101 protein-coding genes, 2 tRNA genes and 3 pseudogenes (1 of these 106 cut by a window edge) are annotated in these 113,926 nt (G+C 64.0%); 52 read left to right on the forward strand and 54 right to left on the reverse strand.

The annotated features are described in order from the left end of the window. The 6 genes from HG262_RS08680 to HG262_RS08705 all read left to right on the forward strand — a co-directional run. Positions 1-905, forward strand: a 905-nt coding sequence (locus HG262_RS08680) for an FAD-dependent oxidoreductase (protein WP_169270619.1), incomplete at its 5' end; no start/stop codon positions are given. Between the two features lie 269 nt (positions 906-1,174). Further along, complete coding sequence (locus HG262_RS08685; protein WP_169270620.1) at positions 1,175-3,400, forward strand: glycoside hydrolase family 31 protein; 2,226 nt, start codon at positions 1,175-1,177, stop codon at positions 3,398-3,400. A gap of 227 nt (positions 3,401-3,627) precedes the next feature. Further along, entirely contained in the window at positions 3,628-4,716 is a 1,089-nt protein-coding gene (locus HG262_RS08690; RefSeq protein ID WP_169270621.1) for an ATP-binding cassette domain-containing protein, read from the forward strand. Next, on the forward strand, positions 4,673-5,326 hold the full coding sequence (locus tag HG262_RS08695) for a methionine ABC transporter permease (RefSeq protein WP_105555497.1): 654 nt from the start codon (positions 4,673-4,675) through the stop codon (positions 5,324-5,326). Before HG262_RS08690 ends, HG262_RS08695 begins: the two co-directional genes overlap by 44 nt. 56 nt (positions 5,327-5,382) lie before the next feature. Beyond that, positions 5,383-6,180, forward strand: a complete 798-nt coding sequence (locus HG262_RS08700) for a MetQ/NlpA family ABC transporter substrate-binding protein (protein ID WP_105555496.1) — start codon at positions 5,383-5,385, stop codon at positions 6,178-6,180. 160 nt (positions 6,181-6,340) lie between these two features. Further along, positions 6,341-6,416, forward strand: a tRNA-Lys gene (locus HG262_RS08705). 480 nt (positions 6,417-6,896) lie between these two features. On the opposite strand, the gene hppD is transcribed toward HG262_RS08705, so the two are convergent. The 5 genes from hppD to HG262_RS08730 all read right to left on the reverse strand — a co-directional run bounded on the left by hppD (position 6,897) and on the right by HG262_RS08730 (position 12,778). Then, entirely contained in the window at positions 6,897-7,991 is a 1,095-nt protein-coding gene (hppD, locus tag HG262_RS08710; protein ID WP_169270622.1) for a 4-hydroxyphenylpyruvate dioxygenase, read from the reverse strand. A gap of 48 nt (positions 7,992-8,039) precedes the next feature. Continuing rightward, positions 8,040-8,975 (reverse strand): MBL fold metallo-hydrolase, encoded by a 936-nt coding sequence (locus HG262_RS08715; RefSeq protein WP_169270623.1) that lies wholly within the window; start codon positions 8,973-8,975, stop codon positions 8,040-8,042. Positions 8,976-8,997: 22 nt separating this feature from the next. Beyond that, complete coding sequence (locus HG262_RS08720) at positions 8,998-9,972, reverse strand: tripartite tricarboxylate transporter substrate-binding protein (protein WP_169270624.1); 975 nt, start codon at positions 9,970-9,972, stop codon at positions 8,998-9,000. Between the two features lie 68 nt (positions 9,973-10,040). Next, complete coding sequence (locus tag HG262_RS08725) at positions 10,041-11,222, reverse strand: alpha-hydroxy acid oxidase (protein WP_169270625.1); 1,182 nt, start codon at positions 11,220-11,222, stop codon at positions 10,041-10,043. Between the two features lie 11 nt (positions 11,223-11,233). Beyond that, positions 11,234-12,778: a sulfatase-like hydrolase/transferase gene (locus HG262_RS08730; protein ID WP_169270626.1), complete on the reverse strand. Its 1,545-nt coding sequence runs from the start codon at positions 12,776-12,778 to the stop codon at positions 11,234-11,236. Positions 12,779-13,173: 395 nt separating this feature from the next. Between HG262_RS08730 and HG262_RS08735 the strand changes: the two genes are divergently transcribed. Together HG262_RS08735 and HG262_RS08740 are read left to right on the forward strand one after the other, a co-directional pair. After that, complete coding sequence (locus tag HG262_RS08735) at positions 13,174-13,686, forward strand: MarR family winged helix-turn-helix transcriptional regulator (RefSeq protein WP_169270627.1); 513 nt, start codon at positions 13,174-13,176, stop codon at positions 13,684-13,686. Between the two features lie 277 nt (positions 13,687-13,963). Then, positions 13,964-14,146 (forward strand): annotated as a pseudogene (locus tag HG262_RS08740) (integrase core domain-containing protein); the annotation flags it as partial. Positions 14,147-14,302: 156 nt separating this feature from the next. On the opposite strand, the gene HG262_RS08745 reads toward HG262_RS08740, so the two are convergent. From HG262_RS08745 to HG262_RS08770, 6 genes are all read right to left on the reverse strand, one after another. After that, on the reverse strand, positions 14,303-17,197 hold the full coding sequence (locus tag HG262_RS08745; RefSeq protein WP_169270628.1) for an autotransporter outer membrane beta-barrel domain-containing protein: 2,895 nt from the start codon (positions 17,195-17,197) through the stop codon (positions 14,303-14,305). Positions 17,198-17,913: 716 nt separating this feature from the next. Further along, positions 17,914-18,201 carry a ClpX C4-type zinc finger protein gene (locus tag HG262_RS08750; protein ID WP_169270629.1) on the reverse strand — a complete coding sequence of 96 codons (288 nt, stop codon included), beginning with the start codon at positions 18,199-18,201 and terminating at the stop codon, positions 17,914-17,916. Positions 18,202-18,350: 149 nt separating this feature from the next. After that, on the reverse strand, positions 18,351-19,967 hold the full coding sequence (locus tag HG262_RS08755; protein ID WP_169270630.1) for a methyl-accepting chemotaxis protein: 1,617 nt from the start codon (positions 19,965-19,967) through the stop codon (positions 18,351-18,353). A gap of 187 nt (positions 19,968-20,154) precedes the next feature. Continuing rightward, complete coding sequence (locus HG262_RS08760; protein ID WP_169270631.1) at positions 20,155-21,081, reverse strand: LysR family transcriptional regulator; 927 nt, start codon at positions 21,079-21,081, stop codon at positions 20,155-20,157. 422 nt (positions 21,082-21,503) lie between these two features. Then, positions 21,504-21,923: a hypothetical protein gene (locus tag HG262_RS08765; RefSeq protein ID WP_169270632.1), complete on the reverse strand. Its 420-nt coding sequence runs from the start codon at positions 21,921-21,923 to the stop codon at positions 21,504-21,506. Then, entirely contained in the window at positions 21,920-22,360 is a 441-nt protein-coding gene (locus tag HG262_RS08770) for a transcriptional repressor (RefSeq protein WP_169270633.1), read from the reverse strand. Before HG262_RS08770 ends, HG262_RS08765 begins: the two co-directional genes overlap by 4 nt. A 108-nt stretch (positions 22,361-22,468) precedes the next feature. Between HG262_RS08770 and HG262_RS08775 the strand changes: the two genes are divergently transcribed. After that, positions 22,469-23,245 carry an AraC family transcriptional regulator gene (locus HG262_RS08775; RefSeq protein ID WP_169270634.1) on the forward strand — a complete coding sequence of 259 codons (777 nt, stop codon included), beginning with the start codon at positions 22,469-22,471 and terminating at the stop codon, positions 23,243-23,245. 199 nt (positions 23,246-23,444) lie between these two features. Then, positions 23,445-24,173: pseudogene (locus tag HG262_RS08780) on the forward strand (alpha/beta fold hydrolase); the annotation flags it as partial. A gap of 95 nt (positions 24,174-24,268) precedes the next feature. Here HG262_RS08780 and HG262_RS08785 read toward each other — a convergent pair. Next, the gene (locus tag HG262_RS08785; RefSeq protein WP_248293294.1) at positions 24,269-24,730 is read right to left on the reverse strand and encodes a YkgJ family cysteine cluster protein; all 462 of its coding nucleotides are present in this window, start codon (positions 24,728-24,730) and stop codon (positions 24,269-24,271) included. Between the two features lie 149 nt (positions 24,731-24,879). Here HG262_RS08785 and HG262_RS08790 point away from each other — a divergent pair, with 149 nt between their 5' ends. Next, complete coding sequence (locus HG262_RS08790) at positions 24,880-25,515, forward strand: DNA-3-methyladenine glycosylase I (RefSeq protein ID WP_169270635.1); 636 nt, start codon at positions 24,880-24,882, stop codon at positions 25,513-25,515. Here the strand turns inward: HG262_RS08790 and HG262_RS08795 are convergent. Continuing rightward, positions 25,469-27,424 (reverse strand): LTA synthase family protein, encoded by a 1,956-nt coding sequence (locus HG262_RS08795; RefSeq protein ID WP_169270636.1) that lies wholly within the window; start codon positions 27,422-27,424, stop codon positions 25,469-25,471. The two genes, HG262_RS08790 and HG262_RS08795, sit on opposite strands and share 47 nt — an antisense overlap. Before the next feature lie 357 nt (positions 27,425-27,781). Here HG262_RS08795 and HG262_RS08800 point away from each other — a divergent pair, with 357 nt between their 5' ends. Continuing rightward, positions 27,782-29,866: an AsmA family protein gene (locus HG262_RS08800; protein WP_169270637.1), complete on the forward strand. Its 2,085-nt coding sequence runs from the start codon at positions 27,782-27,784 to the stop codon at positions 29,864-29,866. Between the two features lie 60 nt (positions 29,867-29,926). Here the strand turns inward: HG262_RS08800 and HG262_RS08805 are convergent, their stop codons facing one another. After that, positions 29,927-31,522, reverse strand: a complete 1,596-nt coding sequence (locus HG262_RS08805) for a sensor domain-containing diguanylate cyclase (RefSeq protein ID WP_169270638.1) — start codon at positions 31,520-31,522, stop codon at positions 29,927-29,929. A 10-nt stretch (positions 31,523-31,532) separates the two neighbouring features. Continuing rightward, positions 31,533-32,177, reverse strand: coding sequence for a TetR/AcrR family transcriptional regulator (locus tag HG262_RS08810; protein WP_169270639.1), 645 nt, complete (start codon positions 32,175-32,177; stop codon positions 31,533-31,535). Between the two features lie 115 nt (positions 32,178-32,292). Between HG262_RS08810 and HG262_RS08815 the strand changes: the two genes are divergently transcribed. Next, positions 32,293-33,039, forward strand: coding sequence for an SDR family oxidoreductase (locus tag HG262_RS08815; RefSeq protein WP_169270738.1), 747 nt, complete (start codon positions 32,293-32,295; stop codon positions 33,037-33,039). Between the two features lie 164 nt (positions 33,040-33,203). Then, a tRNA-Lys gene (locus tag HG262_RS08820) sits at positions 33,204-33,279 on the forward strand. A 193-nt stretch (positions 33,280-33,472) separates the two neighbouring features. Here the strand turns inward: HG262_RS08820 and HG262_RS08825 are convergent. After that, positions 33,473-34,357 carry an NmrA family NAD(P)-binding protein gene (locus HG262_RS08825; RefSeq protein ID WP_169270640.1) on the reverse strand — a complete coding sequence of 295 codons (885 nt, stop codon included), beginning with the start codon at positions 34,355-34,357 and terminating at the stop codon, positions 33,473-33,475. A 63-nt stretch (positions 34,358-34,420) separates the two neighbouring features. Then, positions 34,421-35,731, reverse strand: coding sequence for a serine hydrolase domain-containing protein (locus tag HG262_RS08830; protein ID WP_169270641.1), 1,311 nt, complete (start codon positions 35,729-35,731; stop codon positions 34,421-34,423). 217 nt (positions 35,732-35,948) lie between these two features. On the opposite strand from HG262_RS08830, the gene HG262_RS08835 reads away from it, so the two are divergent. Then, positions 35,949-36,905, forward strand: a complete 957-nt coding sequence (locus HG262_RS08835) for a LysR family transcriptional regulator (protein WP_169270642.1) — start codon at positions 35,949-35,951, stop codon at positions 36,903-36,905. Between the two features lie 16 nt (positions 36,906-36,921). On the opposite strand, the gene HG262_RS08840 is transcribed toward HG262_RS08835, so the two are convergent. The 3 genes from HG262_RS08840 to HG262_RS08850 all read right to left on the reverse strand — a co-directional run bounded on the left by HG262_RS08840 (position 36,922) and on the right by HG262_RS08850 (position 39,793). Continuing rightward, a complete protein-coding gene (locus HG262_RS08840) occupies positions 36,922-37,287 on the reverse strand; it encodes a hypothetical protein (protein WP_169270643.1) in 366 nt (121 codons plus the stop codon). A gap of 243 nt (positions 37,288-37,530) precedes the next feature. Continuing rightward, a complete protein-coding gene (locus HG262_RS08845; RefSeq protein ID WP_169270644.1) occupies positions 37,531-38,223 on the reverse strand; it encodes a hypothetical protein in 693 nt (230 codons plus the stop codon). A 346-nt stretch (positions 38,224-38,569) separates the two neighbouring features. Continuing rightward, positions 38,570-39,793 (reverse strand): hypothetical protein, encoded by a 1,224-nt coding sequence (locus HG262_RS08850; protein ID WP_169270739.1) that lies wholly within the window; start codon positions 39,791-39,793, stop codon positions 38,570-38,572. A 53-nt stretch (positions 39,794-39,846) separates the two neighbouring features. Here HG262_RS08850 and HG262_RS08855 point away from each other — a divergent pair, with 53 nt between their 5' ends. Next, complete coding sequence (locus tag HG262_RS08855) at positions 39,847-40,086, forward strand: hypothetical protein (protein ID WP_169270645.1); 240 nt, start codon at positions 39,847-39,849, stop codon at positions 40,084-40,086. Between the two features lie 162 nt (positions 40,087-40,248). Here the strand turns inward: HG262_RS08855 and HG262_RS08860 are convergent, their stop codons facing one another. After that, positions 40,249-40,878, reverse strand: coding sequence for a TetR/AcrR family transcriptional regulator (locus HG262_RS08860; RefSeq protein WP_169270646.1), 630 nt, complete (start codon positions 40,876-40,878; stop codon positions 40,249-40,251). Between the two features lie 145 nt (positions 40,879-41,023). Here HG262_RS08860 and HG262_RS08865 point away from each other — a divergent pair, with 145 nt between their 5' ends. The 3 genes from HG262_RS08865 to HG262_RS08875 all read left to right on the forward strand — a co-directional run bounded on the left by HG262_RS08865 (position 41,024) and on the right by HG262_RS08875 (position 43,537). Then, a complete protein-coding gene (locus tag HG262_RS08865) occupies positions 41,024-41,917 on the forward strand; it encodes an NAD(P)/FAD-dependent oxidoreductase (protein ID WP_169270647.1) in 894 nt (297 codons plus the stop codon). A 51-nt stretch (positions 41,918-41,968) separates the two neighbouring features. Beyond that, positions 41,969-42,349, forward strand: a complete 381-nt coding sequence (locus HG262_RS08870; protein ID WP_169270648.1) for an antibiotic biosynthesis monooxygenase family protein — start codon at positions 41,969-41,971, stop codon at positions 42,347-42,349. Positions 42,350-42,670: 321 nt separating this feature from the next. Beyond that, complete coding sequence (locus HG262_RS08875; RefSeq protein ID WP_169270649.1) at positions 42,671-43,537, forward strand: methyltransferase domain-containing protein; 867 nt, start codon at positions 42,671-42,673, stop codon at positions 43,535-43,537. Positions 43,538-43,937: 400 nt separating this feature from the next. On the opposite strand, the gene HG262_RS08880 is transcribed toward HG262_RS08875, so the two are convergent. The 7 genes from HG262_RS08880 to HG262_RS08910 form a co-directional block, all read right to left on the reverse strand. Next, positions 43,938-44,765: an enoyl-CoA hydratase/isomerase family protein gene (locus HG262_RS08880; RefSeq protein WP_169270650.1), complete on the reverse strand. Its 828-nt coding sequence runs from the start codon at positions 44,763-44,765 to the stop codon at positions 43,938-43,940. A gap of 62 nt (positions 44,766-44,827) precedes the next feature. Then, positions 44,828-45,958 (reverse strand): CaiB/BaiF CoA-transferase family protein, encoded by a 1,131-nt coding sequence (locus HG262_RS08885; RefSeq protein WP_169270651.1) that lies wholly within the window; start codon positions 45,956-45,958, stop codon positions 44,828-44,830. A gap of 32 nt (positions 45,959-45,990) precedes the next feature. After that, positions 45,991-46,728, reverse strand: coding sequence for an IclR family transcriptional regulator C-terminal domain-containing protein (locus tag HG262_RS08890; RefSeq protein ID WP_169270652.1), 738 nt, complete (start codon positions 46,726-46,728; stop codon positions 45,991-45,993). Between the two features lie 49 nt (positions 46,729-46,777). After that, positions 46,778-47,932, reverse strand: coding sequence for an acyl-CoA dehydrogenase family protein (locus HG262_RS08895; RefSeq protein ID WP_169270653.1), 1,155 nt, complete (start codon positions 47,930-47,932; stop codon positions 46,778-46,780). 45 nt (positions 47,933-47,977) lie between these two features. Next, positions 47,978-50,107, reverse strand: a complete 2,130-nt coding sequence (locus HG262_RS08900; protein ID WP_169270654.1) for an acetate--CoA ligase family protein — start codon at positions 50,105-50,107, stop codon at positions 47,978-47,980. Next, positions 50,104-50,601 (reverse strand): MaoC/PaaZ C-terminal domain-containing protein, encoded by a 498-nt coding sequence (locus tag HG262_RS08905; RefSeq protein WP_169270655.1) that lies wholly within the window; start codon positions 50,599-50,601, stop codon positions 50,104-50,106. The genes HG262_RS08900 and HG262_RS08905 overlap by 4 nt, the downstream gene beginning before the upstream one ends. A 40-nt stretch (positions 50,602-50,641) precedes the next feature. Further along, complete coding sequence (locus HG262_RS08910; RefSeq protein WP_061306426.1) at positions 50,642-51,394, reverse strand: beta-ketoacyl-ACP reductase; 753 nt, start codon at positions 51,392-51,394, stop codon at positions 50,642-50,644. Between the two features lie 224 nt (positions 51,395-51,618). On the opposite strand from HG262_RS08910, the gene HG262_RS08915 reads away from it, so the two are divergent. The 7 genes from HG262_RS08915 to HG262_RS08945 all read left to right on the forward strand — a co-directional run bounded on the left by HG262_RS08915 (position 51,619) and on the right by HG262_RS08945 (position 58,891). Further along, the gene (locus HG262_RS08915; RefSeq protein WP_169270656.1) at positions 51,619-52,584 is read left to right on the forward strand and encodes a tripartite tricarboxylate transporter substrate binding protein; all 966 of its coding nucleotides are present in this window, start codon (positions 51,619-51,621) and stop codon (positions 52,582-52,584) included. 83 nt (positions 52,585-52,667) lie between these two features. Beyond that, the gene (locus HG262_RS08920; RefSeq protein WP_169270657.1) at positions 52,668-53,651 is read left to right on the forward strand and encodes a tripartite tricarboxylate transporter substrate binding protein; all 984 of its coding nucleotides are present in this window, start codon (positions 52,668-52,670) and stop codon (positions 53,649-53,651) included. Between the two features lie 51 nt (positions 53,652-53,702). Further along, the gene (locus HG262_RS08925; protein ID WP_169270658.1) at positions 53,703-54,578 is read left to right on the forward strand and encodes a MaoC family dehydratase; all 876 of its coding nucleotides are present in this window, start codon (positions 53,703-53,705) and stop codon (positions 54,576-54,578) included. Positions 54,579-54,583: 5 nt separating this feature from the next. Beyond that, positions 54,584-56,113 carry an AMP-binding protein gene (locus HG262_RS08930; protein WP_169270659.1) on the forward strand — a complete coding sequence of 510 codons (1,530 nt, stop codon included), beginning with the start codon at positions 54,584-54,586 and terminating at the stop codon, positions 56,111-56,113. A gap of 30 nt (positions 56,114-56,143) precedes the next feature. After that, the gene (locus HG262_RS08935) at positions 56,144-57,283 is read left to right on the forward strand and encodes an acyl-CoA dehydrogenase family protein (RefSeq protein ID WP_169270660.1); all 1,140 of its coding nucleotides are present in this window, start codon (positions 56,144-56,146) and stop codon (positions 57,281-57,283) included. A gap of 37 nt (positions 57,284-57,320) precedes the next feature. Then, complete coding sequence (locus tag HG262_RS08940) at positions 57,321-58,478, forward strand: acetyl-CoA acetyltransferase (RefSeq protein ID WP_169270661.1); 1,158 nt, start codon at positions 57,321-57,323, stop codon at positions 58,476-58,478. 2 nt (positions 58,479-58,480) lie between these two features. Then, positions 58,481-58,891, forward strand: a complete 411-nt coding sequence (locus HG262_RS08945; protein WP_169270662.1) for an OB-fold domain-containing protein — start codon at positions 58,481-58,483, stop codon at positions 58,889-58,891. Positions 58,892-58,937: 46 nt separating this feature from the next. Here the strand turns inward: HG262_RS08945 and HG262_RS08950 are convergent, their stop codons facing one another. The 3 genes from HG262_RS08950 to HG262_RS08960 form a co-directional block, all read right to left on the reverse strand. Beyond that, positions 58,938-59,681, reverse strand: coding sequence for a GntR family transcriptional regulator (locus HG262_RS08950; RefSeq protein ID WP_169270663.1), 744 nt, complete (start codon positions 59,679-59,681; stop codon positions 58,938-58,940). 34 nt (positions 59,682-59,715) lie between these two features. Next, on the reverse strand, positions 59,716-60,693 hold the full coding sequence (locus tag HG262_RS08955; protein WP_169270664.1) for a tripartite tricarboxylate transporter substrate binding protein: 978 nt from the start codon (positions 60,691-60,693) through the stop codon (positions 59,716-59,718). Positions 60,694-60,765: 72 nt separating this feature from the next. Next, a complete protein-coding gene (locus HG262_RS08960; RefSeq protein ID WP_169270665.1) occupies positions 60,766-61,212 on the reverse strand; it encodes a cupin domain-containing protein in 447 nt (148 codons plus the stop codon). A 173-nt stretch (positions 61,213-61,385) separates the two neighbouring features. Between HG262_RS08960 and HG262_RS08965 the strand changes: the two genes are divergently transcribed. Continuing rightward, positions 61,386-62,267, forward strand: a complete 882-nt coding sequence (locus HG262_RS08965; protein ID WP_169270666.1) for a dihydrodipicolinate synthase family protein — start codon at positions 61,386-61,388, stop codon at positions 62,265-62,267. After that, positions 62,264-63,229 (forward strand): tripartite tricarboxylate transporter substrate binding protein, encoded by a 966-nt coding sequence (locus tag HG262_RS08970; RefSeq protein WP_169270667.1) that lies wholly within the window; start codon positions 62,264-62,266, stop codon positions 63,227-63,229. The genes HG262_RS08965 and HG262_RS08970 overlap by 4 nt, the downstream gene beginning before the upstream one ends. Positions 63,230-63,239: 10 nt before the next feature. On the opposite strand, the gene HG262_RS08975 is transcribed toward HG262_RS08970, so the two are convergent. From HG262_RS08975 to blaOXA, 3 genes are all read right to left on the reverse strand, one after another. Beyond that, on the reverse strand, positions 63,240-64,145 hold the full coding sequence (locus HG262_RS08975; protein WP_169270668.1) for a LysR family transcriptional regulator: 906 nt from the start codon (positions 64,143-64,145) through the stop codon (positions 63,240-63,242). Positions 64,146-64,199: 54 nt separating this feature from the next. Continuing rightward, complete coding sequence (serC, locus tag HG262_RS08980; protein ID WP_169270669.1) at positions 64,200-65,282, reverse strand: 3-phosphoserine/phosphohydroxythreonine transaminase; 1,083 nt, start codon at positions 65,280-65,282, stop codon at positions 64,200-64,202. Positions 65,283-65,637: 355 nt separating this feature from the next. Next, a complete protein-coding gene (gene blaOXA, locus HG262_RS08985; protein WP_169270670.1) occupies positions 65,638-66,528 on the reverse strand; it encodes a class D beta-lactamase in 891 nt (296 codons plus the stop codon). Positions 66,529-66,803: 275 nt separating this feature from the next. Here blaOXA and HG262_RS08990 point away from each other — a divergent pair, with 275 nt between their 5' ends. Continuing rightward, positions 66,804-68,210, forward strand: a complete 1,407-nt coding sequence (locus tag HG262_RS08990; RefSeq protein ID WP_248293295.1) for a hypothetical protein — start codon at positions 66,804-66,806, stop codon at positions 68,208-68,210. Between the two features lie 138 nt (positions 68,211-68,348). On the opposite strand, the gene HG262_RS08995 is transcribed toward HG262_RS08990, so the two are convergent. From HG262_RS08995 to HG262_RS09005, 3 genes are all read right to left on the reverse strand, one after another. Then, complete coding sequence (locus HG262_RS08995; protein WP_169270672.1) at positions 68,349-69,422, reverse strand: FAD-binding oxidoreductase; 1,074 nt, start codon at positions 69,420-69,422, stop codon at positions 68,349-68,351. A gap of 117 nt (positions 69,423-69,539) precedes the next feature. Beyond that, positions 69,540-69,713, reverse strand: coding sequence for a hypothetical protein (locus HG262_RS09000; RefSeq protein ID WP_169270673.1), 174 nt, complete (start codon positions 69,711-69,713; stop codon positions 69,540-69,542). 170 nt (positions 69,714-69,883) lie between these two features. Next, complete coding sequence (locus HG262_RS09005) at positions 69,884-70,309, reverse strand: rhodanese-like domain-containing protein (protein ID WP_169270674.1); 426 nt, start codon at positions 70,307-70,309, stop codon at positions 69,884-69,886. Between the two features lie 125 nt (positions 70,310-70,434). On the opposite strand from HG262_RS09005, the gene ftrA reads away from it, so the two are divergent. After that, positions 70,435-71,403 carry a transcriptional regulator FtrA gene (gene ftrA / locus HG262_RS09010; RefSeq protein WP_169270675.1) on the forward strand — a complete coding sequence of 323 codons (969 nt, stop codon included), beginning with the start codon at positions 70,435-70,437 and terminating at the stop codon, positions 71,401-71,403. 86 nt (positions 71,404-71,489) lie between these two features. On the opposite strand, the gene HG262_RS09015 is transcribed toward ftrA, so the two are convergent. Beyond that, positions 71,490-72,233 carry an SDR family oxidoreductase gene (locus HG262_RS09015; protein ID WP_169270676.1) on the reverse strand — a complete coding sequence of 248 codons (744 nt, stop codon included), beginning with the start codon at positions 72,231-72,233 and terminating at the stop codon, positions 71,490-71,492. Between the two features lie 60 nt (positions 72,234-72,293). Beyond that, a complete protein-coding gene (locus tag HG262_RS09020) occupies positions 72,294-73,163 on the reverse strand; it encodes a LysR family transcriptional regulator (RefSeq protein WP_169270677.1) in 870 nt (289 codons plus the stop codon). A gap of 153 nt (positions 73,164-73,316) precedes the next feature. On the opposite strand from HG262_RS09020, the gene HG262_RS09025 reads away from it, so the two are divergent. Both HG262_RS09025 and HG262_RS09030 read left to right on the forward strand, forming a co-directional pair. Then, positions 73,317-74,804 (forward strand): MFS transporter, encoded by a 1,488-nt coding sequence (locus HG262_RS09025; protein ID WP_169270678.1) that lies wholly within the window; start codon positions 73,317-73,319, stop codon positions 74,802-74,804. After that, positions 74,801-75,565 carry an SDR family oxidoreductase gene (locus HG262_RS09030; RefSeq protein ID WP_169270679.1) on the forward strand — a complete coding sequence of 255 codons (765 nt, stop codon included), beginning with the start codon at positions 74,801-74,803 and terminating at the stop codon, positions 75,563-75,565. Before HG262_RS09025 ends, HG262_RS09030 begins: the two co-directional genes overlap by 4 nt. A 112-nt stretch (positions 75,566-75,677) precedes the next feature. On the opposite strand, the gene HG262_RS09035 is transcribed toward HG262_RS09030, so the two are convergent. Both HG262_RS09035 and HG262_RS09040 read right to left on the reverse strand, forming a co-directional pair. Next, positions 75,678-76,682, reverse strand: a complete 1,005-nt coding sequence (locus HG262_RS09035; protein ID WP_169270680.1) for a tripartite tricarboxylate transporter substrate binding protein — start codon at positions 76,680-76,682, stop codon at positions 75,678-75,680. Positions 76,683-76,739: 57 nt separating this feature from the next. Next, positions 76,740-78,194, reverse strand: a complete 1,455-nt coding sequence (locus tag HG262_RS09040) for a sulfatase-like hydrolase/transferase (protein WP_169270681.1) — start codon at positions 78,192-78,194, stop codon at positions 76,740-76,742. 98 nt (positions 78,195-78,292) lie between these two features. Here HG262_RS09040 and HG262_RS09045 point away from each other — a divergent pair, with 98 nt between their 5' ends. From HG262_RS09045 to HG262_RS09075, 7 genes and pseudogenes are all read left to right on the forward strand, one after another. Further along, complete coding sequence (locus HG262_RS09045; RefSeq protein ID WP_169270682.1) at positions 78,293-79,267, forward strand: LysR substrate-binding domain-containing protein; 975 nt, start codon at positions 78,293-78,295, stop codon at positions 79,265-79,267. An 18-nt stretch (positions 79,268-79,285) separates the two neighbouring features. Then, positions 79,286-80,239 (forward strand): LysR substrate-binding domain-containing protein, encoded by a 954-nt coding sequence (locus HG262_RS09050; protein WP_169270683.1) that lies wholly within the window; start codon positions 79,286-79,288, stop codon positions 80,237-80,239. Positions 80,240-80,319: 80 nt separating this feature from the next. Beyond that, complete coding sequence (locus HG262_RS09055; protein ID WP_169270684.1) at positions 80,320-81,291, forward strand: tripartite tricarboxylate transporter substrate-binding protein; 972 nt, start codon at positions 80,320-80,322, stop codon at positions 81,289-81,291. A 38-nt stretch (positions 81,292-81,329) separates the two neighbouring features. After that, the gene (locus HG262_RS09060) at positions 81,330-82,778 is read left to right on the forward strand and encodes a sulfatase-like hydrolase/transferase (protein WP_169270685.1); all 1,449 of its coding nucleotides are present in this window, start codon (positions 81,330-81,332) and stop codon (positions 82,776-82,778) included. Beyond that, complete coding sequence (locus HG262_RS09065) at positions 82,775-84,091, forward strand: FAD-binding oxidoreductase (RefSeq protein WP_169270686.1); 1,317 nt, start codon at positions 82,775-82,777, stop codon at positions 84,089-84,091. Before HG262_RS09060 ends, HG262_RS09065 begins: the two co-directional genes overlap by 4 nt. Then, positions 84,088-84,192: pseudogene (locus HG262_RS30980) on the forward strand (SAM-dependent methyltransferase); the annotation flags it as partial. The gene HG262_RS09065 and the pseudogene HG262_RS30980, both read left to right, overlap by 4 nt. Before the next feature lie 245 nt (positions 84,193-84,437). Continuing rightward, positions 84,438-85,415, forward strand: coding sequence for a LysR family transcriptional regulator (locus tag HG262_RS09075; protein WP_169270687.1), 978 nt, complete (start codon positions 84,438-84,440; stop codon positions 85,413-85,415). Positions 85,416-85,440: 25 nt separating this feature from the next. On the opposite strand, the gene HG262_RS09080 is transcribed toward HG262_RS09075, so the two are convergent. Next, positions 85,441-86,427 (reverse strand): tripartite tricarboxylate transporter substrate binding protein, encoded by a 987-nt coding sequence (locus HG262_RS09080; RefSeq protein ID WP_248293296.1) that lies wholly within the window; start codon positions 86,425-86,427, stop codon positions 85,441-85,443. 29 nt (positions 86,428-86,456) lie between these two features. Next, on the reverse strand, positions 86,457-87,350 hold the full coding sequence (locus tag HG262_RS09085) for an MBL fold metallo-hydrolase (protein ID WP_169270688.1): 894 nt from the start codon (positions 87,348-87,350) through the stop codon (positions 86,457-86,459). Positions 87,351-87,613: 263 nt separating this feature from the next. Here HG262_RS09085 and HG262_RS09090 point away from each other — a divergent pair, with 263 nt between their 5' ends. The 8 genes from HG262_RS09090 (at position 87,614) to HG262_RS09125 (ending at position 96,048) form a co-directional block, all read left to right on the forward strand. Further along, a complete protein-coding gene (locus tag HG262_RS09090; RefSeq protein ID WP_169270689.1) occupies positions 87,614-88,618 on the forward strand; it encodes a ligase-associated DNA damage response exonuclease in 1,005 nt (334 codons plus the stop codon). A 21-nt stretch (positions 88,619-88,639) separates the two neighbouring features. Beyond that, positions 88,640-90,244 (forward strand): ATP-dependent DNA ligase, encoded by a 1,605-nt coding sequence (locus HG262_RS09095; protein WP_169270690.1) that lies wholly within the window; start codon positions 88,640-88,642, stop codon positions 90,242-90,244. Further along, complete coding sequence (locus tag HG262_RS09100; protein WP_169270691.1) at positions 90,241-92,706, forward strand: ligase-associated DNA damage response DEXH box helicase; 2,466 nt, start codon at positions 90,241-90,243, stop codon at positions 92,704-92,706. The genes HG262_RS09095 and HG262_RS09100 overlap by 4 nt, the downstream gene beginning before the upstream one ends. Beyond that, entirely contained in the window at positions 92,687-93,349 is a 663-nt protein-coding gene (gene pdeM / locus HG262_RS09105) for a ligase-associated DNA damage response endonuclease PdeM (RefSeq protein WP_169270692.1), read from the forward strand. The genes HG262_RS09100 and pdeM overlap by 20 nt, the downstream gene beginning before the upstream one ends. A gap of 115 nt (positions 93,350-93,464) precedes the next feature. Further along, positions 93,465-94,103, forward strand: coding sequence for a hypothetical protein (locus tag HG262_RS09110; RefSeq protein ID WP_348984375.1), 639 nt, complete (start codon positions 93,465-93,467; stop codon positions 94,101-94,103). Between the two features lie 143 nt (positions 94,104-94,246). Beyond that, positions 94,247-94,930 carry an HAD-IA family hydrolase gene (locus HG262_RS09115; protein ID WP_169270693.1) on the forward strand — a complete coding sequence of 228 codons (684 nt, stop codon included), beginning with the start codon at positions 94,247-94,249 and terminating at the stop codon, positions 94,928-94,930. A 135-nt stretch (positions 94,931-95,065) separates the two neighbouring features. Continuing rightward, positions 95,066-95,713, forward strand: a complete 648-nt coding sequence (locus HG262_RS09120) for an OmpA family protein (protein WP_169270694.1) — start codon at positions 95,066-95,068, stop codon at positions 95,711-95,713. 8 nt (positions 95,714-95,721) lie between these two features. After that, positions 95,722-96,048 (forward strand): 4a-hydroxytetrahydrobiopterin dehydratase, encoded by a 327-nt coding sequence (locus tag HG262_RS09125; protein WP_169270695.1) that lies wholly within the window; start codon positions 95,722-95,724, stop codon positions 96,046-96,048. Here the strand turns inward: HG262_RS09125 and HG262_RS09130 are convergent. The 6 genes from HG262_RS09130 to HG262_RS09155 form a co-directional block, all read right to left on the reverse strand. After that, positions 96,045-96,509 (reverse strand): MarR family winged helix-turn-helix transcriptional regulator, encoded by a 465-nt coding sequence (locus HG262_RS09130; protein WP_169270696.1) that lies wholly within the window; start codon positions 96,507-96,509, stop codon positions 96,045-96,047. The two genes, HG262_RS09125 and HG262_RS09130, sit on opposite strands and share 4 nt — an antisense overlap. Next, complete coding sequence (locus HG262_RS09135) at positions 96,506-96,733, reverse strand: hypothetical protein (RefSeq protein WP_169270697.1); 228 nt, start codon at positions 96,731-96,733, stop codon at positions 96,506-96,508. Before HG262_RS09135 ends, HG262_RS09130 begins: the two co-directional genes overlap by 4 nt. Beyond that, positions 96,730-98,355, reverse strand: coding sequence for an FAD-dependent oxidoreductase (locus HG262_RS09140; RefSeq protein ID WP_169270698.1), 1,626 nt, complete (start codon positions 98,353-98,355; stop codon positions 96,730-96,732). The genes HG262_RS09135 and HG262_RS09140 overlap by 4 nt, the downstream gene beginning before the upstream one ends. Positions 98,356-98,478: 123 nt before the next feature. Continuing rightward, positions 98,479-99,177, reverse strand: coding sequence for a DUF6776 family protein (locus tag HG262_RS09145; RefSeq protein ID WP_169270699.1), 699 nt, complete (start codon positions 99,175-99,177; stop codon positions 98,479-98,481). Between the two features lie 146 nt (positions 99,178-99,323). Then, positions 99,324-100,010, reverse strand: coding sequence for an N-acetylmuramate alpha-1-phosphate uridylyltransferase MurU (gene murU / locus HG262_RS09150; RefSeq protein WP_169270700.1), 687 nt, complete (start codon positions 100,008-100,010; stop codon positions 99,324-99,326). Next, the gene (locus HG262_RS09155) at positions 100,010-101,050 is read right to left on the reverse strand and encodes a phosphotransferase (RefSeq protein ID WP_169270701.1); all 1,041 of its coding nucleotides are present in this window, start codon (positions 101,048-101,050) and stop codon (positions 100,010-100,012) included. The genes murU and HG262_RS09155 overlap by 1 nt, the downstream gene beginning before the upstream one ends. A 169-nt stretch (positions 101,051-101,219) precedes the next feature. Here HG262_RS09155 and HG262_RS09160 point away from each other — a divergent pair, with 169 nt between their 5' ends. From HG262_RS09160 to rsmA, 3 genes are read left to right on the forward strand one after another with little or no spacing between them, the layout of a single operon-like run. Beyond that, on the forward strand, positions 101,220-103,610 hold the full coding sequence (locus HG262_RS09160) for an LPS-assembly protein LptD (RefSeq protein WP_169270702.1): 2,391 nt from the start codon (positions 101,220-101,222) through the stop codon (positions 103,608-103,610). Beyond that, positions 103,607-105,184: a peptidylprolyl isomerase gene (locus HG262_RS09165; RefSeq protein ID WP_169270703.1), complete on the forward strand. Its 1,578-nt coding sequence runs from the start codon at positions 103,607-103,609 to the stop codon at positions 105,182-105,184. The genes HG262_RS09160 and HG262_RS09165 overlap by 4 nt, the downstream gene beginning before the upstream one ends. Before the next feature lie 18 nt (positions 105,185-105,202). Next, complete coding sequence (gene rsmA / locus HG262_RS09170) at positions 105,203-105,994, forward strand: 16S rRNA (adenine(1518)-N(6)/adenine(1519)-N(6))-dimethyltransferase RsmA (RefSeq protein WP_169270704.1); 792 nt, start codon at positions 105,203-105,205, stop codon at positions 105,992-105,994. Between the two features lie 59 nt (positions 105,995-106,053). Here rsmA and HG262_RS09175 read toward each other — a convergent pair whose 3' ends face one another. After that, entirely contained in the window at positions 106,054-107,196 is a 1,143-nt protein-coding gene (locus HG262_RS09175; RefSeq protein WP_169270705.1) for a glycerate kinase, read from the reverse strand. Positions 107,197-107,301: 105 nt separating this feature from the next. Between HG262_RS09175 and pyk the strand changes: the two genes are divergently transcribed. Next, positions 107,302-108,744 carry a pyruvate kinase gene (pyk, locus tag HG262_RS09180; protein ID WP_169270706.1) on the forward strand — a complete coding sequence of 481 codons (1,443 nt, stop codon included), beginning with the start codon at positions 107,302-107,304 and terminating at the stop codon, positions 108,742-108,744. Between the two features lie 36 nt (positions 108,745-108,780). Here the strand turns inward: pyk and HG262_RS09185 are convergent, their stop codons facing one another. Then, positions 108,781-110,010, reverse strand: coding sequence for a spore maturation protein (locus HG262_RS09185; RefSeq protein WP_169270742.1), 1,230 nt, complete (start codon positions 110,008-110,010; stop codon positions 108,781-108,783). 147 nt (positions 110,011-110,157) lie between these two features. Here HG262_RS09185 and HG262_RS09190 point away from each other — a divergent pair, with 147 nt between their 5' ends. Then, positions 110,158-112,488, forward strand: coding sequence for an acyl-CoA dehydrogenase (locus HG262_RS09190; protein ID WP_248293297.1), 2,331 nt, complete (start codon positions 110,158-110,160; stop codon positions 112,486-112,488). Here HG262_RS09190 and def read toward each other — a convergent pair. From def to HG262_RS09205, 3 genes are all read right to left on the reverse strand, one after another. Continuing rightward, positions 112,485-113,018 carry a peptide deformylase gene (gene def / locus HG262_RS09195; RefSeq protein ID WP_169270707.1) on the reverse strand — a complete coding sequence of 178 codons (534 nt, stop codon included), beginning with the start codon at positions 113,016-113,018 and terminating at the stop codon, positions 112,485-112,487. The two genes, HG262_RS09190 and def, sit on opposite strands and share 4 nt — an antisense overlap. Before the next feature lie 80 nt (positions 113,019-113,098). Continuing rightward, positions 113,099-113,494, reverse strand: a complete 396-nt coding sequence (gene gloA, locus HG262_RS09200) for a lactoylglutathione lyase (protein WP_169270708.1) — start codon at positions 113,492-113,494, stop codon at positions 113,099-113,101. Positions 113,495-113,506: 12 nt separating this feature from the next. Then, a protein-coding gene (locus HG262_RS09205) for a 2-aminoethylphosphonate--pyruvate transaminase (RefSeq protein WP_169270709.1) crosses the window boundary here: on the reverse strand, positions 113,507-113,926 show its 3' end. 723 nt of this gene lie beyond the right edge of the window; 420 of the gene's 1,143 nt are visible here — the last part of the coding sequence; its start codon lies beyond the right edge, outside the window — the gene reads right to left on this strand; it ends in the stop codon at positions 113,507-113,509.

Here is a 113,926-nt window from a genome sequence, read left to right on the forward strand (position 1 = left end):
ACGCTCTTCCGATCTGCCTGGCGGGCGACGCTGCGCCGCGGGTATGCGGCACGGTCCAGGTCGAGCGCGATGCGGGCAAGTCCGCCGCGCTGGCGGGCACTCTGGAAACCCTGGCGTTCCCGCCTGATTGGGTGCGCCAGGTGGATCGCGACGAGGCCAGCGCCCTGGCCGGCCTGCCGTTGGCGCGGGGCGGCGTGTTCTTCTCCCAGGGCATGCTGGTGCAGCCCAACCGCCTGATTGATGCGCTACTGGAGACCGCCGGTGTGACGCTGCTGCCGGGTAAGGCCGCGCGCGTCGAGCCTGCCGGGCAAGGTTGGCGCGTGCTGGACGAGCAGGGCGCCGAGTGGGTGCAGGCGCAGGTGGTCATTCTGGCCAACGCCGCCGGCGCGCGCGACGTGCTGGCCGGCAGCGGCCTGCTGGATCCCCTGCCGCGGGTGGCGCAGATGCACGCGCTGACCGGCGAGGTAACGCTGGTGCCGGCGGCGGCGCTGTCGGGCGGCCCTCGTTGCATTGTCGGCGGCGAAGGCTATCTGCTGCCCGACGTGGGAGAGGGCTGCGTGGTGGGCAGTACCTATGTCCACGATGCGACCGAGGCGCGCGTCAGCGCCGACGGGCAGCGCGTCACCCTGGCCAAGGCGGCGGGGCTACTAAGCGGTCACTTTCCTGACTTCGAGGCGCTGGTGCCGGGCAGCCTGCCGGGCTGGGCCGGTTGGCGCGCCGTGTTGCCAGGGCGCTTGCCGGCAGTGGGGGAACTGCAGCATGCTCGCGGCGTCTGGTTGGCCGTGGGCTATGCCTCGCGGGGGCTGTCCTGGTCGGCGTTGATGGGCGATTTGATCGCCGCCCGCCTGGCTGGCGAGCCGTCGCCACTGGAAACCGATCTGGCCCAACTTATTTCGCCAAGGTGAAAAAAAGTCAGGCCGGTGACGGGCCTCGCGGTCAGGTGGCGTAGAATTGCAGTAATTGCCAGGATTTGGCGCCAAATAGGCCGCTTTGGGCTCGAAATTGGCGTTTCGGCGGCTCGTGGGCATCAGGACCGATGGGCGCTGGCCGAGGGCTTTATGCCCCTTTTTTGGATGAGATCGTCTTCCAAATGAGGGACCGAGTTTATTTCAAAGCTCAAATCCGTCAAAATAGCGTCTTTTGATGGTTTTTGGCTTAAGCCGGGGGATGCTCTGTGCCGCCCAAGTTCGACTTTGCCCATACTACCCAGCTCGATAACATCGAGCTGCTGACGTCCCGCCCCAGTCGCTTCGATTTCGACGCGGGCGATGGGTTGCACCTGGTAGTCGAGGCGCATGCGCCTGGTGTTTTTCGCCTGCGCTGCGGCGAGGCGAACCACCTGAATGAAGATAAGCCCAGCGCGCGTGCGCGCGCCGTGGCGGAGATGCTGCTCGCGCGCCAAGAGGCCGTGGGCGAAGCCGCCATTGCCCCTCGCGAAGGCGGGGATGGCTGGCGCATTACCCAGGGCGACGTTGCCCTGGAGCTCCAATCCAACCCCGTGCGCGTGGCGATCTATCGCAACGATGAACGGGTGTTCGAGTCCGAGGTTTCCGCGCACACGCCCGCATTCGGGCACAACGCGCTGGACCAGGACGATGACGCGGTCTGGTCGGCGGGGTTCACCCTGCAGGCCGACGATCGTGTCTTCGGCCTGGGTGAAACACCGGGCGACCTGAACCGCCGCGAAGAATCGGTCGTTTCCGATGACCCCGAGCACCGCGCCTTGCCGTTGGCCTGGAGTCCGCGCGGCTGGGGCGTCTACGTGAACACGATGCGCCGTGTCGAGCACGCGGTAGGCGTCGCGCCTGCGGATTCTGCCTACGTGCTGACCGTGGACGACGCCGTGCTGGACTTGTTCCTGTTCGCCGGCGAACCTGCGGAAATCCTGAACCAGTACACCGCGCTGACCGGCCGTGCCGGCCAGCCCGTGCTGTGGGCGATGGGCGCGTGGTTGCAGCAAGCCACGGGCGAAATGCCGACGCAGACGGTGGCCCTGGTCGCCCGCATGCGCGAAAACCAGATCCCGGTCGACGCCGTGACCCTGGCGCAGCCGGCGGCCTGGGGCTTCCAGTCCGACAAGGCCGTTTTCGAATGGGACGCCCAGCGCTTCCCGGACGCCAAGCAGATGCTGGCGCTCTTCCATAAGCACAACGTGCACGTTTCGGCCTCCGGTTTTCCCGGCGTGCTGAAGTCCAGCCCGCTGTTCGAAGAACTGGAAGACCGTGGCTGGCTGCTGACCAAGGACGACGGCGCGGCCCAGGTGTTCGACGGCAACGCCGCCACGTCGGGGCAGCCGTACGGCTTGCTGGACCTGACCTATCGCGACATCTACAACCAGTGGGTCGAGCGTCATCGCCTGTTGATCGAAGACGGCCTGGACGCGCCCGCGTGCGACGCCCAGATCGCCATTCCCGACGGCGTGACCGCCCGCAACGGTGAAACCGGCCCGGCGCTGCGCAGTATGTATCCGCTGCTGGTGCGCCGCGCGCTGTTCGACGCCGTCGCCGGCCTGAAGGTGCCGCCGGAAGGCGTGGTGCCCAGTTCGGACCTGTTCCCCGCCGCGCAGCGCCTGCCCTGGCAGGTGGGGCCGCAGGTGGAGAACACGTGGGATGGCCTGCGCCATACCCTGCGCACCGCCTTGTCGATCGGCGCCAGCGGCGTGCCCGTTCAGGTGCACGGCATCGGTTCGGCCGCGCGCGACCGCTCGGGCATGACCTCCGAGCTGTATCTGCGCTGGCTCACTATCGGCGTGTTCTCGGCGAACTTCTCGTTCCAGGGCGTTGAAGGCCTGATGCCTTGGGATTTCGGCGAAGAAACGCTGGCTCAGGCCAAGACGTGGATGCAATGGCGCTACCGTCTGGTGCCTTATGTGCTGGGCGCCATCGAGGATTCGGCCCGCACCGGTCTGCCGGTGCAGCGGTCCATGGCCCTGTCGTTCCCGAACGACCCGCACGCCCATGAATGGGACCTGCAATACCTGCTGGGCCCGGCCCTGCTGGTGGCGCCCGTGACCGAACCCGGCAAGCAGGTGCGCGTGTACCTGCCCAAGGGCGAGGCGTGGTGGGACCTGAACACGGGGCACCGTTACGAAGGCGGCACGACCTGGACAATCGACTGCGAACTGGGCCAGTTCCCGGTTTTCGGACGCGAAGGGCACATGCTCTGTCTGGGACCCGCCGCGCAGCATACGGGCGAGTTCAACTCGGCCCGCATCCTGGACGAAGTCTGGATGTTCGGCATGCCGGTGCATAACCCGGTCGTCATGCGCAACAAGATCCGCGTGATGCAGATGCAGGGCTCCAGCTACATCAAGGGGCTGGAAGGGCTGCGCATTTCGCCGTCCGAAGGCCTTGAGGTCAAGCGCCGGGGCGCCGAAGTCCGCATTTCCCGCGCTCGTTGACGGCAGGGTGGCCGGCTGACCGGCCACCGCGACAAAAAGGGCAGTCAGGAAGGCTTTCCTTCCTGACTGCCCTTTACGCCTTTTGCCCGGCACCCGATTGCAGGATTCGAGATAGGCCCCGTCGGCCTGCCCTCAGGCAGCTACGACGTCCTATATTTCTTATAGTTATAAAAAATGGAAAAAACGGTCGTTCTCTTTAGAAGAGAAAAGATACAAAATCGCTTGCCATGATTCACATCGAGAACCTATCCAAGACCTATGCCACGCCGCATGGAGAATTCCAGGCGCTGCGAGGCATCAACCTGCATATCGAGCAGGGCGAGGTCTTCGGCATCATCGGCCCCAGCGGGGCCGGTAAAAGCACGCTGGTCCAGTGCATCAATCTGCTGGAACGCCCCAACGAAGGCACGATCACCATCGGCGGGCAGCCGCTCACCGGTTTGAACGAAGCGCAGTTGCGCGGCCAGCGCCGTCGCATCGGCATGGTGTTCCAGGGCTTCAACCTGCTGTCGCGCCGCACCGTCTACGGCAACGTGGCGTTGCCGCTGGAGATCGCCGGCGTGGCCAAGGGCGAAATCCCGGCCCGCGTCGAGCGCCTGCTGGCGTTGGTGGGGCTGGAGCATCTGCGCGACCGCTACCCCAGCCAAATCAGCGGTGGCCAGAAGCAGCGCGTGGGCATTGCGCGCGCGCTGGCCAACAACCCCGACGTGCTGCTCAGCGATGAAGCCACGTCTGCGCTGGACCCGGAAACCACGCACAACATCCTGGCGTTGCTGCGGGACATCAACCGCAAGACCGGCGTAACCGTCGTGATGATCACGCACCAGATGGAAGTCGTGCGCGAAGTTTGTGACCGCGTCGCCGTGCTCTCGCAAGGCGAAGTGGTGGAAGTGGGCAGCACGCGTGAAGTGTTCGCGCAGCCGCGCCACGACGTCACGCGCGGCATGGTGTCGGCGGCCACCGCGTCCGACTTGACCGACGCCACGCTGGCCGCCGTCAAGGAACGCATTGCCGCGCTGGCCGCGGCCAAACCCGGCCAGGCCGTGCGTCTGCTGCGCCTGTCGTTGACCGGCACGGACGCGTCGGGATCGTTCCTGTCTGACCTGTCCAAGCAGTACTCGCTGGACGTCGGCCTGATCCAGGCCCGCGTCGAAGACATCCAGGGCGTGGCCGTGGGCACGATGTTCGTGCTGGCCCAAGGCGCGCCCGCCGCGGTCAAGGACGCGATCGCCGCGTTGACCGCCCGTGCCATCACCGTTGAAGAAATAGCTCATGAGTCCGCAACTGATCGATCTGCTTATTACGTCGCTGCTTGACACCCTGTTGATGGTGGGCGTGGCCAGCGCCATCGCGGTGGTGATCGGCATCCCGCTGGGCGTGACGCTGACGGTGACCGCGCGCGGCAACATGCTGGAGAACCAACCGGTCAACCACGTGCTGGGCGCCGTCATCAATGCCACCCGCTCGGTGCCGTTCGTGATTCTGATGGTCGCCATCATTCCGTTCACGCGCCTGGTCGCGCAGACCTCCATCGGCACCACGGCCGCCATCGTGCCGCTGTCTGTGGCCGCGATCCCGTTCATGGCCCGCATCGCGGAAAACGCCATGCGCGAAGTCGACCCGGGGCTGATCACCGCAGCGCGCGCCATGGGCGCGTCACCGATGCAGATCATCCGGAAGGTGCTGTTGCCCGAGGCCTTGCCGGGCCTGATTGCCGCCACCATCGTCACGGTCGTCAGCCTGATCGGCTATTCGGCAATGGCCGGCGCCATCGGCGGCGGCGGCCTGGGCGACCTGGCCATCCGCTACGGGTATCAACGTTTCCAGTCGGACGTCATGGCCGCGGTCGTGATCGTGCTGATCGTGCTGGTCCAGGCCATCCAAAGCCTTGGCGACCGTTTCGTGCGCCGCTTGTCGCATCGCTGAACGCCACGGCGCCGATTCATTCTTCTCTCTACATCCGTTATTCGGGATATCGCAACATGAGCATCAAGGTATTGAAGTCGCTGGCCGCGTTCGCCCTGGGCGCCGCCGTTTTCGCCCAGCCCGCGCTGGCTCAGGACAAGCCGCTGAAGGTTGGCGTCACCGCCGGCCCGCATGCCCAGATCTTTGATGTGGTGAAGGCCGAAGCCGCCAAGCAGGGCCTGAACATCCAGATCATCGAATTCACTGACTACGTGCAACCGAACGTGGCGCTGGCATCGGGCGATCTGGACGTCAACAGCTACCAGCACCAGCCGTACCTGGACAACGCCAACGCCGACCGCGGCTACAAGCTGGTCAGCATCGCCAAGACCGTGATTTTCCCGATCGGCATCTACAGCAAGAAGATCAAGTCGCTGGCCGAACTTAAGGACGGCGCCCGCATCGCGCTGCCGAACGACCCGACCAACGGCGGCCGCGCCCTGCTGCTGCTGCAAGCCAATGGCCTGATCAAGCTGCGTCCGGAAGCCGGCCTGAAGGCGACGCCGATCGACGTGGTCGAGAACAAGAAGAAGCTGCGCTTCATCGAACTCGACGCCGCCCAACTGCCGCGTTCGCTGGATGACACCGACGCGTCGGCCATCAACACCAATTTCGCGCTGGAAGCCGGCCTGAACCCGACCAAGGACGCCATCGCCCAGGAATCGCCGGATTCGCCGTACGCCAACGTGCTGGTCGTGCGTGAAAAGGACAAGGACCGGGCCGACTTTGCCAAGCTGGTCAGCATCTATCACAGCCCGGCCGTGAAGCAGTTCATCGAGACCAAGTACAAGGGCGCCGTGGTGGCTGCCTGGTAATTCCAGGTTCATCCGCACCCAGGAACGGCCGCCGCGTGCGGCCGTTTTTCATGGGCGGCTCGAAGGGATGCTGGACGGGCGTCAAGGGGCCGGTCAACGCGGTCCAAGCCAAACTTTTTGACAAGTTCAAGAAAATCCGCCATAATTTCTGGCTTCGGTCGGGCTGATAGCTCAGTCGGTAGAGCAGCGGACTTTTAATCCGTTGGTCGCGAGTTCGAGTCTCGCTCAGCCCACCACCCCCGCTTTTTGACGAAGGCGGTAAGAGAATCAAGCACCTGCGAGTGATCGCGGTGCTTTTTTTTCGTCTGTAGGGCGCGTATTGGCGCGCCGAAATCCGTCGGCGAGGTTCAAGCCCGCCTATCGAACGTTTGATACGCGCCAACTCGCCCCGCAGTGGGCCCGTCGAACCAAATCCGACATGGATGCTGGCGTCTATGTCGATCCAAGTCAGGCGGAGCGAAGCACCCTCAAGGAAGCGCTGGAGCGCTATCGACTTGAGGTGCTGCCTGGCAAGAAATCTCCTAAGTAAGCGTCTGGCCGCGTCGATCGGTGGTTGCGCACAGATTTGGGTCATCGCACCCTTGCGAATCTTCGGGGTGCCGACTTCGCGCGCTACCGTGATGTGCGGCGAGCATCGACCTGGCATAGGCCGTCGTGGGCTTACGGCGCTTATGGGTAGTATGGTGAGCCGAAGTCCTCTTTAGAAACTGCAGTACTCAGCTTTTCCGATAGTCTGCTTCCAGCACGCCGCGGCGGATCTGGTCGCGTTCGAGCGACTCAAAAAGCGCCCTGAAGTTGCCCTCGCCAAAACCTTCCCGGTAGTCGCCCTGGCGCTGGATGAATTCGAAAAACACAGGGCCAAGCATCGGTCGTGAAAAGATCTGCAACAAGAGCCGCGGCTGACCGCTTTCTGTTGTGCCATCCAGCAAAATACCGCGTGTCTGCAGCCCCGAAATGTTGTGCCCGTGGCCCGGCAATCGGCTGTCAAGCATTTCGTAGTAAGCGTTGTTTGGCGCGGTAGCGAGCGGCAAGCCGGCCAGCACCAATTTGTCAACGGTATCGCATAGGTCATCGCAGATCAGCGCGATATGTTGGATGCCCTCACCGTTGAACTGCAGCAGGAACTCTTCAATCTGACCGCCGCCCTGTCGCGCTTCTTCGTTGAGTGGGATGCGGATCATGCCGTCCGGTGCGGTCATCGCCTTCGATGTCAGGCCGGTGTACTCACCCTTGATGTCGAAGTAGCGGATCTCACGAAAGTTAAACAGCCGCTCGTAGAAATCGGCCCAGAACGCCATGCGCCCGCGATAAACGTTGTGTGTGAGATGATCGATCAGCTTTAGCCCATGGCCTGCCGGACTGCGGTCCACACCTTCGATGAACTGAAAGTCGACATCATAGATCGACGTTCCCTCTTCGAAACGGTCGATCAAGTACAGCGGCGCTCCGCCGATTCCCTTGATTGCGGGCAAGCGCAGCTCCATTGGGCCGGTCGCACTCTCGATTGGCTGGGCTCCTCGCTCTAGCGCCAGCCTGTACGCCCTGTGCGAATCCTTCACCCGAAAGGCAAGAGCGCAGGCTGATGGGCCGTGTTCAGCTGCGAAGTAGGCGGCTGGGCTGTTTGGCTCACGATTGACGATGAAGTTGATGTCATTCTGTCGATAGAGCACCACGTCCTTTGATCGGTGCTTGGCCACGAGCGTGAAACCCAACATTTCGAAGATCGGCTCCAGCACCCCAGGGGTCGGCGAGGCGAATTCGACAAACTCGAAACCCATCAGGCCCATTGGGTTCCCATTAGATTCAGTCATAAAAATCTCACGATTCTATAAAATGGCAGGTGCTATCTCGCGCGAAACTCAGTTCAGTGGAATTTCGAGAAGATCGCGACCAATGATGATGTTGCCGTTGTAGTGCTTGCGCACCGCGCTCATCCAGTGCTCATCAGTAATTTCTGGATCATCAAAAGGCACGAAATGGGTCAGGACCAAATTCTTGACTTTGGCTTTTGCGGCAATGCGTCCGACATCCTCCGCAAGCGTGTGACTCGCCTTCAAGTGCTTAAGGAGGGTGGACGCGTTAGCGCCGTGGCGGGCAACAAGCCGATTGACGCCATCTTCGTCCATCACTTCATGGATCAGGTAGTCGGCTCCTGCAGCAAAATCAGCGAGAGCGGGCGCATAGGTGGTGTCGCCCGAAAAAACTATAGTCTTTCCTGCGGTTTCGAATTTCAGCGCGTAACTATCGTCGATCGGAGGATGAATGTTTCGACAAGCTGAAACCCTCATCGTCTTGGTTTCCATAATCACGCCCGGCCCATACTCGTTTGCGTGGAAGATCTTGCGTGGATCAGGGCGTCCCTCATCAGCGATGCGTGTGTCGATGTCGGACCGGTTTGCCATCCAACTCCCGCGATCAAGCTCCATTATTCCCTTAGGCCCATACGTTTCGACGGGGCCCTTAATACCTGCTACCCAAGCGTTATACAGAAGAGTGCCGTATTCCAAATTGTGGTCAGAATGATGATGAGTGATGAACACATGCCGCAGGGTCCGGAGCGGCACTTTCGCTTGAATCAATCGCTGTGTCACTCCATAGCCGGTGTCAACGACAATCGCTTGACCGTTGATCACCAGCACGTTTGAGGTCGGAAAGTGAGAGGCGTCGCGAATGGACGGGCCACCTTTGGTGCCGAGTAGTACGATTCGGTCCGGACCGGGGGTCTGGGCGACCGCAGCGACCGACGGAAATGCCACGATAGTGGCAAAAATCGCGCGTCGGAGAATGGTAAGCATAGCGATGTCCTCTAAAGGATTATTACTGGGTTAGCTTGAAGCGAGACAGCTTTACCCGTTCCGTCCAGACATCGCGTTCAGCGGTCATCAACGCGCCAAAATCGGCAGGCTGCCGTTCGGGGACTTCGTAGCCAAGTTTCTTCATCGCGTCTATGTAGCTGGAAGAGGCGACGATCTGGCGCACTTGGGCTTTCCATGCGTTGACCTTTCCGGTGGGAGTGCCAGGTTTTACGAATGCGCCGAACCAATCCACGGACTCTAGTTGGTCAAGACCGACTTCTTTGGCGGTGGGTACTCCAGGCATGAGTGGATTGCGATTTTTGGAGGTGATGAACAGGGTGTTGAGTCTGCCTTGACCTTCGTATGCGACGACCACTTGCTCGGTCGTGATGAGCAACGGGATCTGGCCGCCCAATACATCGGTTATCGAATTTGCTCCCCCTTTGTAAGGGACATGGATCAGCTCAATCTGGAGTTCTTTTTGTAACTGCGTACCCAAGAAGTGCTGAGGCGTACCCAGCCCTGGCGTTGCAAAGCTGCTGGCCGAAGGATTGGCTTTAGCCCAGGCTTTATAGGAATCAATATCCTTAGCTTCTGAGGCGGGTCCTGTCGCGACGGCGAAACCATATTCGGCCAGACTGCCGACGGGGACGAAATCCCTGATCGCGTCAAACTTCATCGCTGGCAAGACCATTGGGCCAAGTTCGATGACGCTCGTTGGTGCAATCAGGACGGTCATACCATCCGCTGGCGCGTTTTGCAGTGCATCGAACGCAATCTTTCCGCTCGCTCCAGGGCGGTTTTCGACAATCATCGAGAGCCCAAGTTGGGCGCGAGCCTGTTCCGCGAAGGCGCGTGCAATGGTGTCGACTGAGCCCCCCGGGGGAAAGCCCACGATGAGCTTGACGGGCGGGGTGGATTGGGAGACCGCGTTAGATGAGGTAATTGCTGAAAGCGCTGTAAGCAACATCGCGCAGATATATTTTGAATGTCTCAAGATTGTCTCCAATATAGTTAGGCTGCGCCGCTGAATGCAGGCGAGATTCTGGAATTCCGTTCTTGCTCCTAATCGCCGGCACTGCGGGTTGTCGATGGTGAATTCAACTTTTCGAGTCGGCCACGCAATTCGATAATGGACCGTGCTCCACACAGAGCCATGGTTCTGTCCAGTTCGCTCTTAAGTATGTCAAGCGCGTGCAGTACGCCCTTTTCGCCGGCGGCCGCGAGCCCATAGAGCGTTGCTCGTCCAAGTTGGACACCGTCTGCGCCCAGGGCGATAGCCTTTCCGATGTCAATACCCGAGCGAAATCCGCTGTCGACGAGCACGGTCGTCCTGCCATCAACCGCCGCTACGATTTCCGGTAGCCACTCTATGGTCGAGCGCGTCCCGTCCAGTTGGCGGCCTCCATGGTTGGACACCACCAAACCATCAGCGCCAGCGTCAATCGCCTGACACGCTTGTGTTGGCGAGCTGATGCCCTTGATCATCAACTTGCCCTTCCAGCGTGAGCGAAGCCACCCGAGATCAATCCAGGTAAAGGAGCTGCTTAACTGCTGCTGCATGACGTCACTAATGGTCGCCCCTTGGGGCGGTGCGCCTGCAATGTCCTCGAACAGTCGCAGCATGGGCACCCCCGAGCGAAGCATCGAGAACGACCATCTGGGGTGAACCGCACTATCCATGAGATTCTTCATCGTCCATCGAAATGGAAGCGTGAAGCCATTGCGAATGTCCCGGTTCCGGCGACCAGAGACACTGGTGTCGACCGTCAATTGCAGAACGTCATAGCCATGTTCAAACACGCGCTGCAGAAATGCTTCGACAAGCCCACGGTCCTTCATCATGTACAGCTGAAACCATCGCAGGGGGCCGGCGGATTGCGACACGGTGTCAAGATTGGCGGTTGCCGCCGTGCTGAGTACGAACGGAATCTCGGCCAGTGCAGCGGCCCGCGCGAGGGCAAGATCGCCATCGGGCCAGAAGGCACCATTTAGACCGGTAGGCCCGATGACCACGGGAAATGCAACCTTGCTCCCAAATAGCTGGCTACCAACGCTGCGAGTCGAGACGTCGACCAGCCCATTTGGAGTCAAATGGACGTCATTAAACGCTTCTCGGTTTCGCTTGGCGGTGATCTCCTCGCCCGCAGCGCCGTCGATATAGTCGAAGACCATCTTCGGAAGCTGCTGGCGCGCCATCTCTCGCAGGTCGCTGATGCTAGCGGCTTGTTGCAAGTTCATGGACATGCGCGGATTCGTTAAGCGGCGCCAATCGGCGACGGTAGAGGATCGCGGATGTCCTTGGGCCGCGCTCGGATCATTGCGGCAAGGTCGTCCTGCAACGCCTTGCACGCCGGGTCGTTGAAACGGTTGACCATCTCGCCCGGATCTTCATCTAGAAGATAGAGCTCGCCTTCGCCGGATTCGATCTCGAGGGTGAGCTTGGCCTTTTGGGTCCGCACGGCGCGGAGATCCAAGGCGACGCCGCAACGGGCCGGCCCAAGCTTCCACTCGCTGTAGGCAAAGTCGCGCCGCCCATCGCCCTCAAGCAGCGGCCGAAGTGTCGAGCTATGGCGAGCTGACTCGTTGGAGACACCGGCATAGTCGGCGAAGGTCGCTGCAAGGTCTACCGTGGAGACCGGATCGGCAATGACTTTGCCCGCCGGTACGCCAGGGCCCTTCACGATCATGCCGATTCGAAGAAGGCCTTCGTAGAACATGGGGCCTTTGAGAATAAGGCCATGATCGCCGAGCCACTCACCGTGATCCGAGGTGAAGACAACAATCGTATCCTCGCTCAGGCCTAGTTCGTCGAGCGTGGTCAGGATGCGCCCTACGTTGTGGTCGATCAACGAGATCATTCCGTAGTAGTTCGCAATCATGTGGCGCAGTTGCTGGTCTGTTTGAGGTTCGATGCGCGAGTACTCACGACGCACGCGGCCCATCTCCCCTTTTTGACCTGGCGGCGTTTCGACAGCCGCTCGGTGCCACCAGGGACGACGCTCGAAATCACGAATGCGGTGTTCAGGGAGACGAACATTCTCTGGCGCGTGCAGCAGACTCCAAGGCAACGGTGCGTCAAAAGGATGGTGAGGGTCTGGAAAGGACGCCCAAGCGCAAAAAGGCTTCTCGCCCCTACGCTTGTGATCGCGCAGCATTTCCACCGTGCGGTCCCCTACCCAGCTGGAACTGTGCCAAACCGGTGGAAGCGCCGAGTGATGTGTTTGTGCAGCCCCACCGTCATCTCCGGCGTGAGTCTTGTATAGCTGGTCCTTGAAATCGGCGAGGCCGTCGTTGCGATACCACTGCTCGTACTGGCGTCCACGTGGCGCGCGATCGGGCAACCAGTAGTTGTGACCGATGAGCATCATTTCGGCCTTGGCGAAGCCCATGTATGGACCGTTCCAGTCGTCGCCGTAGAGCGCTGATCCGGCGACGTTCTCGGGGCGCTTGGTGGGCGTGTTGGTGTGATAAGTCGAGAAGTGCGCTTTGCCGATAAAGGTCGTCGCGTACCCTGCGCGGCTTAAGGAGCCAGCGAAGCCACGATTGGCGAATTCCTCGTCGAGTTCGATGCCGTTGTCATGAACGCCATGCGTCAGGGGCAGCAGGCCCGTGAGTATCGATGCGCGGGAAGGCTGGCAAACAACATTCGGTGTGATGCATGCCGAGAAGCGCGTGCCTTGGCTCGCCATCAAATCAAGGTGAGGCGTGTGAACTCCCGTGCCTTCAAAACCGTAGGCGTCGCCACGGTGTTGATCGCTCGTGATGAGGAGGATGTTGGGGCGCTTTCTGTCCTGGGGCATTTGAGCGTGTCTCGTGTGACTTTCAAGGTCGACTTGTCTTCAGATTCGCGAAGTATGATCACTAGTTGTTTACTAGTCAACAAAAAGTGTGCTGTTTCTGTAGTGATCAAGCGCAGCTACACCGCCCAGGGCGAACGGTCGGGCATGGAGCTTCGAAACATAGGCCGCGGCTCCCGTGACGCAGCATGGTTCGCGCACTCGAGCGTCTCAGGGTTTTGCTGGAATGGGGGGCAGTGCAGCGGATAGAGGGATGCCAGGTCTTGAGGGCGAACGGCGTGCCGGGAGCCATGAGAGGAACAGTGCCCTAGTCTCATGCCTGAGTCCGGCCTTCGCTCCACTGGGATAGACTCATATTGTTTACAAATAGACTAACGAATTCGGAGCACTGGATCTCGATGCGCCCTTCAGTTATAGAAACTTCTCAGTGGCAAGATCCCCTTGACCTGCTTGAACAGTCTGGATCGCTGCCTGTTGACCTTTTTTTGACCTTTCGGGTCAACCAGTTGTCAAGTGCGTTCGAGCGCCAGTGGTCCCGTTACATGAGGGACAAGGCTGGGGTTAGCCTCAGCGAGTGGCGCATCATGGCGATGCTCCAATCGGGGGCACAAACTTTTGCGCGAATTGTTGAGCTAACGGAAGTGAACAAAGCACTAGTTCATCGGTCGGCAAAATCTCTCTCGGAGTCGGGTCTGGTTGAGATTACCGACACGCCTGGCGATGCCCGTAGCACGACCATGGCTTTAACAAGAAAAGGTCAAACGTTGATCGGAAAAATTCGGCCACTAGCGCTGGCGCGGCAGAATCATTTCCTCAGTGTGCTAACTGCGCAAGAGCGTCGACTTTTCTACGTTGCAATGGAAAAGCTGCGAACCGCCGCGCATGAATGGGACCTATCGCTAAAAGAATAGCGCGCGGGTGTTTCAGGTTGGGCATTGATCTGTTGTCGACATCCTGGACAGAATTAGATGTTGGTGTTTTAGGGCGAGGTTCCCCGCGAGAACGGGAGCTTGGCCAAGAACGTAAGCAGTATCCGGTCGAGCAGATCGTCGCGGCGCTTAAGCAGGGGAGCTTGGCATGCCGGCGGCTGATCCGGTATGCCCGCTCGGCGTGTCCGAGCAGACGTACTCCCTATCGCAGAGTCAAGGGTCCGCAAACGGCGATGCACCAGCGCATGCGTGAGATTTTGGAACATTCAGGGACGAATGCATGAATCTGCATTGGTTCGAGTCCTTGGCTGAGGCTAAACGAGAGATCGAGGTTTGGCCCCAGGACTGCAATGAGGCTCGGCCTCGCATGGCCCTGAATGACTTATCGTCGGGAGAACTGGCTCGGAAATACGGCCTCCGACAGTACGTCGGAGGCCACTGACAGCCCGATCACTAATATCGACGCAGTCCAAGCAACCCGAGCGGATCAAAGCCAAACCTTACCTCTAGTTTTGACCTGTACGGATATTGCCGGGAGCACGTCACTGCTGGGAGCTTTTTCTCGTCGTGGCGCTTGAGGGGCCTAGGCCCGCCTGACCTAGAAGCGCACCGCCAACTTGAGCAGGCCGGCCTGCTGGCGGTTACCGCCACCGAACTGCGCGTCGTAGGCGATACCTGCCGTCGTGTTGCGGGTGATGGCCATTTCGGCGCCCAGGCCCAGTACGGCGGCGTCGCGCGCGATCGGCACGCCCGTCACCGAGAATGTGCCGCCGCCGCTGAACGCCAGTTCCTGCCTGGGCTTCACATCGCCCATTGCGTGGCGCCAGCCCAGCGTCGCGGTCAAGCGGCCCGGTGCCAGGTCGGTACCGAACTGCCATGCGCCGCGCAATCCCAGCGTGGTGCTGGTGACATCGTCGGAATTCCCCGATCCGTGCAGGGCCGCCGAGCCGCCCGATTCCTGGAAGTCGCGCGTGCGCACCTGGTTCCACGCCAAGCCCGCGTAGGGTTCGATGGTGTAGGCATCGCCCACCGGCAGGTTGTAGCCGAGCTCGGTGAACACTTGCGTGGACGAGGCGTGATAGGACGACTCGAGCCGCTGGTTCAGGCTTCCGGCGACCACGTCGCGTTTCGTGTCGATGTCGTGCCAGGTGTAGGCCGCGCCGGCCATGAACCGGAAATGGCCGCGACCCGCGGGGAAGTTGCGACCCCCGAACAACGTGGCCGTATAGCTGTCGATATCGGTACGCGAGGACGCATCGGCGATCGAATTGTGGCTGCCGGTATAGCCGAGCGCACCGCCCAGCCGCCAGCCGCCGCCCACCGCGCCGTCGCCGCCAACGAAGAGCCCGCCTGCGGATTGGCTGACGCTGGATGCGTTGCCGTCGCCGCCGAATGTGCTCCAGTTGCCGAACGCCTGCGCCCAGACCGGAGAGGCGCCGCTTTGCGGCAGGGCGTCGGACGACGGCGAACCCAGTTGGGCAGTCGGGCGTCCGGCGAGCAGCGGCGCGTCGAGGTTGCCGCGCAGGTGCGCCAGGGGCATCGTGCGCACGACGTCGCCCTGGCTCTGCAGCACACTGGCAGTGCTTGCGTACGCTTCGCCAGAAAGCAGCTTCAAGGCCGAGCGCGCTTCGCCCGGCGTCATGGTGAGGACGGCCGCCGCCACCTGCCCGGCGCCCGAGTTCTTGCCCGCCGCGATGCCGCTTCCGACCACCGGCGATTGAGTGCCGGTGGACGACGATTCGTCGCTGGTCGAGGTCGATCCGTTGGCGTTCGTCGATGCGCCGTTGCCTGTCGTCAAGGATCCGTTACCCGTCGAAGACGATCCATTGCCGGTCGAGGACGATCCGTTGCCCGTCGAGGATGATCCATTGCCCGTCGCGGGCGGCTCTTCCTGATCCAGGGCGCCGCCCACGCTGCTCTCGTTGTCCGTGCCGCCGATGATGCCGATCGGCACGTCGTTGCGCGTCAGCGTCATGAAGGCGTTCTTCGTGTCGTAGCTGAGCGTGGGGGTCAGGAACGCGTACGCGCTTGAGGCGCCGGTGAACCTGCCCTGTATGCCGCCGTCGGCGGTCAGGATGTTGTAGGTCGTGCGCGGCGCATAGTTGCCGTCAGGACCCACGTGCGCCACGGAGCCATCCAGGTAGGCCACGCCTGTGACGTGAATGCGGTCGCTTGCGCTGCTGGCGGGATCGGCGTGCACGCGATAGATCGTGTTTTCACCGAAGGTGAGGTTGCCGTTGATGGTCAGCGTGCCAATGGGCGAGCCGTCATTGCCGGGAGATACGACGGCGGTGGGGTAGAGGGTGGTGCTGCCCAACTGGCCGACCCCCGCCAGCACGACTTCGCGGCCGATATCGACGGGGCCGTTCAACTTGCCGTCGATTTCCAGGGCGCCGTCAGCGATCAGGATGGGGCCGGTCAGGCCGCTGCTATCGGCGGTCAGGATCACCGAGCCGGGCCCGGTCTTGACGAAGCCCTGCGTGCCCTGCAAGGGGTTGTCGATGATGTCGACGAATTGGCCGGACGCATAGGTGCCGTCGCCGACGACAATGGCGGGCGGGTTACCGCCGCTGCCGACGAGCGTGATGGGAGCGCCTTGCAGGCGATAGCGGTCGGTGGCGAATTGGATGCCCGACACGCGCACCGGGCCGGCGCTGCCGTCCACGGTCACGGTGCCGGCCGCGCCGGTAAAAATGGCGTAGCCGCCATCGGGCAGGGCGCCGGTGGCATTGCCTGGGCTGTTCCAGTTCGTGCTGGCGGCGCTCCAGGTGCCATTGCCGCCGCCCGAATGGGTCGCGGACGCTGCGCCGTTGCCGTTCCAGAGGTTGGTCGTGCTTGGGCCCAGGATCAGGTTGATCTGCTTGTCGCCGGTCAGCGTCTGGATGGTCGCCGCAGGCGTGGAGTCGCCGGTGACGGTGCCCAACGACAGGCCGTTGCCGCTCAACGTGCCGCCGTACGACAGGATCCGGTAGTAGCCAACGTTGGTGCCCAAGGTATTGACCGAGACGTTCAGCGTCGTGTTGTTGAGAGCGACGTTGCCCCCCACGGTGATGTTGTCGCCCGTGCCGGGTTGCGTAATGGGCAGCCCCGCATAGCCGGTCTCGAAGGCGAACACGGCGTTGTTCATCGACAGGTTGCCGTTCACGACGAGGTTGCCGTTGGAGACGCCGGTTGGCGTTCCGACGGAATATCCCGGTGCGACACGGGAGTTGCCCGTCACGTTGAGATCGCCGTTGACCGAGCCGAAGCCTGCAATGGTGCCGCCTGACGCCGCATTGACGTTCCCATCGATGGAAACGCCTGCCCCGCCGCCGTTACCGCCGATCACAAGCGTGCCGCCGTTGACATCGATCCCGCCGGGGTAACGGGCCGACCCGTCGAACACCTGCGTGTCGCCCGGCGAAACCGTGAGGTCGGCAGCGGTGACACCGCCGCAGTAGGTCGTGCCGAGTGCCAGCGTCGCTGTTAGCCACTTACTCGTGCCGTATCTCAAAACATGGTCCTTTATCGTCCGATTAATAATTCGATGGCTAAATATTGCTGATTTGATGCAAAAGTATCTCCGCGCAACAGGAAAAAACGCGCCGGAATAATCAGCCGTCGAAAAAAAAGGACGCAATGTAAACCAGTTTTTTTGCAATACCAAGAATTAATGCAGAGATACCATCCTTGTTATATGGACGTCCGAAATGGATACCATCCAAATTATTATTGGCACGCTAATGGATACCATCCATATTATAAAAATGGCGCGAATTGATACATTCAATAATATTCTCGGCGTCGTGGAATCGGGCGCGCAGAAATAAAGACACGACGCAGCCAATGGCGAGGTGCCGGGGGGCATCTGGCCCATGCTGTAGCGGGTCAAGGAGGGGAAATGGTCAGCGCGGTGGATCCCGAAAACTCGCCTGACTTGACGACTCTCTTGGCGGCACGCGTCGAGTCCAAGGAGATACTCGTAGGTAAATTATCGGCAACGTTGATTGATACGCGGTTTGCAGTGCGTTTCCCGCCAATCTCATTTTCGAATACAAACCTTCGTCCGTTCCAAGCTTGACGAGCTCCAACTATCATCAGCGAGCACCTTAATGCGGACGAGCCACGGCTCGGCATATATATAAACGCTTTAATATCCATGGCTCCGCCCCAAAACGCGACAGGGCAGGCGGATCCTGGGTCACAGGCTGTCGGGCGTTACGACAGGACCTAAGACAACGTGCGCGCCGTCGTGCCCGACAGTTCATGCAGGCTCAACCCGCAACTGCGGGCGCGTTCGGACAGCGATTCGCTTTGCGCCAGCGCGCGCCGGCTTTCTTCCAGCAGCACGTCCAGCTGTTCCTGCAGTGTCGCGGCCATGAGCCAGGCCCGTTCCGCGAACAGCTCGGAAAACCGGTCCACGCAGGGCTTGCAGATGGCGGCGCCGTTCTTTTCAAGCAGCGGCGCGCCTTGGGTCAGCGTCGATTGGCAAAAGATACAGGCGAGTGCGCGGTTCATGCGGAGGGCGGCTCATCGGCGGGTTGGAGGAGGGCGCCCCGGGAAGGCGCCTTGCCATAGACAACGGCCATGCGGGCCAACTCTTAAGCCGGCGTATCGCCCTAATCCTTCAGGCGTCCGCCGAACGCATGAGGACTGGCCGACGCCCGCTATGCCGCGTAGGCGGGGCGCAGGGCGACCGGCGCGGTCTCGGCCGTCATGTCGATGACGGTTTCGGACGGCACCTTGAAGAAGGCCGCGGTGGCGGCCAGGCGCTTGGCCTGGTCCTCCAGCGAGGATGCGGCGGCGGCGGCTTGTTCCACCAGCGCGGCGTTCTGCTGGGTCACGTCGTCCATCTGCGTGACGGCGCGGTTGATCTGGTCGATGCCGATGGATTGTTCGGTGGACGCCTCGGTGATCTCGGCCATGATCTGCGTGACGCGCTGCACCGACGCCACGATCTCCTGCATGGTTTCGCCTGCCTGGCGCACCTGGGCCGCGCCGCTGTCCACGTTGCTGGTGGATTGTTCGATCAGGCCTTTGACCTCGCGGGCGGCCTGCGCGCTACGCTGCGCCAACGAACGGACCTCGCCCGCCACGACGGCAAAACCCTTGCCTTGTTCGCCCGCACGGGCGGCTTCCACTGCCGCGTTCAGCGCCAGGATGTTGGTCTGGAACGCGATGCCGTCGATGACCGACACGATCTCGGCGATGCGGCGCGAGCTGTCCGAGATGCGTGTCATCGTCTCTACGACCTGATCCACCGCTTGTCCGCCGCGCAGCGCCACGCCGCGGCTTTCGGCCGCCAGCGCGTTCGCCTGGTGGGCGTGTTCGGTGTTCTGCTTCACGGCCGTGGCCAGTTCTTCCATGCTGGCCGCGGTTTCTTCCAGCGAGGCGGCCTGCTCTTCCGTGCGCGATGACAGATTGGTGTTGCCGGACGAGATCTCGGCCGCGCCCGTGTTGATTTCGTTCACGCTGCGCCGCACCTCGGCGACCGTGCGGGTCAGGCTGTCCTGCATGCGCTTGAGCGCGGCGAACAATACGCCGATCTCGTTGTGGGCGCCGACGGCCACGCGTTGGGTCAGGTCGCCCGAGGCGATGCGGTCGAAGTGCTGCGCGGCATCCTTTAAAGGCGACAGCACCTGGCGGCGGATGAAGCGCCAGCACCCGGCGGCCAGGACGACCGCCAGGGCCAGCATGATGATCGTGGCCAGTTCGGCCAGGTTGTAGCGCTGGTCCGAAGCGTCGTTGATCTGGGCGGCGCGCCGTTCGGTGTGAGCCAGGAAGGCGACAACCCGTTCTTCGAATCGGGCGTCGGCGGCGCGGGCGTCGGCGACGGCGGTGACATAGCGTTCCGCGGATTGCTTTTGCAGGGCCTCGCCCAGCGCATCGATGCTGCGCACATAGGCGTTGAAAATGCCATCCAGGTCGGCCGTCAGTTTCCGGGCGGCATCCGTGACTTTCGGCACGCGTTGGAACGTGTCGTAGCGTTGGCGGGCGTCGGCCAGGAATTTGGCGGCCTGGTCCACGCTGGCTTGGGCCTGCGCGCTGCGGCCAGCCTGCACATCCAGGTAGGCGGCGACCAGCGTGATGCGGGTGCGCAGCAACAGCACCTGGGTTTCGTAGAGCGGGCGGGTCTGTTCGGTGGCGACGCGGTTCAGGCTGTCGACGGCGTCGTCGGCCGCTCGGGCGAACGCCCAGCCCATGCCGGTGGCGCAAGCCAACGCCAGCACGAAAAGGCCCAGGACCGCGAGCAGTCCGGTTCGGATTTTCAGGTTCTTAAGCATGCGCAAGGCTCCTGCATAAGGCGGCCAGCGAGGCCGGCAGCCGTGATCTAGTGGTAAACCCGAGCCAAATGTAAGTTTGAATTACAATTTTAACAATTGATCATTTTTCACAGGGGCATTCTGGTTTCGGCAACGCGTCGCCGGCAGGCTTCAGGGCGAAGCCTTATGCCCCGGTATACCGGGGCGATCAGAACAGGGCGGGGGTGTCGCTGCGCAGAAAGCGCAGGAAGCGCTGGGCGGCGTCCGGCAGCGGCCGGGAAACGTGTGTCTGAACCTGGATCTGCCCGCCATTGAGCAGCGCGTCGTCCACGGGGCGGCAGGCCAACCGGCCCGAGGCCAGATGTTCGGCGGCCGTCAGGCGCGCACACAAGGTCACGGCATCGCCCGTCAGCAGATAGTGGTAGACGGCTTCTGGGTGATTGGAGGTAAAGGCCGGCGACAGCGTGGTGTTGTACAAGCTGGACGCCATGTCCAGCACCCGGCGCAAGGCGCTGCCGCTTTCGGGCAAGGCCAAGGGGTAAGCGGACAATTGCGTCAACAACAGAGGCGTCACGCGCTGCGCACCGCTGCCCGCCAGCGGATGGCCGGGCCGCATCACCGCGATGATCTCGGCGGGGCGCGCGAAGATCACGGCAATGTCCTTCTCGGCCGCGTGGCTGTATGTAATACCGATATCCGCCTGCGCCGAACGCACGCGTTCCGTGACCAGCCCGGCATCCAGGATGGTCAGGTTGAATCGCACGGAAGGGTGCTCGGCCTGGAAGGCGGCGAATTTAGGCGGCAGCGCCTGGGCCGCGAAGCCATGGGCGCCGGCAATTTTCACCGTCTGCGTAAAGCGGCCGTGCTGCCCGCCGATCTCGGCATAGGTGCGGGCGGCGTCGGCTTCGACCCGGCGCGCATGGTCCGCCAGGATACGGCCAACTTCCGTGACGCGCATGCCCTTGGGGTGGCGCTCGAACAGTTGGTTCTGCAGCCGCTGCTCAAGGCCGGCGATCTGGCGGCTGACGGCGGAACTGACCACGTTCAGGCGCGCGGCCGCCCCATTGACGGACCCGGTGTCGACGACGGTCAGGAAATAACGAAGCGCGGTGCTATCGAATTGGAATCGCTTCATTGATGTGAATGCCGTAAATCTCAATGTCGAGTCCAGGCGGTTGGCAGCCGCAAAAATAGCGCGCGAAAGGCGGATGGCAGTGGGATAGCCGTCCGCCACGGCGTCTTGTGAACGCGCAGGCCAACAGGTACGGACCAGGGAAGCGATGGCGGGTTGCGCCATGGATAGGCCGACAAGCGTCATCCGGAGAGTCCGGCGCGCCAGGACGCCAGCCCCGACGTGGCGGGACGGGCGGATGGGCCAGGGGTGGAATTTATTCCAGCTCCACCTTTTGCCACAATCGCAAATTTATCAATATTGCATTCTAATTTCGGCAATCGCGGCGCGCCTCCGTTCAGCGGCGACGCAGACCGGGCCCGGAAATGCAAAACGCGCCCGGAGGCGCGTGGGATGACATGGCAGCAATGGGCCCGGTGGTCAGCTCAGTCCACGACGAAGCCGCCGGGGCCGCTATGGCCCAGTAGTTCGCGCGCGCATTGCATCGCTTCGCCGGGGGTGGCCACCGCCAGGAACGGCATGCCGAACGCGCGCGCCATTTTTTCGCCCTGCTTGCGGATCTTGTCCAGCGCACCGGTATCGCGTTCGACGGCGATGAAGGCCCGGCAGCGCGCCTTCAACCGCGACATGTTGGTGGTCTGCCATTCGATCATGGCTTTGCGGTCGTCATGGGCAGCTTCCTGGCGCATATCGGGCACGACCATGACGAAGGTCTGCGGGTTGTCCACCAGCAATTCCATTTCGCGGATCCAGCTGGCCGAGTAGCCCTTGGGCGCGCTGCCGTGCTTGGCGGTGACGATGGGGAAGTGGGACAGGTCGTGGAAGAAAAATTGTTCGCGGTTCATTCGAAATCTCCGTGGGGATGAACGGGCGCGCCCGGCTTGCAGCCGCAGCCGCCGTAGAGCACCAGGCTGTAGGAGTCCAGCGCGAAGCCGCTGCGCTTGGCGATCTTCCTGACCAATTGCGCCATGGCGGGATCGCTGGATTCCAGGATCTGCCCGCAATGCGTGCAGACCAGGTGGTCGTGGTGCCCTTTGTCGTTGAGCTCGAACACCGTGATGTGCGCGTCGAGCTGAGTACGTTTGAGTAGACCGGCGTCCTCAAGTTGCGTGATGACGCGATAAACCGTCGCCAGGCCGATACTGCTGTGGTCCGAGATGAGGTTGCGGTAGACGTCCGCTGCGCTCATGTGCTGATTGGCGTGCTGGTAGAAAATGTCCAGGATTTTCAGACGGGGGAAAGTGGCTTTGATGCCGGCGTCGCGCAGCCGCGTGGTGTCCATGTGGTTTCTCCGTTCGGGGGGCTGATGCCCGACTGATGAGAATGATGTACATTTTCAACTGAACCCGCTAACGGGAACCCGTCAACCTGTAGCTCAAACCTGCCAACCATGCTTCATGTGGCTATCGCCGACCCGCTTCCCGACGTACTGCTGACGCCGTTCAGCGTGCAAGGGCGCCGCGAAACCAAAGGCATCGCGGTGCCTTTGCACGTGCATGACGAGGGCATGCTGGTGTTGGTGCACGAGGGGCTGGTGGTGGTGCAGGCCGGGGCCGAGGTCTGGACGGTGATGCCGGGCAGCCTGGGCTGGATCCCGCCGGGCACGCCGCATGGGGCGCGCTGGTTCGGCGATGCGCGCGGTTCATTCCTGTATGTGCGGCGCGACGTCTGCGACCAGTTGCCGGCGCACTGCCGTTCCTGGCCGTCGTCCAAGCTGATCGAAGCGCTGATCGACCGGTTCACGAGCAACCACGACGGCGCGGTTTCCGGCGCCTACCAGGAGCAGTTGTTCGAGGTGCTGCTGCAAGAACTCAAGCACCGCGAGCATGCCCCGCAGCTGCTGCCGATGCCTGCCGACCCGCGCTTGCAGGACCTGGCAAATACGCTGCTGGACACCCCTGACGATACCGCCGGCATCGACGAATGGGCGCAGCGCCTGAACATGTCGTCGCGGACGCTGATGCGCCGCTTCCGCCAGGAGACCGGGGTGACGCTGGGGCAATGGCGGCAGCAGGCGCGATTGCTGCGTGCCCTGGAGATGCTGAGCCGCGGCGGGTCGGTTACCGAGGCCGCGCTGTCGGTGGGGTATGAAAGTACCAGCGCGTTCATCGGCAGCTTCCGCAGTGCTTTCGGCATGACGCCGACCCGCTACCTGGCGGACCGCTAGCCGCGCGCGGCGGCCTTTGCCGCCGCTGTTGCCGTGGTCAATGCCAATGCCGCCGTTGTGGCCGCGGCCGTTCCGCCTTTACGCATCTTCACGTTTCTCCGACATTTTTGCGGATCTTCATTTGCGCCCTGTCCCTAGTATGGCGTCACGGGGTGGGCAAAGGTTTGATCGCCCGCCCGAGATGTTCTTGAGGTGAGAGATGAATGACCTTTTGAGGCCGCGGCGCACCGGCGCGCTGCTTATCCATGGGTTGGGCGGCACGGAATTCGATATGGGCTCGCTGCATAAGGTGCTGGCGCGCGCAGGCGTGGAGACGCACGGCGTGACGTTGCCCGGCCACGCCGGGCAACCGGAAGACCTGCTGGACGTGCGGGTGGAAGACTGGATGGGCGTGGTGACGCGGCGTTATCGCGAGCTGTGCGGACAGTACGAGGTGGTGCATGTGATCGGCATGTGCCTGGGGGCGTTGCTGGCCGTGGAACTGTGCAAGCGCGAATCGCACACGCGCGGCGCGCTGGTAGCGCTGTCGGCGCCCGTGTTCCTGGATGGCTGGAGCACGCCGTGGTATCGCGGGTTGCGGTATCTGCTGTATCACGTGCCGGGCATGCCGCGGCGCATCCGGGTTCAGGAAGAGGACCCCTACGGCGTGAAAAGCGAGCTGGTGCGCGCCTTTATCAAGGCGGGATTCGCGCGCGGCGACGGGTTTCACTACCAGTGGGTGCCGTTGGCTTGCGTGCGGCAGGTAGACCGCCTGCGCGGCATGGTCCAGCAAGGGCTTGAGCAACTGAATTGCCCGACGTTGATCATGCATGCCGAAGAAGACGAACTGACCAGCCCGCGGTCAGCGCGCTTCTTGGGGGCGCGCATTCCCGGCGCGACGGTGGTGATGCTGCAAGACAGCTATCACATGATCTGCGTCGACCACGAGCGCGACCGCGTCATGCGTGACGTGTTGGCCTTTCTGGGCAAGGATCCCGGGCTGGTGCGGATGCGCAAGCGGCCAGCGGTGGCCGATGTGCCGGCTCAGGCCGCGGCGGGCTGGTCCGGAAGCAGCGGGCCTTGCGGATCGTTTTCCGCATCGGGGCGCGGTGGCACCGGCGGCAAGCCGAGTCCTATCCGCAGGCGTTGGCAATCGGGGTTGGGCGAGCCATCCGGCATCCAGATGTCGAATTCCCGGCAAGGCGTGGGGCGGTTTTCGTAGATGGCGCAGTGGATGCCGGGCTGGCCGAGTTCACCGCGCAGGGATATGCAGCGGCCGCCGCCCATCTCGGTGCCCTTCATGCAGGCCCGCAGCGGACTCATCTGAGTGACCAGTTCCACGGGGACATGGCCGCCGTTTTCGCCTGCCAGTTCACCGCAATAGAACGATACCCTGAAGTGCGAGCAACAGGCTCCGCAATCAAGGCAGGGGTTTGCGTCCGGGTTGTCACCGGCCAGCACGGCGGGTGAAACGAACGTCAGGACAGCGGTCTCGAGCAGGGACATGGGGATGGATTAGAAAGCCTGTCCAGGCCGCGGCCGGCGCGGGATCAGGGCGCAAATAGTAGCGGGATTCGGACGGCGGCCGCTACGACTTTTTTCGGGGACGTTGCTGGGGTAGCATCGGTGGCCTGACTGCCGCCTGGAGCAATGCCTTGAACGCTAAAACCGACTTCCCCGACGGCCTGGCCCGTTGCGGCTGGGTGGATACGTCCACCGAATACATGGCCTATCACGACACGGAATGGGGCCGCCCGCAAGGCGAGGACCGCGCCTTGTTCGAACAGCTTTGCCTGGAAGGTTTCCAGTCAGGCCTCAGCTGGCGCACCATCCTGAACAAGCGCCAAGCCTTCCGGCGCGGTTTCGCTGATTTCGACCCCGCCAAGGTGGCGCGGTTCGGTGAAAAGCAGGTGCTGGCCTTGCTGGCCGACGCCGGCATCGTCCGGCATCGCGGCAAGATCGAAGCCGTGATCAACAACGCGGCCCGCGCCTTGGAAATGATTGAAAAAGAAGGCTCGCTGGCGGCGTTCTTCTGGCGCTTCGAAGCCCCGGCGGGTGCGCCCTCCATCTTGGGCGCGTCGACGTCTGAACAATCCCTCGCCTTGTCCAAGGCATTGAAGAAGCTGGGCTGGAAGTTCGTGGGGCCCACCACCGTCTACGCGTTCATGCAGTCGGTGGGCATGGTGAACGATCACAACCCGGGGTGCCATTGCCACGCGCTGAGCGAAAAAGCGCGTAAGGACTTCAAGCGGCCGGCGGTCCGGCGGCCGGCGGACCGGCGGCCGGCGTAGCGGTGGGCGCGGCGGCCGATTCGGGCACAACGCCCGGCAGGCTGTAGCGGCCTTCGCGGTAGGCCCAGCTGGGCCACAGCGCATGCGCCAGCGCTTCGGTCGCAAGCTCCGGGTTCAACGCCACGGGGGCGTAGTCTTCGGGCGCGGTGTAGCGGTACTGCACGGGCGTCTTGTTGGGCGCCAGCACCAGCAGATCGTTTTCCTTCAGATAGCCGTAGGTGCTGTCGTACTGCATGATGGCGCGGCCCGGCGTGCTGCGCGTCAGATCGTGGCCGATCATCGGGTGCTCGGTATCCACGCCGATCAGCGACAGCAAGGTCGGCGGCAGGTCGATCTGGCTGATCAGGCGGTCGTCGCGGCGCGCTTCAATGCCCGCGCCCAGGATCACGGCGGGGATGTGGAAGTGGCGCACCGGCACCAGGCTGGCGCCGAACACGCGGGAATCGTGGTCGGCGGCCACCAGGAAGACGGTGTTCTCCCAATAGGGCGACGCCTTGGCGCGTTCGAAGAATCGGCCCAGGGCCCAGTCCGCATAGCGCACGGTGTTTTCCACGGTGGCCGGGTTGCCTTCCGTCTGGATGCGGCCGGCGGGGTACTCCCATGGCGAATGGTTCGACACGCTGAACGCCAGCGTGAAGGTGGGCTGGTCGGCGTCTTCGCGCAGCAGCCGGTCCAGCTGGGTGAACATGTCTTCGTCCGACGCGCCCCAGGTGCCCACGAAGGCGGGGTCCACGAAGTCGGCGCGGTCAACGATCTGCTTGAAGCCGTTGCCCAGGAAAAAGCCCTTCATGTTGTCGAAGTGCGATTCGCCGCCATAGATGAAACGCGAGTGATAGCCGTGGCGGCCCAGCAGGTCGGCCAGCGAGAAAAAGCCGCGTTGCGAACGAGGCAGCTTCAGCACGGCCTGCGCCGGGGTGGGCAGGAAGCCGGTGACCACCGCTTCCAGCCCGCGCACCGAGCGGGTGCCCGTGGCATAGGCGCGCGTGAAGGTCCAGGACTCGCGCGCCAGCGCGTCCAGCTCTGGCGTCAGGTTGGCGCCGCCCAGGTCGGCGCTGTACTGCGCGCCCAGGCTTTCTTCCAGGATGATCACCAGGTTGAGCGGGCGCGGCGTCTTGCGCGTGGCGGTCTGGCGGTGCAGGCTGGGGTAGTCGGGGTTGGCCGGGGGATTGGGCAGTCCGGACTGCGCCAGCACCAGATCGTGCATCTTGGCATCGTCCATGCCCCCATACACGTCCGATGCCGACTTCTCGTTCTTCATGCTGTAGATCGCGTAGAACACGTTGTAGAGCGAGTTCAAGGCCAGCGTGTTGAGCATGCCGTCGGAGCTGTAAGCGACCGAGGACGGGTTGATGGGGCGATGGCCCAGCGTGCCTCGGATCGCCAGGATGACGATGGCCAGGATGGCCACGCTGGCAAGCGGCATCTGCCACCAGGTCAGTGGCGCGTCGGGCTGGGCGTAGCCGAACAGGCCATACGCGAGCCAGCCGATCACGGCCACGCCGCCCAGGCCGCCCAGCAGCGCCAGCTTGTATCCGCGCCAGAGCATGCCGGAGACTTCTCGCGGGTGCTTCAGGTATTCCACGAACAGCCGGTTGGGCCGCGTGTCATATTCCAGGATGAAGGGGGGCGAGGCGACCTCCAGGAAAGCCAGCAGGATGAAGGCCGCCAGATACCAATACCCCGCGATCGTCGCGGCGATAGGGAAGTGCCCAAGCAGCGGCGACAGCACGGCAGGCAGCGCGGCCAACACGGCGATCTGATGGGCGTCGATGCGCAAGCCGCCCAGCAGCAGCGGGAACAGCCCGCCGGCATTGCGCACGCGCTGCCATTGCCAGGCGGCCAGCGCCAGGCGGCTGAGCGTCAGCAGCGCAAACGCCGCGACCACGAAAATCAAGGTTGAATGCCGCATCGGGCCTCCAGGTTGTTCTGCTATCCCACCCGGTGGGGCGGAATCGCTCGTCCGCGCATTGGAGCAGGGGGCGCGTTGAAAATTCAATGAGTTACCGAAATCCGGTCACTTTCCGGTGGACCTAGCCATTTCTTTTTGTAACTTCCGAGCGCCGGTGCCGGGAACACGGCGTGCTGCGCAAACCCGCGGGCGGCGATGGGCCGCCACACGGCGCGGGCCGCCCGGGCGCTTCGCGGGCGGAAAGATCCGCACACATTATGGGGCCGGTTGGCTTAACCCTTGCAGTAGGCCGCGATACCCTTGCAGCTAACAGAGGGCCGGCGGCGGTAGGCCGGCCACAACGCCAAGGATAAAACCATGACGCGCACAAGAAAAATAGCGATCGGGATTGTAGGGGGTCTGGCCCTCGTCGTGCTGGTGCTGGGAGTGGTGATCGCCACTTTCGACTGGAACCGGGCCAAACCCATGATCAACGAGCGCGCCAGCGCCGCCATCGGGCGTCCCTTCGCCATCAATGGCGACCTGAGCGTCAAATGGGAACGAGAGCCTGATGCGGGCGGGTGGCGGGCCTGGCTGCCATGGCCGCACGTTATCGCCAATGACATCTCGGTCGGCAACGCGCCCTGGGCGAAGGCCCCCCATTTCGCCACGCTCAAGCGCGGCGAGTTCAGCCTGGCGCTTCTGCCGCTCTTGAACCAGCGGGTCGTCATCCGCCGCATCCAGTTGACCGAACCCGCCGCCGACCTGGAAAGGGTGGCCGACGGCCGTGCCAATTGGGTCTTCACCCTGCCCGATACCGGTGAGCCCTCGCCCTGGGTGCTGGACATCAATGAAATCGGATTCGACAAGGGGCGGGTCGGGTTGGTCGACGAGATCCTCAAGGCCGACCTGACCGTGCTGGTGGATCCGCTGGGCAAACCGGTGCCGTTCGCGGATGTGGCCGGCGCCGCGTTCGTGCCGGAAGACGGGGCCGCGCCCGCGCCCCGCGATTACGTGTTTGGCTGGAAGGTGGACGGCAAGTTCAAGGGGCTGGCCACCAAGGGAGAAGGCAAAGTGGGCGGGATGCTGGCCTTGCAAGACGCGAGGCAGCCGTTCCCCGTGCAGGCGGAGGTTGCGGTCGGGGGCACCAAGGCCGCGGTGACGGGGACGTTGACGGATCCGGCCAACCTGGGCGCCCTTGATCTGCGGCTGAAATTGTCGGGCGCCTCGATGGCGCAGCTTTATCCGCTGACGGGGGTGACCCTGCCGGACACGCCGCCTTATTCCACCGACGGGCATCTGGTCGCCAAGTTGAAGAACCCCGGCGGCGCGGTGTTCGACTACAAGGATTTCAACGGCAAAGTGGGCAACAGCGACCTGCATGGCGGCATTTCCTTCGCGTTGGGCGCGCCGCGGCCGAAGCTGACCGGAAAATTGTCGTCGACGCAGCTGCGCATGGTCGACCTGGGGCCGCTGATCGGCGTGCCCGCGGGCGGCACGCCGGCGGTGCCGGCCGATCGCGCCAAGGATGCGCCGGCCAAGCCCAAGGGCGGCAAGGTGCTGCCCACGCAGGCCTTCCGCACCGATCGCTGGCGCGATATGGACGCCGACGTCAGCCTGGATGCCGGGCGCATCGTGCACGACAGCAAGCTGCCGTTATCCGACTTGTCCGTGCATGTGGTGCTGCAAGACGGCAAGCTGACGCTGGACCCGTTCCGGTTCGGCATCGCCGGCGGCAATATCAACGGCACCATCAAGCTGGACGGCGCCAGCGAAGCGCTGACGGGGCGCGTCGACCTGCGTGCGCGCCGCCTGCGGCTCAAGCAACTGTTCCCGGCGACGGAGGCCATGCAGAAGACGCTGGGCGAACTGAACGGCGACATGGCGATCAGCGGCGCTGGCAATTCGGTGGCCGCATTGCTGGGCTCGGCGACGGGCGACGTGAAGATGCTGGTCAACGATGGCGTCATCAGCCGCAGTCTGATGGAGATCGCGGGGCTGAACGTGGGCAACTACGTGATGTCCAAACTGTTCGGCGACGATGAGGTGAAAATCAATTGCGGGGCCGCCGACCTCGCCATGAAGAACGGCGTGATGACGCCGCGCGTGTTCGTGTTCGATACCGAGAACGCGCTGATCAGCATCACCGGCACCGCCGATTTCAAGAATGAAACGATGGATATGGACATTACGCCGGACAGCAAGGGATTCCGCATCTTCTCGTTGCGTTCTCCGCTGTATGTGCGCGGCACCTTCGGTTCGCCGGACGTGGGCGTGCATGTGCTGCCGCTGGCGGCGCGCGGCGCGGGCATGGTGGCGTTGGGCGTGCTGTTGACGCCCGCTGCCGGCTTGCTGGCGCTGATCGCGCCCAGTACGACCGATGAGAACGCCTGCGCTCCGCTGCTGGAGCAGATGCGCAAGCCGCCCAAGGCGCCGGCGCCCGCCGCGCCCAAGGGGAAGTAAAGGGAGGCCGGGCGAGGGCCCGGGGGACGCCGGCGCGGACACCCGCGAGGATTTGCCCGGTCAGCCCGGCGACACCCGGCGCGAACCGTCGCGCACGTCGTCGTCCGCGGCGCACACGGCATTGCGGCCGTGGTTCTTCGCGTAGTAGAGCGCCTGGTCGGCACGCTGGAAGACGGCGTCCAGCGTGGCGCCATGGTCGGGGTAGCGTGCCACGCCCACCGATACGGTGATGGGCGAGCCGATGGCGCCGGGGGCGGGCTGCGAGGCCAGCCGCAGGCGCAGGCGCTCGGCGGCGGAGACGGCCGCGGCGAGCGATGCGCCGGGCATCAGGATGACGAATTCTTCTCCGCCGGAGCGCGCAAGCGTGTCGCCGCTGCGCGAGCCTTCACTCATCAACGTGGCCAGGGCTTGCAAGGCGCGGTCGCCGGCGGTGTGGCCGTATCGGTCGTTGATGTGCTTGAAGTGGTCGATATCGATGATCATCAGCGCAACCGGGGACTCGTCGGCCTGCAACATCGCCAGCGCCTCGTCCAGGCCCCGCCGGTTGAGCAGGCCCGTCAGGGTGTCGGTCGTGGTTTCGCGGCGCAGGTCGCGGATCTTGTGATGGATCGATGCCAACCCCATCAGCAGTGCGCGTTTGAGCTGCGCGGCTTCGAAATACCAGGAACGGACATCGCGGATGCGAGAGGCCGAGTCCGGGTCCTGCATATGGCGGGCGATGCCGGCCAACTCTCCTAGCGGCCGCGCGATCCAGCGAGACAACAGCCAGATCAACACCACCGACAGCAACAGCAGCGGCAGGGCGTTTTCCGCGGTGGCCATGACCAGATCGCTCAATGGATGCAGCGTGCTGGCCACCGGACGCTGCGCGATGATGCTCCAGCCGGTGCTGGGCACCGGCGCGTAGCCCGCCAGCATGTCGCGGCCTTCGCTGTCGGTGAAGCGCCGTTCTCCGGTTTCGCCCCGGAGGGCGGCCGCGAAGACGTCATCGTCGGGCGCCTTGTGGCCCAGCAGGCTGCGATCGGGGTGATAGATCAGCGTGCCGTTGCGGTCCATCACATACAGGAATGAGTCGTCGCGGTAGAAATGCTGGCCCAGCAGGCGGTCCAGCGCGTTGTCTTCATGCAGGTACAGCGTGCCCGCGATGTAGCCCAGGTAGCGGTAGTCGTGCGAGAAGATGGGATACGAATACAGGATCAGCCAGCGGCCGGTACGGGTCTGATAGGGCTCGCTGATGATCGGCTGCTTGGTGCGCAGGGCGGTCTTGGAGGCGTCGCTGCTCAACTGCTGGCCCAGCAATTCCGGATAGGCGGAAGACACCGCTATTACTTTTCCCTCGGGCGACACGATGATGCTGGAATTGAAATGGCCGAATTGCTCCTGCTGGCGGCGCGTCTCCTCGGCCATCAGCGCGGGGCGGGTCTCCATGTCGGCCAGCATGTCGGCGCTGTATGCCAGGTACCGCCGCACATCGTTGAGGAAGACATCGGTGGTGGACGCCAGTTTGGAGGCATAGACGCGGTTGACCTCTAGCGCGTTGTGCAGCAGCAGGTCGCGTTGCACCAGATAACTGGCATGCAGCCCGCCGGCCAAGACCAATATGACCGACAGCAGGCTGATCCACAGGATGAGGCGCCGGAGGTCAAGGCGGAACATGGGGTATCCGTCAGTTGCGGGCGCTGCCCGGGGGAAGGCCGGAAAGCGGCAGGCCGCCGGTCAGGGCATCCCAGGCGCACATGGCCTGGCGCGCCACGCTTTGCAGGGTCTTGCGGCTGGCGCCGTCGCGTGCCTGGATGGACATGCCGTGCAGCACGGTTGTGTAGAAGGCCGCAAGGCTCTTCGTATCGGCGGCGGCCGGCAATTCTCCTTGGGCGACGCCCGTGTTCAGGCGAGCCAGGATGCGGCCTTGCATGTCGCGGCGGTTGTCGCACAGGAAGCCACCGACGCTGGCGTGGTTGACGCTGCCCGACGGCGCGCCCAGCACGATCATGCAGCCTGGGGGCTGGCCGGGGGCAGTGAAGCGTTCGGCCGCAGCCATCAGCATGGACTGGATGCCGTCGCGCGCGGTGGGCGCGTTTTGCAACGCGCGGCGGGACGAGCCGCCTTCTGTTTCGCGGTAGAGCTCGACGGCCTCGCGAAATAGCCCTTCTTTTGAGCCAAATGCGCCATAAAGGCTGGGCGAGTTGATGCCCATCGCTTCCGTCAGATCGGTTAGCGAAGCTCCTTCATATCCCTTCGACCAGAACACTTCCATGGCCTTTTGCAAGGCCTGGGCCCGGTCGAAGTTCCGGGGGCGCCCACGTTCTGCCATCTGGCGATTTTACCTGTCACAGTATTTTTGTGTTGAACGATAAAAAAATGATTGACGAGAGGCAGGCGGTGCGACGATGATATTTGTACTGATCACTACAAATTAAGGACGAATGATGGGCAACCTGACGGGAAAAGTGGCATTCGTGACGGGCGGCAGCCGGGGCATCGGCGCGGCCATCGTGCGGCGGCTGGCGGGCGAGGGCGCCGACGTGGCGTTCACCTATGTCAGCGCATCCTCCGCCGACGCCGCGCAAGCGCTCGCCAAGGAATTGAGCATGGACGGGCGCCGCGCGTTGGCGATCCAGGCCGATTCCGAAGACGCGCTGGCGGTACGGCAGGCGGTGGAAGCTGCCATCAAGGAACTGGGCCCCGTGGACGTGCTGGTCAACAACGCCGGAATCTTCGTCGCGGGCCTGATCGGGGATACCAGCGTGGACGACTACGAGCGGACGATGGACATCAACGTCCGCGCGCCTTTCGTCGCCATCCGCACGGCGCAGGCATCGATGCCGGACGGCGGGCGCATCATCAATATCGGCAGCTGCCTGGCAGTCCGCGCGGGCCGCGCCGGCGTGGCGCTGTATTCGGCCAGCAAGTCCGCGCTGATCGGGTTGACCCAAGGCCTGGCGCGCGACCTGGGCACGCGCGGCATCACCGTCAACGTGGTGCATCCCGGCCCGATCAACACGGACATGAATCCGGCTGATGGCGAACGCGCGGGCGAACTGGTGGCCGTGCTGTCCTTGCCGCACTATGGAGAAACCCGCGACATCGCCGGGATGGTGGCCTTCCTGGCGGGCCCCGAAGGGCGCTACATCACGGGAGCGCGCCTGGCCGTGGACGGCGGCTACGCCGCCTGATGCAAGGGGCCTGAAAAGTTTTTTGGCACATGACTTGCACAAACCAAAAAACCTACATATAATCTTGCTTCTTCGCACTACACACATAACGAAACGCAGGCAGCAGCACCGCACCGGCAACGGTTCAGCGCAGTTGAAAACGAATCGGAAATGAGTGGATTGCAGGGCTGTTAGCTCAGTTGGTAGAGCAGCGGACTCTTAATCCGTAGGTCGAGTGTTCGAGCCACTCACAGCCCACCAGAATTCCTTGTTAAATCAAGCGCATAACGCCACTCCTTCGGAGTGGCGTTTTTCGTTTTGGCTCGAGCTTGACCAAAACTTGACCGTGTTCGCGTGGGCCGGCACAAAGGGGCCACCATGTCCAAAACCACGGCGCCCAGCAACGTACGACATGCCTATCAGTTCATTGAATCGCACAGCGACGAATTCAATGTTAGTTCTTCACGCAGTACGCCGTAGATGTCGACACAAGCTCGCCCAGCACCTTCTCAAGCTCGATATCGCCGTGGGCTATTCCATCAAGGTGCCCTTCGAAATCGATCCAACCTTCGTTGAATCCATCCAGCATGCGCATCCGTGGCAGCGGATATTTCATGCCCTGTAAGCGGAACAGTGCTTCCCAGGTCTGCCTGTCGACGACCTCGGCGTGGACAGGGCGATCGAGCACGCGAGCGAAAGTCGACGCGAGATCGTTGGGCGATATCCGACGCGGGCCTTCCAGTTCGACGATGCGTACGCCGCCCCACGTTTGTTGGAGAAGTTCGGCCGCAACGCGGCCGACGTCCGCGGTAGCGACCATCGGTACGGGCTTGTCGAGCGGCAGCAGGTAGCTGGCGATCACACCATCGCGACGCGCGGACGCGACGTCCCATGCCGCGTTTTCCATGAACCAGGCCGGGCGCAGGAATGTCACCGGCATTGGCATCTTGCGTAGTGCCTGCTCCATCAATGTGCGCTGAGTGAGCAGATTGCTTTCCTGCGCTTGGGCTCCGATCGTCGACAGGCAGACCACTTTTTCGGGCCTAGCCTTCATAATCGCCTTCGACACGGCGTCGATCACCGCCCGCGCCTCGGGGAATCCAGGCTCTGGATCGAATTCCGAAGGGGGCAGGATGAAAACACCTTTTGCGCCTTCGAACGCAGCGGTGAGCGATGCAGCGTCTTCCATGCGAGCCATCGCGATTTCACAGCCAAGCTCTGCCCACGGACCTGCTCGTGCTACGTCGCGCAAAACGGCACGCACCGGTTGACCTGCCGCGAGAAGTTGGCTGGCAACTGCGCCGCCGACCTTGCCCGTGATTCCCGTAATCGCAAACATTGCTCATTCTCCTTACATGGGTAAATAAAGTGGCGCGGCACCGAAGCAGTGGCCGCCATGCGGTCAGGCGCGTTGCAGACCGTCGTAAAGCGCCCGCTCGAACTGACCGTAGAGCGTCACTACGCGGGCATCGTAGAAAGGCAGCATCTGTGTAAAAAGCGATCCTGCGACGCGCTTGACGGGATCCACCCAGAAGTACGTGTTCAGCAGTCCAGCCCAGCTCACGCTTCCCGGACTGCGTCCGTGTGGCCCAGGCTGTGTGTTGATGTCAAACGAAAATCCCCACTTGTGCGCAGCACCCGGAAACTGATCGAAGCTGTTCGACCACGACGGTTGGGCCGTCTCCATTTTGCTAACTAGCAGGTCACCGATTTGGTTGCGGAACATCATGGCGACAGTGTCGGTACGCAGCAGGCGCTCGTTTTGATACGCGCCGCCGTTCAATAGCATCTGCAGGAAGGCCATGTAGTCGCGGGGCGTACTGAACAGTCCACCACCGCCCATGAAGAACTCAGGTCGCTGGTTGATCTCGAACGGCTCGGGCGCCAGGGACCCATCTCCCTGACGCCTGTGCATGGTGGCGACGCGTTGTTTCTGTGCACTGCCAATCAGAAAGCCCGTGTTATGCATCCCAAGCGGTTCGAAGATGTGCTCGCGGAAGTAGACCTCCAGCGACTGGTCCGTCACCGCTTCAACCAGCTTGCCGATCCAGTCCATGCTGATGCCGTACTCCCAGCGCTCGCCGGGTTCGAACTCAAGCGGCGCCGCGAACGCGCCGTTCATTGAGTAGCCGATGTCCGGCATGCCCGTCGACTTTTCGTATTGGCTAAGCCCGTCGCTCCAGATGCTGTACGTGAAGCCAGAGGTATGCGTCAGTAGATGACGCACCGTGATCGCGTTACGCGCGGGGCGCAGCTTCGGCTTGCCTGAAGCGTCGAACCCCTCGAGAATCCGTGGCGCCTTCAACTGTGGGAGGATCTCGCTGGCCGGCTGATCTAGTCGCATGCCCTGTTCGACAAGTTGCATGCAAGCGGTGGCAGTAATCGCCTTGGTCATCGACAGAAGCCAGAAGATGGTGTCAGGGCCGATGGGCTCGCCGCTATGAGCTCTAGCCCGCCCGCGCGCTCCCTCGTAGACGAGCCCGCGTTCCGTTGCACCCATGGCGGCAACACCGGCTACCGTGCCGTCGTCGACGGCCCGTTGCAGGCATTGATCGATTGATGGGTAGCCCGAGGGCTGGGTCAGCACCGTGTCTTGTGGGGAACCGGGTGGCGCTGCCAGCGTATTACGGCTTGCGAACCCGCCAAGCGCCGCGACGGATAGCAGGCTCGACGCACCCTTTAGAAGGTCGCGGCGATTCAGTCGAGCGGTCATTTTGAATTCCTCTCTGAATGAAAGATGTTTCAGTGAGGTGCATTCTGCTGAAATGCCGATCAAAACAAAATGACATGGATAGCATTAGATAAGTGACACTAAATCACTAATCAGGCATGGCTGAAATCTGTGTGCGTCATGGCCGTCCGGTGCGATGATGCGGTACTGACCCTAAGTCGATCACTAGTGATTCATCATCCGTAGTACGAGCTAAACCATGAAATACAGTAGCGAGAAGCTGTCTGGCGGCATTGGCGTGTTCGCTGCGGTAGTCGATGCAGGGACGTTTGCTGCCGCTTCGGAAGTGTTAGGAATGTCGCCACCAGGCGTCAGTCGGGCGATTGCGAGGCTGGAAGAGAAATTGAAGATCCGGCTCTTCAATCGAACGACACGCTCCGTCTCCCTGACAGAAGAAGGCCGCCGATTTTACGAGCAGGTCATGCCCCACCTTGCAGGGTTGGAGGAAGCCGCCGCCGCCGCGGCAGGTGGCGCGTCGGCAGTGCGCGGAAAGCTGAGAGTCAATCTGGATCCCGTTTTCTACCGGATCATTCTGGGGCAGCGGCTCAATGAGTTCATGGACGCGCACCCAGAGCTTGAAATCGAGTTCATCGCGCGAGACAGTCTGGGTGACCTCGTCATGGACGGCTTCGACCTGGCGCTACGGTTCGGCGAGCCCAAGACCTCCACCCTGATCGCGCGAAAACTGCTGGATAGCGGCATCGTGACCGTCGCCGCGCCGTCGTATATCGCCCGTTGGGGACACCCCGCTAAACCGGAAGAACTTGAAAGCGGCAACCACAGATGTCTTGAATTTCGTAATCCGGAGACCGGCAAGCCGTTTCCCTGGGAATTCCATCGCAGGCGAAAACGCATTTTGGTCGACACCCAAGGTCGTCTCACGGTCAACGATCCCAGCGCGCTTCTTAATGCATGCCTCGCCGGCTCTGGGGTTGCACAGATGCTGGTCCTTGGTGCCGAGCATTTGATTGCCGAAGGCCGATTGGTCAATCTGTTTCCGGAATGGACAGACGAGCGGTATCCCTTTTACGCCTACTACCCGTCGCGTCATCACATGCCGGCAAAGACCAGGGCCTTCCTAGACTTTGTTATCGAGCTGACCAGTCAGAAAAAGCGCGTTGGCACGACCCCCGGCTTCTCGCTGCGTTCAGAATAGTTCGAGGACGCTCGCCCTACAGGGTCGGTTGTGGAATAGGGGTGTCTTTCGGTAGCGTGCCCGAAATGCGTTTTGGGCAATCCGAAATCCCCCATTTGGTCACGACACCCTTTTCGATCATGAATTTCTCCGCGCATACGTGATACGCGGACATAGGGCCCCAGATCTCTTCGTACGAAATGATTTTTGCGCCGCTTTCAAGCGTATAGCTCTTTTTGGGCGGTCCCCACTTGGAAATCAATTGCTCTTCCGTGCTGCCGACCCAAGGTGCATTGACGTCGTTGTAGGTTTTGTTCCGAGTGCCCATCAGCATGTTCATCTGTCCAGAGGTGCATCCCCCCAGTAGTGATGACAAAACGAAAAGCAGTGCTAATTTCTTCATTTTTACCGTTATCCCAAGGTTCCATCGTTGAGAGATAGGTGCTTTTTGACGGCACGCCATCGAAAAAATGTCCAAGTGCCTCCAGCTTCCTCGACGCAAATCTGGCCGCGGAGCTTTCGCATTTATTTGCTTAGGGCGTCAATGTATTAGAAACCCTGGCGCCTTGCAGCGCGGAGCCATCGAGGAGCACAGGCCAGTCCCCGGGCCGCCCTGAAATCGGCACTAGTTCCCTCCGTCCTGCATTCACTTGCGTTGAACGTCGCCCGCGATCTTCCTGGCCGTCAGCGTCACGGTGAAAAATTCGTTACGCTTATCGGCCGGAACGGTGTCGAGGTGGTCCCTCCCAAAATCGGTGTGTTGCCTCTGCTCGAAGCGGGGGTAATACCCTTTCCAGAAATAGCGCACCTGTGTGCCGGCTAGTAACACTTTTTGTGCCGGTAGCCCGGTGACGAAGCGCGTATCAGCCGCGTCCGCCCGTGCGCGCACAGCGACGCGCGCTTCGGTCAATGCCCAATGGCATACCCCCCGCCCGTAATAGTCCTCATTGAGCAGCATGTCGGTATATACGGTGCCCACGTACTCGGTGGCGGAGATACGGGAAAGTTGGAACGTTTCGTGGCTGGACAATGTCGGCACGTGGCCGGACAGGGCGTTGGATTTCCCACAGCGGGCGCCGTTGCTGGCGTCGAACTGCGCAGTGCCCTCGACTACCGTAAACGGCGATTTGCCGTCGTCTGCGCTTGAGAGATCGGACGCATTAGCAAGTGTGAGCCGTATCTCATAGGCCTGCGTCGGAGCGGGGTTCAGCTTGCGTAGCGGTGCCTTGGCCGGGCTATCGGCGTAATTAGACCCACATCCGGCGGTGGCCAGAAGGACCAGCATCGGCAATGCCCAGCGTAAGGTCGGCGACGTGAGATATCGAAGGGCGCGCGACAAGTCGATGTTTCCTATGCAAGGTATTTATTATCAAAGTTTGCCACGAAATTGAACGTCTGTTTGTGGCCGAGGGCGGCCGGTTGCCACGGTTTGCATCTCACCGCCACCTGAACGGTGATTGATGGTCTGGGATGGAGAACGGTGGAACAACGGCAACGTGTATGCCGACCATAAAGGCAATATCTACGAGCACCATAACAATGGCTGGCAGCGGCATACGTCGTCGGGTTGGCAGTCGGTTAAGCCGAAACCTGCAATCGGCCAGCAACTATCTGAACTCTCAGCGCCGGCGTGCGATTATTCCCACGATCGCACGGGCCGGGGCCTGCCGCCGCAGGCCAGCCCATCAGTCGGAAACCAGATACGCCTGCCCCCCCGGCTTCAGGTAGGGCCCCAGATCCTGGAAGGGCACTTGCGCCTGCGTGCCCAGGCAGACGCCCGACGCATGACCCACGCCGGACACCGACAGGCTCAGCGCCCCGGGTGCGGCGGCGCCCAGCGCCAGATATCCGGGCCAGAGGTCCCAGCACCCTTCCTGGGATCGGTCTTGCGTCAATCCCGCCTCGTCCCTCGCGGCCAGCGATTTCTGGATCCGCCCCACCAGGTCGCGCAAGGCTGCGCTCGGGGTGCGCGTGGGCGCGGCGCCCGGCGCGTAGGCGTCGAAGACGCGGTTCCAGTCCAGGTACTCGCCGCGCAGCAGGTCCAGGGTGTAGGGATCGAAATGGTTGTTGGGATGGGCGCCGCCGCAATCCAGGCTGCCGGATTCGGTCACCGTCATCAGGGCGCTGGACAGCCAGGGGACGGCGATCACTTCTTCGTCGTAGTTGCCCAGCGTGCCCGCGGAGGGCGAGCCGCTGGTGTAGGCGGATGCCAGGCATGCCAGCGCCGCATGGCTCATGCGCCAATGGCGCTGCTCGAGCAAGTGGTTGACGCGCGCCAGGACCTGCGCGTCGGGATGGCGGCTCAGGCGCGGGTAGCTGAACTTGGTGCGCGGGTCTTGCCACATGCGATAGGCGACCTTCGCGCTGCCGATGTCCGGGCCGATGGGAACCGCGTGTCCGGCCAGCTTCAGTGCTTCGTAGGGGGCGTTCGCCGCGTTGATATCGGCGTCGCCGTCGATGCCGCCGTCGCTCGCCTGCGATCCCGCCTCGTATTGCGCCACGCGCTTCAGGTTGAAGCTGCGCTGCTTGCCCGTGCGGGCGTCGATCCACGTGCCGCGGTAGCCCTGTTCGTCGCGCGTGCCGTGCCAGGTTGCGGCGGCATCCGCTTCCGCGCCAGCCGTCTTTCCGGACTTGGCGGCCTCCCAGTAGGGAGTGGGTTCCAGCAGCGCCTTGTCGGAGCCTTTCAGGGGGATGTCGACGCCGTGCTTCGCATAGAAGTAGCGTCCGTGCAGGACGCCCTTCTGCGCCGCGGCGCTGTCCAGTTCCATCACGACTTCGCCCACGCCTTGCAGCTCGCCGGCGTATACCGTGCGCTGGGCGGCGCTGGCAGCGCCGGGAATCTGCGACAGGCCGGCCAGCGCCAGCGCGCCCAGCCATGAAAGTGGAACGCGTGCGGGATACGTGGGCATGTGCATTGAGCGTCCATCGGCGTTGGAGGGGAACCCAATATACCCGAGAGGGTGTGAACGGATCGGACGTGCCGCGCGAGTTGGGCCGGATGGAGGTTTCATCACCAAGAGACGCCCACATCAACGCAGATGCGCCCGGAAGTAATCTCAAAGGTCGCGCCACCATCTCGAAGACGAACCATCCGGCAGTAAATAGCGGGTGGTGCCTCTTGGATGCGCTGGCTTCAGGCCAAAAGTGGCTCGGCGTGCGCTTCGCGCCGCACGAGCTTTCGGATGGACTTTTGGTTTATTGACGTTGGGTAAATGCCGCTAACGGTTCACTGGGGCGCTATCGTCCGACTGATTGCGACCCGTTGCAGCTGGTCGAGCAGTCTCTGTCCTAATGGTAGGTATCGGAGTGGAACGGTCATTCCGCGCCGTCGCCAGGGAGACAAGTCATCGGCCTTTGTGGCCGCCTAGACCGCGTGCGCGGCGATGAACATGGCGACGGCCGACCGGCAATAGGATTCGATTTCGTTGGCATCCTCCGCTCTCGCCTCATCGAAGCGTGCGATAAGCAGAAGATCGGATCCTTTGAAAAGCGCGGCAAACAAACGGGCGGATCGGCGAGCATCGGGGACGTTGAGAATCGCTTTAGCGTGCAACTGACGCAACACGGCCTCGATTTGGCCGATGACATGGGCGGGCCCGGCTTCGTAATGCAGCTTGCTCAACGACTTTTGATTCGTCTTGTCGGCCAAAACCATGGCTTCGACACTACGGACGTCCGGGCTCAACAGAGTGCGAAGCAGGGATGATCCCACCGCCATGAGCTGATCTTCGACCGAACCGCCGACACTGTCAGAAAGGGCCAGGGGTGCAAATTGATGGCAGTGGGCCACCATAGCCGCGCTGAATAGCGCCTCCTTGTTCTCGAAGTGCCGATAGATGCTGAGCTTGGATATCTGCGCCCTCTGCGCGACCTTGTCCATGGTCGTCGCTTGAAAACCTAATTCCACAAAGAGTTCGCCGGCGGCGTCGACGATCGTTTGGCGAAGCGCCGCGTTGGCGGGCCGGCCGCGCCGACCCTGACTATTTTCGGTCACGACAATTCCAGTACTTGACAGTATTTAAATTCTCAAATTACGATACCATTAAGTACCGTAATTTGCAAGAGAAACGCGTATCGCCGGACGATGCTGCACACCACGCCCAGCCCAACCCTCCATCCACAACACGGAGTCCATCATCATGAAAGACGTCATCATCATCGGAGGCAGCTTTGCCGGCCTCGCCGCCGCGCTGCAACTTGGCCGGGCCCGCCGTACTGTCACCGTACTCGATACCTGCCGGCCGCGTAACCGCTTTGCCGGCCACTCGCATGGCATGCTCGGCCACGATCACAAGCCGCCGCTGGACATCCTAGTCGAAGCGCGGCGGCAACTGGCGCGCTATCCAACGATCAGCCTCGTCAGTGCTCGGGCCGAGAGCGTGTCTGGCGCCATCGACGATTTCCGCGTCATTACTGACGATCACGAAAGGCTGAGGGCGCGCCGCGTGATCCTGAGCTATGGTGTCGTCGACCAGATGCCTGATGTTCCGGGCTTTGCCGAGAACTGGGGAACATCCGTCATTCCATGCCCGTACTGCGATGGCTTCGAAGTTGCTGACCAGCATTGGGGCCTCGTCTGGTCCGGCCCGCAGTCGATGAATCAGGTCAGGCTGTTTCACGATTGGACCGACAGGTTGACCGTCTTCGGCAACGGTAACGACATCACCGCCGACATACGGGCCGATCTGGCGGGCCGAAAGGTACCTCTCGTTGATGGCCGGATCACCGAAATCGCACGTCACGGGAGCCATGGTGCCACCATCAAGCTCAATACCGGCCCCGATGTCGCGGTCGACATTCTGTTCGCGCATCCGCGCAACAAGCCGTCCGCTAGCCTGCATGACGCACTGAGCCTCGCCACGGTCAATACGCCAACCGGCATCGCGCTTAAGACCGACGAGCGCCGCGAAACCAGCATGCCGGGCATCTACGCCGCCGGTGACCTTGCCAACCCCGGCATCCCCTCGGTTACCACGGCAACATGGCAAGGCGCGATGGCGGGCATCTTCGTTCAGCAGTCGATGCTGGTTTGAGAGCAGGTAGCATCACGCCGCTTCAATTTCACGATAGACAGGAGCGCCACCATGGCCGCCGCAAAACCATTCATACCTCTCGACGAGAAATTTCCGTTTGACCGCCAACTCGGTATCGCGGCGGCTCCTCTCGTGCTCATCAATCTCTTCACGGTCGTCGACCCCGCCGACGAAGCGGGCTTCCTGGAGGCTTTCAAGGCGGCTGCCGAGATCATCACGAAGCAAGCGGGCTTCGTTTCCATGCAACTGCATAGAGCGATCGGCGATAGCCCGACTTACCTGAACTATGTGATGTGGGAATCCACCGAGGCGGTCCGCGCCGCCTTCACTGATCCTGAGTTCCTTGCGAAACTTCCTGCATATCCTTCATCGGTCGAAGCCAGACCGCACCTGTTCCAGAAGGTCGCCGTCCCGGGCTTCTGCACGGCCTGACCCGGGAATTATGGTGAGGCGCGATGCGGGAATCTTCGCCAGCAGCCGATGCTGGTTTAAGAGCATAGATTGGAGATGAGGATGGCCGTCAAACCGGACAGTGCGGGTGTGCGCTTCCCTCCCGCCCTTCGTCTATCTGGGAGCACAGCGACCATGATCTTCCCATGGTCCTCCTCCGTGGCTCCGCAACCAGCTGCCACTTCCGGGGCGCGGTCCGCACAGGCCTGGAGGCGTGCGGCGCCAGGGGGCTGGCACCTGACATCCTCGGCTACGGAAGGTGGCCGGCAGCTTAGTTAAAAACCATCAGAACGAGGATATGTCATGGCAGAGCAAAATGCCGATCAGGTCGGCGACTGGAATGGCCAAAGCGGGGAGCGCTGGGTCGTCCATCAGGCCCGGCTCGACGCTTTGGTGGCGGTGTTCGGCCAGGCCACGATAGAAGCCGCTGCGCTCGCGACGGGTGAGCGCGTGCTGGACATCGGCTGCGGCGCGGGTGCGTCAAGTCTGGCGCTGGCCGCTCGCGTCGGCGCGGGGGGGCGAGTGCTGGGCGTGGACATATCCGAACCGCTGATCGATCGAGCGCGCGCGCTTGCGTGCCACGCCAATACGTCGGCGCGGTTTCAGGTGGCCGACGCCAGCAACGCAGAGCTGCCCGAAGGCGCGTTCGACATTCTGTTCTCGCGTTTCGGTGTGATGTTTTTTGATGATCCGACAGCGGCGTTCACCCACATGCGACGTGCGCTCCGGCCGGGCGGCCGGGTCGCATTCGTCTGTTGGCGCGGTGCGGCCGAGAACGATTGGATGAGACTGCCGATGGGCGCGCTCAAGGGCATCATCCCGCCGAGCGCGCTATCCGATCCCGAAGCGCCCGGCCCATTCTCGTTCGGCGACCGGGAGCACGTGGCGCGCATCCTGACGGCGGCCGGTTTCACCGAAATCGTTATCTCGCCCTGCGACGCGGCCGTCCCATTCGGCGAAGGCGAAACGCGGGACGCCGCGATCGATGACGCAGTGAGGATGACGCTTGAGGTTGGCCCGCTGTCGCGTGCGCTCGCTGCTCAGCCCGACGACATCCGCGCCCGTGCCTGCGCCGCAGTTCGCGCCACCTTCGCGAGCCTCCCCGGCGAGGGGGCGGTGATGATCAACGGGGCGGCGTGGATCGTCGTGGCGCGAAATCCGGCAAGCTGACAAGGATTAACGGGGAGAGGCCTCCGCTCGGTGGAGCTTGGCGTCGTTGGCCGCTCAGATTGGTGTCCCTGCTGGCCGCTGAACGAGCTCTCGCCTTGCGACAAACAACGGCCGGCTACGAAGCAGAGCCGCCGCCGGCGCATGTGACCGGCAGTTTGTGGCCCAGAGCAGTCGATGGCCAAGCCTATGGCTCATTGCTGTCTGAAGATGCAAGAGAAGTAATTCGGCAGGGAGATCCGCTTTCGATGCGGCGAAACAACGCGCCGTCTAAGTTCGATGATCTTTCCCACAGCGGGTAACCGTAGCGTCATCCAGGATTTGGTCGTGCCGTTTGGCGAAGCACGGTGTGTCAGCCGTTCTCGGGACGTCAGCGCTCGAAAACGATCAGATGGGCCATGCCCTATACGGCGTCCGCTGCCGGCCATTGGAAGCGCTGCGCCACCTTGTCCAGAAAGCGGCCTGCCGCCTCGCGGTGGTACTCGGTGGAACGGGCCACGCCCTGGCCGGCAGCCTCCAGGTCCAGCATGGCGCTCAGGTCGCTGTTGAGCGAAGCGTTGAAGCCGCGCTTGGTGATCGCCAGCGCCGCCATAGGCAGTTCGGCCATGGACAGGGCGATCTGCCGCGCTCGTTCGTGGATCCGCTCCTGCGGCTGGATCTCAAACACGATGCCCATCTCCTTTGCTTCCTCGGCCTGGAACTCGCGGGTGGAGAAGGCCAGTTCCTTGGCGCGCTGCAGGCCCACCATGCGCGGCAGGGTGTACATGGTGGCGCAGTCCGGGATGGCGCCCAGCCGCAGGAAGGACAGGCAGAAGCGCGCCCGCGGCGACGCCAGGATCAGATCGGCGGTCAGGGCAAGGCCCAGCCCGGCGCCGTAGGCCGGGCCGTCGACCGCCGCGATCACCGGCCGGTCCAGCGTGATCAGGCCTTCTATCGTCTGCAGCAGGCCGGCCATGCGCTCGTGCGCTTCCTCGGCGGAGCCGCCCGAGCCCATCGTGGCGATGTCGCCGCCCGAGCAGAAGGCCCCGCCGGCGCCGGCCAGGATCACGACGCGCACGCCGCGGTCGCGCCGGATCTGGCCCACCAGATGGGCCAGCTCTTCGCGCATGACCATGTCCAGCGCATTGCGCTGCGCTGGACGGTTCAGGGTGATGGTGGCGACGCCGCCTTCCACGGTATAGAGCAGGGTCTTGAACTCGCTAGCGCTGGCTTGCATCGTATTGGTCTCCATGTCTGCCTTCCATGATGGCCGGGCCGCGCCATGCGGGCCTGGCCGCAAGCTGTCGCGGGCCGTCAGGTGATGGCGCCGCATTCGCGCAAGGCCTGGATCTCGGCTTGCGCCAGGCCCAATTGCGCCAGCAGTTCTTGCGTGTGCGCGCCGGGTGCGGGCACCGTGCCGGCCTGTCCCGGCGTACGCGAAAGGCGCGGCGCGGGGGCGGGGTGCAGGATGCCGCCGGTTTCAATGAAGCTGCCGCGCGCCTGATGGTGGGGGTGCTGTGGCGCTTCTTCAAAGTCCAGCACCGGCGCGAAGCAGGCGTCCGTGCCTTCCAGCAGCGCGCACCACTGCTCGCGGGTCTTGCCCGCAATGATGCCCGCCAGCTTGGCGCGCAGCTGCGGCCATTGCGCGCGCTCCCATTGCGGCTCGAAGTCCGGGTCGTCGATGCCGCAGCGTTCCAGCAACAGGCGATAGAACTGCGGTTCGATCGCGCCGATGGAAACATACTTGCCATCCGCGCAGGCATAGCAGCCGTAGAAGTGGGCGCCGCCGTCCAGCATGTTGGATTGGCGCTGGTTGACCCAGCTGCCGTCTTGCAGCTTGCCGTGGTAGGCGCTGGCCAGTAGCGAGGCGCCGTCGCAGATGGCGGCGTCCACTACCTGGCCCTTGCCCGTGCGGCCGGCCTCGAGCAGGCCGCACAGCACGCCGAAGGCCAGCATCATGGCGCCGCCGCCCATGTCGCCGACCAGGTGCAGCGGCGGCGTCGGCGGCAGCCCGGCATGTCCCATGGCGTGCAGCGCGCCGCTGAGGGCGATGTAGTTCAAGTCATGGCCGGCGGCCTGCGCCAGCGGGCCGTCCTGGCCCCAGCCCGTCATCCGTCCGTACACCAGCCGCGGGTTGCGCGCCAGGCACTCGTCGGGCCCCAGGCCCAGCCTTTCCATGACGCCCGGCCGGAAGCCTTCAAGCAAGGCGTCCGCCTTGTCCAGCAGCCGCAGCACGATGTCGGTCGCCCCGGGTTTCTTGAGGTCCAGCGCGATCGTGCGGCGGCCCCGGTCGATGAGGGTGCCGCCTCCGCCCAGGAACCCGGGCGTCAGCCGGTCGATGCGGATCACGTCCGCGCCCATGTCCGCCAACATCATGGCGCAGAAGGGGCCGGGCCCTATGCCGGCCATTTCCACCACCGTAAATCCACTCAGGGGACCAGCCATGTCTATCGTTACTCCATGATGAATCGGGGTTCTCAGGATTCGAAGAATTCGGCGCGCGCGTCCAGGATGATCTGGACGTACTTCTCCATGTTGGCGTCCATGCGGTGGGTCGGGCCGACGATGGATAGGGCGGTCAGCTGCCCGCCCACGCGCCCCGCGATGCCGACGGCCGATACGCCTTCATTGCCTTCGTCGCGGCTGTTGAAATAGTGCTTGGGCAACTGCGATTCGATCTGCGCGCGCAGGGTGTCAGGGTTGGTGATGCTGCTGGCCGTGACGTGTTCAAACGGCAGCGTATCGATGAGCGCATTGCGTTCCGCCGCGTCCATCTCGCCCAGCAGGGCTTTGCCCAATGCAGCAACCTGCAGGTCGAAGGTGGTGCCGGGCTTCACCACATAGCGCAAGGCGCGCGGACTCTCCTGGCTGGCGTAGATCTTTACCTTGTTGCCGTCGAGCAAGCCGCACATCGATGATTCGCCGGACTGGCGCGTCAGGATCTCCAGCGCTTCCGACGCGAAGGACTGCAGCGGGTCGGCCGCAGAAATGCCTTGGGCCACGTCGAGCAGCCTGCCTGTGGGGTGGAAGTAGCGCGATTTCGGCGTGCGCAGCAGGTAGCCCGCCTGACGCAACGTGTAGAGCAGGTCCGAGCAGCTGCTGTCGGCCAGATCGAGAAAGCGCGCCATTTCCGAGTTCGTCAGGGGACGGCGTTCCCGCGCATAGACTTCGAAGACTTGCAGTACACGCTGTGCGGTAGGGAGGATTTGCGGCATAGGATGTCGGAATTGAGTGGGGAACCGGCCCGGGCGGTTGCGTAGTCGGTCATTTCAACGCGGAAATGCCCAGTACGCTCTGTGCCATGAGCAGGGCCTGGATCTGGTTGGTGCCTTCGGCAATGCTCAGGTGGCGGGCGTCGCGGTAGTAACGCTCGACGGGAAACAACGTGGTGTAGCCCGCGCCGCCATGCACCTGCATGGACAGTTCCGCCACGCGCAGCACGGCGTCGGTGGCGTGGCGCTTGGCCATCGAACATAGCATCTGGCTGTCGGCGGCGTTGCGGTCCAGCGCGTCGGCGGCGCGCCAGCACAACAGGCGCGAGGTTTCGACCAGCGTCATCATGTCGGCGATCATATGCTGGACCAGCTGGAAGCCGCCGATGGGCCGGCCGAACTGGACCCGGTCGCCGGCGTATTTTACCGCTGCCTCATAGGCCGCCTCGGCTATGCCCAGCGCCGAGAACGCCACCACGCAGCGGCCGATGTTGAGGTATTTCTTGGCCAGCGCGAAACCCTTGCCCTCGGTGCCGATCAGGTTGGCCGCGGGGATCTCCACGTCTTCGAACAGCAACTCGCCCAGCGGGCAGCTCAGCATGCCCATCTTGTCGATGGGACTGGACGAGAAGCCTGGCATGGCGCGCTCGAACAGCAGGCAGGACACGCCGCGTTCGCCGCTTTGACGCCGGGTCTGCACGAACACCACGCCCAGCTCGCAAACCGTGCCCAGGCTGATGTAGAGCTTGCGGCCATTGACGCGCCAACCGCTGGCGGTTTCGACGGCGCGGGTTTCGATGTTGGCGGCGTCCGAGCCGATGTTCGGTTCGCTGAGCGCGAAGCTGGCGATTGCCTCGCCCGACAGGACGCGCGGCAGGTACTTTTCCTTGAGATAGGGCGAGCCGCCGTCGCTCAGCACCGAGGCGGCGAGATTGCTGGTGCTGACGATGCTGCGCAGCGAAGGCCAGACGCGCGCCAGCTCGGCGATCAGCATGCCGTAGGTCGTCATCGGCAAGCCGTAGCCGCCGTCCTTTTCTTGCAGCATGCCGCCCAAGAGGCCGAAGTCGCGCATCGCGCGGACCATTTCCTGCGGCACCACGCGGGCTTCGGCCTCGTAGCGGTTGACGATGGGGGCGACTTCGGCCGTCAGGTAGCGGCGCAGCGAATCGCGCAATTCGATCTGGGTGGCGTCCAGTGAGAAGTCCATGCGGGTCCTAGGCGGGTAGGGTCGAAGAGAGAAATCCGGCGGCGGTCATGACAGGCGCTGCCCCAGGCCGGCATCGGCGTCTGGCCGCAGGCCGATCAGCGCGTCCAGCGGCATCGCGCCTTGCCCCTCGGCGCCGACCCAGACCGGGTTGAGCTCCATTTCCTGCAAGGCGTCGCGGTGGCTCCAGGCGAAGTCCGAGACCCGCAAGATCAGCGCCTCCAGCGCGGCGAGATCGGCAGGCGCCTCGCCGCGCACGCCGTCCAGTACTTCGGCGTAGCGGATCTCGTGCAGCAGCGCGTGCGCGTCGTCGCGCGACAGCGGCAGCATGCGGTGGGCGACGTCGCGGAGGGTTTCGACGAAGATGCCGCCCAGGCCGAAGGTCAGCACCAGGCCGAAGGCCGCATCGGTGTGCACGCCTATCAGCACCTCGCGCCCGCCTGGCGGCAGCATGCGCTCCACCAGGATGCCGTCGATGACGGCGCCAGGGCTATGGCGCGCGACGGCTGCATGGATGGCCGCATAGGCCTCGCGCGCGGCGCCCGCGCTGGCGATGCCGAGCTTGACGCCGCCCGCTTCCGTCTTGTGCGCGATTTGGGCGCTGACGACCTTCATCACTACGGGAAAGCCCAGGCGCTCGGCTTCGCGGGCCGCCTGCTCGGCGCTGCTGACCACCAGCCCTTCAGGAATCGGCAGGCCGGCTTCACGCAGTAAGGATTTGGCCGCGGCTTCGCTGAGCATGCGGGCCGGCACGACGGCGCCATCGGCGTGTCGGGACGCAGCAGCCGTCCCGCCTTCGGACCGCCGCCACGGGATGGCTTTGGACAGGGCCGCGATCGCGTCCGACAAGGACAGGAAGGGCAGCAGGCCGGCGGTTTCCAGCAACTGGAAGCCGCCGCCCAGGCGCCGGCTCATCCAGACCGGGACGATCAGGGTTTCGGTTTCGGCCGCCACCGTGGCGACGGCCTGCGCCATGCCGTCGGTGATGCTGCCGTAATCCATGGGAATGGGAAACAGCACCGTGCCTACCGACGGGTCGGCGCAAATCGCGCGCAGGCACGCGGCCGAGGCTTCGGGGTTGCGCAGGATGTCGGCGGTGGTGTCGACCGGATTGTCCATGCTGGCGAAATCCGGCAGCAGCTTGCGCAGGGCGGCCTTGGTCTGGGGCGCGAACACTGCCATCGGCAGACCGGCGGCGCCGGCAATGTCGGCGGCCAGCGCGGCGGTGCCCCCGGAAAAGGTATAGATGCACAGGCCGTTGCCGCTTTTGCGGGTGATGCGCGTCAGCAGGCGCGAGACTGCCAGCAGCTGGTCCAGGTCATCCACCTCGATCGCGCCGAATTGCCGGAACACGGCGCTGTTGACGGCGGCCGTGCCGGCCACCGATGCCGTGTGCGATTGCGCGGCGCGCACGCCCGCCTCCGAACGGCCCACCTTCAGCACCACCACGGGCTTGTTGCGGGCGCGCGCCAGGTCCAGCGCCGCAGTCAGGCGCCTGCCGTGCTTGACGCCTTCCATCAGCAGGGCGATCACGCTGATCTTCGGATCGTTCGCCATGTGGGCGATGAAGTCCGGGATCTCCAGGTCGACCTCGTTGCCGGCGGAAAACCACAGGCCCACACCCTGCCCATAGGACAGGCCCTGCAGCAGGTTGCGGCCCAGTCCCCCGCCCTGGGTCGCCAGGCCGATGGAACCGGTGTTCAGATCGTCCTTGAAGGCGGGCGAGAAGGTCATGCCCAGGCGGTCGCGCACATTGACGAAGCCAGGGCAGTTCGGTCCGTAGACGTGCAGGCCGGTGGTCTCGCACAGCTGGGCGATCTCGTGTTCCAGGCGCTGGCCTTCCTCGCCGGCTTCCGAGAAGCCGGAGGTCATGACCACCGCGAACGGAATCCCGCGCGCCGCGCATTGGCGCAACGCATCCAGTACCAGCGAGGCGTTGATCATGATCAGGGCCACGTCGATTTCGGCCTCGGGCAAGGCGCTGATCGACGGCCAGCAGGGCCGGCCTCCGATTTCCTGGTAGGCCGGATTGACCGCGTACACCTCGCCCGGGACCGCCGAATGCAGCACCAGATTGTCGTACAGGCGGCGCCCTTGGCTGGATTCGCGGGCGGAGGCGCCCACCACGGCCACGTTGCGCGGATTGATGAAGCGGGTCAGGTCTGTGAACGGTTTCATGCCGAGCCCTCCATGGACCGCAGCACCATCGCGAAGTCGGCCTGGACCACCACCTCGCCGCGCTGGTTGACGGCTTCGCGCCGGAACACCACCTTGTCCTTGCCGGGCCGGTACTGCTCGGTCTTCTCCGTCACCGTCACCCGCACGACGATGGTGTCGCCGATGAAGGTGGGTTTGGGAAAGCGGCAATTGATGTCGATCAGCGCCAGCACGTAGGGCTCCAACTGGCGGTAGCCGCTGGACTGGGTGGTCAGGCCGGATAGCACGGACAGCACCAGCAGGCCGTGGGCGATGCGCTGGCCGAAGGGCGTGGTCCGGGCGTACTCATGGTCCACGTGCAGGCGGTTGAAGTCGCCGGACAGACAGGCGAAGTTGACGATGTCGCTCTCAGTAATGGTGCGGCCGGCGGACTCGAAGCAGTGGCCGACCTCCAGCGAGGGCAGGGATGTCGGCGGTGGCAGCGGGAGCGGGTTGGCGGGACTTGCGCTTTGCATGGCTGATCGGATTCCGGAGTGGGGGCGCGGGGGGGGCGTTTTACGAAGCGTAGCGGCCGCCGGTCACGTGCAGCAGTTCGCCCGTGATGAAGGAGGACCGTTCAGAAGCCAGGAAGGCCACGGCGTTGGCGATGTCTTCGACCGCGCCCAGGCGCGGCACCGGCTGGCGCGCCAGCGCGTTGGCGCGCAGGGTTTCATAGGTGGACAGGCCGCGCACCAGTGGCGTTTCGATCAAGCCCGGAGCGATGGCGTTGGCGGTGATGTTGAACTTGCCCTGTTCCAACGCCAGCGCGCGGGTGAAGCCGATCAGGCCAGCCTTGGCGGCCGAGTAGTTGGTCTGGCCGGGGTTGCCCCAGTGCGCGCGCGAGGCGATGTTGATGACGCGGCCCCATTTCCTTTCCATCATCGAGGGCAGGGCGGCCTTGGTGCAGTAGTAGGCGCCCTTCAGGATGGTGTCCACCACCGAATCCCAGTCTTCCACCGGCATCTTGAGCAGGTATTTGTCGCGCGTGAAGCCGGCGTTGTTGACCAGGATGTCGATGCCGCCGAAGGCGTGCGCGGCCAGCTCGGCCATGGTCTGGACCTGTTCCGGATCGCAGACGTCGAGCACGGCGCCGATGGCCTCATGGCCGGCCTGCTTGAGGCTGCCGACTGCCTGCTCCACCGATTCCGGGTTGATGTCGGTAATCACGATCCGGGCGCCTTCCTGCGCCAGGGCCAGCGCCGAGGCATAGCCGATGCCGCGGCCCGATCCCGTGATGACAGCGACTTTACCGGTGAGTTGCAGGTCCATCTCCATTCCCCTTCTGTAGCTGGTGGATGCCCTGGCGCATGGAATCCGAAATCCGATATTTCGGGAATGGCCGGGCAGGGTTAAATTTATTCCGAGATTCCGAAGAAATATACACACCACCGGAAATATTGACAATTAATATCGGCACCTCGTTATACTGTTCGGTATGTCGGAATAAGTTGGCCCGGCATCCCCTATCTCTAAAAACGGAAGGAGATCGACTCATGACAATGTTGAAGGGATTGTTGGCCGCGGTACTGAGCTTGGCTGCCGTGGGTGCGGCCAGCGGGGCCGACGCGTATCCGGACAAGCCGGTGCGGGTGTACGTGGGCTTCGCGCCGGGCGGCGCGACCGACCTGCTCGCCCGCCTGTACGCCAAGAAATTGGGCGAGCGTTTCAACCAGACATTCATTGTCGAAAACCGCCCTGGGGCCGGCGGCAATATCGCGATCCAGGCGCTGACGCAGGCGCCGGCCGATGGCTACACCATCGCGATGGCGGCCAACTATGTGGCGGCCAACGCCGCCATGAAGCGCAACCCCTACGACTGGGAGCGCGACCTGATGCCCATCGGCATGGTGGCGTCCACGCCCAACATCCTGGTGGTGCCGCCCGGCTCCAGCATCCAGAGCGTCGACGACCTGATCCGCAAGGCCCGCGCGCCGGGCAACAAGCTGACCTTCGCTTCGGCCGGCATGGGGTCGTCCATCCATCTGGCGGGCGAGCTGTTCAAGGTCATGGCCGGGGTCGACATGACGCACGTGCCCTACAAGGGGGTTTCTCCGGCGGAAGTGGACCTGATGTCGGGCTTGGTCGACATGATGTTCGGCAGCGTCTCCACCGCGATCCCGCTGGTGCAGTCCAAGAAGCTGAAGGCGCTGGCCGTGACCGGACGCGAACGCATGAAGGCGATGCCGGACCTGCCCACCATCGAGGAGGCCGGCCTCAAGGGCTACGACGTCGAAGCGGTGTACTTCATGGCGGCGCCCGCCAAGGTGCCGGCGCCGGTTCTGAAGAAGCTGGCCGACGCCCTTGCCGACATCAACAAGCAGCCCGACGTGCAGGAGTTCATGGACCGGATCTACGCCCGGCCCTTGACGGGCGGCCCGGAAGAGGCCCGCGCTTTCCTGAAGACCGAAGTGAAGAAGTGGCAGGGCGTGGTCGACGCCACCGGCATGAAGGTGGATTGACGCGACGGTAACGAATCCGTTCATCGGATCCGAGACAGCGGGCGCCACAAGCCCGCGGAACACAAAACTATCAGGAGACATACATGAACACACGCAGGCGAGTCGCGCTGGCAGTGCTGGCCGGCCTGATGACCTCATTGGCCCTGCCGCAGATGTCGCGCGCGGCGGATGGCTATCCGAACAAACCTCTGCGCCTGATCGCACCCAGTTCGCCGGGCGGGATCCTGGACATCACCAGCCGGGTGATAGGGAAGAAATTGTCCGAACGGCTGGGGCAGCCGGTGGTGGTGGAAAACATGGCGGGCGCGGCCGGCATCCTGGGCATGCAAGGCCTGCTGCGCGCCGAGCCCGACGGCTACACGATGGTCATGGGCAGCAGCGGACCCAACGCGGTCAACTACACCCTGTACAGCAAGCTGCCCTACGCGATGTCCGACTTCGCCCCGGTGATCCGCATCATCACCATGCCGAACGCGCTGGTCGTCAACGCCAACGCGCCCGTCAAGACGTTGGCGGAATTCCGCGACTATGCCCGCAAGAAGCAGGGCAGCCTCTCCATGGCGGTCTCCATGATCGGCACGTCCGGCCACCTGGGCGGCGAGCTGCTGAAGAGCCGGCTGGATTTCACGGCGGTCACCGTGCCCTACAAAGGCGCCGCGCCGGCGACCAATGACCTGGTGGCGGGGCAGGTGGATTTCACCGTAGAGAACGTGATCACCGTGGCGCCGCTGGTCAAGGCCGGCAGGCTGCGCGCGCTTGCGGTCACCACTCGCGAGCGCAGCCAGATCCTACCCGACGTGCCGACCCTGGCCGAGCAGGGCTATCCCGATATCGACGTTGGCGCCTGGTTGGGCGTGCTGGTCGCGGCGCGCACGCCGCCGGCCGTGGTCGCGCGCCTGAACACGGAGCTCAACGCGGTCCTGGCCGATGAAGAGGTCAGGAAGCAGCTGGCGCAGCAGGGCGGCATTCCGCTGGGCGGCACCCCGGCCGAGTTCGACCGTTTCATCCGGTCGGAGAAAGACCGTTGGGAAAAAATCATCAAGGCCGCCGGCATCAAGGCGGAATGACCCGCAAGCCGGCGGCAACGCGCCGCCGGCTTGCACAGGGAGGCATGATCCATGGCAATCGATTATCAAAACCTGCGCAACTGGAAGTTCGAGGACCGCGTCGATCGCTACAGCGCGCGCGACTGCATGATCTACGCGTTGGGGCTGGGCTACGGCAGCGATCCTGCGAATGAAAGCGAACTGCGCTACGTGCATGAAGAGGAAACGGCCGTAGTGCCGACTTTCCTGGCCACCATCGGGGCGCCCAACGGCTGGGCGGCGGATCCCGCCACCGGCATTGACTGGTTGAAGATCCTGCACGGCGAGCACCGCATGACTTTCCATGCCCCGCTGGCCCCCGCCGGCGCGGTACGCAGCCAGACCCGCGTCACGCGGGTGGTTGACAAGGGCGCCAGCAAGGGCGCGCTGGTCGTGACCGTGCGCGACATTTCGGACGCCGAGAGCGGCGTGCCGCTGGCGACCGTCGAACATGTGTCGTTCTGCCGCGCCGATGGCGGCTTTGGCCCGGGCGACGAATCGCCCGAGGCATTGCCCGCCACGCCAGCGCGCGAACCCGATCAGGTCGTGCTGCTGCCGACGCTGCCGCAACAAGCCTTGCTGTACCGCCTGAACGGCGACCTGAACCCGGTGCATGCGTTGCCGCACATGGCGCGCGCCGCCGGTTTTGACCGGCCCATCCTGCATGGCCTGTGCACCTATGGCATGGCGGCGCGCGCCCTACTGCAGGCGTGCGGGTGCATAGCGCCCCAACGGCTTGGCGCGATCGCCGCCCGCTTTTCCGCGCCGTTTTTTCCGGGCGAGACGCTGCGCGTGGAGATCTGGCGCGACGGCGACAGCTTGCAATTTCGCGCCGTGGCCCACGAGCGCGACACGGTGGTGCTGAGCAACGGCGTCGCCAGCCTGGCGTATTGCGCAAACGAGAGGTGAAACCCATGTCTGCACTTGAAGCCCATGCCCGGGAGATGCCCGACCGCATCGCCTACCGCATGATTCCCTCCGGAACCACGGTGACCTGGCGCGAACTGGAGCTGCGCAGCCGCAAATGCGCGGCTGCCTTGCTGGACGCCGGCCTGCGGGCCGGCGACGTGATCGCGGTGTTCCTGGAAAACCACCCGCGTTTTTTTGAACTGTTGTGGGCCGCGCATCGCGTCGGCCTGTACTACACCACCATCAGCCGCCACCTGAAGCGCGAGGAAGCGCGCTACATCATCGACAACTGCGACGCGCGGGTGCTGTTCTATTCGAGCCACACGCAGGCCGAAACGGATGCGGACAGCCTGGATGCGCGCGGCGTGTTGCGCGTCCGCATGGACGGCACGGACGCCGGCGCGATCTCTTACGAGGCGTGGATCGGCCGCTATGCCGACGATGTGGCGCTGCCAGAAACCCCGGAAGGCACGGATTTCCTGTATTCGTCGGGCACCACCGGCCTGCCCAAGGGTATCAAGCGTCCGCTATCGGTGGCCAACCGCTATTTCCGGGTGGGGGACGCGCCCAGCAGTGCGTGGAAGGCATTCGACCGCGACACGGTCTATCTGTCGACCGCGCCGTTCTATCACGCCGCCCCGGTGCGCTGGAACATGGCGGCACTGCGCGCGGGCGGCAGCTGCGTGATGATGGAAAAATTCGACGCGGCAGCGGCCCTGGAGGCCGTCGCCACTTACGGTGTCACGCATTCGCAGTGGGTGCCGACCATGTTCATCCGCCTGCTGCGCCTGCCGCGGGAAGTGCGTGAGCGCCATGATTTGTCCACGCTGCGCTATGCCGTGCACGCGGCCGCGCCGTGCCCGGCCGACGTCAAGGAAGCCATGATCGCGTGGTGGGGCCCGATCCTGTACGAGTACTACAGCGGCACGGAACTGGTGGGGCGCACGTCGCTGGGCTCCGAGGAATGGCTGACGCATCGCGGGTCGGTCGGCCGGCCGGAGTTCGGCCAGGCTCACATCATGAGCGAGGACGGGATGAACGAACTGCCCGTGGGACAGCCTGGCGTCATCTACTTTTCCGGCGGCGGTTCCTTTGAATACCACAAGGATCCGGACAAGACGCGCGGCGCCTACAACGCGCGCGGCTGGGCCACCTACGGCGATATCGGCTACCTGGACCAGGATGGCTATCTGTATCTGACCGACCGCCTGTCCAACATGATCGTGTCGGGCGGGGTCAACATCTATCCGCAAGAAGCGGAGAACCTGCTCAGTACGCATCCCGCGGTGGCCGACGTGGCGGTGGTGGGCGTGCCGAACGAGGAGTTCGGCGAGGAGGTGAAGGCGGTCGTGCAATTGCGCGATCCCGCCGCCGCCAGCCCCGAGCTGGCGCAGCAACTGATCGCCTATTGCCGTGACCGGATCTCGCCCATCAAGTGCCCCAAGAGCGTGGATTTTTCTGGCGACATGCCGCGCACCGAGACCGGCAAGCTGCTCAAGCGCCTGGTCAAACAGCGCTACTGGCCGCAAGCGTAGGCGGCCCACCATGACAGATCAGGAGACGGCATGAACCAGCAGCGCAGACTTTTTTCTGCGGACCATGAACTGTTCCGCGACACCGTGGCGCGTTTTATCGCGGACGAGATCACGCCGCACCACTACCAATGGGAACAGGACGGCCTGGTGCCGCGCGATCTGTGGCGCCGGGCCGGCGCGGCTGGCATCCTGCTACCCAGCACCCCCGAGGAATACGGCGGGGGCGGCGGAGATTTCCTGCACACCATCATCGTGGTGGAAGAGATCGCCCGCGCGCTGGCCACCGGGGTCACCGGCTTCACCACCCATTCCGACATCGTGGCGCCCTATCTGCTGAACTTCGGCACCGAGCGCCAGAAGCAACGCGACCTGCCCGGCATGGCACGAGGCGACATCGTTGCATCCATTGCGATGACCGAGCCGGGGGCGGGCAGCGACGTCAAGGCCATACGCACCACGGCGGTCAAGGCGCAGGGCGGCTACGTCATCAACGGCCAGAAGACGTTCATTACCAATGGCTTTCACGCCGACCGCGTGCTGGTGGTGGCCAAGACGGACCCCGGCGCCGGCGCGCGTGGCATCAGCCTGTTCTGGGCCGATACCGCGACCAACGGATTCACGCGGGGACGGCTGCTGGACAAGGTCGGTCAGAAGGCGCAGGACACGGCCGAGCTGTTCTTCCAGGATATGTTCGTGCCGGACGAGGACATGCTGGGCGAGCCGGGGCAGGGCTTCGGCTATCTGATGAAGGAACTGGTGCGCGAACGCCTGATGATCGCGGTGCGCTGCGCCATGGCGCTGGAGAGCGCGCTGCAATGGACTGTCGACTACACCAAGCAACGGCGCGCCTTCGACAAGGCCCTGATCGACAACCAGTACATCCGGTTCAAGCTGGCCGATATCAAGACCCTGGCCGCCGCCACCCGTGCCTTCGTCGACGGCTGCGTGCAGCAATACCTGGACGGCGAACTCGACGCCGGGGGGGCGGCCATGGCCAAGCTGTGGGCGTCCGAAGCCACCAGCGCGATCGATGATCTGCTGCAGTTCCACGGGGGCTACGGCTACATGCGCGAATACCCCATTGCCCGCGCCTACACCGACGTGCGACCCAACCGGATCTACGGGGGCGCCTCGGAAGTCATGCGCGAACTGATCGCCCGCACGCTTTGAACGCTCTTCTTCGACTTCGACTGGAACAGATCCCAACATGACCAAGCATCTTTCGAAATCGGTCGCCATTGTCGGCGCCGCCGAATCCGACCTGGGGAAAGTCCCCGGCATGACCTCGCTGGACCTGCAGGCGCAGGCGGCCGCCCGCGCCCTGCGCGATGCCGGGCTGACGCTGCAGGACGTCGACGGCGTGTTCGCACACGTGGACGACAAGTTCGCCGGCCTGCATCTGGCGGAATACCTGGGCATACGGCCGCGCTACGTCGATTCGACCAGCGTGGGCGGCATGTCCAGCGTCATGCACATCCGCCACGCCATGGCGGCCATCGAGGCCGGCATGTGCGAGGTGGCGCTGGTGGCCTACGGCAGCACCCAGCTGTCGGACGGCACGCGCAAGGTGGGCGGCACGCCCGAAGACATGCGCATGCCGCGCGGCCAGTTCATCACGCCCTATGGGCAATTGAGCCCCATCGGCTATTACGCGATGGTGGCGCAGCTGCACATGCAGCGCTACGGCACCACCCCCAAGGACCTGGCCGAAGTGGCGGTGGCGGCGCGCAAGTGGGCGCAGCTCAACCCCAAGGCCTACCGCCGCGAGGACACCTCGATCGAGGAAGTCATGGCTTCCAAAATGATCGCCGACCCCTTGCGCCAGCGCGACTGCTGCCTTGTGACCGATGCCGGCGGCGCCGTCATCGTCACGTCCGCCGCCCGCGCCCGCACGCTCAAGCGGCCGCCGGTCTACGTGATGGGTATTGCCGAATCCTTCTCGCACCACTACACGCCCTTCAATACGGTGGACTGGTTGGACACCGATGTGGCGCAGACGGCGGATGCCGCGCTGGCCATGGCCGGCGTCACGCGCGCGGACATCGACGTGGTGCAGATCTACGACCACTTCACCATCGGCGTGATCCAGTCGCTGGAGGAGCTGGGATTCTGCAAGCGCGGGGAGGGCGGCGCCTTCGTGGCGGATGGGCGTCTGGCTCCCGGAGGCGACTTCCCCATCAATACCTCCGGCGGCGGTCTGTCCTACAACCATCCGGGCCAGTTCGGCATGCTGCTGCTGCTCGAGGCCGTGCATCAACTGCGCAAGGAATGCGGCGAGCGCCAACTGCCCAAGGCTGAACTGGCCCTGGTGCATGCGCCCGGCCTGGTTTTTTCCTGCAACACCACCCTGATACTCGGAGTCTGACCATGGACCAAGCCCAACGCCCGCTGCCGCAACCGACCCGGATCACCCAGCCCTACTGGGATGCGGCGAAGGACCACCGCCTGGTCGTCCAGCAATGCGGCTGCTGCAAAACGCGGCAGTTCTATCCGCGTGAATTCTGCACGGCCTGCCTGTCGGACCGCATCGAGTGGATCGAGTCCGCCGGCCGGGGGACCGTCTACACCTACACCATCAACCGGCGCCCGAGCAACGCGGCCTTGAGCGAGAAGGTGCCATATGTCGTCGCCATGATCGACCTGGACGAAGGCGTGCGCATGATGGCCAACATTGTGGATTGTTCAGACGAAGCGATCAGGATAGGCGCCCGGGTGCGAGTGTGCTTTGAGCAGGTCTCCCCCGAGATCACATTGCCGCAGTTCAGATTGGAGGCCTAGTGTCCGTGGCCGTCGCCCTTTTCTTTCAAGCGAATCGGGGCGGACGCTACCGCTGCGGCTGACGGCCTTGCGGGCACTTTTGCAGCCATTCGACCACGAACTCCCCGGATTCGTGGATATGGGTACGCATGGCCGCGCGTGAGGCGGCGGCGTCGCGCGATGTCAGCGCCTCGACGATGGCCGCATGGTGTTCGATGTTCTTCTTCATGCGGGTCTCGTACATGCCCAGCACGGTCATGTTGAGGAGGTTCCTGGTGTAGTCGGTGTGCAGATCCTTGATGATGCGTTCCAGCGACGGGTTGTCGGCGGCGCGGAAGATCAGGGCATGGAATTCTTGGTTCTTGAGGACCCAGTGCCGCATGGACGCGGCGGCGTGGCGCGGCGCGCCAGCGCCGCCCGCATTGACCTCGGCATACAGCGCGGAGACGGCCTGCGCGCATTCGGCGTGGGTGGCGTGCAGCCGTTGCAGGTCTACGTCGGAAATCCCGTGTGCCGCAAGCTCGGCGGCCATTCCTTCCAGTTCGCCGCGCAGCCAGTAATTCGCGCTGATGTCCTTGACGGTTGGCGCGACCACCGTGGCGCCGTAGCGAAGCTGCTGCACGATCAGGCCCTTGATCTCCAACTGCCGCAATGCTTCGCGCACTGGCGTGCGGCTGACGTCGTATTCCTCGGCCAGGGTTTCCTGTCGCAGCTTCTGCCCGGGAGCATAAGCGCCATTGAAAATCTTTGCGGATATGGATTCCACAAGGTGCTGCAACAGCTCTTCTGCGGCGGGATATGCGCGTTCCATAGCCTGACTCCCCAATTCGGTAACGGTCATGCGGTTATTTTGCGGGCTCCCCGGAGAATACCCGCCGCCACTTTTTCTGCTCCATGCGCATGCGTTCCAGGAAGACCTGCGAATCCGACGGCATGGGCTGGCTACCCTGCGCATACAGCTGTGCCATGCCTTGGCTCTTCGCTACGGCCTGCATGGCGCGCTCCAGCCTGTCGAGTATGTCCTGGGGCGTCGCGGCGGGTGCGACCAGCCCGGAAATCGAGCCTACATCGAACTCGATGCCCAAGCTTTCTCGGACGGCGGGAACGTCTGGCAGGTTCGGCACCCTTTGATCCGACGTCACGCCTAACGCCCGCATCTTTCCGGACTGGATGAACGGCCCGACGACCACGGTCTCCACCGCGGTCACGTCGACCACGCCGGACAGCAGGGCGGTGGCGGCTTCGGCACCGCTTTTGTAGGGCACGTGCATCAGGGCGGCACCGGTTTGATGCTGCATCAGGGCGAAAACCTGGTGTATCGAAGTACCCTGGCCAGAACTGGCGAAAGAAACAGCGTTGGGGTTGCTGCGGGCTCGCGCGATCAACGCGGGAAAATCCTGGATCTGCGAGTTTTCCGGCACCACCAGGGCCAGAGGCGTGTTGGCGATCATCGAGATGTAGGCAAAGTCCTTGAGCGCGTCGTAGTTCAGCTGCTTGTGGATGAGCGGATTGACGGCGACGATGCCATTGGTGATCACCATCAGCGTGTAGCCATCCGGCTTTGCCCGAGCCACGATGTCCGCGGCGATGTTGCCGCCGGCGCCGGGTTTGTTCTCCACGACCACGGGCTTACCCAGCTCGGCTTGCAGCTGTTTGGCCACCGTGCGGGCAGTAAGGTCGGTGATTCCGCCCGCGCCGAAGGGCACGACCAGTGTGATGGGCCGGTCCGGCCAGGCGGTGGCGGCCAGGGCCGGAGCGGATGGCGTGAAGGACAGCGAAAGCGTCAAGGACGCGAGGCCGGTGCGCAGTTTCGGGGCGTGCATGGTGTTTGTCTCCTGGGAATTTTCTAGTTTTAGGCGGACGGCCTGTCGGGGCCGCCCGTCGGCCTGCGGCTATCAGCGTTCGAGATCCTGCTCGGTGATTTCCGGCACCTCGCCCTTGATGTTCATGCGGCCTTCGTAGACCGGCCGGCCGCCGGTCGTGGGGCCCTGGTACTGCACGAAGAACAAGGTGCCGCCCGTCTCGGTGCTGAGCGCTTCCTCGATGTGCGGATCCGGATGGAAGACGACGGTACCGGGGCCGTACTGTTTGCCCCCCATGTTGAATTCCCCCTCGATGACGTACCAAACCTGGGCGAAGTCGTGCTTGTGGAGGCGGAATCCCGCGCCAGGTTCATAGCGCAAAAAGCCGGCATTGGGTTCGGTGGGGCGCTCTTCCCGCGTGTGGAAGAGGAACTTTGTCTTGTTCTTGAATCTGCCCATTTCCCATTTCATGTCTTCCGACCTGCGGTATTCAGGCATGTGATGGGTGTGCGCGTGGTCGAGAACGTCGTTGCCGCTCATGGCTTGCTCCTTGGTGAATTGGCGAGGAAAGTCTATAGACCTTGCGCAGGAATTACTGGATACAAGATTTGCCATTGGCGGTTCGGGCGGGAGATATCAGGCACCCAGGAAATAGGTATTGGACCGGCTTGTGCGGCCTCCCTAGACTGCAAGTCGACAGGGAGAATCGAGCTATGCACTTGAAGGGAATCATTGGATATCTGCTTACGCCTTGCGACCACGGCGGTCGGATAGACCATGCGCTATTGGAGGCACACGTCGAGCGGCTGATCGGCGAAGGCGTGCACGCCCTGGCGCCGTTGGGCAGTGTGGGCTGCCTGCCGTACTTGGGCGATGGCGAACGCGAAGCTGTCATCGACACCGTCATCGGCGCGGCGCAGGGACGGGTGCCAGTGCTTGCGGGCGTGTCCAGCCTCAGCACGGCCAGCACCGTGCGCCACGCGCGCTATGCCGAGCGCGCGGGCGCGGCCGCCTTGCAGATCTTGCCCAGCACCTACTGGAAACTGACCCAGGATGAGATCCATGCCTACTACCGCGAGGTCTGCGAGTCAGTATCCACGCCGGTGATGATTTACAACAACCCCTTCACTACGGGCATGGACCTGTCTGTCGAGTTCCTGGCACGGCTGGCCGAGCTGCCCAATGTCACCATGGTCAAGGAAAGCAGCCCCGATCCGACAAAGATCGCGAGGTTGCGCGCGGTCTGTCCGGCAAAGACGGCCGTGTATATCGGCCTGAACTGCATGGCGCGAACGGGATTCGCGGAAGGCGCGGCGGGCTGGTGCACCGCATCGGCCAACGTCAGCGCGTCGTACGCCCTGAATCTCTACCGCTGCGCGATGGCCGGCGACGCGCGCGGCGCGGACGAGTGGTTCGCCCGGCAGATCGACCTGTTGAACTTCCTTATGGACCATGGATTACCAAGGACCGTCGCTGCGGGCCTGCAATTTCGTGGCTTCGACCCCGGCCGGCTGCGCGCGCCGCTGTCACCTCTGACTGCGGACCAGGAACAACGACTTCTTGAAATCCTCGGAAAAATGGAGCTAGTCAAATGAACAAGGGATTGCGCCGCTGGACGGCAGCTTTGTTGGGTATGGTGATTCCGGCCGCGGCGGCCTGGGCGGGTCCTTATCCCGATCAGCCCATCCGCCTGATCGTGCCCTTTGGCGCGGGCGGCGTGACGGATACGACGGCGCGTGTGTTCGCCGAGGGCCTGACGCGCGAACTGGGCCAGCCCGTCGTGGTGGAGAACCGTGGCGGGGCGGGGGGTTCCATTGCGGCAGGCGCAGTGGCCAAGTCGCCGACCGACGGCTACACGCTGCTGGTGATCACCAACGGCATGGTCGCCGTCAATCCGCTGATCTACAAGAAGCTGCCTTACGACCCGAACAAGGACTTCACCTACGTTGCCATGCTGGCCAATACGCCTACCGTGCTGGCCGTGGGCGCGGACAGCCCGTACCTGTCGCTGCCGGAGGTCATCAAGGTGGCCTCGGCGCAGACAGACAAGATCGCGTTTTCCACCGCGGGAGAAGGCTCTGACAACTATCAGGTGCTGGAGCTGCTGCAACAGGCCACCGGGGTAAAGATGCTGCACGTGCCCTACAAGAGCGGTTCGGAGTCCATGACGGCGGTAATGAGCCGTAACACGGACATGACAGCGGTTTCGGCCGTCACCGCCGTGGGATTCATCGAGGCGAGGCAGATCCGTCCATTTGCCGTGACCTCGTCGCGGCGCCTGCCCAATCTGCCTGATATTCCCACGGTGAAGGAAGTGTTGGGCAAGGACGTGGAGGGCGGGTCGCTGTCTGGCATTGCCGTGCCCAAGGGCACGCCTGCCGATGTCGTCGCGCGCCTGAACACGGCGATTGCCGCGGTTGCCAAGAGCGCCTCGGTGCAGGACAAGATCTATGCGCGCGGCAGTGAGCCTGTGGACGGAACGCAGGAAGCGTTTGAACGGAAGGTTCTCGCCGAACAGAAGAAATGGGCGGGCATCCTGTCCCGCCCGGCGCAGTAATTTCCCGGTGTTATGCGGCTTGCGGACCTAGCAGCTCGCGCGCCAAGTCGATGAACCAGTGGACGGCGGGGTTCATCGACTCGGCCGGCGCCGCCAGCGCCATGGCGTAGGTCACCGGCGCGTTCGATTCGTCGGCGAGGTCTACATAGGCCACGTTGTCGATGGCGATCCGACGCAGCGCCGCCGGGACGATGGCGACGCCCAGTCCGGCCGCGATGAGCGGCAGGCTGATGAGGGCGTGGGATGATTCCTGCAAGACCCGTGGATGGAACCCGGCGCGCTGGCACGCCGCGACGATTTCACCTGCGAAGCCGGGGCTGTCGGAATGCGCGAGCGTTACCAGTGTTTCGTCCATCAGGTCCGACAGCCTGACCCGCTTCATGCCGGCCACGTGATGGCCAGCCGGTACGGCCAGCACCAGCCTCTCCCGCTGCAGGGCGGTGATCGCGATACCCGGCACGCCGGACGCAGGCGGCACCAAGAACGCCGCGTCCAGTTCGCCGCGCTGAAGCCCCGCCAGAATGCTGACGGTGCTGCCGCTGCTCAGGCGCAGGCGGATATGGGGAAAGCGTTGAGTGAATTCCGGGAGAATGCGCGGCAGCAGGTGAAGGGCAGCGCTGGGCACGGCGCATACCCGCAGGGCGCCCATGCGTCCCTCGGCTGCATCGCGCGCGGCTTGCAACGCGGCATCGGCGCCCTCCAGCAGCCGCTTTGCTTCGCGCAGGAAGGCGCCGCCGGCGACGGTAAGGCGCACGCCCAGGCGATCCCGCTCGAACAGGTCGGCCCCGATTTCAGCTTCGAGCCGCTTGATGGCAACGCTGAGCGGCGGCTGGGTCATGTGCAGCCGCGCCGCCGCCTTGCGATAGTTCAGTTCCGTGGCCAACACGACGAACTGCCTGAGTTGCCTGAAATCCATTTTGGTCTCTGCGTGCGGCTTGTTGAAATGGCTGCCGTGTCATGCGCGCAGCCGTCAGCCATGCGCGCGCTGGAAATGTGTCATGAAGTCGGCCAACGCGGCCGCCGCGGGCAGGTCGACCGCGTTGTAGAGGCTGGCCCGGATGCCACCGGTATGCGAATGCCCCTTCAGGCCCATCAGCCCGGCGCTATCGGCCTGGCGCAGAAACAGGGGCTCCAGCGCCGAGTCGGCCAGAAAGAACGGTACGTTGTTGATAGAGCGGAATTCTGGCTGCACCTTGTTGGCGTAAAAGCCGCCGCTGGCGTCGATCGCGCGGTACAGCAACCAGGCCTTGGCCTGGTTGCTCTGGTGGATGCGTTCTATCCCGCCGTTGCGACGGATCCAGCGCAGTGTCAGTCCGGTCAGGTACCAGGAAAACGTGGCGGGCGTGTTGAGCATGGAATCTGCGCGCGCCGCGTGTGAGTAGCTCAGCACATCGGGTGTGATGGACATCGCGCCGTCCGGCAAGGCTTCGTCCACCACCACGACAGTGACGCCGGCTGGCCCCATGTTCTTTTGCGCGGCAGCGTAGATGAGACCGTGCCGGGATACATCGATAGGCTTGGACAACAGGCTGGAGCACGCATCGCACACCAGGGGCACCGGCGCCTTCGGCGCGGCGGCGAACTGTACGCCGTGCACGGTCTCGTTTTCCGTGTAGTGCAGGTAAGCGGCGTCGGGATCCAGCCGCCATTGCCCGGGAGCGGGAACATGGTCAAAACCGGTCGGCTCGCTGCTCGCCGCGACGCGGACTGCACAATAGCGCCTGGCCGCCTCGATAGCCTTGCCGGACCAGAGGCCGGTGTGAAGGTAGTCTGCCGAAGCCTTGCCGCGCAGCAGGTTCATCGGCACTTGCGAGAACTGCAGCGATGCGCCGCCCTGCAGGAAAAGCACCTTGTAGCGGTCCGGCACCTGTAGAAGGGCCCGCAGGTCCTGCTCGGCCCGCCGCGCGATATCGATGAACACGCCAGACCGATGGCTGATTTCCATGACGGACATACCTGTACCGGCAAAATCGAAGAACTCTTCGTGTGCTTCCTGCAGAACTTCAAGCGGCAGCGCGGCGGGACCTGCACTGAAATTGTATGACCTTGCCATGATTCCTGATCCTGCCCCGCCAGGCGCGGGCTCAAGCATTGTTGCGCCCGCGTAACCGTGGCGAGCGGACGAGTCTACGAACAGAATGGCCGGCCTGGACAGGCCAGTTTTACTTTAGTGAGCAGACCGCATGGCTAAGAGGTTCGAACTGGACCGGCTCGCGGGAACCTCATGTATCGGTTTGGGCGTGCTCACGGCCAAGGGCACGCGCTCGGCGCCCTGACGCGCTATCTCATCCGCCCCGAACCTCCGCTTCTGGCCGGGAGCGGACGCTCGAGGACGTCCGCTTCCGACCCGAAGAACGCTTTAGGCCAACGCCTCGTGTGGAAATGGCGAGCTGAATCCGATGCTGGCGCTATCTGGAGGCGCCAGAAATCGCAGATTGCGCGCCCTGCGGTGTTAATGCGGGAGGGGCGGTGGACAGCAAGCCCAGGTCGCCGAATATAGCGCGTACGATTTTCATGCGCGCAGCGGCATCCTGGCTTTTCTTAACGTCAATGTTGAGCGCAAAATAGAAAACCTCTCCCTGCCGTTCCAGGTAGCCTACGAGCCAGCCCGTTTGCGGTGCGCCTGGTTCGCCAAGTCCGGCCCATCCTGTCTTGCCACTCAGGCGGTAGTCGGGTGTCTGTTCCAGGACGAGCATGTCTTTGGTCATCTGCACCGTCCGCTCGGCCAGGCCGAATTGATTGACATAGAACCGACGCAAGAATTCCACCTGCTCGTTCGCGGAAATTCTGAGCGAACCGGTTAGCCAAAATTGGTCTATGCCTCCAGAAATGTTCCGGTTGCCGTAGTTGAAGCGGTCGACATAAGCCTGCATACGTTCGGCGCCAATGCGCCTGGCGATTTCCTGGTAGTACCAGACGGCGGAGTTTTGTAGCGCCGATTCAAGCGTATGGTTTTGCGCCCATGCCGCCGGCCACCATGGTTGGCGAGGTGCGAGTTTACTGTCCCACTTGATTTCGAAGTCCTTGCTTTCCGCTTCACCTGTTTCCAATGCAATGAGCGAATTGGGAATTTTGTAGGTGGACGCTGGCAGATACCGTTGAGCGGCCCTGGCCTCGTCATGGCGCCGAAACTCTCCGGTCTGTCCGTCAAGAAGGACGAACGTGCCCTCTACTTGCTGCTCTTGAAATCTCGCTCCAATATCAACCACTGGTAGTTCGGCTTGAGCACCTGCCGATCCGAGCAACGTTATTAGCAGCGGCAATGCTGCTTTGGCAAACCGACGAAATTTCGACTTCATGTTATCTCCGTGATTGTCATGCGGGATGCATGTGGGAGCCAGAATATGCGTGTGTCTCACGAGCTCCAATCAGGTTGCCGTAACCTCTGTAACATGGCGGAATGACTCGGATAATCCAAATCGATTTAGGCCGTCCACTTCTCGTGGACGGCATGCCTGCGCGGTATCAGTCGGTTTGGCTGCTGCTAAGAGTCTGGTACGCGCAGCAAACAGGTGAGGTGTCAGTGCCGGGGTCATCATTGCAGGCCCGATACCCGGGGAACTCCAACCTTCGCATGCTTGTTTCCCGTGCTTTTCGTGATTTCGCAACGTGGGGGGTGGATGTCGGGTGGGGAAATTCCATTGACCTGCCCCCTGCCTTGCTCAATGCATCACGCCGCAGCCAGGGACCATTCTGGATGACGCAAGCGCAGGCAGATAGGGTGCTGTGCCGCCACGGCGCGGAGCCTGCAAGCCTGGACTTCGTGGCGAACTTTCTCGGCCTGAGCGGGCATGTACCCCCGCGCGCAGATCTTTTGCAATACGTGACCCAGGATGGGGACTACTGGAATCACCTGACCCAGGCCATGCGGCTCGCGCGAGATGGCATGGCGGCGACGGGTATGAGTTGGGCTGCGAGTTATCGGGCGGCAGACCGAACGGCACTGGACGACTTTCAGCGAGCGTTGGCCATACTCAAAGAGAGTCTCGCATGGCGTCGTCACGGTGACATAAGGCGCAGCGAGGCCGCGTTAAACAGGCTGGGGCGTATTCTCCAGTCACAAGGCGTCGGTCCTTCCATGCCGACCTTGTCGGCAATGGCGTCGGTCGCCTCGGCCTGGAATAGCTATGCGCGCGGGGATATCAGGCAATCTCATGCCGGACTGGACCGTCTGGTGGCGGACCAGTTTCTGGCGCCTGTAATTCGCTACAACCCCCGCGTGCGCTTCGAATATCTGAATTTGCGTGCCTTGCTGCATAAAGGCAGCGCTCTCGAGGACAAGAGTACTGATCGAGTCTTGAAAATGAATGAGGCGGAGAAGGCGATCTGCGCCTTGTCAGAAGCGCTGCAGGCCGCTTACGAGGCGGACTCTGTCGAGGCCGCTCAGGATGTGGCGGCAAACATCGGATGGACGTTGTGGCTATTTTGGCAACAGCGACTGCTTGCTGTACTCAACGACCAGAACGTTCACACGGTGCAAGGATTATCGCTACGCTGGCTGGGGCTATCGGAATGGATTTGCGACCGCTTTGGCGTCGGTGGCAGTTCTGCCTGGAATACAGTGTTCGTACTTCGCATCGCTCGTGGTAGCTGTGATGACAAAAGCGGGGACTTGAAGCGATTTCAAGCGCAGTCGCCCCTTCCCGTGGGCAAAATGTTAGAGGCAGTCAAGCCGTTCCAAGCCGCCTTTTCGCGTGCCAAGGGCTACGTAGACTGGTCGAATGTCGCGGCCTTCACGCTTGAGGAGAATGATGCAGGCCGAGTTTTCTACGGGGCTCATCAAGTGGCTAACCTGCTGCTTGAATTCGTTTGGTATCGCACTCATAGCGAGGGGCTGAGTCGCCAAGTTTTCGCTGCGGTGGAGCGGCTTGCACACGTAGTGCAAGGTTTGGGTCCGGGGCAACGACGCTTTTTCAGGGAAAGCCTCAAAGCCTTACCTCAGTCGCTCCAGATAGCCGCAAAGGATGCGGCGGCGTCATGAGCATATCCTCAACTGAAATCCCTCTGCCCAGCTACATCTTCTGCGTCGGCCTCGGATTGACGCAGGCATCGCGCGATCAGCCGCTCACGGAGCCGTGGATTACGGCGTTTTTGATGGCGACTGCCGCCTTCGACATTCCTACGTTTGGAAGAATCGCTTGGGGCGGCATGGGTCAAGGGCACTTGACGGCTCGCCGTCCATGATTTCCTCGCTGGCTAGACGGCCCACTATGGCCGCCAACGTAACGCCGGGGTGCATTGCGCAAACATATACGCCGCCGATTTTGGGTAGATAGCCAATGACAGGGATGCCATCGGCAGGCATGGGTCTGAATCCGACGCAGGCCAATTCCGGGTCAAGGTACGCACCGCCATGAAGTTCGTTCTGAATCGCCTTAGCGGTTCGTAGCGCCATCGCTGCTGGCTGGTTTTCCAAGGCGTCGTCCAAGTAATCTTCCGCCGCCAATAACGCGCCGTCCGAGCCTTGCCTGACTTCCATTTCCGGGCTCGAGATCAGGGTTTGGACAAGGTTGAGGGGTGACTTATAGCGAATGAAAATGGCAGGAGACGCTTCTATCGGAAGAGGCGCTTCAAGCATCTCTGTGAGCTTCGCGGTGCCTGTTCCGGCTGCCAGTACGACAATATCGGCCTCAATGATGCCGATGGCGGTGTTAACTCCCGTCACTGTTGCGCCCAGGTTTTCGAAGCCGAGAACGCGTGTCTGAGTAAGAACCCTGGCCCCATTTGCCTGGGCTCCTGCGATCAACGCGTACGTTGCTTCCGCCGCATCCAGCGCCCCTTCATCGGCGGCGTACGAAGCAGATTGCGGAGGGTTCTTGAGTTTCGGCTCAAGGTCGATAATTCGCGATCGGGACACCACCTTTTTCGAGGCCTGCTTGTCCGATCCCGGCAGCGATTTTCTTGAGCTTGCGCTGTAGGATAAAGCGCCTGTCCATCGGACTTTCAGGCCAGGAAGCTGCGTTTCCAGGCGGCGGTACGCTTCGATTGCGGCGCCGCGTAATGGTGCGATTGGGTCGGATTCGTGGTGCGAGGCGTTGATCCATGCGAACGAGGTTCCCGTCACGCCTGAGGCGATGCCTTCCGCCTCAACCACGGTGACCTTCGCGCCTTTCACTGCCAAGTGATACGCCAGTGACGCGCCAACGATGCCAGCACCGATGACAACGACTCGTTTGGCCAGATCATTTTCCACGTCAACGTCCTTTCCAAGGATCTGGGGCTGGCGGATACACAGGGGTGGGACGATGACATGAGAGTCAGATTGAAAATCTGGATGACAACGACCCCGAACTTCTATTTGTGAAGCTCCTTACGGGGCTTTCATCTCCTTCTCCTTCTCTTTCTTCTCCTTTTTTTCTCCATCGTAATGGGACTTGATGGCGAGATACATGCCCGTGCCCAACACGAGGAGCTTGAACGTACCGAAGACTACAGGGACCCAAAAATTCATCATTTCCTCAAAGCGCTGCTTCAGCAGCTTCATTTATTACTCGTGGCCAGGCAACAACAAACGAACGATAGCCGTGAGGGCCACGAAATGAAGACGGTCAAAGTCTACCGCCAAGCGCCATACAAGTTGTTGAAATGGTCGATTTGTACGTGTTATCTGACCGGCGCAGTTTTGGAAAAAAACCACGCATCAGTTCAATCAGTTCAGGCATGTCTGTCCCATGTCGCATCGCTCGTCGCCAGGTCGAAACCCTCGTCCAGCCACCCGGTGATCCCGCCTATCATCACCTTCACCGGCCGCCCCAACTGGGCAAATCGAATTGCGCCGCGCGTGGCACCGTTGCAGTGCGGTCCGGCGCAGTACGTGACAAAGAGCGTATCCACGGGATAGTTCACGAGTTTCGATTTGACGATCTTGCCGTGCGGCAGATTCAGCGCGCCCGGCACGTGGCCCTGCGCGAACAGGGCAGGGCTGCGGACGTCAAGCAGAACGAAGCCGGGTGCGCCACTGGTAAGCGCGCTGGCTACGTCGGAACAATCGGTCTCGAACTGCATCGCCGCGCGGAAGTGGACAAGCGCGGCTTCGCTGTGGGCGGCGGGTATCGCGGTGACGGCGTTGGGAGTCGACATGGTTGGGCTCTGCAGAAATGGTTCGGAAGTAAAGCGCCTGGAAAGCAGATTCAGGTGCCTCATTCTGGCGGTTGGCAGACATTCGCAGTAGTGGCGTAATTGCCATTATTCGGTAACATCACGCCATGACTAATCATCTTGTCGTTGCGCTGGCTTACGACCGGCTGTGTACTTTCGAATTCGGGTGCGTGACGGAACTCTTCGCGCTGGAACGCCCCGAGCTGGGTGTCGATTGGTATCGCTTCGCCGTCTGCGCAAGCGAGCCCGGCCCGCTGCGCGCCGCAGGCGGCATCACGGTCGCCGCGCCGTACACGCTCAAGATGCTGGACCGCGCCGACACGATCGTGGTGCCCGGTTGGCGTGATGCCGACGAATTGCCGCCCGAGGCGCTGCTCAAGCGAATTCGCATGGCCTACCAGCGTGGGGCACGGCTGTGTTCGATTTGCTCCGGCGTGTTCGTGCTGGCCGCGGCCGGCGTGCTCGACGGAAAGACCGTAACCACGCATTGGCGATACGCCGAAGCGCTGCAACGTCGTTACCCGCAAGTGCGGGTTGAGCCGGATGCGCTCTACATCGACGAAGGCCAGATCATCACGTCGGCCGGCTCGGCGGCAGGGCTGGACATGTTGCTGCACCTGGTGCGGCGCGATTACGGCGGGGCCGTGGCGAACCGGGTCGCGCAGCGGCTGGTGGTGGCGCCGCATCGGGAAGGCGGCCAGGCGCAGTTTGTGCCGCGCCCCATGCCTAATGACGAAAGCGGGCGCTTGACGAAGTTGATGGACTGGATGCGCCAGCATCCCGCGTTGCCGCACACGCTGCGCTCGTTGGCGGAACGCGCGGCCATGAGTCCGCGTACGCTACAACGGCAATTTCATGACGCTACCGGCATGGCGCCGTATGAATGGTTGGTGCGTGAACGGGTGGCGGCGGCCCGTGAGATGCTTGAAGCGCAAACGTCCTTGCCGGTCGGTCGTATTGCCGAGTTGGCGGGGTTCGGCTCGGAGGAGTCCATGCGCAGGCACTTTCGGTGCATCGTTCTGACCAGTCCGGCTGCGTATCGGCAGAAATTTGGGCGAGGCGTGGCAGGTGCATGAGTACGTAAAACGGGGCAGTTTTGCGACGCGCGCGCCGGCCAACCGCCCGCGACCCGTTGCCGCCGTTCAATGCGGTTCGTTCCGCGTTATGTGAGATTCAATCCGCCATCGGAAAGCAAAATCTCGCCCGTCAAATAGTTGGATTCAATGAGCATGGATACCGCTTGTGCAATATCTGCAGGGCTCGCCGCCCGCCGCATCGGTGCTCGCTCTCGCCACAATTGCTGAGCCTGCGTCCAGTCAGCAGTCAACGGCGTATCCACAAGCCCAGGGGCGACGGCATTCACACGAATATCAGGAGCAAGTGAGACCGCCAGCAAGCGCGTGACATGATTCAGCGCCGCCTTCGTCGCGGCATACGGGATGGAAGCCCCTTTAGGACGAACGCCCGCATGCGAGCTCACGTTAATCACGCAAGCAGGCACGCCGTCAGCGGCAGACGCCCGCAGTGCGGCCTGCGCTTCCGCGACGATACGAAACGGCGCAATGACATTGACCTCGTGCAGCTCGCGCCAAATGTCAGGAGTGGCAGCTGCCATATCGGCATGAGGAACGACGCGGCTGATTCCTGCATTGTTCACGACCACGTCCAAACGACCCCATTGCGCAACAGCTTCTTGCACCAGTCGTATCCGGTCTGCATCGACAGCGAGGTCTGCTTGCACATAAGCAGCCAAACCCAGCTCACGCGCCATGGAAATGCCGACATCCACAGAGCTACGCGAATGCAGCACGACTGCATAGCCGTCCTTGGATAGCCGGCGCGCTATCGCATTTCCAATACCTGAAGTCGACCCTGTTATGAGAGCAACGCGCTGTGGTCTAGGCATAGAGAAGTCAAATGAAATTGAAGAGGGGTTTGATATACCGCGGGGTGTGCCGCATGCCGATCAATGTTCCACAGTCGCGGAATCCGACAGCATCATGTCGGCGATATTCAGCATCGCCCGCAAGCGATCCATGTGCCGCAGGTCTTGATGGTAGCCAACCCATATATCCCGCGTCGGAGGTTGATCCGGCGTATCGAGGCGCTGTAATCCGGAGACTGCATCTCCCAGCGGCCTTGGCAGCACCGCGATGCCCACGCCCCTCAAGCACATCTGCGCCTGGACCGAACGATTCGTGCTTGTGAACGCGCGTCGGCAGCGCGGAAACCTCTCCAGCACCCAAGCCACATCGGGGAAGTGTGACTGTGCGGTGTTCATCAGAATGACGCCCACGGATGCGGGATTGTCCTGCAAGGCTTGGGCGGTTGCCGCCGACGCATACACCCCATATGGCATTCGCATCAGGCGACGCTGAACAATATCCGGTTCGCTGAAAGGCACGATGCGAAAGGCCACGTCGGCCTCCCGCCGTGAGAGATCGAGTAAGCGATGGCTGGCAATCACTTCCGGCACGACGGCGGGATGGCGATGTATCAACTCGACCAAGACGGGCGCCAGGACATAGCCAGCGAACCAGTCCGCTGACGAGATCCGCAGGATGCCTTCAAGGCGTTGGTCGTTGCCGGTCAGACGCCTTTCCATGGATAGCGCGGAATCCTCCATGGACTCCGCCAGCGCCCGCACGGTGTCACCGGCATCCGTGAGCACCAGGCCGTCCTTTGTTCTCCGAAAGAGCGCCTGCTTGGCTTCGTCCTCAAGCACTTTGATTCGGCGACCCACTGTTGGATGGCTCACGTTCAGCGCCCGGGCGGCTTCGCCGAAGGATCCGCAGCGAGCGACCGCCAGGAAGATGCGTACGTCGTTCCATTCCATGTCTAGCCTGCACGTACAAAAATGTACGAAAAATATACATTAATGTCAGTGGTAGAACAAATTTGTTTTGATCATCATGCGCTCCATGACGAATGTCCTGGCGAACCTGCTGTGCGCTCACGGCCAGGCACGTCTGATTTGGAGCCTTAAGATATGAATACTGAACCCCGGCTCGCAGGAGCACTCGACGCCGCGTTTGCGTCATCGGAACGCGCCGCTGCGAGGGACGCTGGGACGGCAGCCCCTGACCCCCGTCGCTGGCTCGCCTTGGCCGTCCTGTTGACTGGCACGCTCTTGCCACCTTTGGACTTCTTCATCGTCAACGTGGCGCTACCTGCCATACGGACGGACCTGCAAGTTTCGTCCGACGTCTCGCAGTTGGTGATCTCGGTGTATGCCGCCGCCTATGCCGTCACGCTGATCTTGGGCGGTCGTCTGGGTGATCTTTATGGCCGCAAGCGGGTATTTATCGCTGGCATGCTCGGCTTTGGCGTCGCGTCGGCGTTGTGCGGCCTGGCGCTGTCGCCCGGCATGCTTGTCTCCGGCCGGCTGCTGCAAGGGATATCCGCGGCGATCATGGCGCCGCAATCATTGGCGTCGATACACGCCATCTTTCCGGCAGGCGAGAAGAATCGCGCGCTGAGTCGATACGGCGTGACCTTCGGTTTGGCCTCGGTGGGCGGCCAATTGCTCGGCGGTGTGCTGGTTTCGACCAGTCCGTGGGGGCTGGGGTGGCGCAGCGTCTTTTTGATCAACCTTCCCATCATCATCGTTGCCATTCCGGCTGCAATGATGTTGCTGCGTGAAAGTCGCGCCGAACGTTCGCCACGCTTGGACGTGCCGGGGGCGGTGTTGCTGGCGCTTGGCTTGCTGGCGCTCGTGGTTCCGCTTATCGAAGGGCAGCAACATCACTGGCCGTGGTGGTGCATCGTGCCGCTGGCGTCGAGCATGCCGTTGTTATGGCTCTTCTGGCAGTACGAAAAGGCAGAGGAGGGCGCCGGCAGAACTCCGCTGGTTCTGCCATCGCTTCTGGCTGTGCGTGGGTTGCGACGCAGCTTGGCATCAACGTTCCTCTTCTATGCGCTCGCCGCGTTCTTCCTGGTGTTCGCCGTGTACGAACACGCCGGCCTGGGCCACGATGCGTTGACAGCCGGCCTGGCCATCCTGCCGCTTGGCATCGGTTTTTTCCTTGGCCCACTGTGCAGCCCGCACATCGCTCGGCGAATAGGCTCACGCACCGCCGGGTTTGGCATGGTTCTGGAGGTGCTCGGTCTGGTCATGGTCGCAGCGCTGGCGCTGGCCGGCGCGTCGTCGTGGCTGGCGTTGCCTTTGTTTCTGATTGGCGCCGGGCAAGGCATCGCCCTGCCTGCGCTGGTGCGCTTGAACGTGGACCATGTGCAAACACGCTGGGCCGGGCTGGCCTCGGGCTTGGTAAATGCCACGTTGCAGATCAGCGCCGCGGTAAGCGTTGCCTTGTTCGGTGGTCTATTCATCGCTATCGCGCCTGATGGGGCAAGCGCTCAGGACGTGCAGCTTGGATTTGCGGTGGCTTCATTGGCGATAGGCGCGTCACTGGCGCTGGCCGCCGCACTATCCTTTTGCATCGTGGATGCATGCTTCCAAGAGAACGCTCTGTTATGAACACAGCCTTGAAGAATTCCTTGCCTGGTCTCGCCCATAAACGGGCGCTTGTCACCGGCGCAGCGCGCGGCATCGGCGCGGCCATCGCGCTCAAGCTGGCCGAAGACGGCGCGGACGTCGCTATTACGTACGAAAAATCGGTGGAGAGGGCCGAGGCGCTGGCGGCCGAGATTCGCGCCCTCGGTCGCAACGCCGTCGCCATCCAGGCCGATGCGGCCAGCCCTGATGCCGCGAAGGCCGCGGTAGCGCGGACCGTGGAGGAACTAGGGGGGCTGGACATCCTCGTCAACAACGCTGGCGTTCTGATTTCAGGCCCGTTTTTCGAGCAGTCGCTGGAGCAGATAAGCCTGCAACTGGACGTCAATGTGCGCGGCGTGTTCATGACCACCCAGGCCGCGCTGAAATACCTTCCTGATGGCGGCCGCATCATCACGATTGGCAGCAATGCCGGCCTGTCGGTGCCATTCGCCGGCATCGCAGTCTATGCGGCGACCAAATCCGCGATGGAGAGCTTTACCCGTGGGCTTGCGCGTGAGCTGGGTCACCGTGACATCACCGTCAATCTGGTTCGTCCTGGCCCCATCGACACGGACATGAATCCTGCTGACGGCCCACTCGCCGCCTCAATCCTGCCAAGCCTGTCTATTACCCGCTACGGAAAGACCAGGGAGGTCGCCGAAGCCGTCGCCTTCCTGGCGGGGCCTGGCGCCGCGTATGTCACCGGGTCGGGAATCCTTGTCGATGGCGGCATCAGCGCGTGATGCGGAAATCATGAATGGAGAGTAGCGTGAGAGCCGCTCGCCGCTTCGTGGCGAGCGGCTGTTCATGGCCGCAAGCAGTCGTCGACCCCGGCACGCTTTCCTCCCTTTGCTCCTAATTCACCTTGATTCCGAACTCCCGCACAAGAGCATCATTGCGCTCCAGTTCCGTCTTAATGCGTGCACCGAACGCGTCCCCGGCCAGGCCCACGGGATCGGTCCCCATCTCGGCGAGCTTCGTGCGGATCTCGGGCTTGGCCAGCACGGCCAGCGCGGCGTCCTGAAGTTTCTTGATCGCTTCGGCCGGCGTGCCTGCCGGCGCCAGCAGGCCGTACCATGTGGTGGCAATGACCTCATTGCCAGCAGGCCCAAGCACTTCGCTGACGGTGGGGATCTCGGGCGCCAGCGCCGTGCGGGTTGGCTGGGTCACGGCCAGCGCCCGTAGCTTGCCCGCGTGAATCTGCGGCAGCAACGGCGGCAGCCCCGCGATCACCAGTTGCACCTGGCCTCCCAATGCATCGGACACGGCCGGCCCCGCGCCCTTGTACGGAACGTGGATCAGGTCGGCGCCGGTACGGGCCTTCATGATTTCCAAGGCCAGCTGATGCGTGGATCCGGTCCCAGGCGTGCCCGCGCTCAGGGGCGACCCCGATTTTGCCTGTGCGACCACGTCTTTCAGCGTGCCCTGAACCGACGGATGGGCGGCAATGATGTTCGGCGATTCTGCAATCAGCACTAGCGGGACCAAGTCGCGCGTTACGTCATACCGCGTGTCCCGATACAGCGCGGGGTTGACCGTCAGTTCCGGGTTGCCCGCGACCAGTACGGTGTAGCCGTCCGCGCGAGCGCGCACTACGGATTCCGTGCCGATCATGCCGGCGGCGCCGCCTTTGTTTTCGACGACCACGCTTTGCTTGAGCTCGGTGGACATGGCTTGCGCAAGCAGGCGCGCGATGGCGTCGATGCCGCCTCCGGCCGGGTACGACACGACCATGCGTATCGGCTTGTCGGGATACGTGTCTGCCTGCGCCGTTCCTGCCGCCATTGCCGTGGCAGCGGCCAGGACGGCGAGTTGAATACAAAGGCTTTTGCGCGCCAGACGCGCGAACGAATCGAACATGGATGTCTCCTGCGACGCCGGCGTTGAACGCCGGTCTGGTCTTTGTAATGACAAGGATCAATAGAAACGGGGGCGTTCGTTGGGCGCGGGGGTGTTTCCGAAATCTCCGCGCTGCAGGATGGCGTCGCGGCCGCCATGTTTGGCGATCAACTCGGACTGCCGCGTTTTGGCGCGTTGGTCGACGGTCTCGGGAGTGCAGATGGCGCGCAGCGCCCGGTCACATGCAGCGCGTTCGCTGGCATAGCCGGCATCGTCCGCGACGTTGCGCAGTTCTTCCGGGTCGGCTTGCAAGTCGTACAGTTCGGCGGGCAGATCGATGTGGTGTATGTATTTCATCTTGCCCAGGCGCACTGCAAAGGCGCCCGCTACCGACCCGGTCGCGTGATATTCGATCAGCACGCCACGATCCGGCTGTTGCCCCTCGCACAGTTGCGAGAGCGAAACGCCAGGGCGGTCTTCCATCAGGCCGGCCGTGTCTTCCCCTACGGCTTCGAACAGGAAGGGGAATATGTCGACGTGGCTGACGGGGGTGTCCACCGTCTTGCCCGACGGCAGCCCCGCGCCGCTGACAATCAGCGGGCAGCCGGCTGATTCTTCGTACAGGGTCGATTTGCCCCACAACCCGCGCGCGCCCAGGTTGTCGCCGTGGTCGCTGGTGTACACGATGCGCGTATTGTCCTGAAGCCCTGCTTTGTGCAATGCCGACATCACGTTGCCGATCTGTTCGTCCAGGAACGTGCACAAGCCGTAATACGAAGCCAATGCGCGTTGCACGTGCGCGTCGTCTTCGAAGTAGGCGCCGTAGTCCAGGCAGGACGCGTAGTTGCGCACGTACGGATGCAGGTTGTCGCCGGGGCGCTGATGCAGTTTGGGCATGGGCAAGGTGCGATCGGCGTAACGGTAGTAATGCTCGGGAGGCGCCGTCAACGGAAAATGCGGCGCGACAAACGACACGAAGAGCACCCACGGCTTGTTCGTGTGCTTTTGCGCCTCTTCTCGCAGCCACACCTGCGCGGTGGCCGCGATGGCGCGGTCGTAAGTCGTGTAGGTGGATTCGCCAGGCCCGGCGGTGGCGGCCAGCTTTTTGGCATGCCCACGCGCGGCCAAGGGATCGCGCAGCAAGCCGATCAGGTCTCCCTTGCCCTCGACGACATGCATGGGCAGCAGTTCTTCGGAAAAGCCATTGTCTTCGTCCGAACTGCGAAAGTGCAGCTTGCCGATCGAGACCACATGATGTCCGCGGTCGCGAAGCTGGTGATGCCAGCTTTTAACCGAGCCGTCATACGGATCGGCGTTGTCCCAGAACCCAATCTGGTGCACGTACTTGCCTAGCGCAAAGGCCGCGCGTGCCGGCACGCAGATGGGACTGGTGGTGTAGGCGTCGGTGAACAGCGTGCCTCGCTGTGCCAATGCGTCCAGATTCGGGGTATGCACAATGGGATTGCCGTAGCAGCCCAGGACTTTACGGCTATGTTCGTCGGACATGATGACGAGCAGGTTTTGCGGTTTCATGCGGGTCTCCAGTGTTTTTCGGTGTTGTCGCAGGAAAGTCTAGGCCTGGGCTTGGCGGCGCGACGCATAACGAGCTTATATGCGATAAGCTGATCCTTATGACTGCGCCTGTATACGATTCGCTGGATGACGCGCGCCGCGCGCTGGGCCGCTTGACGATGACCGAGTTCCGGACGTTGCTGGCCATCAAGACGGCGGGAACCCTGTCGCGCGCCGCAGTGGCCCTGGGCGTGAGCCAGCCCGCCCTTAGCCAGCATGTGCGTGAGATGGAAAGCAAACTGGGCGTGCCTCTGTTTGTGCGTGGCGCGGGCGGCATGACGCCCACGGCCTATGGCGACGCCGTCTGGCAACTGGCGGCAAGCTTGCGATCGGACATCGGGGTCGCTGCCGAGGCGCTATGGCACGCGTCACGAAACGACAAGCCGCCGCTGCGCATCGGCAGCATGTCGGTCACGTCGGGCGGCATACTGGCGGTGGCGCTGGGGCGCTACGCCTCGGAAGCGGCCAACCCCGCGTGCGTGCTGGTCGAAGGGTCGCGCGAAATCTTGCTTGAGCATTTGCATCACCGGCGCATCGATATATTCGTGGGCAGGTTGACCGACGATGAGCCCGCGCCTGGCCTGCTGCGGGAAACCTTGTTCCAGGACAGTTGCGTCGTCATTTCCTCGTTGCGGCACCCGCTGGCGCGTAAAAGCCGGCTGAACATGGAAGCGCTTTACGATCATTCCTGGATCGTGCCTGCCGAAGACACCAGCTTCTACAAGCAGATTGCGGAGTCGATGCGGCGGGCGGGTGTGGCGCAGCCGGAGGCGCGCATCGCGTCCTATTCCATGCTGGCACTGGCGGCGGTCGTTTCAACATCGGAATTATTGGGCTTCCTGCCGATGTCGCTGTACGCATCGGGAACCTTGTCCAATAGTGTGCGCAGACTGGAAGTGGACCTGGCCTGGACGCCGGCGCCGCTGGGTATCGTGATGTGGCGCGATGCCAGCGTGAACCCGCGCGCGCAGCGTCTGTTGGAAATACTGCGCGCCGTTGCCGGCAGCGCTCGCGCTTCGGCGCCGCATGCATGACTCCCTGATCCTTGAACCATGACGCCACGCCAGCTTCGTTACTTTCTTGAAATCGCCCGCAGCGGCAGTCTGTCGCTGGCGTCCAGCGCGTTGCGCATCGCGCAGCCCGCGCTCAGCCAACACGTGGCGGTGCTGGAAAGCGAGTTGGGCGTGGCCCTGTTCGAACGGCACGCCAAGGGTGTCACGCTGACGGCGGAAGGCAAGCGCCTGCAGCAGCGCGCCGCCTCCATCCTGGACCAATTGGATTCGCTGAAAGCCGATGTGCTGGGCTCAACGGGCAAACCGCGAGGACCGGTGCGGGTATGCCTGGCGCGGTCGTTGGCGCAGGTGGTGGCCGCGCCCTTGATACGGTACGTGGAACAGGAGTATCCCGACATACGGCTATTGTTGTCGTCGGCGCTATCCAGTCAGGTGCGCGCGGCGCTCGAGACGCGGCAACTGGATGTGGCGCTGATGCCCAACGCGTTCGAATTGCCGGGCTTGTCTTGCAAGCCGGTGTACGAGGAAGGGTTTTCGCTGTTCGGCCTGGAATCGATGTTCGAGCGGCCTGGAAAGACAATCGCGTTTGCGGAGATCGGGTCCCGGCCGCTGGTGGCGCCGGACCGCGATCACGATCTGCGGCGGCTGGTCGAGCGTACGGCCGTGGACCTGGGTTGCCCGTTGAACGTGAAATATGAAATCAACGATCCCGAACTGAATTTTGCCTTGGTGCGCGATGGCGTGGCGTTTGCGATCCTGCCCGACAGCGTAGGCCTGGAATTGGGGCTGGGCACCAATACCGTTGGCGCGCGGCGGCTGCTGCGGCCACCCATCAGGCGGATGCAGTCCATCGTGCGCGTAGCGGAAAACGCACCCGGCAACGCGGTGCTGGCCGTGGAACTGGCGTTGCAGAACGTATTGCACACCCTGGTGGAAGACAAGGTGCTGCGCGGCACACGGATATATGAAAAAACTTATACAAAACGCAGATAAATAATATTTGTCTTCAGGGCCGGCGCAACCGTACGCTACCTCCAAAATGGCGCACAGAAAACGCCGATACGGAGACAAGCATGCAAGTCCGACGCAGACAATTCCTGGGCGCCCTGGGCGCCGCCGTGTGCTGTAGCGCGGTGCCCTTACGACAGGCAAGAGCCAATCCCCCGTTACGTATGCTGGTCGGTTTCGCGCCGGGCGGTGCGGCCGACATGGTCGCGCGTGCGCTGGCCGAAGGCATGCGTGCGTCGGGCTACACCACCATCGTCGAAAACAAATCGGGAGCGGGTGGCCGCATTGCGGTCGATTCGCTGTTGACTGCGGGCGCCGATGGCAATTCCGTGCTGTTCACGCCCTCTACGAACCTGACGCTGTATCCCCATCTGTACAAGGACCTGCGCTACACCACGGCGGATTTCACACCGCTGGGCACGGCCAGCGAATTCGATTTCGCATTCGCGGTGGGCGCCAACAGTCCTGCCAGAACACTGCAGGAATTCCTGCAGCTGGCGCAAAAGGACATGCGCCTGGCCGTGTTCGGCACGCCCGGCGCCGGCACTGTCATGAATTTCCTGGGCATCATGCTGGCGAACGCCAGCAACGTCCCCTTGACGCCTATCCCTTACAAGGGCGGATCGCCGGCGCTGGCCGACACCGTGGGCGGGACCTTGCCTGCGCTGATCACAACGCTGCCCAACCTGATTCCCATGCACAAGTCCGGCAAGATCCGGATCCTGGCCACGACGGGGGCCGCGCCGTCGTCCGCGCTGCCCGACGTGCCCACGTTCGCGTCTGCCGGATATCCATCGCTGACGGTGGCCGAATATTTCACCTTGCTGGGACACAAGGGTTTGCCAGGCAACGAGGCCCAGGCATTGACTCGCGCCGTGGCCAACGCCGTGCGTTCGCCGGCCTTTGAAAAGGTCATGCAGCAGCAGTTCTTCGAAACCAAAGTCACCGCGCCCGCCGCCTTGAAACAGCAACTGGAACGTGAATATGCGTTCTGGGACCGGGTCGTCAAAGACAGCGGCTATCGCCCCGAGGCCTGACGCCGCGCGCGTGGTCAGCCAATTTCCAGGATGCACAAATGAAAGGCAAGAACGTCGTCGTCATCATGTCCGATGAGCACAATCCCGAATTCATGGGCTGTTCCGGGCATCCGTTCATCAAGACCCCAAACTTGGACGCGCTGGCCGCGCGGGGGGCGCGGTTTCCGAACGCGTATACCCCCAGTCCGATCTGCGTGCCGGCGCGGGCGGCGTTTGCCACCGGCCATCGTGTTCACCAGACGCGGCATTGGGACAACGCGATGCCGTACCTGGGCGATCCCCAAGGATGGGGGCATGTGCTGCAGCAGCACGGCATCAACGTGGAAAGCATCGGCAAGCTGCACTACCGCAATGAAGAGGATCCGGTCGGTTTCGATGCCGAGCATATCCCCATGCATGTGGTGGGCGGGCACGGCATGGTGTGGGCGTCGATCCGCGATCCTTATTTGCCCGTGGCCGGCCGCAAGCGCATGCTTGGCGACCGTATCGGCATGGGCGAATCGCCTTATACGTCCTATGACCGCTCGGTGACCGGGCGCACGCTGCAATGGCTGCGCGCGGCGGCCAGCCGTGGCCAGCCCTTTGTGTTGTACGTGGGTTTGGTGGCGCCGCATTTTCCGTTGATTGCGCCGCAGGAGTTCTTCACGCTGTACGAGGCCCGGCAGATTCCCCAGGCCAAGCTGCATCCGAAAAACGGCTACGAACGCCATCCCTGGGTGCGGGCCTACGCGGAATTCGAGCGCACTGAAGAAACGTTCCAGGGCGAGGACGAGCGCGTCAACGCCTTCCTGGCGTATTACGGGCTTTGCAGCTTCCTGGACAGCAACGTGGGCGGTATCGTGGACGAGCTTGCTACGTTGGGGCTGGCCGATTCCACCTACGTGGTCTATACGTCGGACCACGGCGACAACGTCGGAGCCCGCGGTTTGTGGGGAAAATCCACGCTATATCAGGAAAGTGTGGGAATCCCCATGATCTTGGCGGGCCCGGACGTGGCGCCCACCGTCTGCGAGACGCCGGTGGATTTGCTGGATCTTTACCCGACGCTGTTGCAGGCCGTGGGCGTGGATCCGGCGCCGCATCAGGGCGCTCGGCCAGGAAAGTCCCTGTTCGACATCGCGCGGCAACGGGTCGACGCCAGCCGTGCGATCCTCAGCGAATACCATGCCGCCGGTAGCAACACGGCGGGCTTCATGCTGCGCAAGGGGCCTTGGAAGTATCACCACTATGTGCGCTTCCAGCCCGAGCTGTTCAACCTGGACTCGGATCCTGGCGAATTGCACGATCTGGCGGGCGACCCGGCTTATGCAAGCGTGTTGGCCGACATGAAGACGGCGTTGTACGCAATCTGCAACCCGGAGGACGTGGACAGGCAGGCCAAGGCCGACCAGGCCGCGATGATCGAACGTTTGGGCGGCCCCGAAGCCGCCTCGATGATGGGCGCTAGCGGGGCAACGCCCGCACCCAAGGTGGAGCAAGCGGCATGACGGTGGATGCGCGGTATCTCAAAGACTGGAGCGGACTGACGCGGGGCGTGCCTGGCGAGGTGCACCGGCCCACGACCACGGACGAAGTGGCGGCTCTCGTTCGCGATGCCGATCAGCAAGGCCGCAAGATCACGATCCAGGGCGGGCTGACGGGGCTGGCTGGCGGCGCGGTGCCGGACGATGGCGATGTGGTCATCAATATGGAGCGCATGAATCGGATTGAATCCATCGACGAGGTGGAAGGAATCATGCAGGTGCAGGCGGGCGCCACCTTGCAACAGGTGCAAGAAGCCGCGGCAGAAGCCGGCTGGTTTTTTCCGGTGGACCTGGGCGCGCGCGGCACTTGCCAGGTCGGCGGCAACGCGGCCACCAACGCCGGCGGCACGCAGGTTGTGCGCTACGGCACGATGCGCGATTCGGTGCTGGGGCTGGAAGCGGTCTTGCCCGATGGGTCGGTGGTGACGTCGTTGACGCGCCTGGTCAAAAACAGTTCCGGCCTGGACTTGCGGTATCTGTTCATTGGGTCCGAAGGCACGCTGGGCGTGATCACCCGGCTGATGTTGCGCTTGCAGCCCGATCCGGGCGCGCCGGCTACGGCCTTGGTGCACGTGCCGGACACGGCGTCCATGGCCTTGTTGTTGCGCCATTTGAAAAAGACCTTGGGCCCGCAACTGACCGCCTATGAATTCATGTCGGCGCAGTTTCTCCTGCGCGCCAAGGACCTGACGGGCGTGTCCTTGCCGTTGTCTGGCGACGCGCCATGGAGCGTGCTGATTCAGGCCAGCGGGCTGGCTGGCATGGATCCGCAAGTGGCGCTGGAAAGTGCGCTGGAACAGGCGTTGGAATCCGGCACGATCAGCGATTGCGCGGTGGCGTCCAGTTTGTCCGATGCGCAGAAATTCTGGCGGCTGCGGGAGTGCATTCCGGAACTGTTGACGGCACTCAAGCCCACGGTGAATTTCGACTGTGGCCTGCCTTGGGCTGAAATGTCGGGCTTCGTGACCGAGGTCGAGGCCGCGCTGAAACAGAAATACCCAGATGCGGTGCACTTGTTCCTGGGACATTTGGGCGACAACAACGTCCACATCCTGACGGGGCCGCACGGCCCCAGCGAATGGCTGGACGTGGAAGAACTCGTGTACAGCGCGCTGCGAGGCCGGCAAGGGACGATCAGCGCCGAACACGGTATAGGTTTCCTGAAAAAGCCGTTCCTGGGCTACACCCGCAGCGAGGGTGAAATTGCATTGTTAAAGCGCGTCAAACGAGCGCTGGACCCCAGAAATACGCTCAACCCGGGCCGTATCGTCGATTGACCGTGGGTGGGCGGGGTGAGCGCTGGGTCGCCAGTCAGGTCCGGCTCGCCGCTATGGCGGCGGAGTTCGGCCAGGCCGCGATAGAAGCCGCCGCAGTTGCACGGGAGAGAGCAGGGTCTCCCCGGGGGCTTCCTGCGGTGGCTCTGGAACATGCCAGATTTGACCGCACTTTTACTGCACTTACCGCAGTGAAGTGCGGTAGGTTGAGGCAAATGGCGGTAACGACACGATGGTGAATGGCCAATGGTGAATGTCCGGCGGTGAATGATCGAAAGCGTATGATCGATGGCGACTGAGCGAAGGCGAATGATCAACGTGATCTAAGATCCTGGCTCTAAGGAAAGCCATGCATCCGCAACTCAACAATCGCCTTCGAGCCAAGCTGCGCCTGCGCCACATCGAGTTGCTGGACGCCCTTGGCGATACGCTCAATCTTCATCACGCCGCGCCTCGGCTGAACCTCAGCCAGCCCGCCACGAGCAAGCTGCTGCAGGAAGTCGAGAAAATCTACGGCACGCCCCTGTTCGACCGTTTGCCGCGCGGCCTGCGCGCCACGGCTGCGGGCGAAAGCGTTATCCGCTGGGCTCGGCTGCTGTTGAATCATGTGGGTGAGTCGGTCGCCGAGGCGCACATGGTGGCCGCCGGGGCATCCGGGCGAGTCCGTGTCGGGACACAGCCGGTGGCGATTCCCACGCTGGTCAACCAGGTGTTGCAACGGGTGCGCGCCACCATGCCGGACCTGGTGGTCACGCTTACCGAAGGTCCTAACGACATGCTATTGCCCGCGCTTGCGCGGGACGAGCTGGATATCGTGCTGGGGCGTCTTTCCCACGATACGCGGTCTGATCTCTATCATTCCGAACGCCTGTATGACGAGCCGGTAAGCCTGGTCGTACGCAAAAAACACCCCTTGCTTCGAAAGCGCAATCTGTCCGCGAAGCATCTTGTCGACGTTCAATGGATACTGCCGCCGGAATTGGCGCCGCTGCGCCAGCAGCTTGATCGGGTGCTTGTGGAACAAGGCTCGAGTCGGCCAACCCCAAGAACCGAGACGACATCGCAAATGATGGTCGAGATCATCCTGAACCAGACGGACTCGGTGGCAGCGATGCCCTTTAGTGTCGCTCGGCTTTACCAATCCCGCGGTCAACTCGATATCCTGCATCTGCCGCTGCCGATCAGCATGCCGCCGGTGGGCCTGCTGCGACACGCGCAGGTCAAGTGTCCGCCAGTAGTGGAATCATTTATCGGGCTGGTGCGGCAAGTGTCCGAGGAACTGAAGGGGCAGGCCGGCGCCGGCCACGGCTTGCACCCGCCTGCATGAGGCGGCTGGGCCCGCCGCGTGTCATTCAATCCACGGTGGCGCCGGATTGCTCCACGATCCGTTGCCACTGCGCCGCCTCGCCGGCCAACCAGGTAGCGAACGCGTCGGGCGAGTCGTCGGCGGCCACGAATCCTTGCTCTGAAAGGTATTGCTGCATCGCCGTCTCTTTCAGCACGGCATGGATCGCGTCGGCAAGGCGCTTGAGGATAGCCGGATCGGTGCCGCGGGGCGCCGCCATGCCCCACCAGTTGCTCAAGATGACGTCGGGCACGCCGGCTTGCGCCGTGGTGGGCAGCTCGGGTTGGACGTCGAGCCGCTGGCGCGATGCGACTGCCAATGCGCGGATACGGCCAGAGGGCAATTGCGCGCCGGCGACGCCATAACCCGTCAGGAACAGTTGCACTTCTCCGCCAAGCAGGCCGGTGATGCCGGGCTGGGCGCCTTTGTAGGGAACATGCGTCATCTGTGCGCCGATGGCCTCCGACAGCGCGAAAGCCGACAGGTGCGGCGTCGTGCCGTTGCCCGGCGAGCCGTAGTTCAGCTTTCCGGGGTTCGCCTTTGCATAGTCGGCGAATTCGCGGAAGGTGCGCGCGGGCACCGCAGCATTGATGAACAGCACCGAGGGCGCGTCGACGACCTTGGCAATTGGTGCCAGCGCTTGCAGCGGGTCGAACCCCAAGTGTTTGTACAAATACTGATTGATCACGAAATTGTTCGTTGCGCCCAGCAGCAGGGTGTAGCCGTCGGGCTTGGCGCGGACCACCTCCAGCGTGCCGATGTTGCCGCCGGCGCCGGCCTTGTTCTCCACGACCAGGGGCTGGCCAAGACGGGTTTGCAGGGCGGGCTGCATTTTACGGATGACCAGATCGCCCGCCGCGCCCGCAGGGTAAGGCACCACGACGCGGATCGGCATCTCCGGCCACGCCGCGTGAGCGGCGGCGCCCCAGGCGGCAGCGCACATGGCGCCGCCGCGCAAGACGGTCAACAAGCGGGACACGGTACGGGTATGCATGGCAAAGCCCCTCGTTGGCGGATGACGGGTCAGAGATCGATGCGCATCAAGTCGTGCGCAAGGCGCAGCGGGCCCGAGTAATGCTGGCGGATGTCGCGCACCACATCTTCCATCAGATGGGGGCCCATCAGCTCCACCGGCAGGTGTTTGGCTGCGGCGCGCTTGAGCACCGGGCTGGTTGAGTCAAAATGCCCGAAATGCGTGGCCACCACGCTCTTTGCGCCGGACTCGGCCGCGATCAGCCCCAGGCCCAGCGGACTCGTGTGCGAGAACGTGCCTACGCCGGTTTTTGCGCGGTGGTCGATGAAGGACTGCGGAAAGGTGCATTCGTGGATCAGCAAGTCCGCGTCGCGGGCCAGTTCGACCATCGCCGGACAGGGCTTGGTGTCGCCACTGAAAGCGATCACCTTGCCATCGGCTTCCACGCGCACGCCGAAGCACTCGCAGATGTCGTGAGGCAGGTGGTCGACGTGCAGGGCGGTAATGCGGATGTCGCTGTCTTCGTAGACGACGCCCGGGGCGATCTCGTGCACGACGGGCCGTACGGCTTCGATGTTGTTCTTGCGCACCGGGTAGGCCGAACGGGCCATGAAGTCGGCCCGGAACGCGCCGTCCTCGAACAGGTGGTTGACGAAGTTCTTCGTACCCTTCGGGCCAAGCAAAATCGGCGAACCGACACGGTTAAGCATCCAGCTGGAGATCACGAAGTAGGGAAAGTCGCTGATATGGTCGTGGTGCAGGTGCGTGAGGAAAACGAGCCCCACGTCCGCCGGATTGATGTTGGCGCGGACCATCTGGCGCGTGGCGCCTTCGCCGCAGTCGAACAGGTAGTGCTTGCCGGCATCCGTGGAAATGAGGATGGCCGATTGGCCGCGGTCGGGGTCGGGCAGCGCGGCGCCGGTGCCAAGCATGGTGATTTTCATCGTGTGCTCCTGTGGGATGAGTCCGTAGGCCAATGCCGGATAGGGGGGAGGGTTCCGGAAATGGTAGGGAGCCGCGGAATTCCAGACAAATCAAAATTCCCGATTCAGGGATTCGAAAAAGGAATTCCTCGCGGCCTGCGCCCTTGCGCTACGTTGCCGGTGGTTTCTCTTCGCCACAGGGACTTGCAGGTCTTCCATTCGCATGGAGTATCGTGAATCGTCTGCCCCCCCGGTTGGCAAGCCCTGTGCCAGGAGAGTGCCCCATGCGCGATGTCGTGCAATTGCGTCCCGAAGGCCTGTTCTGCCCGGCAGGCCAGTTCTACATCGACCCCTGGCGGCCGGTGGCCACCGCCGTGCTGACCCATGGCCACGGCGATCACGCGCGGGTGGGCATGGGCTGCTATCACACCAGTGCCGAAGGCCTGCCGATCCTGCAATGGCGATTGGGCGATCAGGACTATCGCGTGCATGGGTACGGCCAGCCGTTCATCCTGGGCAATGCCCGCGTATCGCTGCACCCGGCCGGCCATGTGCTGGGCTCCGCGCAAGTGCGCATCGAGGCCGACGGCCAGACCTGGGTCGTGTCGGGCGACTACAAGCGGCAGCCAGACCCCACGTGCAGCCCGTTTGAAGTCGTTCCTTGCGACACCTTCATCACCGAAGCCACGTTCGGCTTGCCCATCTATCGCTGGCCCGGCACGGCGGACGTCGCGCGGGACATCGTGCAATGGCGCGACCACTGCGCCGCGCGTGGCGAGGCGGCCATTCTTTATTGCTACGCGCTGGGCAAAGCGCAGCGCGTCCTGGCCGAACTCAAACCGTTCATCGACCGGCCAGTCTACGTGCATGGCGCCATCGCGGCCGGCGTGGAGGTGTACCGGCAGGCGGGCATCGACATGGCCGACACGCGGCTGGTGATCGACGCCGAGGGCGACTCGCCGGCATCAAAGGCCGGCTTTGCGGGAGAGCTGATCATCGCGCCGCCGTCGGCCGCCGGCAGTGCGTGGCTGCGGCGTTTCCGCAAGGCCCAGCACGGCTTCGCATCGGGCTGGATGCGGCTGCGGGGAAACCGGCGGCGCCGCAACATGGATCGTGGCTTTGTCGTGTCCGACCACGCGGACTGGCCGGATCTGCTGCGTACCATCCACGACACCGGCGCGCACCGCGTCATCGCCACGCATGGCGACACCGATGCGCTGGTACGCACGCTGAATGAAGCCGGCGTGGCGGCCGAAACACTGGCGACCCAGTATGGTGAAGACGACTAGACATCGGAGGCGCACCCGGGCATGAAGCGATTCGCAGCGCTGTATCAAGAGCTGGACCGCAGTACCGCTACCCTGGACAAGCGCGGCGCGCTGACCGCGTATTTCCGGGATGCGCCGCCACGCGATGCCGCCTGGGCGCTTTATTTGCTTGCCGGCGGAAAAATCACCAGTGCGCGGCGCAAGGTCGCGGGCGTGGCCGAACTGCGCGCCTGGGCGGCGGCCGCGTCGGGCACCGCGCCCTGGCTGGTCGACGCCAGCTACGATCAGGTCGGCGACCTGGCCGAAACGCTGGCGTTGCTGATGCCCGATCCCGTGCATCCCGCGCCGGATCTTGGCTTGGCGGACTGGATTGAAGAGCGCTTGCTGCCTGTCGCCAACCGCGAGGAGGCCGAGCGGCGCGACGTTGTCGTATCGGCCTGGCTCGGCTTGCCGTTCGATGAACGCCTGGTATTCAACAAGCTGCTGACGGGCGCGTTGCGCGTCGGCGTATCCCAGCGCATGGTGCAGCAGGCGCTGGCCGAGATGTCGGGCGTGCCGATCGCACGCATCGCCCAGCGGATGCTGGGCGCCTGGGAGCCCAGCCCGGCCTTTTTGCGCGACCTGCTCAGTGCCGAGGATCTGCCCGGCGACCGTCAGCAGCCATACCCGTTCTTTCTGGCGTCGCCGTTGGAAGGCCCGCCGGCGGCGCTCGGCCCCATCGACGACTGGTTGCTGGAATGGAAGTGGGACGGCATCCGCGCACAGCTGATCCGGCGCCATGGCGAGGTGGCGTTGTGGTCGCGGGGCGAAGAGCGCCTGGACGGCCGCTTTCCCGAAGTGGAAGCCGCGGCGGCGGCGCTGGATGTGGACTGCGTGCTGGACGGCGAACTGCTGGCATGGCAGGAGGACGCGGCGCAGCCCATGCCATTCTCAGCGTTGCAGACGCGGATCCAACGGTTGAAGCCGGGCCCCAAGTGGCTGGCCGACGCGCCCGTTCGAATGCTTGCCTACGACCTGCTGGAGCTGGACGGCGCCGATTTGCGCGAACAGCCTCAGGCGGAACGCCGTCGGCAACTGGAAGCGATGTTGCGCCGCCAACCCGATGCGCGCCTCGGCCTTTCGCCGCAGGTGGCGCCCGCCGGTTGGGAAGCCGCCGCCGCGCTGCGCGAGCAAGCGCGCGAACGTGGCGTGGAGGGCTTCATGCTGAAGCGCCGCAGCGCGGGCTACCAGAGCGGGCGACGTCGCGGCGACTGGTGGAAGTGGAAGATCGAACCGTTGACGATCGACGCCGTGCTGCTGTACGCGCAGGCGGGCCATGGCCGGCGCAGCACGCTCTACACCGACTACACGTTCGGCTTGTGGCAGGGCGATACGCTGGTGCCTATCGCCAAAGCCTATTCCGGCCTGGACGACAAAGAGATCCTGGCGCTGGACCGGTGGCTGCGCGCCCACACGCGCGAACGCTTCGGACCGGTTCGGTCGGTCGAACCGGTCCAGGTCTTCGAGCTGGGTTTCGAAGGCGTCAACTTGTCCAAGCGGCACAAGTCCGGCGTGGCCGTGCGCTTTCCTCGGATCCTGCGATGGCGGCACGACAAGCCCGCCGCCGAAGCGGATCAGCTGGACACATTGAAGGCGCTGGCGCGATGACGGCAACGCCGCGCGGTTGGGATGCGCCCCTGTCGGCCTGGTTCCAGGCGCAGGGTTGGAAGCCGGCGGCGTTCCAGCGCGAGACCTGGCGCCGCTATCTGCACGGCCAATCCGGGCTGCTGCACACGCCGACCGGCAGCGGCAAGACACTGGCTGCGTTTGGCGGGCCGCTGCTTGAAGCCTTGGCCGATCCCGCTTTGGTCCAGACCACGGCAGGCGCGGGGCCACGGGTGCTATGGGTGACGCCGCTGCGCGCGTTGGCGGCCGACACCACCCGGGCGTTGGCGCAAACCGCCCATGAACTGAAGGTCGATTGGACCGTCGCGCTGCGTACCGGCGACGCCAGCGCGCGCGACAAGCGCCTGGCTCGCCAAGGTAAAGCGGATGTGCTGGTGATCACGCCGGAGTCGCTGGCGCTGTTGCTGTCTTACGCGGATGCGTCGCAGCGCTTTCGCGCCTTGCGTTGCATCGTGGTCGACGAATGGCATGAACTGTTGGGGAACAAGCGCGGCGTGCTGCTGCAACTGTGCCTGGCGCGCTTGCGTCGCCTGTCGCCGGACCTGCGCACGTGGGGGCTGTCGGCCACGCTGGGAAATCTGGACGAAGCCCGCTCGGTGTTGTTACCGCATGCGCCGGATAGCCCGCTGGTCGCTGGCGCCACGCCGCGCAGGGTCGTCATTTCGACGCTGCTGCCTGAGCGTAACGGCGCCTTGCCGTGGGCCGGGCACCTGGGGCTGTCTCAGTTGCCGCGCGTGTTCAAGCGCCTGTTCGATGTCCGGACCAGTCTGCTGTTCACCAACACCCGCGCGCAGGCAGAGCTATGGCATCGCGCGCTGGAATCCATCTGGCCCGAAGCGGCGTCCACGCTGGCGCTTCATCACGGTTCGCTGGATCCAAAATTGCGGGCGCAGGCCGAACAGGGGCTGCGCGACGGCGTTATGCGCTGCGTGGTGGCCACGTCGAGCCTGGATCTGGGGGTCGATTTTCCCGCCGTCGACCAGGTGCTGCAGATCGGCAGCCCAAAAGGCGTCGCCCGGCTGTTGCAGCGCGCCGGCCGCGCCAGGCATCGGCCCGGCGAGTCAGGCCACGTGATCTGCGTGCCGGCACAGGCGCTGGAGCTGATCGAGTACGCCGCCGCCCGTCAGGCGATTGCGCATGGCGCCATCGAATCGCGGCCGCCGCCGCGCGGCAGCCTGGATGTGCTGGCGCAGCACGCGGTCACCTTGGCGTTGGGGGGCGGCTTCGATGCCGCCGCGCTGTATGAGGAAGTCCGGGGCACGCACGCCTACGCCGGGCTGGACGCGGCTACGTGGCAGGCCGTGCTGGATTTCATCGTCCAAGGCGGCCGCGCGCTCGCGAACTACCCCGAGTTCCGCCGGGTGCAGCGGGACGACGATGGCTGCTTTCGCGTCCATGACCGGCGCATCGCGTTGCGTCATCGGCTGTCGATCGGCACCATCACCGCCGACGGCGCCGTCTCGGTGAAGTACCTGCGGGGCGGGGGGCTGGGGTCGGTGGAAGAGGGATTCCTGGCGCGCCTGCGTCCGGGCGACCCCTTCCAGTTTGCCGGCCGGACGCTGGAACTCGTGCGCCTGGAGGGCATGACCGCCTATGTGCGCCGCGCCAAGGGCGGCAACGGGCCTGTGGCGACCTGGCAGGGCGGCCGGATGCCGCTGTCGACCCAACTGGCGCAAGAGGTTGAACGCCTTTTCGCCCAGCCGGGCCGGCATGCCGAGATGCGCGCCGTGGAACCGCTGTTGCGGATCCAGCGCGAGGCCAGCGCGCTGCCTGAACCTGGCCGCCTGCTGGCCGAGCGCATCGCCACGCGCCGCGGCATGCACCTGTTCTTGTTCCCTTTCGCCGGCCGCGCCGTCCATGAAGGCATGGCGGCCACCATTGCGCTGCGTTGGGGGCGCCGGCAGGCCAACACGTTCTCCTATACGGTCAACGATTACGGGTTGATGCTGACGCTGGCCGAACCCGCGGATCTGGACGACGCGCTGCTGCGCGAATTGCTCAGCCCCGGCCAGTTGGCCGGCGACCTGCGCGACGGCGTCAATCTGGGAGAGTTGGCGCGGCGTCAGTTCCGCGAGATCGCCCGCGTGGCCGGCTTGCTGACGCCTTCGCTGCCGGGGCGCGCGGCGCGCTCCCTGCGTCAGGTGCAGGCGTCCAGCGGATTGCTCTACGACGTGCTGCGCCGCTACGATCCCGACCATCTGCTGTTGGCGCAAGCAGAAAGGGAAGTCCTTGAAATCCAGCTGGAAGCGCCACGCCTGTTGGCCGCTTTGCAGGATTGCGCGAGGCGGTCGTTGGATTTACGTGCCCCTCGGGCCCTGACGCCGTTGTCTTTTCCACTCTGGACGGAAAGCCTGCGCGGCCAGCTCAGCACGGAAACCTGGCAGGCCCGCGTCAAGCGTGCCGCCGCGCAATTGGAGAAGCGCTATGCCCGGGTTGCGGGATGAAGGGCTCGCCATCAAGCTGGCGGACGAGCCCGTGGTGCTGTTGGGCGATCGCGCCATGTACTGGCCGGCCCGGTCGCGTCTGATCATCGCGGATCTGCATCTGGGCAAGAGCCATGTGTTTCGCCAGGCGGGCATCGCCGTCCCGCAAGGCGCAACCCGGGATGATCTGATGCGCCTTGACCGGCTGCTCGAATCCACCGCCGCGAAGGGGCTGTGGATCGTGGGCGACGTGCTGCATGGTCCGATGGCCCGGGCGGACTGGCGCGACACCTGGACGCAATGGCGCAAGCGGCACGCTAGGCTCGACGTGGAGGCGCTGACGGGCAACCATGACCGCGCGCTGGACGGCGCCGCGCTGGATATCAGGCAGCTGGGCGAATCGGTGGCTGACGGGCCGTTCCTGTTCCGGCATTTGCCCCTTGCCGATCCGCACGGCCGGCACGTCATCGCGGGCCACGTGCATCCCAAGACCCGCGTGCCCGGCGTCCCCCGCAGTTGGCCCGCATTCTGGCTAAGGAAAAGCATGACCGTGCTGCCTGCGTTTTCCGATTTCACGGGCGGCCAGGTAGTCGGCGCGGGCGACGGCAGCGCCCTGGTGGCGTGCGTGGAAGGCAGTGCCTTGATGATCGGATTCGTATCCTAGACCGGTTGGCGGGCGGGGATGCCGCCTGCCGGTAACATGATCGAAGGGAGGAGAAAAATGCGCAAAAGAGGGTTCGCCGTGTTGACGTCGCCGGGCATGCCGTGGGGAGGCAAGCGTGGCTGACCGCCCGTTCCACGCCTCGGTGCCCGAGGGCAGCGACGGTATCCAGGCCGCGGTCTATACCCGCTGGCATCAGTTGTCGGTGCCGTTGGCGTTCGCGCTGGCCGCCGGCGGCTTCATGCTGGTGGTGTTCAACCGGGGGCCATTGCTGTGGGCGGCCATCGTCGCGCTGGCCGGCCTGCTGGGGCCGCCCCTCGTGGCCTTCAAAGGGTTTCCCACCCGCAACCGGGTCACCGTGACGTCCGACGGCCTGGTGTTCTCGCGGCGTGCACCGGTTGCCTTTGCCGACCTGACCCGCTGGGGCACCGACGATTTCCTGAAACTGGTTCGGCCGGGGCATCCCACGCTGCTGGTCAGCGCGGTGGATCTGCCGAATCGCGAGCGCCTGCTGCGTGAATTCCAGAGCGCGCTGCAGGCTTGGCAGAAGCGGCAGCCCGCCGGAACGGAACCGGCGCGCCGGACGCACTTCTACGGTTCGACAGGGGGGCGCCTGATCGGCGCGGTGATCACCGCCTTGGGCGTGGGGTCGGCCGTCATGGCGCTGAACCTGCGCGAACCGTCTATCTCGCTGGCGATCGTCGGCGGCCTGGGAGCGGTGTTCGGGTTGGCGATGCTGATGGGCAGACGGGTCTGAGTCGATCGCGCGCTCAGGCGTTACGGAATTCGCCATCATGGACTTCACTTAACTCCAGCCTTAACGATAGGTAAACGGCTGCTAAATCACAGGGGGCGCGCGGCTCTTTATAGTGGCTGCATTGCCTTGTCTGGAGCGCCCGCATGTCCCAAACCCCCGATTCTCCCGTGTCTGCCGATACGACCGTTCCGTCCGGCTACCCGCGCGCGGTGCTGTTTGACCTGCTGACGGCCTTGCTGGACTCATGGACCGTCTGGAACCGGGCGGCGGGCACCGAGGCCCTGGGCCGGGCTTGGCGCGCCGATTATTTGCGACGCACCTATGGATGCGGCGCGTATCAGCCGTATGAGCTATTGGTGCAGGAAGCCGCCATTGCCGTCGGTCTGCCGGCCAGCGCCCCGGCTGCGCTGGAATCGCACTGGGCCGAATTGCCCGTATGGGACGGGGCGCGCGAATTGTTGCAGGCCTTGCGCCCGCATTGCCGGCTGGGCGTGGTTACCAACTGTTCCGACCGCTTGGGCCGCCAGGCGGCCAGTCTGCTGGGGGTCGATTGGGACGTGGTGGTGACGTCCGAGGAGGCCGGCTTCTACAAACCCGATCCCCGGCCCTACGCTTTGGCATTGGCGCGCTTGCAGGTGCAACCGAAAGAGGCCGCGTTCGTCGCCGGGTCGGGTTATGACCTGTTCGGCACCAGCAAAGTGGGGCTGCGCACGTATTGGCACAACCGGGTGGGGCTGTCGTTGCCGCAAGGGGCGCCGGCGCCGGAGCGGGAGTCGCCCCGGTTGGAAGGCGCGTTGCCGTGGCTGGCCGGGTTCGGCAACGGCTGACCCCAAGCGGCACGCGGCCGCAGCCCGTTCTGGCCGATTGGCCAGTACAAAATGTTGCCGGTCCTTCCGCCCGCGCTTGCTAGCATGGTTCATGCCGGAATGATCCGGCGCACCGACGGGATAGTGGAGGTTGCCATGAACTCAAGAACAATGTTCAACCGGATCGCGGTGGTTGCGGCGGCGGGTGCGCTGCTGGCGGGCTGCGCCACGCAACAGCAGACGAACACCGCCGTGGGTACGGGGGCGGGGGCCGCGGTCGGCGCGGGCATCGGCGCCTTGATCGGACACGGCAAAGGGGCGGCGATCGGCGCCGGCATCGGTGCGGTGGCGGGCGGCCTGGTGGGCTACAACTGGAAGGTCGTCAAAGAGGATGTTCAGCAGTCGGGCGCGTCGTCTCTGGGGATCGATGTCGTGGAAATGCCCGACGGCAGCCTGAAGGTCAACATTCCCAGCGGCGTGTCGTTCGACACGGACAAGACGCAATTGAAGCCCGCGTTGCTGCCGGTGCTGGACAGCGTGGCACGTTCGCTCAACCAGCATCCGGAGTTGCGCGCCAAGGTGGTGGGCCATACGGACAGCACGGGCGCGTTGGCGCATAATCAGACCCTGTCGGTCAACCGCGCCAAGAGCGTGACGGACTACCTGGCCAAGCAAGGCGTGGCCGCCGGCCGCATGGGGGTGGAAGGGCGCGGACCGAACGATCCCATCGGCGACAATGCGACCGCCGAAGGGCGCGCGCTGAACCGGCGCGTGGAAATCTATCTGTACGCGGTCAAGCAATAAGGTCTGTCATGAGCATGTTCCCTCCCGCCCGTATCGGCACCGATATCGCCGTGGCCGCGTTGTCCGGATGGCAGGCCGTGGCCATGCGCGACGCCATCGAGAAGCGCTTCCGCTTCCCCAACTTCAACGCGGCGTTCGGATTCATGGCGCGGGTGGCCATGTTCGCGGAAAAGCTGAACCACCACCCGGAGTGGACCAACGTCTACAACCGGGTGGATGTGACGCTGACCACCCATGACGCCGGCGGCGTGACCGAACTGGACGTGCGCATGGCGCAGTTCATGGACGAGGCCGCCGCGCAGATGGGAGCGACGGCGCCGAAGGCTGACGCCTAGCCGTCTTCGCCGTCCGCGCCGTCTTCACGGGTTTGCAGATGGTCGATCAGGCGATCCAGCATGTCGCCCAGGGCGCGCTGTTCGCCGGGATCCAGGCACGCGAAGATCTCGTCGTTGCGCTGCGCAATCAGCGCGATGATGCGCTGGTACTGCGCCAGGCCGGCGTCGGTCGGCGTCAGTACCACGCCGCGCCCGTCTGAGGCGGACAGCGTCTTTTCGACGAGTCCGCGTTCGACCAGTGCCTGCGCCGAACGGCTGGCCTGGCCCTTGTTCAGGTTGGCCGACCGGGCCAGGTCGTTGACGGAAAGCGGCGCGTAGCGGCCGATCGCCGCCAGGCAGCGCGCTTCACCCAAGGGAATGCCGCAGTCCGACAGATAGGCGCGATTCGTGTCCCGGTCCGTGATCTTATTGAGCACATGCAGGCGATAGGTCAGGAATCGTTCCAGGGCGGGCGGTTTCACGTCGGGCAGGCAGGAGTGGGGGCGGGATAGTTTGCCACAGCGTCTTCGCCCAGGCAGGCGCTTTCCGCCTGCGCCAGCAACGCCAGCGCCGATGCGGCGTCCGGTTGCCGGCTTAGCAGCGACAAGCCGAGTATCGACAGCAAGAGCGACGCGCGCGGTTCGCCCACGCGCGTCAGCGTCTGCGCCATGCCGGTGTACACCTGGTCCAGTTCTTCGTGGTTCATGCGTTGCCTTCCTTGTGCGCGGGCACGGCGATCGAGGGATAGTAGGGGGCGAGGGCGGCGCGCAGGCTCGCGGCGTCCGGTGCATTCCAGCGGCCCAGCACATAGCCGTCGGGGCGCAGCAGGTAGACGAGGCCGTCCGTGGCGCCATAGCGTTGCCGCAGCTGGCCATGCGCATCGTTCCAGCCGCCGGCGCCTACGCGGACGATTCGCAGGGGATGCGGCGCGCCTTGCGTGCATGCGGCCAGCGCATCCAGTTCCGCCGCCAGCGCGGCGGACGGAGACACCGCCAGCGCCACGAAGCCATTGCCGAAGCATTCGCTCAGATAGCGTGGCGCATCGCCGTCCTGTAGCCGCGCATCGGGCGCGGGTTGGCCAGGCGCGGCGGCGGGGCCGGCCTGGGGCGCGCCGTCTGGCAGGTTCAGCGGCGAGGTGTCGTAGGAGATGGGCGCGGATTGGCGCGGGTTGATCAAGGACCGCACGGTCTCGTCCGCAAGCGCCAGGCGCAACGCGGCCTCGCGCATCAGGCGGAAGCCGAAATCCGGCGGCGCCATGAATTCGGTGCTCTTTGCGCCATAGGCCAGGTTCTGGCGGGTGGCATGCACGCGCTCGGTGCTGTAGCTGTCCAGCAGATTGGCGGGTGCTTGGCCCTTCAGCACCCAGGCCAGCTTCCAGGCCAGGTTGCCGGCGTCGTCCAGGCCCGAGTTCAGGCCTCGCACGCCGAAGATCGGCACGAGGTGGCCGGCGTCCCCGGCGAACAGTACGCGGCCGTGGCGGTAGTGGTCCAGCGTCAGGCACTTGGCGTTGTAGATGGAAATCCACAGCGGCTTCCAGGGCGCGGTCTCGCCGATCATGTCCAGATGGCTTTGCACGCGCGGCAGCACGTTCTCGGGTTTGACGGCTTCGTCGGGATCTTCGTCGTCGCGGATCTGATAGTCCACGCGCCACACGTTGCCCGGTTGCCGATGCATCAGCAGCGTCGAGCCGGGATTGGACGGCGGGTCGAACCAGGCCAGGCGTTCGACGGGGCGGCTGGAGGCTTGCTCGATATCGACAATGACGTAGCGGCCTTCGTACTGCATGCCCTCCAGCTTCAGGCCCATCGTCTCGCGCACGGTGCTGCGTCCGCCGTCGCAGGCGATCAGCCAGTCGGCGCGCACGGTCTGGCGCTGGCCGCCGGCATCGACCTCGACGGTCACGCCGTCCGCGTCCGCGCGCAGTCCGGCCACGCGGGCCGACCATTGCAGCGCGGCCCGCCCGGGATGGCGTTGCATGGCCTGGTGGGCGTATTCCTCGATCGAGTACTGCTGAATGTTGACCATCGGCGCATAGCGCTGCAGCGGATCGTGCGGCATTTCAAAGTGCAGGACTTCGCGGTCGCGGTAGTAGCTGCGCCCGCCGGTCCAGGGTAGGCCGGTCGCGGTCAGAGGCTGGTCAGCGCCCGCCCAACCCAGGATTTCCTGCGACCGGCGCGAGATGCAGATGGCGCGGCTGCCGGTGCAATAGTCGTCGTCGGCTTCCACCGTCAGCGAGGCGATGCCGTATTCAGCCAGCAGGGCGGCAAGCGTCAGGCCGACGGGGCCTCCGCCGGCGATCAGGACGGGAACGTGCGAGGGGAGCGGCATCTTGTCTCCGATATGTAGTTGTGTGCGCAACTATATTCTTGAAAAGTTGCGCGCGCAACCAATTTTGGCAGACGAAAAAAAACCCGCCGGATCAGGGCGGGTTTCGCAGCGGCGCCGAAGGCGTCAGTTGCGGACGTAATAGATGCGCATCGCCTGCTGCTTCTGGCCGCCGTCCATCACGCGCAGCACCACCACCTTGGGGGTGAAGCCGTCGGGCAGCTTCAGCTGGCCCAGCGCGTAATCGTAGCGGTCGACGTTAAGCGCCGGACCTTCCGGCGTGACGGTGGCGGCGCGGCCGTTGGGATAGCTGCCTTCGATGGAGAACGTCAGCGTGCCCTTGAAAGGCGCGCCGGTGCGCTCTTCGCGCATGACCAGCACCTGGTAGTCCAGCTGGCCGGGGGCGCGCTTGAACGTGGCCGAGCGGATGCCCAGGTTGCCGCCGCGCGGATCCGGCGGCATCGCGTCCTGGAACAAGACCAGTTCCTTGTTCATGGTTTCGATCTTGCTGCGGGCTTCAGCCAGGTCGGCCGTCAGCTTTTCGTGGCCCGACTTGTTGGCGTCGCGCTGCTGGGTGGCTTCGTCCAGCTGGGTCTGCAGGCGCTGGCGTTCCAGGTTGGACGCGCTGAGCTCGCTGTGCAGCGACTCGGACTGCTCTACGGTCAGGCGTTGCGGACCGTAGTTGGTTTGCAGGAAGAGCACGCCGCCCGCACCCAGGGCAATACCCACAAGAAGCAGGACGAGCCAGCGCGGCAGGCGCCGCGTGCGTTGACCGGGTTGGTATACGGAGGGCTTGAATACGGCCCGTTGCGATCTTCCAAACATCCCCATTCCTAGAAAACTTCCTGTGTGTTGCCCGTCCGCGCGGAGCCCGCGCGAGCCAAAGCGTCAGAGAATACCCCGTTACCCGGGGGCGTTGGGTGCGCGGAAAATCCTGGTTGCGCACCTTGATATTGTGAAATATGTGAGCATCAACGCGCCGCCGCGCGGAGCTCGGCGTCCAGGTCGGCAAGCCGTTGAGGGGTGCCGACGTCGGTCCATCGGCCTGAGTGGTGCGCGCCGCGAGCCAGGCCTTTGGCCATCGCCTGCCGAAAAAGGGGCAGCATGGGCATCGCCGCGCCGCGCGGGACATCCGCGAACAACGAGGGATGGTAGACGGCGATGCCCGCATAGGTCAAACGAGGTTCCCCCTGGGCGTGCAGGCTGCCGTCGGGGGCCAGCAGGAAATCGCCGGCGGGGTGCTGGATCGGGTTGTCCACCATCAGCAGCCACGCGCCGCCGTCGGGCAGTCCGCCGGCCAGGCCGGGGGCGGCCGCCGGGTTCCAGTCGCACCAGACGTCCCCGTTCATCACCAGGAAAGGGGCATCCCCCAGCATCGGCAGCGCCTGGGCGATGCCGCCGGCCGTCTCCAGCGCGGTGCCTTCCGCTGAATAGCGGATCCGCACGCCGAACGCTGCGCCGTCGCCCAGCGCGCGTTCGATCTCGTGGCCCAGCCAGGCGTGGTTGATGACGATGTCGCGGATGCCGGCTGCGGCCAGGCGTTCCAGGTGCCAGACGATCAGCGGTTTGCCGCCGACCGCCAGCAGGGGCTTGGGCAGGCGGTCGGTCAGCGGGCGCATGCGTTCGCCGCGGCCCGCGGCAAGGATCATGGCCTGCATCAGAAGGTGTATCCGACGCGGACCTGGCGGTCGTCCAGCTTGTCCAGCAGGCGCAGCAAGGGGGTGAAGACGCCGTAGCGCTGCGCCACCTGGCGCACGTAGCCGTTCATGCGCGGCATGTGGGCCAGGTAGTGCGCCTTGCCGTCGCGGTGGTTCAAGCGGGCGAACACGCCCAGGATGCGCAGGTTGCGCTGCAGGCCCATCCATTCGTAGGCGCGGTGGAAGTCGGCGAAATCGGAGTCCACCGGCAGCCCGGCGGCGCGCGCCATTTCCCAATAGCGGATGGCCCAGTCCAACTGCTGCGGCTCTTCCCAAGTGGTGCGGGCATCGGTCACCAGCGACGCCAGGTCGTAGGTGATGGGGCCAGCCAGCGCGTCCTGAAAATCGATGATGCCGGGGTTGGGGCCGTATTGTGGCTGGCCGCAGACCATCAGGTTGGGCGAATGGAAGTCGCGGTGCACCAGCACTTGCGCCTGCCCGCCATTGCTGGCCGACAGCAGCGCGAAGATCTTCTCCAGCGCGTTGGCGGTCTTGTCGTCGAGCGTCTCGCCATGGTGCTTTTGCACGTACCACTCGGGGAACAGCTTGAGCTCGTCGGCCAGCCGGCCGGTATCGTAGGACGCCAACCCGGCGGTGGACGCCTTTTGCAGCTGGACCAGCGCCGCCAGCGCCTCGCGGTACAGCGTCTGGAGCTGGCTGTCGGGCATCCCGGCCTGGATGCGCTGGTAGTAGGTCTGTTCGCCCAGGTCGGACAGCAGCAGCAGGCCCTGCTCCAGATCCTGCGCCAGCACTTTGGGCACGTTCAGGCCGGCGTCGGCCAGCAACTGCCCCACGTGCAGGAACGGGCGGCAGTCTTCATGGGCAGGCGGCGCGTCCATGACAATCAGGGTGCGTTCGCCGGCGTCCAGCCTGAAATACCGGCGGAAACTGGCATCGGCGGAGGCGGGGCGCAGGGTGTCCACGGCCAGGTCCAGGTCGGCGGGCAGGCTATCCAGCCAGTTGCGGATCTGCGCCAGGCGGGGGTCGTGATCGTTTTTCAAGGAAGATCCGTGTCAGAAGGGCAATATTGCTGAAATTTACGTTCGGCGCACATAAGGCTGGGCGTATGGCGCGGCTTCTCTATAATACCGGCTCGTTTCCGTTCGCATTGGCCCTTCCGCGGCGCCGGTGCCAGGTTTTCCCATCGTCAAAAAAGGGCTGTTTTCACTCGTGCGCAAGGTTCGGTGGTTGATCCTCTCTGCTGTCAGCGTCGCCGCCGGGGCCGTTCAGGCCCAAGGCAGCCAGGATCCGGCTTCCGCCGCATCATCCGCTAGCGCGTCGCCCGCGGCCCCGGTGCTGCGCACGTCTCCCGGACTGCGGGTGCATCGCCTGCCCGACGGCAGCATCCCCGCCTATATGGAAGCGGACAGCATCGAAGGCGATCCTGATTCCGACCTGACCCTGACGGGCAGCGCGCAGGTGCGCCGCATCGATGGCATCATCAAGGGCGACCGGATCAATTACCGCAAGGACACGGGCGAAGTCGACGTGCAGGGCAGCGCGCGCATGATGCGCGACGGCACGCTGGTGACCGGTCCCAACGCCAAGTTCAACGTCGACAAGTACTCGGGCGAAATCGAAAAGCCCAATTTCTGGATGGGTGCCACCGGCGGCTTCGCCGTCGCCGAGCAGGCGGACATCTTCAGCAGGTCGCAGATGCGGCTGCACACCGTCACGTACAGCGGCTGCGCCTGCGAGACGCCGTCCTGGTACATCAAGGCCAACACCGTCGACATCGACTTCGACGAGAACGAAGGCGTGGCGCGCAACGGCGTGCTGTATTTCAAGGATGTGCCGATCCTGGCGTCGCCCTACATGACCTTCCCGGTCAAGAAGGAACGCAAGTCGGGCTTCCTGGTGCCGACGTACGGCACGACCAGCCAGGGCGGCTTCGATTTTTCGTTGCCGTACTACCTGAACCTGGCGCCCAACTACGACGCGACGATTCAGCCGCGCTATTTCTCCAAGCGCGGCATGCAGCTGGGGGGCGAATTCCGCTACATGGGGTCGAGCTATCTAGGCACCCTCGACGGCGCTTATCTGCCCAACGACAACGTCACCGGCGACGACCGCTGGATGTACTGGTGGCGTCATCAGCAGACGTTCTCGCACGGCTTCTACGCGGACTGGGATATCGCGAAAGTCTCGGACGACAACTACTACCGCGACATTTCCCAACTGGGCCTGAACCAGGCGTCCACCACCTACCTGCCGCAGCGCGGCCGTGTGGGATGGGCCTCCAACTATTGGAGCGCCTACGCGCAGGTGTACAAGTACCAGACCTTGCAGGATCCGGATGCGCCGCTGGTGCCGCCATACGACAAGGAACCCGAGCTTTACCTGCGTGGCGCACGCTACGACTGGGGTGGCTTCGACGTGGACTGGACCTCGACCGCGGTGCGTTTCCGCCGGCCGGATTTCGGTTCGACCGTACGCTATCCGGAAGGTGACCGCCTGCAGTCCTACCCGACGGTGTCCTATCCGATCGTGCGCCCGGGCTGGTTCATCATTCCGAAGGCCGGCGTCAACTACACCCAGTACCAGACCAAATGGTATGGCGTGGATGCGCTGGGCCTGAACGGCGGAACGGCGGACGGTTTGCCGCGCTCGCAGTCGCGGACCGTGCCGATCATGTCGCTGGATGCCGGCCTTATCTTCGAACGCGACACCTCGCTGTTCGGCAAGGCCTCCACACAGACCCTGGAACCCCGTCTGTACTACCTGCGCGTGCCGTACCGCGACCAGTCCAAGCTGCCCGTCTACGACACGTCGCTGGCGGATTTCAGCTTCTCGCAGGCCTTCGAAGAAAACATCTACACGGGCGGCTGGGACCGGATCTCCAACGCCAACCAGCTGACCGCGGCATTGACGACGCGCTGGCTGGATGCCAATACCGGTTTCGAGCGCTTGTCGCTGGCCGTGGCGCAGCGCCTGTATTTCGCGGACCAGCAGGTCACCCTGCCGGGTGAAACGCCGCGCGAAAACGTGCGTTCCGATTTCCTGGTCGGCGCCAGCGCCGCGCTGACCGACACGCTCAGCACCGATGTCGCGGCGCAGTACAACCCTTACGACAACCAGTGGTCGCGCGGACTGATCAGCGCGCGCTGGTCGCCGCAGCGCCTGACGACGGTGGCGGTGTCGTACCGTTATCAACGCGATCCCCCAACCGGGGTTTCCTACCAGCCGCAGGGCCAGAACCAGGTCAGCCTGGCGTTGCAGTGGCCCTTCACCAAGCGCTGGTATGGCGTTGGCCGGGTGGATTATTCGTTGCGTTCCGGGCCGTCGAGCACCGTGGCCAATACGACCGAATCCCCCCGCGTGACGCAGGCCATCGCCGGCCTGGAGTACAAAGGCGATTGCTGCTGGGTGGGCCGCGTGGTCTACCAGCGCTATGCCGTATCGGCTACGGACGCCAACTCCGCAGTGTTCTTCCAGCTTGAGCTGACCGGCCTGGGTTCCTTGGGGACCGATCCGATGAACCTGCTGAACAGAAGTATTCCTGGCTACACCAGCGTTACACCGCCCGTGCCGGCTGGGACCACATTTGAAAGGTATGAATGATGCGTAGGTTGCACTCTTTGCGCCGCCTGTCCGGCAGCGCGCTGTTGCTGGCCCTTTGCGCCGGCCTGCCTGCCGCGCATGCGGCCGAGCAGACTGGCCGGGCTGCGAACAATGGCGCCAAGGCCGCGCCGCAAGCCGCGGCGCCCGCAGCGAAGGGCGAGCAGTTCGTCGACGGCATCGCCGCCGTGGTCGACAAGGATGTGATCACGTTGCGCGAATTGCGCGATGCGTCGCTCCGCATTTCGGGTGAACTGAAGTCGCGCGGCATCCAGGTGCCCGACGACCAGACCTTGCAGCATCAGGTCTTGCAGCGCCTGATCATGGAGCGCGTGCAGCGCCATGAAGCCGACCGTCTGGGCATCCGCGTGGATGACGCCCAGGTCGACCAGGCCATCCAGACCATCTCGGGACGCAACAAGATCAGCGTGGCGCAGTTGCGCGCGGAAATCGAAAAATCGGGCACGACGTGGGACGCCTACCGCAAATCGCTGCGTGATGAGATCCGCTCGGATCGCCTGCGCCAGCGTGCCGTGGACTCCACCATCGTCATTTCCGACACCGAAGTCGATGCCTTCCTGAAGGACCAGCGCCGCAATCCGGCGTTCGGCGCGGCGCCGCAAGCCCAGCCCCAGGCCCAACCGGAAGCCCCGCCCGAGCAGGCCGCCGCGCCCGCCGGTCCCATGCTCTACGCACTGGCGCAGATCCTGGTGCGCGTGCCGGAAGGCTCGTCGTCAGAACAGCTTGCCCTGTTGCGCAAGAAGGCCGAAGGCATCCTGGCGCGCGCCAAGCGCGGCGACGATTTCGCCAGCCTGGCCGCGGCCTCTTCTGACGGCCCCGAAGCCTTGCAAGGCGGCGTCATGGGCGTGCGCCCGCTGGACGGCTGGCCCGACCTGTTCGTCAAGGCCATCAGCAATCTGCAGAAGGGCGAAGTCACGAACCTGATCCAGAGCGGCAACGGTTTCCACATCATCAAGGTGATGGACCGCGGCACGGCGCAACCGGCTCCCGGCCGCACCGCCCGCGCACCGGCACCCGCGCAGGCCCCGCAGCCCCAGCAGCCGGCGGCGCGTCCGCAGGCCGCCGCGCCGCAAGGTCCGACGGAAGTCATGCAGACCCGCGCCCGCCACATCCTGATCAAGACCTCCACCGTCATGAGCGACGAGACCGCGCGTCAACGCCTGGAACAGGTGCGCCAGCGCCTGGTGGCCGGCGACGCGAAGTTCGAAGACATGGCGCGCCAGTATTCGCAGGACTCGACGGCCCCCCAAGGCGGCGAACTGGGATGGTTGAACCCGGGTGAGACCGTGCCGCCGTTCGAAGCCGCCATGAACGCCTTGCAGCCGGGCGAGATCAGCCCTCCGATCCAGTCGCCTTTCGGTTGGCACTTGATCCAGGTTGAAGAACGCCGCCAGCATGACGTCACCGACGAATTGGCCCGCATGAAAGCGCGCCAGATCCTGTTCGAGCGCCGCGCCCAGCCTGCTTTCGAAGATTGGCTCGACCAGTTGCGCGCCCAAGCGTACGTCGACAACCGTCTGGAAAAGCAGCAGAAGATCCAGCAGAACAACCGCTAAACGCATTACGGGCTTTTCATGTCTCAACACCAGGCGCGCAAGCGCTTTGGCCAGAACTTCCTGACCGACGAAAGCGTCGTCGAGTCCATCGTCCGGGCGGTTGCTCCCGCCCGTGACGATGCCGTGGTCGAGATCGGCCCGGGTTTGTCTGCGCTTACCCGGCCGCTGCTCGAGCGGTTGGATCACCTGACCGCAGTCGAGATCGACCGCGATCTGGCCGCCCGGCTGCGCAAGCAGTTCGAGGCAAGCCGCCTGACGGTTGTCGAAGCCGATGCGTTGACGGTGGATTTTTCGCAGTTCGGCAGCGCGTTGCGTGTCGTGGGCAACCTGCCTTACAACATCTCCAGCCCGCTGCTGTTCCATCTGATGACGTGGGCCGACCACATCCGCGACCAGCATTTCATGTTGCAGCGCGAAGTGATCGACCGCATGGTGGCGCAGCCGGGGTCGGGCGATTTCAGCCGTCTGTCCGTGATGCTGCAATCACGCTACCGCATGCACAAGCTGTTCGACGTGCCGCCCGAGGCCTTCGACCCGCCGCCCAAGGTGGTGTCGGCCATCGTGCGCATGGTCCCGCTGCCGGCGGACCGTCTGCGTCCGGTCAGTACGCGGGCTTTTGAAACCGTGGTGGCGCGCGCGTTCTCGCAGCGCCGCAAGATGCTGCGCCGCGTGTTGGCGGACTGGGCGCCGCAGGTGCCTTGGGAAGCCCTGGACATCGCGCCCACGGCACGTGCCGAAGACATCTCGGTGGACCGCTACATCCGCTTGTCGGATGCGCTGGTGGAAGCGGGCGTCCTGCAATCCGCCTGAAACGCGGTCTCAAGATGAAAAGCCCGCTGATGCGGGCTTTTTCATGTGGAGGCTGGCGTCTACAGCATGCGCTTTTGCGCGGCCATCCACAGTTGCATCACATCGCGCGCGCGGTCGGCAAGCAGCTTTTCGGCGTCCGTCAGCGCCTGCTGCAGCGTGATGGGGCCGGGGGCGAGGCTGAATGCCGCGCTGATGCCGCAGGCGTGTAGCGCTTCATAGCCGTCGCCGAGCGACCCTGCCAGCGCGACGACCGGCACGCCGGCCCGCTGCGCGATCCGTGCCACGCCCGCAGGCGTCTTGCCGCGCAGCGTCTGCGCGTCCATGCGGCCTTCGCCGGTGAACACCAGTGTGGCGCCTTCGATGGCCTCTGCCAGCCCGCCCAGTTCGGCCACGATTTCGACGCCGGGCCGGAAGTGCGCTTGCAGGAAGGCCTTGGCGGCGAACCCCAGGCCGCCGGCGGCGCCCGCGCCGGGTTCGTTGCGGTGGTCGGCGCCCAAGTGCCGCGCGCAGACGTCGGCGAAGTTCGTCAGCATCTGGTCCAGCGCCAGCACCTGTTCCGGCGTGGCGCCTTTCTGCGGCCCGAAAATGTGCGAGGCGCCTTGCGGGCCGCACAGCGGATTGTCCACATCAGAGGCGATGTCGATACGGATGCTGGCCAGGCGCGGGTCCAACCCGCGCGTGTCCAGGCTGGCCAGCTTGCCCAGCGCGCCGCCGCCCGGCGGCAGGCTATGGCCTTCCGCGTCCAGCAGGCGCACGCCCAATGCCGTCAGCATGCCGGCGCCCGCGTCGTTGGTGGCCGAGCCGCCCAGTCCCAGGATGATGCGCGTGGCGCCCGCGTTGATGGCGGCCAGCATCAGTTCGCCCACGCCGTGGCTGCTGGCGCGCATCGGGTCGCGCTTGGACGGGGCGATCAGTTCCAGGCCCGCCGCCGCGGCCATTTCAATGACGGCGGTGCCGTCTTGCAGCAAGCCCCAGACGGCATCGACCTTGTAGCCCAGCGCATCGTTGACGGTCAGTTGCCGTTCCTTGCCGCCTGTCGCGGCCAACACGGCCTCGACCGTGCCTTCGCCACCGTCCGCCATCGGCACGCATATCGTGTGGGCGCCGGGGCAGGCGGCTTTGACGCCGCGTGCAATGGCCGCCGCGGCATCGGGCGCGGAAACGCTTTCTTTGAACGAGTCGGGAGCAATGACGATTTTCACGGGTTTGAATGGGCTCGTTGTGGGTCGGTGTGACGACCATGATACCCGTGCGGACGCAGGCGGCGTACCATAACGCTTTCGTTGTTTTTGCGAGAGTGGACCGTCATGCCTGTATTGCGCCGCACCAAAATTGTCGCCACCTTGGGCCCTTCGACTTCGTCGCCCGAACGCATTGATGCACTGATCCGCGCAGGCCTGGATGTGGCCCGCTTGAACTTCTCGCACGGCAGCGCGGACGACCACCGCGAGCGCGCCCGCCTGGTGCGCGAGATCGCCGCCAGGCAAGGCCGTTTCGTCGCCATCATGGGCGATCTGCAGGGACCCAAGATTCGCATTGCGCGCTTCACGGACAAGCTGGTGCAGTTGCAGGTCGGCCAACCGTTCACGCTGTCGCGTGTGCATCCCAAGGAAGCCGGCAACGCCAGCATCGTGGGCATCGATTACCCCGAACTCGTGACCGACTGCCGCGTGGGCGACGAACTGCTGCTGGATGACGGCCGCGTCGTGCTGGTGGTGGACCGCGTCGAAGGCGACGAAGTCCACACGACCGTGACGGTGGGCGGGCCGTTGTCGAACAACAAGGGCATCAACCGCCGCGGCGGCGGCTTGTCCGCGCCCAGCCTGACCGACAAGGATCGCGTCGACATCAAGCTCGCGGCTGAAATGGAATTGGACTATGTGGCCGTGTCGTTCCCGCGCTACGGCAGCGATATCGACGAGGCCCGCACCCTGCTGGCCGAAGCCGGCAGCCAGGCCTGGATCATCGCGAAGATCGAGCGTGCTGAAGCGGTGGCGGACGACGAAGCGCTGGACGCCCTGATCCGCGCCAGCGACGGCGTGATGGTGGCGCGCGGCGACTTGGGCGTGGAAGTCGGGGACGCAGAATTGGTGGGCATCCAGAAGCGCATCATCCAGCACGCGCGCACGCTGAACAAGGTCGTGATCACGGCCACGCAGATGATGGAGTCGATGATCTCCAGCCCCATGCCCACGCGCGCCGAAGTGTCGGACGTGGCCAACGCGGTGCTGGACTACACGGACGCCGTCATGCTGTCGGCCGAAAGCGCATCGGGCCAGTATCCGGTCGAGGCCGTGCAGGCGATGGCGCGCGTGTGCCTGGGTGCGGAAAAGCACCCGACCACGACGAAATCGCATCACCGGGTGGGCGAGACCTTCACCCGTTGCGACGAGACCATCGCGCTGGCGGCCATGTACGCGGCCAACCACTTCCCCGGCGTCAAGGCCGTCATCGCGCTGACGGAAAGCGGGCACACGCCGTTGATCATGTCGCGCATCCGTTCCGGCGTGCCAATTTACTGCTACAGCCCGCACAGCCTGACGCAGAACCGCGTGGCGATGTTCCGTGGCGTCTACACGGTGCCGTTCGCGCCGTCGGATTACGAGCCGGCGGACCTGAGCAACGCCGCCATCGACGAATTGCGCAAGCGCAACCTGGTGACGACGGGCGATTGGGTCATCCTGACCAAGGGCGACTTCTACCGCGACAGCGGCGGCACCAACGGCATGAAGATCCTGTTGGTGGATTAGGACCGGCCCGGGCGGGGTGCAAGCCCCGCCACGGCCTTAACCGAAGAACCAGTAGCACACGCCGATCGCGGCCAGCACGCCGGCCAGATCGGCGATCAGCGCGCAGCCTACCGCGTGGCGCGCGCGCAGAATTCCCACCGATCCGAAATACACCGCCAGCACGTAGAAGGTGGTTTCCGTGCTGCCTTGCATCACCGCGGCCAGCAGGGCGGGGAAGCTGTCCACGCCATGGTGCGCCATGGTTTCCAGCATCATGGCGCGCGCGGCGCTGCCCGAGAACGGCTTGACCAGCGCCGTGGGCAGGGCGTCAACGAAACGCGTGTCCCAGCCGGCGTACTGCGCCAGCCAGCGGATGCCGTCCAGCAGGAAGTCCAAGGCGCCCGAGGCGCGTAGCACGCCCACCGCGCACAGCATCGCCACCAGATAGGGCAGCAGGCTCTTGGCGATGTCGAAGCCTTCCTTGGCGCCCTCGATGAAGGCCTCGTAGACGGGCACTTTCTTGCAGGCGCCCGCGATCAGGAACGCCAGCAGAATGCCGAACAGCGCCAGGTTGCCCAGCAGCGAGGACAGCGACGCAATGGCGGCGGCCGACATGCTGGCCAGCAGCGCCATGAAGCCGCCCATGACCAGCGCCGCGCCGCCCAGCCACAGCATCACGACCGGATCCGTCAGGCGCAGCCGCTGGCAGACGGCGACCGCCAGGAAACCCGCCAGCGTCGAGGCGCTGGTGGCCAGCAGGATCGGCAGGAACACCAGGGTGGGGTCGGCGGCGCCCTGTTGCGCGCGGAACATGAACAGCGTGACGGGCAACAGCGTCAGCGACGACGCGTTCAGCACCAGGAAGAGGATCTGCGCGTTGCTGGCGGTTTCGGGGGTGGGGTTCAGCGATTGCAGTTCGCGCATGGCGCGCAGGCCGATCGGCGTGGCGGCATTGTCCAGCCCCAGGCCGTTGGCGGCGAAGTTCAGCGTGATCAGGCCGATGGCGGGATGGTTGCGCGGCACCTCCGGCATCAGGCGCGCGAACAGCGGCCCCAGCAGGCGCGCCAGCTTTTCCACCAGCCCGGCGCCTTCGGCGATGCGCAGGAACCCCAGCCACAGCGTCAGCGTGCCGAACAGCAGCACCATGACTTCCACGGACACGCGCGCCATGTCGAACAGGCTGGCCACCATCAGGCGGAAGACGTCGGGGTCGCCGACAGCCAGCCAGCGGTACAGGGCGGCGGCTGCGGCGGTCAGGAAAAAGCCCAGCCAGAGTTTGTTCAGCATGCGGAATGTGCCCGGATAGCGGTTGATTGCGCACCAGCGCGGCGACGCCCATTGTCGCAGAGTCGGCACGCCCAGGCTTGGCTGCGCGCCGCCAATTCTGGTACTTTGGCCCGATACGCCCTAGGGCCATAACAGTGAGGGACACTCATGGACTTCAATGCCTGGCGCCGGCGCCGCATCTCGGAACCCGCGTACCGCTGGGCGCGCAACGCCTTGCCGGCCATGTCGGCCACCGAGCGCGAGGCCATCGAGGCCGGAGACACCTGGTGGGATGCGGATCTGTTCACGGGCAACCCCGACTGGCGCAAGCTGCTGGACGTGCCCGCCGCCACGTTGACCCGCGACGAGCAGGCGTTCATCGACGGCCCGGTCGCGCAGTTGTGCGCCATGCTGGACGAGTGGGACATCACCTGGAACCGGCGCGACCTGCCGCCGCAGGTCTGGGCTTTCCTGAAGGCGCAACGCTTTTTCGGCATGATCATCCCGCGCCGTTACGGCGGGCTGGGCTTTTCCCCCTACGCACATTCCGAAGTCGTCAGGCGGATTTCGGCGTATTCCATCACGGCGGGCGTGACGGTCATGGTGCCGAATTCGCTGGGACCCGGTGAATTGCTGATGCAGTTCGGCACGCCTGCGCAACGCGATTACTGGCTGCCGCGCCTGGCCGATGGCCGCGAAGTGCCGTGCTTCGGCCTGACCAGCCCCGAGGCGGGCTCGGACGCCGCTTCCATGGTGGATACGGGCGTCGTCTGCCGCCAGGTGGTGGACGGCCGCGAACTGATCGGCATCCGGCTGAACTGGCACAAGCGCTACATCACGCTGGGACCCGTGGCCACAGTGCTGGGCCTGGCATTCAAGATGTCCGACCCGGACGGCATCCTGGGCGGCCCCAAGGACATCGGCATTTCGGTGGCGCTGGTGCCCACCGAGGCGCCGGGCGTGGAGATCGGCCGGCGCCACCTGCCTGCCATGCAGGTGTTCCAGAACGGCCCCAACACGGGCCGGGACGTGTTCGTGCCATTGGACGCGCTGATCGGCGGCGAGGCGCGCGCGGGGCAGGGCTGGAAGATGCTGATGAGCGCATTGGCCGCGGGGCGCGGTATTTCGCTGCCATCGCTGTCGGCGGCCGCCGCTGTCATGTGCGCACACACCACAGGCATGTATGCGCGGGTGCGCGAGCAGTTCGGCATTCCGGTCGGCAAGTTCGAAGGCGTGCAGGAACAACTGGCCCAGCTGGCGGGCAATGCCTACATGGTGGAGGCCGCCCGGCGGCTGACCTGCGCCGCGCTGAACCAGGACGTGAAACCGGCCGTCGTGTCGGGCATCATGAAATACCACGCGACCGAGCGCATGCGCAGCTCGGTGAACGCGGCGATGGACGTGCACGCCGGGCGCGCCGTCATGGACGGGCCAAGCAATTACCTGGGCGGCCTGTACCGAGCGGTGCCGATCGCCATCACGGTCGAAGGCGCCAATATCCTGACGCGTAATCTCATCATCTTCGGCCAGGGCGCCATCCGGGCCCATCCCTATCTGATGCCGGAAATGCTGGCGCTGGCCAATCCGGACGAAGAGCGCGGCATCGAGGTCTTTCACGACGTGTTCTGGCGGCACTTGCGGCATGCCGGCAAGAACACGCTGCGCGCGATCGGCCGCGCCTGGACGGGCGCCGTGCTGGCGCCTTCGCCGGTGTCGGGCCCCACGGCCGGCCACTACCGGCGGCTAGGACGTTATGCGTCCGGCTTCGCGCTGCTGGCCGACGCCACGTTGGCGCAACTGGGCGGCGGGCTGAAGCGGCGCGAAATGATCTCGGCGCGGCTGGGCGACATCCTGTCCGAGCTCTATCTGCTGTCTGCGGTGCTCAAACGCTGGGAAGACGAAGGCCGCAAGCACGACGACCTGCCGCTCGTGCATTGGTGCATGGAGCAGGGCTATGCCAGCATCGAAAAAAGCCTGGACCAGGTGTTGCGCAATTTGCCGGGCCGCGTGCTGGCCTGGGGGCTGCGCGCGGCCATCCTGCCGCTGCGTCTGGCCAGGGGGCCGAATGACGCCCTGACGCGCGAGTGCGCCGAACTGCTGCTGAAGCCGTCGCCCACGCATGTGCGGCTGGCGGCCGACCTGCATCGCGAGCCGGGCAATGCCCCGTCGGCAGGCGTGCTGTTGGGGGACGTCCGTGCAGGCGGCGATCCGCTGGGCGAGCTGACTCGCGCGTTCGCGCTGGTGGACGCCGTGCAGCCGATCCGCGATCGCCTGCGCCAATCGGGCGTGCGCGACTGGCGCGAAGCGCATCAGCGCGGCGCGATCACCGACGCGCAGGCCGCGCAACTGGAAGCGGCGGAGGCCCTGGTGTCGAAGGTCTTGCAGGTGGATGATTTCGCGCCGGCGGATTTGTCGCCGCAGGCGGCGGATGCGCCGACGACGGCCGCCGGGCGCAACGCGAACCCGGGCGCAGACCCGGGTCCGGACCACGGCGCTTAGTCGTCGGCGTTCGGGTCCATGCCCGGAAACAGGATTTCGGTGAAGCCGAACTTCGAGAAATCCTGGATGCGCGACGGATAGAGGCGGCCGATCAGGTGGTCGCACTCGTGCTGCACCACGCGGGCATGGAAGCCTGCGGCTTCGCGCTCGATCAGCTGGCCATACGGGTCGCGGCCGCTGTAGCGGATGTGGCGGTAGCGCGGCACCTGCCCGCGCAGTCCAGGCACCGACAGGCAGCCTTCCCAGCCGTCTTCCATGTCGTCCGACAGCGGCGTGATGACCGGATTGCACAGGATGGTCTGCGGCACCGGGGGCGCGTCGGGGTAGCGCTCGTTGCGGTCGAAACCGAAGATCACCAGTTGCAAGTCCACGCCGATCTGTGGCGCGGCCAGGCCCACGCCTTGCGCGGCCGCCATGGTTTCGAACATGTCGTCGATCAGGGCGTGCAGCTCGGGCGTGTCAAAGCGGTCAACCGGCGGCGCCACGCGCAACAGACGCGGGTCGCCCATTTTCAGGATGGGATGGATCATGATGTCGGTCTATCAACAAAGTAAGGCTTTCCCCGCCGGGCCGCCCTCAGGGGGCGGCAAGCGCGTGCGGCGTGGGGGTTTTAGTCTTGCCGTCCCTTCTTCTGGATGAACTCGATCTTGTAGCCGTCCGGGTCTTCCACGAAAGCGATGACCGTCTTGCCGTGCTTCATCGGGCCGGCTTCGCGGGTGACCTTGCCGCCGCGTTCCTTGACCTTGTCACAGGCTTCGTAGGCGTTGTCGACTTCCAGGGCGATGTGGCCGTAGCCGTTGCCCAGGTCGTACTTTTCGGTGTCCCAGTTGTGAGTCAGTTCGATGACCGCGCCCTCGCTTTCGTCCTGGTAGCCCACGAAGGCCAGCGTGAACTTGCCTTCCGGATAGTCGTTGCGGCGCAGGACACGCATGCCGAGCACGTTGGTGTAGAAATCGATGGATTGGTCGAGGTTGCCGACTCGCAGCATGGTGTGGAGCATACGCATGGATATCTTCCTTTAAGCGATGAGGGGTTGCGAAAAGCGCAGCGGAGCGCCGGCGCTTTCCCGGGTGATGCCGATGTCGCGCAGTGCGCCGCCCATGGCGTCGACCGCAAGCCGCATCTGTTCGGCGCCGAAAGCGCCGATGCAGCCGACCCGGAACGTGGGTTGTTCGGTGTTGCTGAAATTGCTGAGCAGGTAGCCGCGCGCCTTGAGTGCGTCGACGAACAGTTGCAGGTTCCAGGTCGGCGCGTTCGGTGCGCAGACGTTGACGACGATGGGGCCCTGCAGGTCGCGCGGAAGATGGGGCGCCAGGCCAAGCTCGATCACACCATCATATAGCGTGCGCATGTTCGCCGTGTAGCGCGCCAGGCGAGCCTCTCGGCCTTCCTGTTCAAAGAGCGCCAGCGCCACGGCCAGCGCCGCCAGCGTGGGCGC

This window comes from Achromobacter sp. Bel, from assembly GCF_012928505.1.
Classification (GTDB): domain Bacteria; phylum Pseudomonadota; class Gammaproteobacteria; order Burkholderiales; family Burkholderiaceae_B; genus Achromobacter.

What these genes read in the sequence shown, in the direction of transcription:
- HG262_RS09075 (WP_169270687.1), top strand. Translation starts at nt 84,438, where the DNA reads ATGCATCCGCAACTCAACAATCGCCTTCGAGCCAAGCTGCGCCTGCGC.
- HG262_RS08970 (WP_169270667.1), top strand. Translation starts at nt 62,264, where the DNA reads ATGAACAAGGGATTGCGCCGCTGGACGGCAGCTTTGTTGGGTATGGTG.
- HG262_RS09015 (WP_169270676.1), bottom strand. Translation starts at nt 72,233, where the DNA reads ATGCCTAGACCACAGCGCGTTGCTCTCATAACAGGGTCGACTTCAGGT.
- HG262_RS09140 (WP_169270698.1), bottom strand. Translation starts at nt 98,355, where the DNA reads ATGCCGCTCCCCTCGCACGTTCCCGTCCTGATCGCCGGCGGAGGCCCC.
- HG262_RS08920 (WP_169270657.1), top strand. Translation starts at nt 52,668, where the DNA reads ATGAACACACGCAGGCGAGTCGCGCTGGCAGTGCTGGCCGGCCTGATG.
- gloA (WP_169270708.1), bottom strand. Translation starts at nt 113,494, where the DNA reads ATGCGTATGCTCCACACCATGCTGCGAGTCGGCAACCTCGACCAATCC.
- HG262_RS08715 (WP_169270623.1), bottom strand. Translation starts at nt 8,975, where the DNA reads ATGCTTACCATTCTCCGACGCGCGATTTTTGCCACTATCGTGGCATTT.
- HG262_RS08930 (WP_169270659.1), top strand. Translation starts at nt 54,584, where the DNA reads ATGTCTGCACTTGAAGCCCATGCCCGGGAGATGCCCGACCGCATCGCC.
- HG262_RS09095 (WP_169270690.1), top strand. Translation starts at nt 88,640, where the DNA reads ATGAAGCGATTCGCAGCGCTGTATCAAGAGCTGGACCGCAGTACCGCT.
- HG262_RS08895 (WP_169270653.1), bottom strand. Translation starts at nt 47,932, where the DNA reads ATGGACTTCTCACTGGACGCCACCCAGATCGAATTGCGCGATTCGCTG.
- HG262_RS08805 (WP_169270638.1), bottom strand. Translation starts at nt 31,522, where the DNA reads ATGTTCCGCCTTGACCTCCGGCGCCTCATCCTGTGGATCAGCCTGCTG.
- HG262_RS08935 (WP_169270660.1), top strand. Translation starts at nt 56,144, where the DNA reads ATGAACCAGCAGCGCAGACTTTTTTCTGCGGACCATGAACTGTTCCGC.
- murU (WP_169270700.1), bottom strand. Translation starts at nt 100,010, where the DNA reads ATGCAGGCCATGATCCTTGCCGCGGGCCGCGGCGAACGCATGCGCCCG.
- HG262_RS09190 (WP_248293297.1), top strand. Translation starts at nt 110,158, where the DNA reads ATGGACTTCAATGCCTGGCGCCGGCGCCGCATCTCGGAACCCGCGTAC.
- HG262_RS08755 (WP_169270630.1), bottom strand. Translation starts at nt 19,967, where the DNA reads ATGCTTAAGAACCTGAAAATCCGAACCGGACTGCTCGCGGTCCTGGGC.
- HG262_RS08695 (WP_105555497.1), top strand. Translation starts at nt 4,673, where the DNA reads ATGAGTCCGCAACTGATCGATCTGCTTATTACGTCGCTGCTTGACACC.
- HG262_RS08990 (WP_248293295.1), top strand. Translation starts at nt 66,804, where the DNA reads ATGCTTGTTTCCCGTGCTTTTCGTGATTTCGCAACGTGGGGGGTGGAT.
- HG262_RS09080 (WP_248293296.1), bottom strand. Translation starts at nt 86,427, where the DNA reads ATGCATACCCGTACCGTGTCCCGCTTGTTGACCGTCTTGCGCGGCGGC.
- HG262_RS08840 (WP_169270643.1), bottom strand. Translation starts at nt 37,287, where the DNA reads ATGAAGAAATTAGCACTGCTTTTCGTTTTGTCATCACTACTGGGGGGA.
- HG262_RS08975 (WP_169270668.1), bottom strand. Translation starts at nt 64,145, where the DNA reads ATGGATTTCAGGCAACTCAGGCAGTTCGTCGTGTTGGCCACGGAACTG.
- HG262_RS08785 (WP_248293294.1), bottom strand. Translation starts at nt 24,730, where the DNA reads ATGTCCCTGCTCGAGACCGCTGTCCTGACGTTCGTTTCACCCGCCGTG.
- HG262_RS09145 (WP_169270699.1), bottom strand. Translation starts at nt 99,177, where the DNA reads ATGTTTGGAAGATCGCAACGGGCCGTATTCAAGCCCTCCGTATACCAA.
- HG262_RS09040 (WP_169270681.1), bottom strand. Translation starts at nt 78,194, where the DNA reads ATGAAACCGCAAAACCTGCTCGTCATCATGTCCGACGAACATAGCCGT.
- HG262_RS08800 (WP_169270637.1), top strand. Translation starts at nt 27,782, where the DNA reads ATGACGCGCACAAGAAAAATAGCGATCGGGATTGTAGGGGGTCTGGCC.
- HG262_RS09120 (WP_169270694.1), top strand. Translation starts at nt 95,066, where the DNA reads ATGAACTCAAGAACAATGTTCAACCGGATCGCGGTGGTTGCGGCGGCG.
- HG262_RS09005 (WP_169270674.1), bottom strand. Translation starts at nt 70,309, where the DNA reads ATGTCGACTCCCAACGCCGTCACCGCGATACCCGCCGCCCACAGCGAA.
- hppD (WP_169270622.1), bottom strand. Translation starts at nt 7,991, where the DNA reads ATGACTGAATCTAATGGGAACCCAATGGGCCTGATGGGTTTCGAGTTT.
- HG262_RS09100 (WP_169270691.1), top strand. Translation starts at nt 90,241, where the DNA reads ATGACGGCAACGCCGCGCGGTTGGGATGCGCCCCTGTCGGCCTGGTTC.
- ftrA (WP_169270675.1), top strand. Translation starts at nt 70,435, where the DNA reads ATGACTAATCATCTTGTCGTTGCGCTGGCTTACGACCGGCTGTGTACT.
- HG262_RS08905 (WP_169270655.1), bottom strand. Translation starts at nt 50,601, where the DNA reads ATGCAAAGCGCAAGTCCCGCCAACCCGCTCCCGCTGCCACCGCCGACA.
- HG262_RS08885 (WP_169270651.1), bottom strand. Translation starts at nt 45,958, where the DNA reads ATGGCTGGTCCCCTGAGTGGATTTACGGTGGTGGAAATGGCCGGCATA.
- HG262_RS08915 (WP_169270656.1), top strand. Translation starts at nt 51,619, where the DNA reads ATGACAATGTTGAAGGGATTGTTGGCCGCGGTACTGAGCTTGGCTGCC.
- HG262_RS08795 (WP_169270636.1), bottom strand. Translation starts at nt 27,424, where the DNA reads ATGCGGCATTCAACCTTGATTTTCGTGGTCGCGGCGTTTGCGCTGCTG.
- HG262_RS08950 (WP_169270663.1), bottom strand. Translation starts at nt 59,681, where the DNA reads ATGGAACGCGCATATCCCGCCGCAGAAGAGCTGTTGCAGCACCTTGTG.
- HG262_RS08760 (WP_169270631.1), bottom strand. Translation starts at nt 21,081, where the DNA reads ATGAAGCGATTCCAATTCGATAGCACCGCGCTTCGTTATTTCCTGACC.
- HG262_RS09185 (WP_169270742.1), bottom strand. Translation starts at nt 110,010, where the DNA reads ATGCTGAACAAACTCTGGCTGGGCTTTTTCCTGACCGCCGCAGCCGCC.
- HG262_RS09115 (WP_169270693.1), top strand. Translation starts at nt 94,247, where the DNA reads ATGTCCCAAACCCCCGATTCTCCCGTGTCTGCCGATACGACCGTTCCG.
- HG262_RS08910 (WP_061306426.1), bottom strand. Translation starts at nt 51,394, where the DNA reads ATGGACCTGCAACTCACCGGTAAAGTCGCTGTCATCACGGGATCGGGC.
- HG262_RS09060 (WP_169270685.1), top strand. Translation starts at nt 81,330, where the DNA reads ATGAAAGGCAAGAACGTCGTCGTCATCATGTCCGATGAGCACAATCCC.
- HG262_RS08725 (WP_169270625.1), bottom strand. Translation starts at nt 11,222, where the DNA reads ATGTCCATGAACTTGCAACAAGCCGCTAGCATCAGCGACCTGCGAGAG.
- HG262_RS09165 (WP_169270703.1), top strand. Translation starts at nt 103,607, where the DNA reads ATGATGCGTAGGTTGCACTCTTTGCGCCGCCTGTCCGGCAGCGCGCTG.
- HG262_RS08775 (WP_169270634.1), top strand. Translation starts at nt 22,469, where the DNA reads ATGCTTCATGTGGCTATCGCCGACCCGCTTCCCGACGTACTGCTGACG.
- HG262_RS08880 (WP_169270650.1), bottom strand. Translation starts at nt 44,765, where the DNA reads ATGGAGACCAATACGATGCAAGCCAGCGCTAGCGAGTTCAAGACCCTG.
- HG262_RS08955 (WP_169270664.1), bottom strand. Translation starts at nt 60,693, where the DNA reads ATGCACGCCCCGAAACTGCGCACCGGCCTCGCGTCCTTGACGCTTTCG.
- pyk (WP_169270706.1), top strand. Translation starts at nt 107,302, where the DNA reads ATGCCTGTATTGCGCCGCACCAAAATTGTCGCCACCTTGGGCCCTTCG.
- HG262_RS08830 (WP_169270641.1), bottom strand. Translation starts at nt 35,731, where the DNA reads ATGACCGCTCGACTGAATCGCCGCGACCTTCTAAAGGGTGCGTCGAGC.
- HG262_RS08750 (WP_169270629.1), bottom strand. Translation starts at nt 18,201, where the DNA reads ATGAACCGCGCACTCGCCTGTATCTTTTGCCAATCGACGCTGACCCAA.
- HG262_RS09135 (WP_169270697.1), bottom strand. Translation starts at nt 96,733, where the DNA reads ATGAACCACGAAGAACTGGACCAGGTGTACACCGGCATGGCGCAGACG.
- HG262_RS08700 (WP_105555496.1), top strand. Translation starts at nt 5,383, where the DNA reads ATGAGCATCAAGGTATTGAAGTCGCTGGCCGCGTTCGCCCTGGGCGCC.
- HG262_RS09000 (WP_169270673.1), bottom strand. Translation starts at nt 69,713, where the DNA reads ATGAAGCTGCTGAAGCAGCGCTTTGAGGAAATGATGAATTTTTGGGTC.
- HG262_RS09045 (WP_169270682.1), top strand. Translation starts at nt 78,293, where the DNA reads ATGACTGCGCCTGTATACGATTCGCTGGATGACGCGCGCCGCGCGCTG.
- HG262_RS09125 (WP_169270695.1), top strand. Translation starts at nt 95,722, where the DNA reads ATGAGCATGTTCCCTCCCGCCCGTATCGGCACCGATATCGCCGTGGCC.
- HG262_RS09090 (WP_169270689.1), top strand. Translation starts at nt 87,614, where the DNA reads ATGCGCGATGTCGTGCAATTGCGTCCCGAAGGCCTGTTCTGCCCGGCA.
- rsmA (WP_169270704.1), top strand. Translation starts at nt 105,203, where the DNA reads ATGTCTCAACACCAGGCGCGCAAGCGCTTTGGCCAGAACTTCCTGACC.
- HG262_RS08965 (WP_169270666.1), top strand. Translation starts at nt 61,386, where the DNA reads ATGCACTTGAAGGGAATCATTGGATATCTGCTTACGCCTTGCGACCAC.
- HG262_RS08865 (WP_169270647.1), top strand. Translation starts at nt 41,024, where the DNA reads ATGAAAGACGTCATCATCATCGGAGGCAGCTTTGCCGGCCTCGCCGCC.
- HG262_RS08890 (WP_169270652.1), bottom strand. Translation starts at nt 46,728, where the DNA reads ATGCCGCAAATCCTCCCTACCGCACAGCGTGTACTGCAAGTCTTCGAA.
- HG262_RS08850 (WP_169270739.1), bottom strand. Translation starts at nt 39,793, where the DNA reads ATGCCCACGTATCCCGCACGCGTTCCACTTTCATGGCTGGGCGCGCTG.
- HG262_RS08925 (WP_169270658.1), top strand. Translation starts at nt 53,703, where the DNA reads ATGGCAATCGATTATCAAAACCTGCGCAACTGGAAGTTCGAGGACCGC.
- HG262_RS08810 (WP_169270639.1), bottom strand. Translation starts at nt 32,177, where the DNA reads ATGGCAGAACGTGGGCGCCCCCGGAACTTCGACCGGGCCCAGGCCTTG.
- pdeM (WP_169270692.1), top strand. Translation starts at nt 92,687, where the DNA reads ATGCCCGGGTTGCGGGATGAAGGGCTCGCCATCAAGCTGGCGGACGAG.
- HG262_RS09035 (WP_169270680.1), bottom strand. Translation starts at nt 76,682, where the DNA reads ATGTTCGATTCGTTCGCGCGTCTGGCGCGCAAAAGCCTTTGTATTCAA.
- HG262_RS08730 (WP_169270626.1), bottom strand. Translation starts at nt 12,778, where the DNA reads ATGCCCCAGGACAGAAAGCGCCCCAACATCCTCCTCATCACGAGCGAT.
- HG262_RS08875 (WP_169270649.1), top strand. Translation starts at nt 42,671, where the DNA reads ATGGCAGAGCAAAATGCCGATCAGGTCGGCGACTGGAATGGCCAAAGC.
- HG262_RS08770 (WP_169270633.1), bottom strand. Translation starts at nt 22,360, where the DNA reads ATGGACACCACGCGGCTGCGCGACGCCGGCATCAAAGCCACTTTCCCC.
- HG262_RS08835 (WP_169270642.1), top strand. Translation starts at nt 35,949, where the DNA reads ATGAAATACAGTAGCGAGAAGCTGTCTGGCGGCATTGGCGTGTTCGCT.
- blaOXA (WP_169270670.1), bottom strand. Translation starts at nt 66,528, where the DNA reads ATGAAGTCGAAATTTCGTCGGTTTGCCAAAGCAGCATTGCCGCTGCTA.
- HG262_RS09085 (WP_169270688.1), bottom strand. Translation starts at nt 87,350, where the DNA reads ATGAAAATCACCATGCTTGGCACCGGCGCCGCGCTGCCCGACCCCGAC.
- HG262_RS08900 (WP_169270654.1), bottom strand. Translation starts at nt 50,107, where the DNA reads ATGAAACCGTTCACAGACCTGACCCGCTTCATCAATCCGCGCAACGTG.
- serC (WP_169270669.1), bottom strand. Translation starts at nt 65,282, where the DNA reads ATGGCAAGGTCATACAATTTCAGTGCAGGTCCCGCCGCGCTGCCGCTT.
- HG262_RS09055 (WP_169270684.1), top strand. Translation starts at nt 80,320, where the DNA reads ATGCAAGTCCGACGCAGACAATTCCTGGGCGCCCTGGGCGCCGCCGTG.
- HG262_RS08945 (WP_169270662.1), top strand. Translation starts at nt 58,481, where the DNA reads ATGGACCAAGCCCAACGCCCGCTGCCGCAACCGACCCGGATCACCCAG.
- HG262_RS09065 (WP_169270686.1), top strand. Translation starts at nt 82,775, where the DNA reads ATGACGGTGGATGCGCGGTATCTCAAAGACTGGAGCGGACTGACGCGG.
- HG262_RS08825 (WP_169270640.1), bottom strand. Translation starts at nt 34,357, where the DNA reads ATGTTTGCGATTACGGGAATCACGGGCAAGGTCGGCGGCGCAGTTGCC.
- HG262_RS09030 (WP_169270679.1), top strand. Translation starts at nt 74,801, where the DNA reads ATGAACACAGCCTTGAAGAATTCCTTGCCTGGTCTCGCCCATAAACGG.
- HG262_RS09025 (WP_169270678.1), top strand. Translation starts at nt 73,317, where the DNA reads ATGAATACTGAACCCCGGCTCGCAGGAGCACTCGACGCCGCGTTTGCG.
- HG262_RS08870 (WP_169270648.1), top strand. Translation starts at nt 41,969, where the DNA reads ATGGCCGCCGCAAAACCATTCATACCTCTCGACGAGAAATTTCCGTTT.
- HG262_RS08735 (WP_169270627.1), top strand. Translation starts at nt 13,174, where the DNA reads ATGCGCCCTTCAGTTATAGAAACTTCTCAGTGGCAAGATCCCCTTGAC.
- HG262_RS09020 (WP_169270677.1), bottom strand. Translation starts at nt 73,163, where the DNA reads ATGGAATGGAACGACGTACGCATCTTCCTGGCGGTCGCTCGCTGCGGA.
- HG262_RS08815 (WP_169270738.1), top strand. Translation starts at nt 32,293, where the DNA reads ATGGGCAACCTGACGGGAAAAGTGGCATTCGTGACGGGCGGCAGCCGG.
- HG262_RS08765 (WP_169270632.1), bottom strand. Translation starts at nt 21,923, where the DNA reads ATGAACCGCGAACAATTTTTCTTCCACGACCTGTCCCACTTCCCCATC.
- def (WP_169270707.1), bottom strand. Translation starts at nt 113,018, where the DNA reads ATGATCCATCCCATCCTGAAAATGGGCGACCCGCGTCTGTTGCGCGTG.
- HG262_RS08960 (WP_169270665.1), bottom strand. Translation starts at nt 61,212, where the DNA reads ATGAGCGGCAACGACGTTCTCGACCACGCGCACACCCATCACATGCCT.
- HG262_RS08940 (WP_169270661.1), top strand. Translation starts at nt 57,321, where the DNA reads ATGACCAAGCATCTTTCGAAATCGGTCGCCATTGTCGGCGCCGCCGAA.
- HG262_RS08690 (WP_169270621.1), top strand. Translation starts at nt 3,628, where the DNA reads ATGATTCACATCGAGAACCTATCCAAGACCTATGCCACGCCGCATGGA.
- HG262_RS09050 (WP_169270683.1), top strand. Translation starts at nt 79,286, where the DNA reads ATGACGCCACGCCAGCTTCGTTACTTTCTTGAAATCGCCCGCAGCGGC.